The sequence below is a fragment of the Burkholderia paludis genome (assembly GCF_000732615.1).
GTDB lineage: Bacteria > Pseudomonadota > Gammaproteobacteria > Burkholderiales > Burkholderiaceae > Burkholderia > Burkholderia paludis.
Window position 1 is genome coordinate 1 of the sequence record NZ_JPGL01000029.1, and the last position, 110,727, is coordinate 110,727.

Here is a 110,727-nt window from a genome sequence, read left to right on the forward strand (position 1 = left end):
TGGGGGGGCGGGGGGCCCGGTCCGGGCCCCCCCCCCCCCCCCCCCCCCCCCCGCGGCCCCCCGTGGTTGAAACGCCCCCGCCGCCCCCCGCCGCGGTCGTGGTCGCGGCGCCGCCGCCTGCCCCGGCCGCCATCGTGGTCGCCCCCCCGCCGCCCACGCCGCCCGCCGTCGTGGTCACGCCGCCGCCGAAGGTCGTGCATGTCGCGCCGCCGAAGACGGTCGTGGTCGCGCCCGCGCCGCGTGTCGTCTACGTCGCACCGCCGCCGCCGAAAGTGCTGTACCTCGCCCCGCCGCTGCCGCGCGCCGTGTACGTCGCCCCGCGCGCCGTGTATGTCGCCCACCCGCCGCGCGCCGTCGTCTGGGTGCCCGGCCACTGGGCCGGCCGCGTCTGGGTGCCCGCGCACTGGGCGTGACCCGCGCTTCCCCGTTTCACGTTCCATCCGTTTCATCAACCACCCGGCCGGCGCAGACCGTCGGCCACGCAAGGAGAAACCCCATGAAGTCCATCAAGAAGATGATTGCCGCCGTCGTTTTGTGTATCGTCTCAGCAGCAGCGTCGGCCCAGCAGGTGCCGCCGGGCGCGGCGGCGAGCGGCGGCGCACGCGCCGAACATGCGCTGATGCAGTTGCAGGCCCGCTTCGCCAACGCGAACACGACGCACGACGGCAGGCTCACCCGCGAGCAGGCCGCCGCCGGCATGCCGATGGTGGCGCAGCATTTCGACGAGATCGACACGCAGCGCAACGGCTACGTCACGCTCGCGCAGATCGCCGGTTTCATGCGCCAGCGCATGGCGGCCCGTTGAACCCGGACGCAGGTCCGGCCGCGCACGCACGGGAGACCGCGATGGAACAGTCCTGCAGGATCGTCGTGCTCGACGACGAAGCCGAGCTGCGCAACATGCTGCAACGCTTCCTGACCGGCCACGGCTTCCAGGTCCGCGCGGTCGCCGACGGCAAGCGCCTCGACCGCCTGCTGCAGCGCGAACCGTACGACCTGCTGGTGCTCGACCTGATGATGGAGCCCGAGGACGGCCTCAGCGTGTGCCGGCGCCTGCGCGCCGAAGGCCAGACGCTGCCGATCCTGATGCTCACCGCGAAAGGCGACGCGGCGGACAAGGTCGTCGGCCTCGAGACGGGCGCCGACGACTACCTCGCGAAGCCGTTCCTCCCCGACGAACTCGTGGCCCGCGTCCGCGCGCTGCTGCGGCGGCAGAAGATGGCCGCCGGCGAGCCGACGGTCACGTCGCAGCGGCTGCGCTTCGGCGCGTTCACGTTCGACGTCGGCCTGCAGACGCTGATGCGCGACGGCACGCCCGTCGAGATTCATTCGGCGCAGATGCTGCTATTGCACGCGCTCGGCTCGTCGCCGAACCGCGCGGTCAGCCGCGAGAACCTGCTCGCCCGCGCGCGCGGCCGCGACCATGCCGCGCTCGACCGCAGCGTCGACGTGCAGATCCTGCGGCTGCGCCAGATCGTCGAGGACGATCCCGGCAAGCCGCGCTTCATCAAGACGGTCTGGGGCATCGGCTACATGCTGGTGGCCGGCATCGAGCCATGATGCGCATCCCGCTGCCGCGCTCGCTGCTCGCGCGCAACATCGCGCTGCTGGTGGCGCTCGTCGCGCTGTCGCTCGCCTGCTCGCTCTTCGTGCTGCTGCACTACGTGCAGCGCCCGCGCATCGAGCGGGCCTCGATCATCTTTTCCGACTACGTGCAATTGCTCGACCGCACGCTTGCCGGCATGCCGCCCGACGAAAGTCGCGCGGCGGTCGCGCAGTTCGGCGGCCAGGCGGCGGCGCCGTCCGTCGCACCGCCGTCCGCACCGAGCCTGCCGGCCTTCTTCCGCACCTGGCAGCGCGACGTGTTCATGCAGGCGCTCGAACGCCACCTGCCGCCCGACCTCCCGGCGCGCTGGCAGTCGGGCGACGACGAACGCCTGTGGATCCGCCTGCATGCGGCCGGCTCGCCGGTCTGGGTGCCGCTGCCGATGGCCGCCGACGCGCAGGCGAGCGGCATCACGACGGCCCTCGTGCTGTCGGCCGCGCTCGCGCTGCTCGCGGCGCTGACCGGCTACCTGATCCAGCTCCACCTGAACCGGCCGCTCGACGCGCTGGCACGCGCGGCGCAGCGCGTCAGCGCGGGCGAGCGCCCGCCGCCGCTGCCCACCGACGGCCCGACCGAAATCGCCGACGTGAGCCGCGCGTTCAACCGGATGGCCGACGCGCTGCAACAGGCGGAAGCGACCCGCTCGCTGATGCTGGCCGGCGTGTCGCACGACATCCGCACGCCGCTCACCAAGCTGCGCCTCGCGATCGCCATGGCGCTGCCGCGCGGCACGCACGACACGCTCACCGCATCGGCCGAACACTACCTCGACCAGATCGATACGATCCTGCAGCAATTCATGGACTATGCGGGCAGCGGCGAGCGCGAAACGCCGCAAACCGGCGACCTGAATACGCTGATCGGCCAGCTCGTCGCGGATTTCGCGGGGCTCGGCCACGACTTCGAATTCGACGAGGGCGACGTACCCGCGTTCGCGTTCCGCCCGGTCAGCCTGATGCGGCTGCTGATGAACCTGATGCAGAACGCGGTCGTCTATGGGCGAACGGGCCTCGGCGTGCGCACCTGGACCGAGCACGGCATCGCGTATGCGGCGGTCGGCGATCGGGGCAGCGGCATCGGCGCGGCCGAACTCGAACGGCTCAAGGCGCCGTTCAGCCGGGGCGCGAACGCGCGGGGGCACGCCGGCGGCACCGGCCTCGGTCTCGCGATCGTCGAGCGGATCGCCCGCCTGCACGGCGGTTCGCTGACGTTCCACGACCGCGACGGCGGCGGGCTGGAAGCCGTCGTCGCGCTGCCGCTCGATGCGGCCGCGGCGGCCCGCGCGTCGCGGCCGGCGTAACGGCGCACACCGGCACACATCGGCACACACCGGCACACATCGGCGCGTGACATGCGCCGACATAACTCTTGCGTGGCGCGCCGCGCCCGACCTCCGCATACTTGCGCCTGCGTGTTGCGCAACGGCATGAAACCGCTTCCCCGCCAGCGATCACGCCCCGCTTCCGATCGTTCGCGTTCCTGAATGCCGCGACAGTATCGGCAACTTCATCCAGGTACCCGAGATCGACATGTTCACTTCCCTTCACACCCTTGCTGTCCACGCCAAACGTCTGACCAGCGCCGCGCTGATCGCCGGCGCGCTCGCTCTGACCGGCTGCGCGTCGACCGCGACCACGGCCCCCTCCGCCGCGCCGGCGGCCCGCACGCAACCGCCGGTTCGGGCGGACGTCGTCTATGTGTCCCCGTTCGACGTGGACGCGACCGATGTCAAGGTCGACGGCGGCATGATCAACAAGCTTGCGACCCTCGCAAGCGGCTCGTCCGCCGACGCGCAGCGCCAGCAGAGCGCACTGAAGACCCGCGAGCAACTTGCCGATGCGCTCGTGCGCGAACTCCGGTCGCAAGGCATTCCCGCGCTGCGCGGCCCGGCACCCGACGGCCGCGACGCGCTGGTGATCGAGGGCCGGTTCGAAACGATCGACGCCGGCAACCGCCGCCGCCGCATCCTGATCGGGCTCGGCGCGGGCAAGAGCGAAGTGGGCGCGTCGGTTACCGTGCTGTTCCGGCCGGCCCAAGGGGCGCCGCAGGCGCTCGGCACGTTCGCCGTCAGCGCGGACAGCGGCCACCTGCCCGGCATGGTGGAAACCGCCGGCGTCGGCGCGGTGGCCGGCCGCCTCGCGACGTCCGCGGCGGTCGGCGCCGGCCTGCACGGCGCATCGGAAGCGAAGCGCGATTCGGTGGCGTCGGTGACGGACCGCCTCGCGCGCTCGATCGCGAAGCAGCTCGCCGCGCAGAACACGGCGAACGCGTGGCTGCCGACGGTGTCGGCGAGCTGACGCGACGCGACTGACGCGACTGACGCGACTGACGCGACTGACGCGACTGACTCGATCGACGCAGCCGGCGCTATCGACGCGACGGACGCGATCGACTCCGCCGGCGCGGCCCGCTACACGCGCCAGCGGCCGGCCGGGCATAATGCGCGAGACCGGTCCGGCGCACGGTGCGCCGCGGCCGCGCCGGGCCGCCCGGCAGTTGCGCGTCGCGCAACGTCAGCCCGGGCCTCCCCGCCCCGAATCCCGAACCTCAACCCGTCAATTCCATGCAAGTACTCGTCGTAGGAACCGGCAAGCTGGCGCGCGAACTGCTCGACGCGCACCGGCTCGATCCGGCAACGTGCCGCGTGATGCCGTGGTCGGACAGCACGCAACACGATGCGCAATCCGGCGACGCCCGATCGATCGTCGTGCATGCCGGCTCCGGCCGCGAACTCCCCGCCGCGATCGCGTTCTGCGAGGCCAGCGCGTCGCCGCTCGTCGAGCTGTCGACCGGTTCCGACCTCGAAGCCGGATCGTACGATTTCCCGGTGGTGCTCTGTCCGAACACGAACATCCTGATGCTCAAGTTCATGAGCATGCTGGAAACGAGCGGCCACCTGTTTCGCGACTGCGAGATCAGCCTGACGGAATCGCATCAGGCCGGCAAGACATCCGTCCCCGGCACGGCCGTCGACATCGGCCGGTCGCTCGGCATACGGCCGGACGCCATCCGCTCCGTGCGCGACCCGGGCGTGCAGCGCAGCGAATTCGCCGTCGCCGACGCCCAGCTCGGCCGCCACGCGATTCACCGGATCCGTATCGACGACGGCGCCTGCAGCCTGCAGTTCGAATCGCGCGTGGTCGGTGCGACGCCCTACGCGGACGGCGTGTCGCGCATCGTCGACGCCGTCCGCCGGCACGAACTCGAGCACCGCCGCTATTCGGTCGTCGAGTTCATCCGGAACGGCTGGCTGTAGCCGCGGCGATACCGGTCACGACCGGCGCCGGCCCCGAACCGCCACGCTCGACATCCCCCCAAACAGGAGCGCAACCGATGACCCGCCCCGACTTCATCAGGCACTGGACCGAACTCGAAGAGCCGGAAGCGCATTGCTATCGCGGCGACACCGAGCCCATGGCGCTGGACGCGCCGCTTTCCGCCGCGCTCGGCATCACGCGCATCGGCATTCATCACGTGCGGCTGCTTCCGGGCCGGCGCACGTCCTATCCGCATGCGGAAAGCACCGAGCAGGAGTTTGTGTACGTGCTGGAAGGCAAGCCCGACGTGTGGATCGACGGCGTGCTGCACCCGGTTGCCGAAGGGGAATCGGTCGCGTTTCCGGCCGGCACCGGCATCTGTCACACCTTCATCAACAACACGCAGGACGAAGTCAGGCTGATGGTGATCGGCGAACGCCCGCGCGACGACAACCGCATTCGCTACCCGCTCAACGAGGCGTACGAGCTCACCCGCGCGGACCGCTGGGTGGACTGGCCCGACCGGCCGCTCGGGGATCACGACGGCATGCCGGACTGACGCGTACGCGAGTGCCCATCGTCGGCGGGCCCTCCGGATCGAACCGGTGTGCCAATGGCCGGCATTCTTGGGAGGCCGGCGTGCGAACGCCGCGTCCGCTGAAGCGGCGGACGGCAAACGGCCACGGGCCAACCGATGCCGGCCGTTGTCTTCGTACGCAGCGCGCCCGGCGACGCCGTGCAGGCGGCGTCGAGCAACGCGCGGCACACGGCGGGCCGGTTCCGTGCATGCGCGCTGCCGTCCTGCTGCGCGCCGGCCACCGTGTTCATCTACGCACCCAGTACCACCCCGCTCTCCGGCAACGTCGCGCCGCCATCGACGACGATCGTCTGACCCGTGATGTAGGCGGCATCGGCCGACGCGAGGAACAGCATCGCGTTCGCGATGTCCTCCGGCTCGCCCATCCGCGCGAGCGGAATGTCGCGGGCGATCTGCGCCGCGACCGACGCGTCGCCGAGATTGCCGGCCGCCGGCGTGCGGATCATCCCCGGCTCGACGCCGTTGACGGTCACGTTGCGGCGCGCGAGCTCCAGCGCCGCCGCGCGAATGAAGCCGTTCACGCCGGCCTTCGACGCCGCGTAATGCGCGAGCCCCGGATAGGCGACACGCGGCCCCGTCACCGACGACGTGACGAGCAGCCGCCCGGCCCCCGCACGCTCGAAAGCCGGCAATGCGGCCTGCGCGAGCCAGAACAGCGCCGACAGGTTGACCGACAGCGTCCGCTCGAGCGTCGGCGCGTCGATCTGCGCAAACGGCGTGAGCGGGAAATACGCGGCATTGTGGACGACGACATCGAGCCGGCCGCCGTCGCGCTCGACCGCCTCGACCAGCGCGGCCAGCTCGTCGCGACTGGCGGCATCCACCCGGTACGCGCGCGCCTCGCCGCCCGCGCTGACGAGCGCATCGGCCTGCGCGGCGGCGGCCTCGCCGTTCAGGTCGGCAAGCGCGACGCACGCGTCGGACTCCGCGAAACGGCGCGCGATCGCCGCGCCGATTCCCTGTGCGGCCCCCGTGACGAGCACGACGCGCCCGGTGAAATCCGCGCGCAGCCGGCCGCTGCCGAGCACGGTGTTCATTGCTGCGCCTCGCCGCCGAGCGGGTGCACGGTCTGGTTCAGTACCTGAGCGTGGGCGCCGATCGGGAAGTTCGACAGCGTGCCGAAATCGCCGCCCTGATAGCCGAAGATCTTGCCGTCGGTCTTGCGCTGTGCGAGGTCGATCAGCACGACCCCGAGCGTCGGCACGACTTTTTCACGCCACACGAACAGATACAGCTCCTCTGCAATCCTGAAGTAATGGCAGCGGTCGACGTCGGCCAGCCCGCCTTCGACGCCTTGCAGGCACTGCCACGCGTAGAAATTCTCGTTCAGGTAGATGTGTTCGTAACACTCGGTCGGGCTGTAGCGGTACATCGTGCGTTTGCCGATCAGCTCGCGCGTCGGCGCGTGCAGCGGCCCCGGCCCCCCGTGGCCGCCGAGCGTGCCGTGCCGGAACGCCGCGTCGACGGCCGTCAGCGGCAGCCCGCGCGCGACGCGCGTGAACGCGTCGATGCGCGTGTCGGCTTCGGTCGGCAGCGTGCCGACGACCGACGTCCAGGTGCCTTGATCGAGGTCGATCACGAGGCTGACCGACGTGGCACGGGCCGCCGTGTCGATGTAGTCGACGAAGTACAGCCCGTCGCGCAGCCGCGTCACGCGGCACGGCTCGCGGCCGCCCGCGTCGCTCGCCGCATCGCGCCACTGCAGCGCGCCCGGCCCGAACGTATAGACGCGCCACGCGCCCGATGCGTCGTCGAGCGCCAGCGTGCGCCCGGCGAGCGCGTCGACGGACGTGAGGATGTTCGCTTCCGGCGCGAAGCCGTCCGCGAGCGCACCCACCTGAATGAATACCGGATCCTGTCGTTCCACCTGCCGTCTCCCGCGCAGCTTCAGGCCCGACGGGCCGTGTACGCTGCTCATGTGCACATGGTGCGGGCTGCGCGCGCCGCGCGGTATCGGCCAAAAGGATGAAGGGCGTGCGCCGCCGGAACGCGCTACAGTGCACGTCATCCGCGCCGCGCCCGGCGCGAGGAGCGCACATGCATCGTGTCACCCACTACCGACGGACCGGCGAAGGCGTCGAGGCGATCAGCCTCGAATCCGACCGCGCGTTTCCGCGCCACGCGCATGACGAATTCGGGGTCGGCGTGATCGTCAGCGGCGCGCACCGGTCCTGGAGTGGCCGCGGCCGGGTCGACGCGCTGGCCGGCGACGCAATCATGGTCAACCCCGGCGAGATGCACGACGGCTCGCCGATCGAGGCCGGCACGGGCCGGCGCTGGCGGATGCTGTATCTCGCGCCCGCGCTGGTCGCGGGCGTCGCGGCGGAGGAAGGCCTCGGCGGCGTCGAGCTTGCCCATCCGGCGGTGCGCGACGCGCGGCTCGCGGCCGCCGTCGGCCGGCTGCATGCGCGGATCGTCGCCGGGGAGGCCCTGCCGCTCGCCCGCGACGAGGCGCTCGTGATGCTCGTCGCCGCGCTGCTCGCCCGACACGCGAACCGCGCGCCGCCGCCGGCGGGCGTCGCCCCGGCGATCCGCGTCGCGCGCGAGCGGCTCGACGCGGCGCCGGCCGCCCCCGTTTCGCTCGCCGAGCTGGCCGGCCTGAGCGGCGTGAGCCGCTTCCAGCTGCTGCGCGGATTTGCGCGCGAACTCGGCATCACGCCACACGCGTACCTGATCCAGTCGCGCACACGGCTGGCGCGCGCGCTGCTCGCAGGCGGCCTGCCGATCGCCGATGCCGCGGCCGAAGCCGGCTTTGCCGACCAGAGCCACCTGACGCGCGCATTCGCGCGCCAGTTCGGGATCACGCCGGGGCGGTTCATGCAGGCCGTTTGACGCGGCCGCCGCTTCGCGCGATTCCGGCGGGCGTCCAGCTTTCCCGCGCGGCCGGGATCTCGGCGGCAGCGGCGGCCGCCGATACCCGCGGCGCCGGCATGCCGCCCCTCGCGCATCCTGTCGCGCTCGCCCGCGCGCGCTGCAATTTCGTTCAAGACGCGCGCCGCCGCCGTACGCGACGATGCGGCGCATGAAGACACGACTGATCGGCTATCTCTATCTCGCCGCCGCGATGGCGGGCGTCGGCAGCACCGTGATCGCGAGCCGTCTCGCGGCCGGCGGCCTGCCGCCGTTCACGGCCACGGCGCTGCGTTTCCTGATCGCGACACCGCTGCTGTTCGCGCTGATGCGGATGCAGCGCATGCGCTGGCCGCGCCTGTCCGGACGCGACGCGGCGCTGCTCGTCGTCCAGGCGGCGGCAGGCGGCGTCGGCTATACGGTGCTGCTGATCAGCGGCACGAAGCTGTCGTCGCCGCTCGACGCGGGCGTGATGCTCGGCACGCTGCCCGCGATGTCGACGCTGATCGCGGCCGTCGTGCTGCGCGAACGGCAGACGCCGCGCGACTGGGCAGCCGCCGCGCTCGCCACGGCCGGCGTACTGTTCGTCACGTTCGCGCCCGGCCAGGCGATGCCGTCGCTCCGGACGCTTGCCGGGGACGCGCTGGTGCTGGCCGCCGTCGCGTGCGAAGCCGTCTTCATCCTGCTCAACCGGCGGCTGGCCGCGCCGTTGCCGCCGCTTGCGCTGTCCACCGCGATGTCGGGCCTCGGCTTCGTGCTCGCCATCGTGCCGGCCGCGCTCGAATGGCGTGCGGTGGCAGCCGGCTGGACCGTCGGCGCCGTGTCGGCGATCGTCTACTACGCGCTGGTGCCGACCGTGCTCGGCTACCTGTGCTGGTATGCGGGATCGGCGCGCACGAGCGGCACCGAGGCCGCGCTGTTCACGGCCGTCGCGCCGGTGTCGGCCGTCCTGTTCGCCGTCGCGCTGTTCGGTGAAACGCTCAACGGCACGCGGGTCGCCGGCATCGCGCTCGTCGTCGCGGGCATGCTGGTCGGCGCGACGCGGCGGCGCGGGCCGCCCGCCCCGGCACACGACGCGCGGCCGCTACCGCCGGCCCGCCCGGCGCCGACCGTTACCGACTGACCCGCGCCCGTCGCGCCATCGCTGCCACGACGGCCGTGGCGTCCCGCCGCGAGGCCCGTCGATCCCGCGGCCGCGCCGGCCATTGTAGGAATGTGTCCGCGCGCCGCAAAACCGTTGCACGCCACCCGGCGAGATGCAATATTCGCGTGACCGGGACCTTCGACGCCCATCGGACGACCATACGCCACGCAATGAACAGGAAAGAAGCCAGAACGAGAATCGCGGTGCTGATGTCGGCGGGAACGAGGAAGGCCGACGTGCTGGCCGACCTGTCCGGGCAGGGGCTCAAGGAGCGTGTGCTCGCCGGCCTGATTGCGTCGCGCCCCGATCCCGAACGCTGCCGCAAGAACAAGGTGCACGTCCGGATCCTGGTCGCGATCGGCATCGTCCAGCTCGCGAACAGCCTGATGCTCGCGTACGACTATGCGACGGCCGCCGACGGCATCGGCGTATCCGGCGCGCTCGGCGCCGGCCTCGCCGTGCTGTTGCTCACGCTGACCGTGATGCTGTCGCTGCTGTTCATCTGGGGCTTCGCGACCCATCGCGTCGGCGCCTATCACGCGTTCATCCTGCTGGCGCTGCTGCAACTGCCGAGGACCGTCGCCGCGCTCGGACGCGATCCGTCGAGCGCGCTGCCGAGCCTCGTCGTCACGGTCCTGCTGGTGGGCTATGTCTGGTTCGTGCGCAACCGGATGTTTCCCGACTACGGCTGGTTCACGCCGCGCAAGGTGGCGGGCCGCTACGCATTCGTGGAACACGCGTAGCGCCGCCGGCCGACAAAAAAAGACGCCGGGCCGCCCCGCGATCGCGGGACGGCCCGGCGTCTTTCGCATTCCGGAACCGGTAGGCTTACTTGGCCTTTTCAGCCGTATCGCTGATCGCCTGACCACCCTTCGAAATGTCCTGCCCCATGCCGGCGACCGTATTGCAACCGGCGAGTGCGGCGGTCACCACCAGCAGCATTGCAGCAATCGTACGCGTCATTCTCACTCTCCTTCGAATCGACAAGCCCGACGGGCGAAGCGTTTGCGGCGTGGCGCCCGTGCGATGCAGGGCACGGGGCCTGACCTGATTATACGGAGACGAACGCCGCGCGCCAGTACGCAGCCGCCGAGTGTCAGCGACACCGCATGGCGCGCTCGCGCAGATTTTCCTTGACTTCAGTGCGGCACGAACTAATATACGCATCGCGTATATTTTCTGTCAGGAGCCGCCAATGACCGTTCCCCAGCAAGCCTTCCTGCGCGACGCCATGCGCCGCCTCAACATGACCCGCGAAGCGTTCGCCAATCGCATCGGCGTCAGCCGCCGAGCACTGGATACGTGGCTGCTGCCCGACGATTCGCAGGAATCGCGCGGGATGCCCGAGATCGTCGAGCGCTTCGTATCGGAAATCGTCGAGCGCTCGGAACCGGATGGCGGTATCTATACGCAAAGCGTAGACAATCAGGGGCTCGCGAAGCAGTTCCTGTTCGAAGGGAAGCCGCAACTGCTGTCGGTCGACCAGTTCTCGCGGGAATCGGTCGAGGCGCTGTTCCGCGTGGCCGACGTAATGCAGCCGATCGCGCGGCGCCACAAGATTTCGCGCGTGCTGGAGGGCGCGGTGCTCGGCAACCTGTTCTTCGAGGCCAGCACGCGCACCCGCGTGTCGTTCGGCGCGGCCTTCTGCCGGCTCGGCGGCTCGGTGTGCGACACGACGGGCTTCACGTTCTCGTCGATGGCCAAGGGGGAATCGATCTACGACACGAGCCGCGTGATGGCCGGCTACGTCGACGCGCTCGTGATCCGCCACCCGGAGAAAGGCTCGGTGGCCGAGTTCGCGCGCGCGACCAACCTGCCCGTGATCAACGGCGGCGACGGCCCCGGCGAGCACCCGAGCCAGGCGCTCCTCGATCTCTATACGATCCAGCGCGAGTTCTCGCGGCTCGGCAAGATCGTCGACGGCGCGCACATCGCGCTGGTCGGCGATCTCAAGTACGGCCGCACCGTGCACTCGCTCGTCAAGCTGCTCGCGCTGTACCGCGGGCTCAAGTTCACGCTCGTGTCGCCGCCGACACTCGAAATGCCGGCCTACATCGTCGACCAGATCGCGACGAACGGCCACGTGGTCGAACAGACGACCGACCTCGCGGCCGGGCTGCGCGGCGCGGACGTCGTCTACGCGACGCGGATCCAGAAGGAGCGCTTCACCGACGAATCGTTCGAAGGCTACACGCCGGATTTCCAGATCAACCAGGCGCTGGTCGACTCGGTCTGCAAGCCCGACACGCTGATCATGCACCCGCTGCCGCGCGACAGCCGCCCCGGCGCGAACGACCTGTCGGTCGACCTGAACCGCGACCCGCGCCTCGCGATCTTCCGGCAGACCGACAACGGCATCCCGGTGCGCATGGCGATCTTCGCGGTGCTGCTCGGCGTCGAGAACCTCGTCCAGCATTCGATGCGCGACGCGACGTGGCGCCCGCCGGCGTACCTCGGGCCGGAGGATGCGGTGTTTCACGGCGTCGATTGAGCCGCATCGAATCGCCCGCGCCCGCCCGCCATCGTGTCGGCCCGGGCGGGCGAACCTGCCCGACACGAAACACACGCAACGCGCCGCCTTGCACGGCGCGTTTTTCAATTTCAGCGTGACCGACGCGCGTCGCAACCGGGCGCCATCGCGGCCACGGATCGGGCGCGTGACGCCCCCTCGCATCGAATCGCGCGCCGTCGTTCGGCGGCGCTCAGGCCGTTCGCGTCGGCCGCGCCGACGATAAGACCGTCGAAGCCCGCGGCTTGGACCCGCGCACGAAAGCGCGGATACGCATTTCCCGCAGCGCCGTCGACGGCATCCGCCATCGAATCGGCTGCACCGCACGACACGCCGCTCGACACCCCGCCGCAGCCGCTCTCGCCGACATCCGCCAGGCGATACCGCCACGCCCGATCATGTTTCCGCGGAACCGGTCGTGGACAGAAACAATGTTTGACGTTTCGACGTTCGACGCACCGGGCCACTCGATCACGGCCGCCCTCGGCTCGCGCCGCAGCGGTTCGGCAATGACGTTCGTGTCGGCACGGGTCATTCGAAGTGCGTCGAATCGGCGGGCATCCTGTCGCGCCGGACGTCGAAATCGACGTCTCCGGCCTCTCGCCCGGCCTCCGCCGAGGGTTCCCGGCCAAAGCCAACCGACCGGCAGGATAGCCCGCCCGAACACGTCACGCTCGCCGGCCGGAAATGCGCGTCGCCTCCGGCCATTTAGCTCCCCCTTCCGCCCCGCCCACCACCTTCGTCGACAATTTCCTTACAAATATAAACAAGAACGCTTCTCATTTAACTTGAAATTACATAGAATGCCGCCTGAAAACAAATCGTAATAATTCCCGGCGCCGTGCACATTTCGGCAACACACCGCCCCGGGGCCACACCACGAGGTTGAAGCACAACATGAAGTCCCGTTCCGACGAGCTGAAGCTCGGCAAACTCACCACCCTGTGCAGCGTGCTCGCCGCGAGCCCCGCGTTCGCCGACGGCGCGCCGCCTCCGGCACCGGCCGGCACCGAAGGCCATCTCGCGCCGATCGAGGTCCAGGGCAAGGGCGAGCACAGCTACAAGGCCGACTTTTCCGCTTCCGCGAAATTCACGGCGCCGCTCGTCGACACCCCGAAATCCGTCACCGTGATCCCGCAGGAACTGATCCGGAACAGCGGCGCGTCGACGCTGACCGAGGCGCTGCGCACCGTGCCCGGCATCACGTTCGGCGCCGGCGAAGGCGGCAACCCGCTCGGCGATCGCCCGTTCATCCGCGGCTACGACACGCAGGGCAGCATGTTCATCGACGGCATGCGCGACACGGGCGCCACGACGCGCGAAATCTTCAACACCGAGCGCGTCGAGATCACCAAGGGCTCCGACGGCGCGTTCGGCGGCCGCGGCGGCGCCGGCGGCAGCATCAACCTGATCACGAAGGCGCCGCACCTCGGCACCACGGCCGCCGCGAGCGCGGGCCTCGGCACCGACCGCTATCGCCGCTTCACGGCCGACGGCAACTGGCAGTTCGCCGAACACGCCGCGTTCCGCCTGAACCTGATGAGCCACAACAACGACGTGGCCGGCCGCGATGCGGTCAACAACGAGCGCTGGGGCGTCGCGCCGTCGATCGCGTTCGGCCTCGGCACGCCGACGCGCGTGACCGCGAGCTACTACCACCTGTCGACGGACGACCTGCCTGACGGCGGCATTCCGTACCTTTACGGCTTCAATCTCCCGAAGGGCGTCGCCACCGACGGCCCGGCGCCCGTCGACCGTCACAACTTCTACGGCCTGATCGACCGCGACTTCCGCAAGACGACGTCGGACATCAGCACACTCCGGATCGAGCACGACATCACGCCGTCGCTGACGGTCCGCAACACCACGCGCTACACGGAATCCACCCAGGACTACATCTGGACGCAGCCCGACGACAGCCAGGGCAACGTGGTCAACGGCAAGGTCTGGCGGCGCGCGAACACCCGCAACAGCGCGATCAACAGCATCGCGAACCAGACCGAGCTGTTCGGCGAATTCCGCACCGGCCCGCTCAAGCACAATTTCACGACCGGCATCGAGCTGTCGCGCGAATGGGGCAAACGCGACACGTACAACGTCGCCGCGGGCAACGGCAAGATCTGCCAGAACGGTATCGGCGCGGCGTCGGGCTACAACTGCACGAGCCTGTGGTCGCCGAACCCCAGCGACCCGTGGGCCGGCTCGGTCAAGCGCAACAACGATTACTCGCATGCCCGCACCGTGACGAAGTCGATCTACGGCTTCGACACGATCGAGCTCACGCCGCGCTGGCAGGTCAACGGCGGCGTACGCGTCGACGACTACTCGACCCGCTTCACCGACACCCGGGCCAACGGCGGCAAGACCACCACGCGCGACGACACGCTCGTGAACTGGCAGGCCGGCCTCGTGTTCAAGCCCGCGCAGAACGGCAGCATCTACGCGTCGTACGCGACGTCGTCGACGCCGGCCGGCATGCTGCTCGGCGAAGGCAGCGAAACGCAATCGCTCACGCCGGGCCGCGGCGGCGTCGGCTCGAACGCCGATCAGTTGTCGCCCGAGAAAAACCGCAGCATCGAGGTCGGCACGAAGTGGAACGTGTTGAACGACAAGCTGTCGCTCACCGCCGCGCTGTTCCAGATCGACACGACGAACGCGCGCGTGACCCTGCCGAACAACCAGTACGCGATGGTCGGCAACAAGCGCGTGCAGGGTCTCGAGCTCGGCGTCGCGGGCCAGCTCACGAAGCAGTGGCAAGTGTTCGGCGGCTACACGTACATGAAGAGCGAACTGCGCGACAACGGCAAGGACGTCGCGAACAACGGCAAGCAGTTCCCGAACACGCCGAAGCACAGCTTCACGATGTGGTCGAACTACGACGTGACGCCGAAGTTCACCGTCGGCGGCGGCGCGTTCTACATGTCGCAGGTGTTCGGCGACACCGCGAACCAGCACGCGGTGCCGTCCTACTGGCGCTTCGATGCAATGGCGCAGTACCGGATCAACAAGAAGCTCGACCTGCAGCTGAACGTGAACAACCTGTTCAACCGCACCTACTTCGACCAGGCGTATCCGGCGCACTACGCGTCGATCGCACCGGGCCGCTCGGCGTTCGTCACGCTGAACGCGCGCTACTGATCGATGGAGGCCGTGTCGCTGAAGGCGCTCGCGCAGGTATCGCCGCGCGAATTCGCCGACATCCTGGCCGGGCCGCCCGAGCGCGCCGCCGCGTGGGTCGCGGCGGCCGCCGACAACGGCATCGTCGAGGCGCAGGCCGTCTACGGGCAGTACCTGCTCGACGGCCGCGGCGTCGCGCGCGATCCGGCCGCCGCGTTCAACTGGTTCCGGCACGCGGCGCGGGCCGGCCACCCGATGGCGATGAACATGCTCGGCCGCTGCTACGAGTTCGGCTGGGGCACGGCCGCGTGCGCGCCGGTCGCCGTGTACTGGTACCGGCTCGCCGCGCAGGCCGGGCTCGACTGGGGCATGTACAACTATGCGACGGCGCTCGCGCTCGGCAACGGCGTCGCCGAGAACCGCCCGGACGCGCTCGACTGGTTCCGCCGCGCGGCCGCGCTCGGCCATGCGAAATCGATCAACCTGATCGGCGGCTTCTACGAGGACGGCTGGGTCGTGGCGGTCGACCGCGACGCCGCGTACGACCACTATCGCCGCGCGGCCGTTGCCGGCGACTTCCGCGGCCAGTTCAACCTGGCGCGGCTGCTCGCCGAGCGCGGCCGCATCGACGAAGCACTGGCCTGGCTCGCACGCGTGCCGGCCACCGCAACCCCCGCGTTCGTCGCGAAGATGCACGCGTATCTCGCGTCGTCGCCGATCGACGCATTGCGTGCGGCGGCGCTGCAACTGCAGCCGCACGGCATGGAATCCGCATCATGATGCTTCATATCCCGGGCGTACTGACGAAAGCGCAGGTCGCGCAATGCCGCGAACGACTCGATGCGGCCGCATGGGTCGACGGCAATGCGACGTCCGGCGCGCAGTCGGCGCTCGCGAAACGCAACCGGCAATTGCCGGAAGGCTCGCCCGTCGCGCGCGCGGTCGGCGACGCGATCCAGGACGCGCTCGCGCGCCATCCGCTGTTCTTCTCGGCGGCGCTGCCGCTCAAGGTGTTTCCGCCGCTGTTCAACCGCTACGAAGGCGGCGAGACGTTCGGCACGCACGTCGACAACGCGATCCGGCTGCTGCGCGGCACGGATTTCCGCGTGCGCAGCGATCTGTCGGCAACGCTGTTTCTCGAGGAACCCGATGCGTACGACGGCGGCGAACTGTGTGTCGAGGATACGTACGGCATGCATCGCGCGAAGCTGCCGGCGGGCGACCTCGTGCTCTATCCGGCGTCGAGCCTGCATCACGTGACGCCCGTCACGCGCGGCGAACGCGTCGCGTCGTTCTTCTGGATCCAGAGCATGGTGCGCGACGATGCCGACCGCACGCTGCTGTTTCAGCTCGATACGCAGATTCAGCAGCTTTCCGCCGAGAAAGGCGCGAAGGACCCGATGGTCATTGCGCTGACGGGGATTTATCACAACCTGTTGAGGAAGTGGGCGGACGCGTAGCGCATCGCGGCCACACTGACCGCGCAGTCACCCATCCCTCCCGACGCTTGCACCACGTCGGAATCCGTGCCTAAAATGACCATCGTCAAATGACCATGCTCATATCATGATGCCGCACGCTCCCGTCTCGAAATCCGAATTCAAGGCTCGCGCACTCGAATACTTCCGGCTCGTCGAGGCGTCGGGCGAAAGCCTCATCGTCACCGATCACGGCAAGCCGACGCTCGAAATCCGCCCCTATCGCGCCCGCGAAGCTCAGCCGTTGGACATATTGCGCGGCTCGGTCATGCGCTACGACAATCCTCTCGATCCGATTGCGGAAGATGACTGGGAGGCGTCGCGGTGATCGTGCTGGATACGCATGCATTGGTGTGGTGGGTGGCGGGCGACCCTTCGCTCAGCAAGAAGGCGCGAAGCGCGATCGAGCGCGCGCGGAGCGAAGGCGCACTGGCCGCGTCCGCGATCTCCGCGTGGGAAATCGCGATGCTGGTGCGGCACGAGCGCCTCGCCCTGACGATGGATGTCGACGCATGGCTCGCCACCGTCGCACGAATCGACGGCATGCGCTTCGTGCCCGTCGACGCCGACATCGCCACGCAGTCCACCGCACTGCCCGGCACGTTCCACAAGGATCCGGCCGACCGCATGATCGTCGCCACCGCGCGGCGGCTGGGTGCGCCGCTCGTCACGCGAGACGAGAAAATCCGCGCATACGCGCACGTCAAGACGCTCTGGTAAGCGCCGCCGCTCCGGCCGCCACGCGTCCTCCGCCGCACCGTGGCACAGTGGCGATTCGTCTGACCAAACGACCACGGCCACCCCGCCTCGCGGCAGCATCGGCACGTGGCCCGTCACCGCCGTCTTGCCACGCGTCCCCGTCATCGTGATACCGCTCTCCGATCCAGCCGTCCGGTCAATCGCCGTGATGGAGTCGCATGAAGGGTTCGTCGATCTCGCCGCATTCGACGAACGCATCGCCGTGGACCTCACGCCCGATGCCGCCGCAAACGCGAGCCCGCATTTCCGGAAGGTGCGGCGCGGCGTCGCCGAACGGCTGGTCGCCGCCGCGCACACGCTGCCCTCGGGCCTGCGCCTGTACGTCAAGGAAGGCTATCGCCCGCCCGCGCTTCAGCGCCAATACTTCACCGGCCATCTCGCGCATTTGCGCGCGACGCTGCACCCGCTGCCGTCCGACGATACGCTGTACGAACTGGCGAGCCACTATGTCGCGCCGCCCGACGTCGCGGGCCACCCGACCGGCGCGGCCGTCGACCTGACGTTGATGTCGGCCGACGGCGCCGAACTCGACATGGGCTGCGTGCTCGACGCCACCGATCGGGAATCGTCCGGCGCGTGCTACACGCACAACGCATTCATCAGCCGGAAGGCCGCGCGCCATCGTCACATGCTGATCGCCGCGCTGACGGGCGCCGGTTTCACGAATTACCCGTCGGAATGGTGGCACTGGTCGTTCGGCGACCGATATTGGGCCGTCATTCAGAATGAATCGCACGCAATTTACGGCGCGGTGGAAGAAAGCATGCTCGACGAAGGTGCGCGATAGGCGCAACGCCGGCCCGACAGGCGCGCATCGGTATCATCCGCACTTGCCGATCCCCGCTCGCTCTCGCACAATTCCGGCAATCGCCTCACTCCCCCCGCGCCGATGTCCTACGCATCACTCACCACCGGCGTCCTGCTCGCCGGCGGCCTTGGCCAACGTTTCGACCCGAGCGGCGTGCACAGCAAGCTGCTCGCGTTGCTTCCCGACGGCACCCCGGTTGCGGTCGCGGCCGCCCGCCATCTCGCGGCCGCCACGGCCAACGTGATCGCCGTCGTGCGTCCCGGCGCCGAGAAACTCGCGATGCTGCTGAACGACGCCGGCTGTCACGTGGTCTATGCGCCCGACGCCCTGCGCGGCATGGGCGCGAGTCTCGCGGCCGGCGTGCGCGCGACACCCGAAGCAAACGGCTGGCTCGTCGCACTCGGCGATATGCCGTGGATCGCGGCCTCCACCTATGAAGCCGTCACACGCGCGCTCGACGACGCCGACGCGTCGATCATCGCGCCAGCCCATCGCGGCGTGCGCGGCCATCCGGTCGGCTTCGCCGCGCACCACTTCGACGCGCTCGCCGCCCTCGACGGCGACACGGGCGCCCGTGCGCTGTTCGCCGGCGCACCGGTCAGGCTGCTCGACGTGGACGATCCCGGCATCCTGCGCGACATCGATACGCCGGCGGATTTGCGCTGACCGCATGCGCGCCGGGTCGGGCCGGCGTCGTATCGCATGCCGCGGCTCCTGGCCCGCATCAATCCGCGAATTTCACCGACGATCGGCGCCCAACACGAGAATCCGGCTGCAAACGCATGCCCGATTGCCTATAACGGAGACGAGGCGCGCCTGCCGCGCCGCCGCCGTCATGCAATCCGCGAGCGCCCCATGACCGATCACACGCCCTCGACGCCCGAGCCACCGGCCGACCCGAACCGCGATCCGGAAAACGATCCGCTATCGCCGCCGTCGCCGGGCCATCATCACGACAACCCGCAGCAGCCCGACGGGCCGCCGAGCAAGGACCCGGTCTAGCGGTACGCTCACCCGGTTCCGCTACCCTTCGCGCGCTTCGGCCGCCAACGGCACCGGCGCGCTCCCGGGCGCCACGCACGCCGCCCGGGCGGCCGCACCGGCGCTCAAGCGGCCGCGTGCTCGCGCGCCGTACGCGCTTCGTACGCCTTCAGGTGGTTGTACGCAATCCGCAGCAGCGACAGCGCATCGGCCGCCTGCGGATCGCGGCGCGCGAGCAGGTCGCCGATCACGTGATCGGCTTCGACGCGCGCATGGTTCTCGACGTCGCGCAGCATCGATGCGGTCAGCGGCGACGGCGTCAGCACCATCCGCTGCATCCGCTCGATCGCCGTCGGGTCGGGCCGGTGGCCGTTGTGTTCGGCAATCGCGCTGCATTCGCCGAGCATCGTTTCGAGCAGGCGGCGGCCGTCCGGCGCGGCGAGGATGTCGCCGACCGAGCCGCGGAACAGCGACGTGCTCGCGGCGAGCGTCGCGAGGAACACCCACTTCTCCCACATCCGCGCGGCGATGTCGTCGCTGAGCGTCGTGTCGAAGCCCGCGCCGCCAAGCGTCTCGGCCACCGCGCGCACGCGCGGCGACTCGCCGCCCGCAAGCTCGCCGAACGACACGCCGTGCGTGTCGTTCAGGTGCACGATGCGCTGCTCGCGATCGAGCGTGGCCGCGATCACGCACAGCCCGCCCAGCACCTGCGTGGCGCCGAACCGCTCGCGCAGCACGTCGAGATGGCGCATCCCGTTGAGCATCGGCAGGATCAGCGTCTGCGGCCCGACGAACGGCGCGAACGACGCAATCGCGTCGTCGAGGCTGTACGCCTTGCAGCTCAGCAGCACGAGGTCGAACGGCGCCACCCCGGCGCCCGCATCGCCGGCGCGCACCGTCTGCACGTTCGCGAGCGTCAGGTCGCCGTGCGGGCTGCGGATCAGCAGCCCGTCGCGCGCCAGCGCGGCCGCGCGGCCGTCTCGCACCAGAAACGTCACGTCGCGCCCCGCCGCGGCCAGCCGGCCGCCGAAGTACCCGCCAACCGCACCGGCCCCTACCACCAGAATCCGCATCGCTGCCTCCTTTCGGTTTCATTCGGCGGCGCGCCGCCGCCCACGGCATCCGGCGCGCGCACATTCGACGCGACAGTATAGCGACCCTTTTTATGCATATGCATAGATACCCGCGTCGGCGTCGAAGGCATTGCGAGGGACCGGTTCCTAGGGATAACCCGCCTACGGCGGGATAACTTTCGCGCCGTCAAGACACTTATCCCGTCACGCCGCCCCGGCGAGCATCCCTCGACTGACCGACCACACACCATGCGCAACCTTTCCCTGAATCAGAAACTCGCCTCGATGATCGTCATCCTGTGGCTCGGCCTGCTCGTGATCGCCGGGCTCGGCGCATGGCAAACCCGCACCTCGATGATCTCGGACCGCCGCGACCAGCTCGCATCGCTGGTCGCGCAGGCCGCAAGCGTGACCGACCACTACTACAAGCTGTCGCAGCAGAACGCGCTGCCGGAGGCCGATGCGAAGCAGAAGGCGCTCGAGGCGATCGCCGCGATGCGCCACGGCGCCGACGGCTACATCTCCATCAACGATTCGAAGCCCGTGATCGTGATGCATCCGATCAAGAGCGAACTCAACGGCAAGGACGTGTCGAATTTCACCGATCCGAACGGCAAGCACCTGTTCGTCGAGATCGTGAAGGCCGGCAACGAGCAAGGCGGCAAGGGTTTCGTCGAGTATCTGTGGCCGAAGCCGGGCGCCGACAAGCCGCAGGAGAAAACCAGCGCCGTGCAGCGCTTCGCGCCGTGGGACTGGTACATCGTGACGGGCATGTACATGGACGACGTGCACTCGGCGGTGCTCGCGAGCGTCGGCCGCTGGCTCGCGATGACGACCGTGCTCGGCGGGATCGCGACCGCCGTGATGGTGCTGGTGCTGAAAAGCGTGCGCGCGAACCTCGGCGGCGAGCTCGAGACCGCGCTCGACGCCGCGCAGCGCATCGCGCAGGGCGACCTGACCGCGCGCATGACCGTGAAGCACGACGATCACGGCAGCCTGCTGCATGCGCTGCACACGATGCAGGGCGGGCTGATCGACATGGTGTCGCGGGTGCGGACGGGCACCGAGAACATCAACGTCGGCGCGAGCGAGATCGCGTCCGGCAACACGGACCTGTCGCAGCGCACCGAGCAACAGGCGGCCGCGCTCGTGCAGACCGCATCGAGCATGGACCAGATGACGGCGAACGTGAAGCAGAACGCGGACAGCGCGGCGCAGGCCGCCTCGCTCGCCGACCAGGCCGCCCAGGTCGCGACGCGCGGCAGCGCGGTGGTCGACGACGTCGTGCGCACGATGCACGAAATCACCGACCGCTCGCACAAGATCGGCGACATCATCGGCGTGATCGACGGGATCGCGTTCCAGACCAACATCCTCGCGCTGAACGCCGCCGTCGAGGCGGCGCGCGCGGGCGAACAGGGCCGCGGCTTCGCGGTGGTCGCGGCCGAGGTCCGCTCGCTCGCGCAGCGCTCGGCGACGGCCGCGAAGGAGATCAAGTCGCTGATCGAATCGTCGAACGAAACGGTCGGACACGGCGCGACGCTCGTCACGCGCGCGGGCGAGACGATGGCCGAGATCGTGCAGTCGGTGCGGCGCGTGAACGAGATCCTCGACGAGATCAGCCATGCGTCGCGCGAGCAAAGCGCGGGAATCGAGCAGGTCAATCGCGCGGTGGGCGAGATGGACCAGGTCACGCAGCAGAACGCGGCGCTCGTCGAAGAGGCCGCGGCCGCCGCGCATTCGCTGCGCGATCAGGCCGAAGCGCTGCGCGACGCGGTCACGCGGTTCGCGCTGCCGGCCTGACCGCACCCGCGCGGCGCGCGCGGACTCACACCGCCGCGCCGGACGACGGCGCGGCCGCCCCGCCCCCCAGCCCCAGCCCGGCCGCCCGCTGGATCAGCTCGACGTCGTTGTTCGCGCCGAGCTTCTTCATCGCGCTGATCTTCTGCGCGCTGACCGTCTGCTTGCCCTTGCTCAGGCGCTGCGCGATCGTCTTGATCGGCACGCCCGACAGATACAGGCGAATCACCTCGATCTCGCGCGCCGACAGCTTGACCGGCGCCTCGCGGCGCTCGTCGAATGCATCGACCGTGCGCCTCACGCGCGGCGACAGGTAGCGCCCGCCGCTGTAGCTCGCGTGGATGGCCGTGACGATATGGCCGACTTCGTCGAACTTGCTGACCACGTTCACGCCGCCGAGCGCGAGGATCGACCGGAAGATCAGCGGATTCTCGTTCGCGACCAGCGCGACGATCCCGACTTCCGGACGTGTGCGCCGCAGCCAGTCGAGCAGCGCGAGGCCGTCCATGTGCCCCTCGCCGGGGATCGCGTAGTCGATCAGCACGACATCGCAATCGACGCCGCCGAACGTCGCGACGAGTTCGGCCGTGGTGCGGTAGACCGCGACGAGCTCGATCGCGCAGGTGCCGCCCGCGACCTGCTCGATGCCGGCCAGCGTCAGCGGCCAGTCGTACGCGAAGACGATGCGAACATTGAATTTCCTCATGCGCAGTTCCAGGTGGTTCACCGGCCGCGCGACGCGGAGCGCGCGCGGCCGGCTTGGCGTTGAAAGGACGTTCGGGATATTTTTAGCCCGAAGGTCGATTCTAGGAAGCCACGCGCACGCGGGATATCGGACGGCATCTGGATCGGGCGTCGGGGACGTAATACGAGTTTGATATTTGCGCCGGTTCACGCGGTGGGCGGCCGGCGTCGGCCGCCATCGGCCGAATGGCCGGCGTTGCGCGCGGCACGGGCCACGCGGCCGGCCAGCAGGTAAAATCGCATCCTTTGCATGCCACGCCGGGCTCGCCGGCGGCGACGCCGCGCCGATGCCGCGCGCACGCCGCCCGTTCACCGGCTGCCCGTACTCCGCGCTTTCCCCATGACCGAATCCGACCTGCAATCCGACGACACCTCCATCCACGAAAGCGGCCTCTGGCGCGACAACGGCTGGGCGGCCCGCATCATCAAGAACGAAGACGACGACGGCTGGGCCGTCGAGATGATCAAGGACGGCGAGGCCGAGCCCGCGCTCGTCGGGCCGTGGACCATGGGCCGCGACAAGAAGAACCCGAAGCCGATGGACGCGAACGCGTTCCGCACGCTCGTGAAGACCGCGACCGAGGTGCTGATGCGGCACGAGCAGCAGCGGCGCGCGATGCTGCACAAGGAAGTGACCGTCCAGGACGAGGACGGGCAGGATGTGTCGGTGACGCTCGACATCGTGCCGGACGAGTTCGAGCCGTATGCGCAGCTCAAGGCGTTCGATCCGTACGGCGAGCTGCTGGCCGACGCGAAGGTGTCGGCCGGCTTCAAGCTGAACAAGGCCAGCGCCGGGCGCTGGGTCGCATCGGGGTTCGAGCGGCCGGCCGACTGAGCCCGCCGCGCGACGCGCCGGGCCGCCCGATCAGGCGCCGGCGCCCGGCCGCGCGTGCCGCAACCGGCGCGCCGCCAGCTTGCGCCGCACGAGCTGCTCGAACTGCCGCGTCGCGACCTCCGGGTCGCGCGCGGCCAGCCCGAGCGCGTTGCGCACGAGCTGGATCGGCGTCAGCACGACGCCCCACGGCAGCCCCCACCAGCCGAACGCGGCCGACGCCAGCAGCGCGACCGCCTGCTTCCTGCGGCCGCAGCGCCGGCAGCACACGTGGCGCTGCGTCGCCCAGCGCGTGACGAACAGCAGCGACACGACGCGATGCGACGCATGGACATCGACCGGGAGGTCGTCGCGACGGCAGATCGGGCACGGCCCGTAACGCCAGTCGTGCACGTATTCCCAGACCTTCGCGTCGGGCACGCGCTCGGCCTCGACGACGATCGGATGCGCGTGCGCGCACGCCGGACGGCAATAGCGGCGGCCGTCGATCGTCCGCCCGCCGGCCAGGAACGTCCTGCCGCAGTGACTGCACTCTGCCACGGTAACCTCGGATAAGCGGGATGCGCCGCGTGCCGGCCGCGCGCGTCGCATCGCGCCGGCGGTCCGGACGGGCCGTTTCCTGTCTTAACGGCGGCCGCCGCGCGGTCTTGAGCGGCGGCGCGGGCCGGTCAGCCGTGCAGTCCGTGCGCGGTCATCAGCCGATACAGCGTCGCGCGCGAGATGCCCAGCTCGGCCGCGACATCCGCATGCTGGTGGCGGTGGCGCAGCAGCGTTTCCTCGATCGCGTGCCGCTCGGCCTGCCGGCGCGCTTCCGCGAGCGTCGGCGGCTGCCCCGACGTGTACTGGTGCAGTTCGAGATCGGCGGCCGAGATCATCGGGCCGTTCGTCATCACGACCGCGAAGCGGATCCGGTTGATCAGCTCGCGCACGTTGCCGGGCCACGAATAGTTGTGGATCGCCTCGACCGCGCACGGCAGGAAGCCGCGAATCCGGTGCGAGCTGTCGCCGCGATAGCGCCGCAGCACATGATCGGCGAGCAGCATGATGTCGCGGCCGCGCACGCGCAGCGGCGGCTCGTCGATGCGCAGCACGCACAGGCGGTAGTACAGGTCGGCGCGGAACCGCCCCGCCTGCATCGCGGCTTCGAGATCGACGTGGGTCGCGGACACGATGCGCACATCCACCGGAATCGACGCATGCCCGCCGAGCCGCTCGATCCGGCCTTCCTGCAGGAAACGCAGCAGGCTCGCCTGGCTCTCGAACGGCATGTCGCCGATCTCGTCGAGAAACAGCGTGCCGCCGTGCGCGGCCTCGATCCGGCCGATCTTGCGCTGGTGCGCGCCCGTGAACGCGCCGCGCTCGTGGCCGAACAGCTCCGCCTGCAGCAGCGTCGACGGAATGGCCGCGCAATTCACCGCGACGAACGGCGCCTCGGCGCGCATCGACTGCTGGTGGATCGCCGCCGCCGTCAGCTCCTTGCCGGTGCCGGATTCGCCGGCGATGAACACGGTGGCATCCGTGTTCGCGACCTTGCGGATCGTCGCGAACAGCCGGCGCATCGCCTCGCACGAGCCGATCATCGCGCCGCCGGGCGGCGCCGCATCGGCGGCCGGGGCGCCGTCGGCCAGCTTCAGCATCCCGTAGGCATGGCCGACCAGATAGCCGATCGTGGTGTAGGCCGTCGCATTGCGCACGAAGTCGAAACAGCAATGACGGATCAGGCGCGCGATCGCGAGGTCGCGCAGCCGCTCGTCGTCCGCGAGCGCGACCCAGCCGACGCGCGGGTCGCGCAGCAGCGCCTCGAACGACGCGACGTCGGGCGACCCGAAGCTGGCAAAATCGACGACGCCCGCATGCGGGCGGTTTGCCCTGACGAGATTCAGTGCGTCCGCAACGGTTTTCGCGCGCCACACGTCCCAGCCGCGCGACGCGAGACAGTCGACGAGCGCGGCATCGTGCTGCTGCGACAGATAGACGAGCGGCCGCGCCGGCACGACATGGTTGCGCCGGACGGCGACGAACGGCGCCGCGCCCGCCTCGCGTTCGAGATCCTGCGGGCCCGACACCCTGATCTGGCAGCAATGGTTCACGATGGCCTCGTCGTGTAGGTTGATTGTCGAAACGGCCGTGGCCGGATCGCGCATCGCGGAGCTTCGCGGTCCCGCGGCGCGGCGCCGGGCCGTCCCCGGACCGACGTCCCGCTATCGGCAGAAAACGACGCGCTGCGTGTAGATCTGCGGCTCGACGACCGGCTTCGCGGATCGGTCGAGCTCGTCGCGAAAGGCCCGGTAGGTCTTGCCGTTCACCGTCACTTCCGCCGCGCGGGCGGTCTCGATCGTGTTGAGCTCGTTGTGCTGCCACCCGCTCACCCGATCCGCCGCCGTCAGGCTGGATTCGCCGGCGATCTTCTGCGTGATCGCGCTGCCGTCGCTCCAGGGCATCGACTGCATGTCCTCGGCATGCTGCATCGCGCCGATCGTCTTGCCGGTCGGCGCCGGCCCGTTCTGCGCCTCGAACGGCACGCCGCGGCCGTACACCGGCGATCGCCACGATGGCGCGTGGCCCTCCTCCGGCATCATGTAGATCATCTGCGGATCGCCGATCATCACCATCGGCGCACATGCCGTGTTGTCCGCACGACCGAGCGTCGTCAGCGCCTGGTCGAGGCTCGCGGCCGTCGCGGCGGTCTGCTCGCCCAGGATGACGAACACCGCAGGGTTCTGAAACACCGCCTGCGCAGCGGCTTGTGCGCTGTACAACAGCAGAGCGACCAAAAAGATCCTCATGATTGAGGCCTCCTTGCATCCTCGTCAGGCAAAAAGAGGTGTTGACCTCGGGGATGGGACCAACACCCGTCAAACAGGAAACGACCGTCGGGCAGCGGGTTCGGGCGGCTCCCGTGCGGCCGGCATGCGGCCGCACGGGGGAGCACCGACCCGCGTGCTTACGACGACGTGCTCGTCGACATGACGGCCGGAGCCGGTGCGACCGGGGCAGCCGGAGCGGCTTGCTGGTCGACCGGGGCCGCCGGCAGTCCCTGCGCCGGATCGGACAGCGCCGGCATCTCGGCGGGCTGCGCCGCGGGCTCGTCCGGCACCTTCGCGTCGGCCGCCGGCATATCGGCCGGCATGTCGGCCGGCGCCGCGGCTGCGGCAGGCGGCACGGCTTCCGGCGCGGGCGCTTCGGCGGCGACCGGAGCCGGCTCGACAGCCTTCGCATCGGCCGCCGGTTCGGGCATCGCGGCCTTCGCGTCGGCGGCAGGCGCCGCATCGGCGGCGGCCGCGGCCGGAGCCATGTCGGCAGCCGGCGCGGCAGCGGCCTGCGCTGCGTTGTCGGACGCGGCCGGCATCGGTTCCGGCGCCTTGTCGGCAACGGGCTGAACGGGCGCTGGTCCCGCGTCGACGACAGCCGGCGCGGGTTGCGGCGCCTGATCGGCAACCGCCGGCGCGGGTGCGGGCGTCTGGTCGGCAACAGGCTGCACGGGCTCGGATGCCTTCGTGTCGGCGACCGGTGCGGCAGGCGCTTGCGACGCCTTGTCGGCGACAACCGGAGCGGCGATCACGGCGGCAGCCGGCACGGCGGCCATCGCGGCCTCCGGCGCGACCGAAGCCGCAGGCGCGGCGACCACCGCGGGCGCAGCGGCGACCGCCGGTGCGGCGGCGGCCACGGCGGGCGCGGGTGCGGCAACCGCAGGCGCTGCGGCAGCCACGGCCGGTGCTGCCACGGCCGGTGCGGCTGCGGCCGGCGCTGCGGCGGCCACTGCGGGCGCTGCCACCGCCGGTGCGGCTGCGGCCACTGCGGGCGCTGCGGCGGCAACCGCGGGCGCCGCGACGGCCGGCGCGGCTGCGGCGACAGCCGGCGCTGCCGCTGCCGGGGCCACGGCAACCGGCGCCATCGACGGCACAGGTACCGGCACCGGCACCGACACGGGTGCCGCCTGCACTGCGGTCGTCGCCACCGGGCGGGTCTGCGCGGGCGCCGGCGCGGCGGAACCGAGCGGCGGCAATCCCATGCGGTCGCGCACGATCGGATCGCGGTACTTCAGATCGTCCGCAACCGTCGCGTCCGCGCTCGGCGCCACGTTCGAACGGGCGAGCGGCGCGGTCGTGCCCGGGCACAGATGCCCGGTCGCTTCCACCGCGCGCCGGTTCGCGTCGCTCTGGCAAAGCAGCGCGAGCGCGACGTCGGTCAGGCCCATCGCACGGAATTCACGCGCATCGAGACGACGCACGCAGGCCTGATCGACCAGCGTCGTGCCGCCCGTCGCGCCGAACCCCGGGAACGACACGCCGACGCTCACCGATCCCATGCAGGTGTCGGACAGCGTGGTCGTGAGGCCCGGCGCCTGGATCGCGGGGTTCGTCTTGATCGTTTGGGTGCCCGAATAGTTGACGTTTTCCGCCGACTGGGTGTTGTATGCGCTGGTGCCGGGCGCGCCCGCCGACTGCAGCGAACTCGCGCTCTGTGGCGTCAGGTTCGAGCCGCCGCTCGTGCTGGAAGGCACCGTCACGTTCACGTTCACGCTCGAATTCCCGCTGCTGCGCACCCCGCTGGAGCTGTTGGCGTTGCCGCCGCGCGAACTCGTGGTGTTCGTGTTCGTGTTCGAGCTCATGCTCGAACCGCCGCCCTGGCTGACCGCTGTCGACGACGTCGATGACTGCGCATTCGAAGTCGAATCGGCGGTTTGCGCTTGAGCCCCGATCGTGGTCATCGCGAACATCGCCGCACATGCCACCTTGATCCTGTTGCTGTTCATTTCACTCTCCGGACGAGGTTTGACCTCCCACCCAGGCAACCGTATTAATTCCCCTGAATCCCTTCAGCTTTGCGTGCTTCCCCGAACTGCTTCCAGCCGTTGCCCAGCTGAGACCACGAGGCCGCCGACATGCCCTGCCACTGCTGGGCGTTCGGTTCACCGATGGCACTGCCCGAAGAAAGCGTTTGTTGTTCTGACGGTTTGGTTGTCTGGTCAGGGCTGTTTGACGTCTGCAAATTCGATTGCACGTCGTCGGCAATACGGTCGACGCCATACGCCGTCAGAGACGCGAGCATCAGAGCGGCGGCAATCAGTTTCTGCTTCATGCCAACTCCTTACGTGACAACAATGTGGGAAAAGAGACCAGCGTCGCAGGGAAACTGGTCCCCCCACACCTGACTAATGACTGCTGCCGGTCGCACTCGAACTGGCCTGGCTTCCGCCCGATGCGGACGGCGAGCCGGCCGAACCGGTACTCCACACGGTCGACGAGTTGGTGTGATCCGCGCCTGCGATCGAACCAGACCCACCGCTACCGGTTACCCCGGCGGCGCCCGCGTTGGCATTACCCTGGTCGTTCGCGCTGGTGGCCGTGTACTTGTTCGCGCCGAGTACGATCGTGGCGCTCACTCCTCCCGACAACGCGTTCGCGTTTTCGCTCGTGCTGCTGTTTCCACCGTACGAGCCTGCGGCACCGATACCGCCGCCTGCCGCGAATGCGCCCCCGTTCGTGCCTGAACCGCTGGCCGTCGAGGTCGAGTCGTGATAAGCGGATGCCGTGCCGGCGGAACCAGCGGGTGTCACGGTACTGCCTGCGCTTGCACCTGCCGTCGACGTCGAGTTGCTGGTATAGCTGCCGGAACCGACCAGCACCGACCCGGATACACCAGCCGCAACGGATTGCGTCTGGTTGGTCGTGGACGAACCTGCTGCCATTGCAACCGACGATAAGACGGTAAGCGCTGTCGCTAATATGACTTTGGCTTTCATAGCAATTCCTTGCTGTGAGGAAGTTCGGCGGTGGCGGAGCCGGGCTTGCCCCCCATCGGGCGACACCCGGCATCCGTACCGCCAGCCAATGACGAACGCTACGCGTCGCGGCTTAGTGGTGCGTCGTCCAGCCGATCGAGCCGGCATTCGCGCCGCTGGTGCCGCCTGCTTGCGCGCCACCGAAGCCGAAGCCGCCAACCGACGACGATTGGGTGTGGCTCGTGTACGAGATCGAGCCGCTCCCCGGACCGCCGGCAACTGCGCCTGCGGCGCCGAGTGCCGCGCCCGAATCGGTTGCGGCGAACGTGCCGAACCCGACAACGCCAGCTGCCGTCGAACCGCCGCTCGACGCACTGCTGCTCGACACCGTGCCGCTACCTGCGAACGCTGCACCCGAAACCGCCAGAACTGCTGCTGCAATCAGAAGCTTCTTCATGGTCGACTCCATAACGGCGTGGACAGAATGAATCAGGAAGATCGCACGCCATCAACCTTCCCGATTTGAGCAATCCTCAAAAATAAGGATCACTATCCAATTACAAGAAACCTGCATCCATTTCAATTGCATTCTTTTGTTATTTTGACCAGCCGAAGTTTAGGCTCGCATTTTTAAGTAATCCAAATTTTTCTAGTAAGTGTTTTCTATTATTTTTAAGACGATTAGGTCTTTAACAGAAAACACTATTTGCATTCAAGCCGGAAAGATTCCCCCATCCATCCGGATCGCGACACCCGATACCCCGCCGGACGGCATGCCGATATACGGCCTCCCGTGCCGGAATCGAAATGCGCGAATACATCGACCACCGCAAAATGCAGCGCCGCTCAAAATGCGCCCTTTATCGGCGCGGCGACGGCCCCGCATTGCAGCCAGGTGGCATGTTTTCTCCCTGAGCTGTCGACGAAAGGTCTTCCGGATGATCCGGCCGACTGGAGATCGATCTAGTCCGGCCGGCGCCGGTATTGGCCGGGCGCGACCGAGACGGTCCGGTACGGACGAAGGGGAAGCGGCATCAGGCTGTCTGGCACGAACAGCCCGATCCGTCCGGGTGAGCTGAATGAATGCGAGTACCGCTGTCGCCCGCCTGTCGCAAGGCGCGGCAGCCGCGCCAGCACGCGAAGCGCGCGGCGGGCAAGAAACCGGTACGGAGCGACCCGCGAAGCAGGCACCGCGTCGCGAGCAATACCCCGATGTTTCCGACTACCCCACGGGGGCGCAAAATATGCGCCGATCAAGCTACTGCTTATAGTCTTCATCGCCGTTTCCCCGACTGCTTATTGACGAGTTGGTCGCCCACTTGTTCGTTACGCCGTGTCGACCGCTCGCCGGTGCGTCCAGTACCGCAAGCAGCGTGCCACGCGTTATTCCACCGCCGATTGCGCGCGGCAAACGGCCGCTACACCGGCACCCGCCGTCGGGAACGGCATTTTTTGTTTCAGGAATGTATCGCATTCACGCTTCGACGCCCGCTGCGATCCACGCACGCCGCAATGCAAGCGCCGGATTAGACGGACGAATCCGGTGCGCGGGCACGCCGCGGGCGGCCACGTGAACGCGTGTTTCAAACTTGAGATGGACGCCGTCTCGCAGGCCGGGCGGCGCGCGCCCGGCCGCCCGCGAACCGCGGGTCGCCGCGCAAGCGGCCCGCCGTCCCGCCACGACGAATGAGAATCGATTCGCTCGCCGCCGGGCCGCGCGAACCGGGCGCGACCGCCGCCGATACGCCACCGGCACGCGTTCGCATCGACGGCCCAAACGATTTTGATTCATTCGTGAAAATGCCGACGCGATCAGATGTCGATCGAACAGCGAAACCGGCTAAAAAGAAGAAATCCGGATTACGCGCGTAACAATCAAAACAAATGAAAACGCATCATCCAGCCACGGTCGTTCACATCAATTTTTCACTTTCATTGACCCCGGCTTTCACACGAGAAATCGCGCGACACACGATTCACGCAGGCAACATTTTCAATCCTTTATTGACGAATTTCTCATCGTTGAAACATGTCCGCCTCATGTATTTCATGACGAGGTTCATCCCGTAAAAGCCTGATTCATCGCGCGTTTGATCGGATCGAATCGGCGCGCCTGGGCAATCGGGCGCGTCGCTTTCCTGTCCCCACGATTCATGCGTGAAACAGAAGCCCGCGCGGCGCGCGGCGATCGCGCGATGGTGCGCGCGCACAACGGCGCTGCGCCGCCGCTGGCATGCCGATTGCCTGATGCACCGCTCATCGAGCGGCGCGCCACGGCAAAAAAATACGGGCGACGGCCCGCTCGTCAATCAGCATCTCGGGGATACGGCGATGAAGATCACCTCTGATCGATCGACGCTTGCGTCGTTCAAGCAGCAACGGGGCTGTCAACGCAACCGGAGCGCCTGTCGCGGCGCCTCGTCGACTTCGGCACATGCGAACCGGCGCCTGCCGAAACGCTGCCCGTGCAGCGGAATGGAGCGCGTGCGCGCGGCCGTCGAGCAGATCGACGCCGGGCTCCCGGCGCTGAACGACGAAGGGGAAAGCCATGAATGACAGGGTCGCGCTCGAAACGCGCGCCGGTCAGCGCGTCCTCGTGACGGGCGGCGCCGGCTTTCTCGGCAGCTACGTGTGCGAACGCCTGGTGATGGAAGGCGCGTCCGTCACGTGCATCGACAGCCTGCTGACGGGGCGCAAGCTCAACGTCGCCGACCTGAAGGCATCCGGCCGCTTCGAGTTCGTGAAGGGCGACGTGTCGCTCGGGCTGCCGCACCTGCAGGTGGACGAGATCTGGAATCTCGCGTGCGCGGCGTCGCCGCCCACCTACCAGATCGATCCCGTCCACACGATGATGACGAACGTGCTCGGCATGAACCACTGCCTCGCGCTTGCGCGCAAGACGGGCGCGCGCGTGTTCCAGGCGTCGACCAGCGAGATCTACGGCGACCCCGGCGTGCACCCGCAGACGGAAACCTATCGCGGCAACGTGAACACGATCGGCCCGCGCGCGTGCTACGACGAAGGCAAGCGCGCGGCCGAGGCGCTGTGCTACGACTACTACCGCACGCACGGGATCGATGTGCGCGTCGCACGCATCTTCAATACCTACGGGCCGCGGATGTCGCCGCGCGACGGCCGCGTCGTGTCCAACTTCATCGTCGGCGCGCTCAACGGCGCGCCGCTCGAGATCTACGGCGACGGCCGGCAGACGCGCTCGTTCTGCTTCGCCAGCGACCTGATCGACGGCTTCTTCTGCCTGATGAGCGCCGAGCGCAACATCGGCACGCCGGTCAACCTCGGCAACCCCGGCGAATTCACGATGCTCGAGCTCGCGGAGAAAGTGCTCGCGATGACGGGCTCGACCTCGGAGATCGTCTTCCGGCCGCTGCCGATCGACGACCCGCACCAGCGCAGGCCCGACATCTCGATCGCCGCGACCGAGCTGGGCTGGCGGCCGAGCGTCGATCTCGGCGAAGGCCTGCGCCGCACCGTCGACTATTTCAGCCGCGAACTGTGGCTCGAACCGGTGCGGCACGTGACCGGGGCAACGGCATGAAAGTGCTCGTGACGGGCGGCGCCGGCTATATCGGCAGCCACACCTGCAAGGCGCTCGCGGCGGCGGGACACGAGCCGGTCGCCTACGACAACCTGTCGACGGGCCATCGCGACGCGGTGCGCTGGGGGCCGCTCGTCGCGGCCGACATTCTCGATCGCGACGCACTGTCGAAGGCGTTCGCGACGTACCGGCCCGACGTCGTGATCCATTTCGCCGCGCTCGCCTACGTCGGCGAATCGGTGCTGGCGCCCGAGCGCTATTACACGGTCAACGTCACGGGCACCTGCACGCTGCTGAACGCGATGCACGCGGCCGGCATCGGCAGGATCGTGATGTCGTCGTCGTGCGCGACGTACGGCATCCCCGACCGGCTGCCGATCTCGGAGCGCACGCCGCAGATGCCGATCAATCCGTACGGCTTCACCAAGTACGCGATGGAGCGGATGGCCGCCGATTTCGAGCGCGCGTACGGGCTGAAGTGGGTCGCGCTGCGCTACTTCAACGCGGCGGGCGCGGACCCCGACGGCGAGATCGGCGAGTGCCACGAACCGGAAACGCACGCGCTGCCGCTCGCGATCCGCGCGGCACTCGGCACGGGCAACGCGTTCCAGGTGATGGGCACCGACTACCCGACGCCCGACGGTTCGGCGATTCGCGACTACGTGCACGTGAGCGACCTCGCCGACGCGCACCTGAAAGCGACCGCCTATCTGTGCGGCGGCGGCCACAGCGTCGCGCTGAATCTCGGCACCGGCCGGGGGACCTCGGTGCTCGACGCGCTGCGCGCCGTGGAAGCCGTGACCGGGCGCGGCGTGCCGACGGTGAAGGTCGCGCGCCGCCCGGGCGACCCGCCCGAGCTGTACGCCGACGCGACCAAGGCCGCGCTCGTGCTCGGCTGGCGGCCGCGGTTCACCGCGATCGAGCACATGGTCGAACACGCCGCGGCGTGGTTTCAAAAGGCGTTGCAGGTCGAATCGGGAAAATAACCGGGCACGCTTCACGGAACGCCCGTCAGGGGAACCACCATGAATGTGCGGATCGCCATCGTTGGCACAGGCTACGTCGGGCTCGTAAGCGGCGCGTGCTTCGCGGATCTCGGGCATGACGTCGTCTGCATCGACAACAATCGCGGCAAGATCGACGCGCTCAACGAAGGTCGCATGCCGATCTACGAGCCGGGCCTCGACGCCGTCGTCGCACGCACCGTCGAACGCGGCACGTTGCGCTTCAGCAGCGATCTCGCGGCGAGCGTGCGGGACCGCGACGCGGTGTTCATCGCGGTCGGCACGCCGACGCTGCCGGGCACCGATCGCGCGGACCTGCAGTACGTCGAGGCGGCCGCCCGGGAGATCGCGTCGAACCTGACCGGCTTCGCGGTCGTCGTCACGAAGTCGACGGTGCCGGTCGGCACCAACCGGATCGTCCAGCAGATCGTCGAGCGCTGCGCGCCGGACGGCGTCGCCCCGGCGATCGCGTCGAACCCGGAGTTCCTGCGCGAAGGGTCGGCGATCGACGATTTCATGCATCCGGACCGCGTGGTGTTCGGCGCCGAGCATCCGCGCGCGATCGAGATCATGCGGGCCATCTACGCACCGCTCGAAGCCATGGGCCATCTCGTGTTCGCCACCGGGATCGAGACGGCGGAGCTCGTGAAATACGCGGCGAATGCGTTCCTCGCGGTGAAGATCAGCTACATCAACGAGATCTCGGATCTGTGCGAAGCGGTCGGCGCCGACGTCGAGCTGGTCGCGAACGGCATGGGCCTCGACCGGCGCATCGGCGCGTCGTTCCTGAAGGCCGGCCCCGGCTGGGGCGGCTCGTGCTTCCCGAAGGACACGCGCGCACTGAAGGCGACCGCCTCCGAGTACGCGGTGCCGCTGCGCATCGTCAGCGCGGCGATCGAAGCGAACGCGCTGCGCAAGGAGCAGATCCTGCACCGCATCGAAAAAGCCTGCGGCGGCACGATCAGGGGCAAGCGCATCGCCGTGCTCGGCCTCACCTTCAAGGGCCAGACGGACGACGTGCGCGAAAGCCCGAGCATCGACGTGATCCAGCTGCTCGTCGGCGCGGGCGCGCACATCCGCGCATACGACCCGGCCCGGCCGCACGAAGCGTCGCGGCTGCTGCCGCAGGTGTTCATGGAAGGCTCCGCGATCGACGCGGTGCGCAGCGCGGACGCCGTCGTCGTGATGACCGAATGGAAGGCGTTCGAGGCGCTCGATCTCGCCGACCTCGCGGATCACATGGCCGATCCGGTGATGCTCGACATGCGCAACCTGTTCAGCGAACGCCTGGCCGTCGACAGCGGCTTTCGCCGCTACGAACGCGTGGGCTGCTCGTGCGGCGAGCGCGCGCCGGCGGACCCGGCGCCGGAACCGCGGCACGCAAGCGAGGATCCCCGGCCGCCGCGCGGCCTGCTTCAGGAATGATGGTCCTACCTCCACGGGAGAACACCATGAAGAAGCTGGTTGCGTCGCTGGCCGGCGGCCCTGCGCCGGACACCGCCGACACGCAGGCCGATCGCACCGGATCGCTGCATGCGGACGTCCCGCTCGTCGTCCCGCTGATGGACAACGGCAGCAGCGTCGTATTCCATGTCCTCGCGCTGTGCTGGTTCGCCGCGCTCGCCGTCTTCTGGCGCTGGTGGCTGCGCGACGAGCACTACGTCGACGCGTTCCGCTTCGGCGTCAACTGCTTCGTGCTGTTCTGGACCACCTTCATTCCCGGCTACTTCATCTGCATCATCCGCTCGGCGGTCGTGCCGAACCCCGCGCTGCCGGTGCCGCGCGACTGGCGCGTCGCGATGGTCGTCACCAAGGCGCCGTCCGAGCCGTTCGGGATCGTCCGCACGACGCTGCTCGCGATGCTCGACCAGACCTACCCGCACGATACGTGGCTCGCCGACGAGGACCCGTCGCCCGAAACGCTCGACTGGTGCCGCGAACACGGCGTATTCGTGTCGACACGGCGCGGGGTCGCCGCGTACCACCGCGCCAGCTGGCCGCGCCGGACCCGCTGCAAGGAAGGCAACCTCGCGTACTTCTACGACACCTACGGCTACGACAACTACGATTTCGTGTCGCAGCTCGACGCGGACCACGTGCCGACCCGCACCTATCTCGAGGAGATGCTGCGGCCGTTCGTCGATCCGGAAGTCGGCTACGTGTCGGCGCCGAGCATCTGCGACAGCAATGCGGCGTCGAGCTGGAGCGCACGCGGGCGCGTCAACGTCGAGGGGCCGCTGCACGGCACGATGCAGGCCGGCTATGCGGGCGGCCTCGCGCCGCTGTGCATCGGCTCGCACTATGCGGTGCGCTGCCGCGCGCTGCGCGAGATCGGCGGGCTCGGGCCCGAGCTCGCCGAGGATCACTCGACCACGATGATCTTCAATGCGCGCGGCTGGCGCGGCATGCACGCGCTGAACGCGATCGCGAACGGCGAAGGGCCGCGCACGTTCGCCGATCTGGCCACGCAGGAATTCCAGTGGTCCAAGAGCGTGATGATCATCATGCTGCGCTACACGCGCCGCTATTTCACGGGGCTGCCGCTGAAGCTGAAGGCGCAGTTCCTGTTCTGCCAGATGTGGTACCCGCTTTGCGCGCTCGCGATGGCGGGCGGCGTCGTGATTCCGGTCGTCGCGCTGTTCACCGGCCGCGTCTGGGCGCACGTCGACTACCTGACCTACCTCGCCTACGCGCTGCCGCTCACCGCGCTGCTCCTGTGCGTCGTGAGCTGGGCCACGCATACGACGCAGTCGTGCCGCCCGCTGAATACGAAACTACTGTCCTGGGAAGGGCTGTCGTTCGTGTTCGCGCGCTGGCCGTGGGTCGTGCTCGGCTGCGCGTCGGCGCTGTTCGACTGCGCGCGCGGCAAGGAATTTCCGTTCAAGGTCACGCCGAAGGGCGGCGCGATCGAAACGGACGCGCCGCTGCGCGTCGTCGCGCCGTACCTGCTGATCTCGCTGTTCTGCAGCCTGCCCGTCGTCACGGTGGAGAACCCGCGCAACGCCGCCGGCTTCTATCTGTTCTCGACGCTGACGAGCATCCTGTATCTCCTGATCGCGGCCGTCGTCACCGTGAATCACGGCCGCGAGCAGGGGCTCGATGCGTCGGCGTTCCGGCAGATGTTCTTCAGCCGCCTGCCCGTGCGCAACGCGCTGTTCGCGATCGCGCTCGCGATGCTGTTGTCGGGCATCGGGCTGCGCGCGCCGAGGGGCTGGCAGGCGATGATGTGGCGCTCGGGATTGCCGGCCGTGGCCGCCCCCGCGCCGGGCGAACCGGTGAAGCAGCCCGAGCTCGGCGCGTACGATCCCGACAATACGCTCGCGGCCGACCAGGGCCTCGCGTTCGATCATGTGTTCGTGTCATGGAACGCGCCCGACATCCAGGTGGAAATCGACGACGCCTACCGGAGCGCGCAGGCGCGCAACCGTTCGCTGATCGTGACCGTCGAGCCGTGGGCGGCCAGCGGCACGCGGCCGGGCGCGCTGCTCGAGGATATCGCGCACGGCCGCTATGACACGCGGATCGCCGACACCTGCTCGGCGCTCGCCGCCCTGAAGGGCTCCGTATTCGTACGCTGGGGCCACGAGATGGAGGCCGACACGGGACGCTATCCGTGGGCCGTCGGCGACGCGCCGGCCTATGTCAACGCCTACCGGCGCGTAGTGACCGCGTGCCGCGCGATGACCGACCAGATCCGCTTCGTGTGGTCGCCGGCCGGCAACCGGAATCTCGACGACTATTTCCCGGGCCGCGAATACGTCGACGAAATCGGCCTGTCCGTCTTCGACTGCCCGCGCTGTGCGATCTGGCCGGTCAGCAGCCATGCTTCCGCCACGAGCATCCTGCGGACCAAGTACGAGCGGGTGACCGACTACGGGCTGCCGGTCATGGTCACGGAACTCGGCGTCGACGGGTCGAGCGCGCACAAGCGCGAGGCGCTCGCCGAACTCCAGCGGTCGCTGTGGCGCTATCCGCTGCTGAAGGCCGTGGTCTATTTCAATTCGGTCGATACGCCCGGCGCGTGGCCGGCGCACTATGTGCCGGACTGGCGGATTCCGCCGGCGTTCCTGCAGACGACGGTCGTCGCGAAATGACCGGCGGCCGGCACTCGGCGCGCGGCACAGCGGCGGCGGCTGCGACGACGCGCCGCCGTCGCGCCGTCAGCCGAGCAGTTCCCGCTTGCGCAGTTGCACGACGTCGCGCATCGGCGGCGCGCCGAACAGCCGGCTGTACTCGCGGCTGAACTGCGACGCGCTTTCGTAGCCGACCACGGCGGCCACCGACCCGACGTCGCCGCCCTGCCGCAGCAGCAGCCGCCGCGCCTCGTGCAGCCGCAGCTGCTTCTGGTACTGCAGCGGGCTGAGCGTCGTCACGTGCTTGAAATGGTGGTGCAGCGACGACACGCTCATGTTGACGGCCTGCGCGAGCGAGTCGACGCGCATCGGCTCCGCGAAGTGATCGCGGATCCATTCGATCGCGCGCGCGATCCGGTGCGTCTGGCTGCCGGTGATCGCCATGTGCCGCAGCCGCGTCCCCTGCCCGCTCGTCATGAGCCGGTACAGCAGTTCCTTCTCGATCAGCGGCGCGACGACCGGGATGTCGACCGGCGTATCGAGCAGCCGCAGCAGCCGCAGCGCGGCGTCGAGCAGCGGCGGCGTCAGCTCGGCGAGCGCGATCCCCTCGCCTTCGGGGCCCGCCTCGGGCTCGGGCAGCCGCATTTCGGCCGCCAGCTCGACGATGCGCTGCGGATCGAGCGTCAGCGACAGGCACAGGTACGGCGCGTCGGGCGACGCGCGCGTCACGCGCGACAGGATCGGCAAGTCGATCGAGGTAATCAGGCAATTGTGCGTGTCGTATTCATAGGCCTGCCCGGCCACGATCACGCGCTTCGCGCCCTGCGCGGCGATCACGAGCGCCGCCCGCGACACCCCGCAGCCGAGATCGACCGGCCGGGCGTGCCGGTGCAGCATCAGGCCCGGCACGGCCGTCGAATGCGAGCCGTCCGCCGGCGCGAAACGGCCGATCAGCGACGCCAGCTCACGCCGCCCGGATTCGCGCGATGCCGCGATATCGGTCATGTCCATGACACATCCTCGATTGATTTCCCCATATCGCGGGAGCATAGCGAACCCGCCCGCGACGCAGCGGGGATTTGCAGGATTGTTCAAGAAATTTGCAGGATTGGGTAGACGCAAAGACCGGCCGCCCGCGCACACTGCCGCTAACCCGGCGCATGCCGGGTATTCCCCACGGAGACAACCAACATGCCTATCTCGTTTGTCCTGAACGGCAAGAACGTCACGCTCGACGCCGATCCGTCGATGCCCGTCCTCTGGGCGATTCGCGAACACGCGGGACTGACCGGCACGAAATTCGGCTGCGGCATGGCGCAGTGCGGCGCGTGCACCGTGCATCTCGAGGGCCAGGCCGTCCGCTCGTGCGTGCTGCCGCTCGCCGGCATCGCGGGCAAGCACGTCACGACGATCGAGGGCCTGCGGAGCAGGCCCGCACAGGCCGTGCAGGCCGCCTGGGTCAAGCTGCAGGTGCCGCAATGCGGCTACTGCCAGTCCGGCCAGATCATGTCGGCCACCGCGCTGCTCGAACAGAACCCGAAACCGACCGACGCGGACATCGATACCGCGATGAACGGCAACCTGTGCCGCTGTGCGACCTACGCCCGGATCCGGGCGGCGATCCACGACGCGGCCGCAACGCTGGGAGCCTGACCATGACGATCGAACTCGACGACACCGGGTCGGTGCATGCGTCGCGCCGCACGTTCCTGAAGGCCGCGGGCGCCACGGCCGCCGTCAGCCTGACGATCGGCTTCGAATGGGCCGGCCTCGGCCGCCGCGCGCTCGCCGCGAGCGCGCCCGCCGGCGATTTCGCGCCGAACGCGTTCCTGCGCGTGAGGCCCGACGGCGCCGTCACGGTCATCGCCAAGCACGTCGAACTGGGCCAGGGCGCGTATACGGGCATCGCGACGATCGTCGCCGAGGAGCTCGACGCCGACTGGTCGCGCGTGCGCGTCGAAAGCGCGCCGGCCGATGCGAAGCGCTACGCGAACCTCGCGTTCGGCACGATGCAGGGCACCGGCGGCAGCTCGGCCATGGCGAACTCGTGGCAGCAACTGCGCGAAGCGGGCGGCAAGGCCCGCGCGATGCTGGTATCGGCCGCGGCGGCCCGCTGGCAGGTGCCGGCCGGCGAACTGACGACGGCCGACGGCGTCGTCACCCACGCGAAAAGCGGCAGGACGGCCGCGTACGGCACGCTCGTCGCCGATGCGTCGAAGCTGCCGGTGCCCGAGCGGGTCGTGCTGAAGCAGCCGGCCGAGTTCCGGCTGATCGGGCACCGGGTTCCGCGCGTCGACGCGCCGGCGAAATCGAACGGCACCGCGCATTTCACGCTCGACGCCACCTTCCCCGACCTGCGCGTCGCATTGCTGCAGCGCCCGCCGCGCTTCGGCGCGACGGTGCAGTCGTTCGACGCGACGGCCGCCAAAGCCGTGCCGGGCGTCGTGTCGGTCGTCCAGGTGCCGGGCGGCGTCGCGGTCGTCGCGACGGGCTTCTGGGCCGCGAAGCAAGGTCGCGACGCGCTGAAGATCGAATGGGACGAGACACACGCCGAAAAACGCGGCTCGGACGAGATCATGCGCGAATACCGGCAGCTCGCCGACCAGCCTGGCGCGTCGGCGCGCAGGGACGGCGACGCCGATGCGGCGATCGCCGGCGCGGCGCGCAAGATCGGCGCGACCTACGAATTTCCGTATCTCGCGCACGCGCCGATGGAGCCGCTCGACGCCGTCGTCATGCTGACGGCCGACCGTTGCGAGATCTGGGCCGGCGACCAGTTCCAGACGGTCGACCAGGCCAACGCGGCCCGGATCGCGGGGCTGAAGCCCGAGCAGGTGCAGATTCACACGCTGTATGCGGGCGGCAGCTTCGGCCGGCGTGCGAACGCGTGGTCGGACTACGTGGTCGAGGCCGTGTCGATCGCGAAGGCGCTCGGCGCGGACGGCCGGCCCGTCAAGCTGCAGTGGACGCGCGAGGACGACATCCAGGGCGGCTTCTACCGGCCGATGTACTTCCACAAGCTCGACGCGGGGCTGACCGCCGACGGCCGGCTGGTTGGCTGGCGCCACCGGATCGTCGGCCAGTCGATCCTCGCGGGCACGCCGTTCGAGGCGTTCATGGTCAGGAACGGCATCGACGCGACGTCGGTCGAGGGCGCGGCGAACCTGCCGTACGCGGTGCCGAACGTGTCGGTCGAACTCGCGACCGTGAAGACGGGCGTGCCCGTGCTGTGGTGGCGCGTGGTCGGCAGTTCGCACACGGCGTATGCGGTCGAGGCGTTCATCGACGAAGCCGCCCATGCGGCAGGCAAGGATCCGTATGCGTTCCGCCGCGACCTGCTCGCGAAGGAGCCGCGCATGCGCGCGGTGCTCGACCTGGCTGCGCAGAAGGCCGGCTGGGACCCGGCCACGCCGCTGCCGAAGGGCCGCGGGCGCGGCATCGCGGTGGCCGAGGCGTTCAAGAGCTATGTGGCGCAGGTGGCCGAGGTGTCGGTCGACGCGGACGGGAAGGTGAAGGTCGAACGCGTGGTGTGCGCGGTCGACTGCGGGATCGCGATCAATCCCGACATCGTCGCCGCCCAGATGGAGGGCGGCATCGGCTTCGGGCTCGGCGCGGCGATGCATAGCGCGATCACGCTGAAGGACGGCCGCGTCGAGCAGCGCAACTTCGACGGCTACCACGTGCTGCGGATGGCGGAGATGCCGCGGGTCGAGGTGCATATCGTGCCGTCGGCCGAAGCGCCGACCGGGGTCGGCGAACCGGGCGTCGCGCCGGTCGGGCCGGCGGTCGCGAACGCGATCTTCGCGGCGACGGGCAAGCGGCATTACGTGCTGCCGTTCGATTCGGCGGACGACGCGAAGGCCTGACGGGCTCGCCGGCCGCGGAACGGGGACGTCCCGCGGCCGGCGCTTCCCGATACGGCGGGAAAGGCCCGACGTCGCGTCGTGTTGCACGCGACGATATCCGCCGAATCACCCGATGCGGCGCCCGCCTCTATCCCGGCGGGCGTCGCATGCCGGCCTTCGGGCTTCATGCGGGATTCTCGACGCCGGGTTGAATCCGCCCGCCGCGCCACGCGCCTGTTATCCGCGTCACGGCGCGCCTCCCCCGCACGTTACGCCGGACGTAACGCCCGTAACGTCGCCGGCCGGATGCTACGTAACAATCCTTCAATGATGTTCCGACCCCTTCAGTTTTCGTCCCGTGCCGCCCGTTGAAGATTCGTTTAAATACAAGGCCGCAGCACCGCCCGTGCCCGTATCGCGCCGTGTCGCCCGGCGTCGCGACCTGGCGATTCTCCCCCTGGCCCGAAAGTTGCAGCACATGACTCGCAAACACTCCTTTACGGACATGCGAGGGCCACCATGGATTGCAAATACCTTTACATCGACAATATAAAAATCAACTTCGTGCGACGCACGATCGAAATCGACAACAAAGTCGTCGAAGTCACGCCGCGCGAATTCGACGTCGTCGAATTCCTGCTCGACAACATGAACAAGATCGTGCCGCGGCAGGCGATCCAGGAAGCCGTGTGGGGCCGTGAACTCGGCGTGTCGTCGCGCACGCTCGACACCCATATTTCGCGTATCCGTTCGAAGCTGCAGCTCGATCACGACAAGAACCTGCGGATCATCCCGATCTACGCGGTCGGCTATCGTCTTGTGCTGTTCGGTGCGGCGATGACGCACGTCGAGCGCCACGAAGCCGCGCCGGTCATGCGCGCCGCGCCGCAAGCCGCGATGGCGGCCGACTACGCGTGACGGCTGAACCGCGCGCCGCGCGTTCGCGGCGCGGCGGCAACGCTCCCCCCACGCTGCTGCGCGAATCCGCAGCAGTTCGCGGCCTGCCAGCCGGATCCGGCCTGCACTCCGTCCGACCCGCCAGCCAGTCGCGCCCCGACCGCCGCCTCCGGGCGGCGGTCGCATTTGGCCGCCCGCTGCCGCGCCCGCCCTTCCGCCCCGCTTCGTAGTCCCGGCGCACGCCGCCGCCGGGCACGGCGCGCGGCTACGGAGGGCCGCCCCGCGCGCGGCCCTCGCCGTCCGTACAATCGACGCAGGCGCCGCACGCGCGCCGCGCCACCGGACCCGGAACATCCCGAATGACCCTGAGCCTGCGCGGTTCGCGAACCGCCGTCGCCTGCCTGTACGCACTGGCCGCGCTCGCATGCGCCGCCCCTTCCGTCGCGCACGCGACGCAGGACGCCGCGCCTCGGATCGCGTCGACGGCGCCGGACCAGCCGGACGGCAACCCCGCCGCGCCGCCCGCACGCCAGCGACGCATGGACGCCGTCGCGACAACGCCGCCCGAGCGCGCGCGCCGGCCAGCGTTGCCGGCGGCCTCCGCCGATCCGCCTTCGTGCCATGCGCGGCCCGTCATGACGATGTGTCGCGGCGTGCGCCCGGCCGATGCGAAGCGGCGCTGCATGCGCTGCCTCGATCAGTGACGACGCGCGGCGCGCCGCGTCATGCGGCGCGCTGCGTCTCCAGCCACGCCTGGAACATCAGCACCGTCCACAACGGGTGCTGCCAGTTCATCCGGCCGGCCTGGTGCTGCCGCCACAGGCGCTCGACCGCGCCCGCATCGAAGAACCCTTCCTCGCGCAGCCGCGACGGCCGCAGCAACGTCTCGGCCCAGTCGCGCAGCGCGCCGCGCAGCCAGTGATCGACGGGCGCGCAGAAGCCCTGCTTCGGCCGGTCGATCAGCGCGGACGGCACGTAGCGGTCGAGCAGCCGGCGCAGCAGCGCCTTCGACTGGCCTTCGGGCAAACGCACCTTCGCCGGCACGCGCCACGCGAACTCGACGACGTGATGGTCGAGGAACGGCATGCGCGTTTCGAGGCTGACCGCCATCGCCGCGCGATCGACTTTCGCGAGAATGTCGGTCGGCAGGTACGTGAGCGTGTCGATCGCCATCGCCTGTTCCGCAAAGCTCAGATGAGCGGGCCACGCGGCCGCGGTGTCGAGCGGCGTCGGCGGCTCCTGCCCCGACAGCGCGAGGCGCTCGGGGTGATGCACCGACGACATCAGCAGCCGGTACAGCCCGATGCGGCTCTCGGCCGTCATCACGTGGCCGAGCTTGTGCAGGCGATCGCCGATGCGCGCCGCCGACTCGCGCGCCTCCACGCCGCCCCACGCCCCCTGCGCGACGGCCGCGAGCTGGTCCGCATGATCGGGCCGCAACGCGTGCAGCGCGGCGGCGATTCGCGCGCGCACGGCCGCCGGCACGCGATGCAGCTTGCGCCACAGGCGCGGCGTGAGGAAGTAGCGCGTATAGCCGCCGAACAGCTCGTCGCCGCCGTCGCCGGACAGGCTCACCTTCACGTGCCGGCGCGTCAGTTCCGACACGAGAAAGGTCGGGATCTGCGACGCATCGGAAAACGGCTCGTCGTAGATCGACGGCAGCTTCGGCACGACGCCGAGCGCATGGTCGGCCGTGACGTAGAGCTCGGTATGGCGCGTGCCGAGATGGCGTGCGACGGCCTTCGCGTAACCGGCTTCGTCGTAGCCGGCTTCATGGAAACCGATCGTGAACGTGTCGACCGGCGCCGCCGATTGCGCCTGCATCAGCGCGACGATCGCCGACGAATCGACCCCGCCCGACAGGAACGCGCCGAGCGGCACGTCGGCCGCCATCTGCCGCGCGACGGCCCGGCGCAGGATCGTGTCGAGCTGGCCGGCGGCCTCGTCGGCGCTGCCTTCGAACGGCTGCGCGCGACCGTCCGCGATCGCCTGTTCGAGCGTCCAGTACGCCCGCATGCGCGGCGTGTCGCGCGCATGCTCGAACTGGACATACGTGCCGGGCGGCAGCTTGCGGATGCCGCGATAGATCGTATAAGGCGCGGGCACGCTCGACTGGCGCAGGTACAGGCACAGCGCGTCGCGATCGATTGCGCCGCCGAAGCCCGGAAAGCCGCGCAGCGCCTTCAGCTCGGACGCGAACACGAGCGCATCGCCGATCCGGCCGTAATAGAGCGGCTTCTCGCCGATCCGGTCGCGCGCGAGCGTGAGCACCCGCGACGCGCGATTCCACAGCGCGAACGCGAACATGCCGGTCGCGCGCCGCAGCGCCGCGTCGACGCCCCACGCGACGATCGCCGCGATCAGCACCTCGCTGTCGGAATGGCCGCGCCATGCCGGCGCGCGCCCGGCGCGCTCGAGTTCCGCGCGCAGTTCGCGATGGTTGTAGATTTCGCCGTTGAAGACCATGACGTAGCGCCCGCACGCGGAGGCCATCGGCTGTCGGCCCTGCACCGACAGGTCGACGATCGCGAGCCGCCGGTGGCCGAGCGCGATGCCGGCCGCCGGGTCGACCCAGATGCCCTGCCCGTCCGGCCCGCGATGCGCGAGGCTCGCCGTCATGCGCGCGAGCGTGCCGCGCGCTGTCTCCTCATCGAAGGCGACGCTATTCAAAAAGCCGTCGATTCCGCACATTGATGTGTTCGCCCCTGTTGACTGTTCCGTCACGCGGGGCGCAACCTCGCGGCCGGCCGTCCGGCGTGACGGTCGAGCCATGTTACGAAGAAATAAATCAGCAATAATTCACGGGTGAATGCGGGCGCGCACTAAAAAACACCGCGCCGCGTCGCGTGCACAGCCCGCGGCAACGCGCCGGCAACCGCCTCGCGGAGCGGCGGGCAGGCGCGGGAACGCGTCAGGACGGCAACCGGCGCGCCGCCAGATACGCGAGCTGCGCGCGGTTCTGCACGTTGAAGAGTTTTTCGAGCGAACGGATGTGGTGGCCGACCTTGTGCAGCGACGTGCGCAGCGCACTCGCGATCTCCTGGTCGGACAGCCCGCGCACGAGACGGTCGAGCACCTGCTGCTGCTCGTCGCCGAGCGCGAAGCCGCGCATGCGCGCGATCCGCGCCTCGAGAAACGGCAGCGCGACGCGATGCACCGCCAGGCTGACCGACAGCGCGCCGCCGATCACGCGATCGTCGATCCATTCGGTGCCGTGCGTCTCCGACGTCACGTTCACCGCGACGCGCAGGTCGAAGCGCGGCGCCGACAGGCCGAAAAGTACGCCGCTGTACATCGCGTGCGCGCGCAGGTGGCCGGCGAGCGCCAGCAGCTTGCGGTCGCCGTTGCCCTGCGCGGCCGACTCGATCTCGTCGAGCCGCCACGCGACCGGAAAGCCGCTCTGCCGAACCTGTGCAAAGCGCGGATCGCTCTCGTACAGCATGCCCTCGATGAACGGCTGCATGAACGTCGCGGGCGCGAGGTCGCGCAGCAGATGCGCGCGCAGGATGCGCCGCCCGATCATTTCATGGGCGCCGTAGCCGAGCGTACTGAATCCGATTTGCCGCAATCGCGCATGGCATTGCGCGAAATCGACCGGTTCAAGGTCGCTTTTACCGGGCGTTATCTGGATACCGGTAAAAAAGTCGCGCTCGCTTGCGTGAGAGTCGCTCGAATGAGCGGCCGCCGCCGCGATGTCGGCTTGTGAAAACCATTCGACGCGTGGCGCGTCGTCAGCATGAGTCATGTGGAGCCCGCCCCTTCCCAATATGTGAACTGCGCCCCGCCACGATCTGGTCTTTTCTTTATGGTTTTTCCGGTCGTCGTTATGTGTGTGCGAATGGAAATCTTTCGAAAATCCTTCACCGACCTTAGTATTACGGCATATTACGCGGACACCGGCATTTTTGTACAATGCCCCCGCGTTTCGTCAGGGATGACGATCGGCGCAGAACACAACGATGCGCGATCGCACCGCCGCGAATGCCGTACACGATATGGCCGCCGCCAGGCGATGCGCGTCGATTCCGAGGGATGGCTCATGTCCGATATTGCAGTGCATGAAGAAGCGGTCGCCTCAACCTTTCCCCGTACGCCGCCCGGGCCTGACGCCGGCGCGGACGTGCTGCGCGAGCGTCCCGTACAGGTCGTGTGGTGCGACGACGTGCAGCGCGGCCACGACGTGCAGCCGCACGCGCCGAGGCTCGGCGTCGCCGATACGCTCGCGCATGCGCAGAGCACGGCCGAACGCAGCCGGATCGTCGCGAGCCTGCTGCACCTGACGGGCTTCGCGACGTTCGCGTACTTCGCGCTCGAATTCGCGCACGACCGGATCGAGCGTCTCTACCTGCACGAAGCGTTCACGCCGGCCACCTATCGCGGCGACTACGTGCGGCACCGCCATCACGACGTCGATCCGCGCACCCTCGGCGCGCGCGTGTGCAACATGCCGGTCGTCTGGGATCTGCAGCAGCTGCGCCGCGAACACCGCGAGCGCGGCGACGGCCCGCGTGCGACGCCGGCCGCGCTCGACGGCTTCCTGCAGACGATGCAGGACGACGGGATGTGCAGCGGCATCATGTATTCGATGGCCGTGCCCGGCACGCGGCTGCATGCGTTCATGAGCTTCACCGCGCCGCGCCGCACGCGCGAATGGATCACGCCGGCGACGATCGAGCAGGCGCTGTCGATCGGGCTGTCGGTGCACAAGTTCGCGTCGCCGCAACTGATCGCGACGTCGCGCGAGCGCGCGGTGAACGGGCTCACGCCGTTCGAGCAGGAACTGCTGCTCGGCATCGCCGAAGGCGCTTCCGACAAGGAGATCGGCCGGCGCCTCGACACCAGCGCGCACAACGTCGACTACCATCTGCGCAAGCTGCGCAAGCGCTTCGGCGTCGCGAACCGGATCCAGCTCACGTACCTGACGTCGAAGCTCGAACTGATCTGAGCGTCGCGCGGCGCTTGCGCCGAGCACATCCGTAAACGCACATGCCGGCCTCGCGGGCCGGCATGGGCGGGTTGCGGCGCGGTGCCGGGTCCGGCGCCGCTTCCAGGAAAACCTTGCGTTACTTCAGCAGCGTCATCTGCACGACCTTGACGATCACGAGACCGACCGCGATCACGAGATAGCCGCGCAGCACGGTCATCCACACGCGCGTCGTCAGCGTCATCTTCTGCGGCTCGAGCGTGTCGAGCGGCGGCATGCGCCACGTGTCGCGCAGCGAACGGTCGACGCCCGGTTCGACGACGCGCTTGTGGCGACGGATCAGCACGGTCGCGAGATAACCGACGATCGCGAACACGCTGCCGCCCACCAGCACGTCGAGGATGGCCTCGCCGCTGATGTCCGGATACATCACCGATGCGGTCAGGATGATCGACAGCATCACCAGCACCCAGATCACCGCGCCCGTGAACACGTTGAGCTTCGTCGAGTTGATCCACGGCCCGAGCACCTGCTTGTCGTTGCAGAGCAGCAGCAGGAACACGGTCGCGCTCGGCAGCAGCACGCCCGCGAGCGTCTGCACGGCTTCCGTCAGCAGGCCCAGCGGGCTGCCCGGGATCAGCACCAGCGCCGCGGCGGCCGCGACGATGCCGAAGTACACGAGATAGAAACCCTTCGCGTCGGACACGTTGCGATGCAGCGAGTGACGGATCTTGAACACGTCGCCGATCGCATACGCGGTCGACAGCGACACGGCGGCCGCACCGATGATGCACGCGTCGAGCAGCGCCACCGCGAACAGCGTCGCGCTCGTGCGGCCCGCATACTTCTCGAGGCCCGCGATCACGCCGCCGGCGTCGGTGAAGTTGCCGAATTCCGGGTGGCCGGCGAACAGCTGGGCCGAGAACGCGATCATCGCGACCGCCCCCACCAGCACGAAGGCGATGCCGATCCACAGGTCGGCCTTCTCATACTTCATGAAGCGCGGCGTAATGCGCTTGTCGATCACGTAGCTCTGCTGGAAGAACAGCTGCCACGGCGCGACGGTCGTGCCGACGATGCCGATCACGAGCAGCATCACGTCCGACAGCTTCGCGTGCGCCGGCCAGTTCGGCACGAAGAAGTCGCGCGTCATCTGGGCGACGGGCGGATGGATCGACACGAGCACCGGCACGAGCAGCAGGCTCAGCAGGCACAGCACGATCGCGAACCGCTCGAAGCGCCTGAAATCCCCGGTACTGACCGCGGCCATGGTCAACGCCGCGGCCACGCACACGCCGGCCACCTTCGGCAGCCCGAAGAAATCCAGCACGAACGTGATGCCGATGAACTCGGTGACGATGGTGAGCGCATTGAGCAGGAACAGGTCGATCACGCTGAACGCGCCCCAGAACTTGCCGAAGCGCTCGAAGATCAGGCGGGCATGGCCGACGCCCGTGACCGCGCCGAGGCGCAGCACCATTTCCTGGTTCACGTACAGCACCGGCACGAGCAGCAGCAGCGTCCACAGCAGCGTCGTGCCGTAGTTCTGGCCGGCCTGCGTATAGGTGCCGAATGCGCCGGCGTCGTTGTCGCCGACCATGACGATGAGGCCCGGGCCGAGGATCGCGAGCAGCGTGCGCAGACGCGCCCACCACGTGCCGCGCGCCCCCGTGTCGTGACGCGCGATCGTGCCGAGCGCACCGCGGATGTCGCCCAGGTGGGCTTCGTCGAGCACGGCGCTGCGTTCGACGGCGATCGGTGGAGAAACGTTGGATGGTGTGGACATGATTTATTCCGTACGGCTAAGGGTTATCTGATGAGCGCCTGACCTTGGAATGCACGCGGGGCGGCCGCCCGACGGCGGCCACGCGTGCGCATGCCGAGGCGCGCTCGGCGCTTCTCGTTTCAGTGGATCAACGATTTCAGCTGGTTCATCAGGCGGGTGAACACCCGCGGACGTGCATCGAGCGTCAGCATCGCGTCGTAGTGGTTGCGCGATTCAGCGACGTGCGGGAGATTCGACAGCAGAAGGCCGAAGTTCATGATCTGGCTCCGTGCGGCGACGGCAGGCGTGCCGGCCGCGTGGTGGGTGCGGGGCCAGTCCGGGGCCTGAACGACGTGTCAGGCTAGTCGGCCGGATTGTCCCTGCGACCCGGGTTCAAAAGGGTCTGTGCGTGCGATGGGCATAAGGGACAACTGTCACTGTCGTTCATGGCGGCTCCTATGCGGTGTTCGGGAGAACACGGTTGACCGCCGTCAGGCCTGCGGGCCGGCATTCGCGATGCCTGAACAAGGCGTGCGCGAACGCGGCCGCCTGCCAGGCGGCGGTGGAACCGGACAGCGCATGCGCAAAGGCATCACGCTAACCGGCGCGAATCAGGGTGCACGTAGGAAGTGACTGCGGAATACTGCTGCGCGCACCGTTTGCCTGGGAGACAAACGGCGGCTCGATGAGGCGCGGACGTCGGTCGCTCAGGCGGAAATTTCGTTCGAAGATCGACTACTGCAGGCGTCCAAGGCGGCGGCCCCAAAAGTGAAGATGGCGGATTCTATGGACGCCCCGAAAGTGAAGTCAACCCCTCGAAACCCCATTTCTCGAAATAAATTTCGCGTTTCACGACACTGAAAGATTTGCCCTTGAAACGGCGCGCCGCAACCTTTCAGTGCGCTGCTGCGGCGGCATCGCCGCCTGCGCCGGCGCAACGGTTCGGCCCCTCCCGCCGCCGCATTTCCTGCCGGCCCCGCGCCGGCAAGGGCCGCCGGGGCGCTCGCACGACGCGCATCGTTTTTTATGCGTTTTTTACTTGCGCTGCAGCAAATTACGCGAATACAATCCGCCGCAATTCATCACAGGAGTCCCTCCGTGGACACATGCTCTAGTTGCAGTTCGATGCCGGTTCAGGCCGGCCAAGCCATCGCGAGATAGCAGCCAGACGCATGTCTTTCGCCGCTAGCTCGCATTCGTCGGGTTAGCGCGCTTCCTTCCGGACCGGCCATCGCCGGTTCGTCCGTCGCACGCTCCACTACGTTCCACCCTCCGATCGCAGGCCGCATCGTGCGTCCGCGCTCGATCACGTCGTCCGGCATCCGCCGGACCGGACGGAGGCAGCGTCATGTTTCTTCAATCGTTCGCGGTCAGACTCAAGCGCATCGTGCACGTCGCATGCGACCGCTCGTTCGTTTCAGGCCTCTCGCCGCTCGCCCATGCGCTCAGCAACTGGCGCGGCGCGACACTCGCCCACGTGCCGGCCGCGCCCCGCCCGCTCGACTGCCTGCTGGTCGCCGCGATGGCGGCCGCGGTCGCGCTCGTCGCGCTACTCTGCTCGGCCGCGCCGCGCCTCGGCTTCGCGCAGGTGTGGCGCATCGGCGGCTGGCTGCCGTAAGCCTCCCTCTCGCGCGGCGGCGCCACGCGCCAGGCGCCGCCGCGCGATCCCCCCGCCGTACCGTCCGTCCCACGTTTCTGTTTCGTTAGCTTAACTAAATAAACCACCCACGGAACCCACATGAAGAACTACCTCGAACCCGTCCCGCGCAAGCTCCGCCTCGATGCACTCGCGACGGTCCTGCTGTCGCTCGCCGCCGCGCCCGCGTTCGCCCAGTCGTCGTCGGCCGCAACCGCGCCGGCGGCCGGCGCGAACGACGCCGCCGCGCCCGCACAACAGGCCGCCGATGCTGCCGCGCCCGCCCCCACCGGCTTCTGGGAGCGCTCGAATCTGCTCGGCAACATGGGCGGCCTGCGCGACGTGCTGGGCGATCACGGCATCACGCTGAGCCTGCAGGAAACCAGCGAGTACCTGTACAACACGTCGGGCGGCACGCATCGCGGCGGCGCCTACCAGGGGCTCACGCAGTTCGGCTTCAACGTCGACACGGGCAAGGCGGTCGGCCTGCCGGGCGGCACGTTCAACGTGTCGGGGCTGCAGATTCACGGCACCAACCTCACGCAGCGCAATCTGCAGACGCTGCAGACCGCCACCGGCATCGAGGCGAATTCGACCACGCGCCTGTGGGAACTCTGGTACCAGCAGTCGCTGCTCGACGGCAAGGTCGACGTGAAGGTCGGCCAGCAGAGCGTCGACCAGGAATTCATGGTGAGCCAGAACGCGGCGACGTTCATGAACGCCACATTCGGCTGGCCGGTGCTGCCGTCGACCGACCTGCCGGCCGGCGGCCCCGCGTATCCGCTGTCGTCGCTCGGCGTTCGGCTGCGGGTCAAGCCGGCCGACGCGTGGACCGCGCTGGTCGGCGTGTTCGACGGCAACCCGGCCGGCCGCACCGACGGCGACGCGCAGGCGCTGAACGCGCACGGCACCAACTTCAACCTGCGCAGCGGCGCATTCGTGATCGGCGAAGTGCAGTACGCGCTGAACGCGCCGCCCGCCGATCCGAAGGCGCCGCAGCCGGCCGGCCTGCCGGGCACCTACAAGCTCGGCTTCTGGTATCAGTCGCAGAACACGAACGATCCGCGTTACGGCACCGACGGCCTGTCGCTCGCGAATCCGGCGAGCAACGGCATTCCGGCGACGCATCGCGGCAACTACAGTTTCTATGCGGTCGCGGATCAGATGGTGTGGCGGCCGTCGGCCGACAGCCCGCGCTCGGTCGGCGTGTTCGCGCGCGTGATGGGCGCGCCGGGCGATCGCAATACCGTCGATTTCGCGGCCAATGCCGGCGTGACACTGAAAGCGCCGTTCGCCGGACGCGACAACGACGTCGCGGGCCTCGCGGTCGGCTACGCGAAGATCGGCTCGCATGCCCGCGGCCTCGACGGCGATACCGGCGTCTACACGACGCCCGGCTATCCGGTGCGCCGCGCGGAGACGGTCGTCGAGGCGACCTACCAGTACCAGGTCACGCCGTGGTGGCAACTGCAGGCCGACCTGCAGCACTTCTTCCGTCCGGGCGGCGGCATCCCGAACCCGAACGCGGCCGGCGCGCGCATCGGCGACGAAACGGTGGTCGGCGTGCGCACGACGATCACGTTCTGACGCAAGCCGCGAGCACGCACGGGCCGCACGGCCCGTGCGTACTCGCGCGGCGCCGGCGCACGGCCGGCGTCGCGCGTCACTCGCCGTCGCGTTCGAGCAGTTTCAGCGTGACGCCGTTGGTCCAGCCGAAGCCGTCCTGCAGCGGATATTCGCCGCCCCCGCCGCCGCCCTTGCCGGCGCCCTCGACCACGTACTTCTCGACGAGCTTGCCTTCGGTTGCGTACACATGCTGCACGCCGGCCAGGAAGCGCGTGCCGATCTCTTTCGCGAGCGCCGGTTCGCCGTAACGGCGCAGCCCTTCGATCGCGATCCATTGCAGCGGCGCCCAGCCGTTCGGCGCATCCCATTGCTGCCCGGTGTTCGCGGTCGTCGTCGCGAGGCCGCCCGGCCGCAGCAGCGTCCCGCGCACCGCGCGCGCGGTCGCCTTCGCGCGCGCCGGCCACGCGACGCCCGCGAACAGCGGATACAGCGCGGCCGCCGTCATGCCGTCGCGCGGCTTGCGCAACGTCCAGTCGTAGTCGCCGTAGTAGCCGCCGCGGTTCCACAGATAGCGGTTGATCGCGGCCGCACGCCGCGCCGCGCGCCCCGAAAAATCGGTCACGCATGCCGCGTCACGCGCGATCGCGCAGCCCTTCGCGATCGTCGTCTCGAGATGGAACATCAGGCTGTTCAGGTCGACCGGCACGATCGACGTCGTGCGGATCGTCGCGAGCGTCCTGCCGTCGCCGAACCAGCGCGAGCTGTAGTCCCAGCCGCTCTCCGCGCCCGCGCGCAGGTCGCGGTATACGTCGCTCGCCGCGCGCCCCGGCGCCGACTGCGCGGTCGTCACGTCCTCGAGATACGACTCGTCGCGCGGCGTGTCGCTCGCATCCCAGTAGCGGTTCAGGATCGCGCCGTCGGGCATCGCGACCACGTGACGCGCGGCCTGCCCGCGCGGCGTCGTGGTTTCGCCCTGCATCCAGTACGCGTGTTCCTTGCGCAGCGCCGGCAGGTAGGTCCGGTAGACGCCGTCGCCTTCGGCCTGCGCGGCGAGCGCGACCATGTACGCGAAGAACGGCGGCTGCGAGCGGCTCGCATAGTACGTGCGGTTGCCGTTCGGGATGTGCCCGATCGTGTCGATCAGGTGGGCGAAGTTGTCGAGCATGTCGTCGACGAGATCCTCGCGCCCCGCCACTTGCAGCCCGAGCATCGTGAAATAGGTATCCCAGTAGTAGCCTTCGCGGAAGCGGCCGCCCGGCACGACGTACGGTTTCGGCAACGGAATCAGCGAATCGAAGGGCGGCACCGTCGCGCTCGTGCGCGTGAGCCGCGGCCACAGCCAGTCGATGTGCTCGCGCAGCGTCTGGTTCGGCGGCGGCGTCACGCCGCCTTCCGGGGGCGGCGTGAAATGCCGGCCGACGAACGTCTTCAGCGAGAAGCCCGGCTGCGATGCCTGTTGCCGATACAACCGGACGAGCGTCGCCGGATCGGTATCGGGCGTCGCGTCGACGAAGGTCTTCTGGTCGGGATTGATCCGCGCGGCCTGTACCGCGACGAACAGGTCGCCGTAGAGCCGGCTCGGCGGCGGCGGCAGCGCGCCCGACGCCGGGGCGGCGGGTGCCAACGCGGCCGTCGCGGCGGCCGCCTGAACAGCCGGCCGGCCCGCCGCCTGACGGACATCATCGGCCCGCGCGGCGCAGCCGGCCAGCGCGAGCCAAGCGACGGCCAGCGCAGCGGCCCGGCGCACACTTGGCGCGAGCCGCGCGGGACGAATCGGGAAGCGAGCCGGAAAGCACGATGCGATCGATGCGGCACGACGTGACGTCATGACGTGTCCCCTCCTTTCGACGACGAGTGGATGGCACGAGGTCCCGTTCGCGCGCGCGTTCGTCTCGATGGCCCTCGATCGATACGCGTCATGTCATGGTGCAAGTGGCTCCGACTGTCGCACGAAATCCGCGCATCAGGCAAGTTTCGGCGCGCGCGACTCGCGCAGATAACCGCGCACGGCCCGCCATGTGCGCGCCTCGAGCGCATCGCCATCGGTCTCGCCGCGCGCGCCCGCCGCGTCGACCATCCCTTTCACGATCGCGAGCAGGTCGTGCGCGACGATGTCGGGCGCGACGACGCGCGGTGCATCGTGCAGCGCGAGCACATGCCGCAGCGTCGCGTGAATGCGATCGGTGACGCGCGCGGTGCGCGCGCCGAGCGGCAGCCGCGCTTCTTCGAAGTCGATCAGCCGCGCGAGCACCGGCCGGCGCATCTGGTGCGCGACGGCCGCGCGCACCAGTGCACGCAGCGCGTCGCCGCACGACGACAGCGCGGCCGCATGCCCGACGTCGTCGAGCAGGTGCGCGCTCTCGCGCTCGACGAGCGCAACCGTCAACGCATCGCGATTCGGGAAGTATTGATAGAGCGAGCCGATGCTCACGCCGGCCAGCGCCGCGACCGCGTTCGTCGTGTAACCGTCGAAGCCGTCGCGCTCCAGAATGCGGGCCGCCGCCTCGACGATCGCGTCGACGGTAGCCGCCGAGCGGCGCTGGCGCGGCGCCTTGCGGGGGGAAAGCGGAATTCGCGAAGACGATTCGGTCATGGCGGGAATGCCGGCCTCAAACATGAGCAAACGCTCATATTCTAGAAACGCCTCTCCACACCGTCAAAAGAAATCCACGTGACTCGACAAGCTTCGCCCCCTGCTCACCGTTTCATGCGCGTGGACATGCGCCCCGAATGGCTCGGCCTCCCCGTGCCGGAGCGCTTCCGGCAACTGCGCGAACACGTCGAGCCGATCCTCAAGACGCATGGCGAGTGCGTGTCGCTGCGCTTCCGCGACACCAGGTTCTACTCGGCGTGCCTGACCGACCTCTGGGTCCGGGATGAGCAGGATCACCACACGTCCGAACGCGTGGTCGAGACACTGCGCGAGACGCCGTTCCGGGATCGCTACGTCGACATCGCCGAGATCCTGCCGGACGTCGAGGAGAGGACGCCCGCGCGCGCAACGACGGCCTGGCCGCGCTGTCCGCCGACCAGGCCCACTCGGCATGCAGACGCGGTTCATGAGCTGCGACCGAGCAGTCGTTCCTTTCACGCCGCCGCTTGAAAGGACGACTGTTGCAACATGCGGAACAACTGTTGTCACGCGTGACGCAACGGTCACATTGTGGGCATAATGACGCCTTTACCGCGCGCCCAGCCCATGTCGCCCGTCTTTCTAGCACCGCTCATCGTTGCCTGTGCGTTGTTCATGGAAAGCGTCGACGCCAACATCATCGTCACCGCGTTGCCCGCGATGGCGAGGGACTTCGGGCACAGCCCCGTCACGTTGAACATTGCGATCACGGCCTACGTGGTCGGGCTCGGCGTGTTCATCCCGATCTGCGGCTGGCTGGCCGACCGCTTCAGCGCACGCGCCGTGTTCCGCACCGCGATCGGCATCTTCGTCGTCGGCTCGCTGATGTGCGCGGCGTCCAGCTCCCTCGGCGTACTCACGTTCGCACGCTTCATCCAGGGCGTCGGCGGCGCGATGATGGTGCCCGTCGGCCGCATCATCATCTTCCGCGCGGTGCCGCGTTCGGATCTCGTGCGCGCGATGAACTACCTCGCGATTCCCGCGCTGTTCGGGCCCACGGTCGGGCCGCTCGTCGGCGGCTTCATCACGACCTACCTGCACTGGCGGATGATCTTCTTCATCAACGTGCCAATCGGCCTCTACGGGATCTATCTCGCGAGCAAGCACATCGCGAACACGCACGAGCCCGACCCGGGCCCGCTCGACTGGTTCGGCTTCCTGCTGTCGGCAAGCGGCGCGGCGCTGCTGCTGATGGGCCTCACGCTGATCGACGGCGCGCTCACGTCGCGCTCGAACGCCCTGCTGATGTGCGTGGCCGGCGCCGTCCTGCTCGCACTGTACGTGCCGTACGCGCGCCGCAAGACGCGCCCGGTGCTCGACCTCAGTTTCCTGAAGATCCCGACCTACCACGCGAGCGTCGTCGGCGGGTCGCTGTTCCGGATCGGCCTCGGCGCGGTGCCGTTCCTGCTGCCGCTCGCGCTGCAGGAAGGCCTCGGCATGACCGCGTTCCATTCGGGGCTCATCACGTGCGCGTCCGCGCTCGGCGGCGCGGTGAGCCGCTCGACCGCCACGCATACGCTGCGCCGCTTCGGCTTTCGCACGGTACTGATCTACAACGCGGCGTTCGCGGGGCTCGCGATCGCCGCGTACGGCGTGTTCCATCCGGGCATGGCGACCTGGGCGATCTGGCTGGTCGTGCTCGTCGGCGGCATCTTCCCCGCGCTGCAGTTCACGAGCCTGAACTCGATGATCTACGCGGACATCTCGCCGCGCGACGCGGGCCGCGCGACCAGCCTCGGCAGCGTCGTGCAGCAGATGTCGCTCGGCCTCGGCGTGACGGTGGCCGGCCTCGTGCTGCACGTGTCGCACTGGCTGCAGGGCCACCAGACGATGGTGTGGTCGGATTTCTGGCCCGCGTTCGTCGTGGTCGGACTGTGCTCGTTCGCGTCGATCCCGATCACGCGGCGGCTGCCGCCCGGCGCCGGCGACGAAGTCGCGCGCGGCAAGCGGCAATAAGACGTGCCCGCGCGGCGGGCATCTTTTTCGCCGTCTCGCCGGCCGGTTGCGCCGCCCGGACGGGCAGCCGCGGCCGGCTCGCTCGACGCATCACGCCGGGCTGGCGGCATCGGCATCGGTATCGGGCGCAACGGGATCGGGAAAGGAAGACGGCATGACGTGCCGTGCAGCGGCGGGGGAATGACCGGAAAAACAAAAAAATCAGCGGACATCCACACGGGGCCGGTGCACAGCCGCATGGATGTCCGCTCAGGGCTCCGGGTCTCCCGATGGGGGTTGAGAATCCCGGATTCGCTTCGTGCGTGCCATGGACGTATGTGCGTCGGAAGCGGAATCGTTGCGCGCTCAGTTCGTCGCGCCATGGAGTGAACTATAGGGAAACTTGCGCAACGCATCTGTCAACCATTGTCAGACACGTTGCGCCTGCACATCGGCCGCTTTCGCGCTAAAGTGGTTCCCGACCATCACTCCCGCCCGCCCTCCGATGCTTACGCTCTCGCCCGCCGCCGCCCGCGCGCTGCATCTCGCCGCGCAGGGCCTGCTGACGCCGCCCCGCCGCAAGGCCACCAAGGCCGACGTGCTCGACACGATCCGCCGGATGGCGCAGTTGCAGATCGATACCATTCACGTCGTCGCGCGCAGCCCGTATCTCGTGCTGTTCAGCCGTCTCGGCGCGTTCGCGCCGCAGTGGCTCGACGAACATCTCGCCGAGGCGCGCCTGTTCGAATACTGGTCGCACGAAGCGTGCTTCCTGCCGGTCGAGCAGTTCGGCCTGATGCGCTACAAGATGCTCGACCCGTCGGGGATGGGCTGGAAATACGCGGCCGACTGGCATGAACGGAACCGTCCCGACATCGAGCGGCTGCTCGCGCGGATTCGCGACGAAGGCCCCGTGCGATCGGCCGATTTCGCCCGCGAGGACGGCGCGAAAGGCAACGGCTGGTGGGATCGCAAGCCCGAGAAGCGGCACCTGGAAGTGCTGTTCACGACCGGCGACCTGATGGTGTCGGAACGCCGCAACTTCCAGCGCGTGTACGACGTGCGCGAGCGCGTGCTGCCGGGCTGGGACGACGCGCGCGACCTGCCGCCGCGCAGCGCCGTGCTGCCGACGCTGCTCGACCATACGTGCCGCGCGCTCGGCGTCGTGCGCGCGGACTGGGTGGCCGACTACTACCGGCTGCCGCGCCGCTCGTACCGCGCGGAACTCGAGCAGCTCGCGGACGCGGGCGACCTGATCCCGGTGGCGGTCGACGACTGGAAGGAGCCGGCCTACGTGCATCGCTCGCTCGAGGCGTGGCTGCCGGCCGCCGGGGCCGACACGCTGCGCTCGACGGTCACGACGCTGCTGTCGCCGTTCGACCCGGTCGTCTGGGACCGGCGGCGCGCGTCGACGCTGTTCGGTTTCGACTACACGATCGAGTGCTATACGCCCGGCCCGAAGCGGCGCTACGGCTATTTCTGCCTGCCCGTGCTGCATCGCGGCCGGCTGGTCGGCCGCATCGATGCGAAGGCGCACCGCTCGCTCGGCACGTTTGAACTGAAGGCCGTGCACGTGGAACCGGGCGTGCGGTTCGGCACGGGGCTCGCGGCCGACGTCGCGAAGGCCGTGAAGAAGCTCGCGGCGTGGCACGGCACGCCTGAAGTCGCGGTCACGCATGCGCCGCCCGCGCTGGAACAAGCGCTGGCCGGCGCGTAGGCGCCGGCCGGCGGGTGCCGCGCGCTACCGGCGTGCGGCGATCCAGTCCGCGATGCCCGGCCACGCATCGCGCAGCGTGCGCGACCCCATGAACAGCCCGATGTGCCCGCCCGGCACCAGTTGCCGCGTGATTTGCTGCTTCGGCGTCCCGACCAGATCCTGCGCGCCGAATACCTGCTCCGGCGTCGTGATGTCGTCGGTCTCGCCGGCCAGCAGGTAGACCGGGCACGTGACGTTCTTCAGGTCGAGCGTGCGGCCGAGCGCGACGAACGCGCCCTTCGCGAAGCGGTTCTCCTTGAAGATCTGCACGATCGCCTGCAGGTACCAGCGCCCCGGCAGGTCGATCGGGCTTTCGTACCAGTTCGCGAACGCTTCGCGCTTGCGCAGGTAGTCGGGATCGTCGATGTGTTCGTACAGGTCGACGTGCTCGGCGAGGTAGTGCTGGTCGGGATGCATGTTCTTCCAGCCGCGCAGCATGAAGCGTCCGCGCATCAGCCCGCCGCCCATCTTCACGAGCTCCTCGTAGAACGACGTCGGATACGCGTGCGCCATCCGCTTGATCGGGCCGTCGCCGGCATCGGTGTCGATCGGCGAACCCGCGAGCACGAGGCTGGCGACCTTGTGCGGGAAACGCGCCGCGTACATCGCGGACATCCAGCCGCCCTGGCAAAGGCCGACGAGATTTACGCGGCCGCCCAGCTCGTCGACGCAGACGTTCAGTTCGGCCAGGTACTGGTCGATCTCGAGATCCTTCATGTCCTCGGTTGCCGAGCGCCAGTCGGTCAGGTACAGGCGCGTCACGCCGTGCTCGCGCAGCGTCTGCATCAGGCTCTGCCCCGGCTGGTAGTCGGCGATCATCGCGCTGTGCCCCGCGTACGGCGCGTCGACGATCGTCGGCAGCCCGTGCGCCGGCTCGACCGAGTAATCGCGGAACGTCATCGTCCGCAATTCCAGCAGCGGACGATTCGCCGACGCCAGCGCCGGATGCGGCTCGATATGGAGCTTTTCCTCTTCGGCGAGGAAGCGCAGGTTGCGCGCGGCGATTTCGGAGCCGAGCTGGAACATCGCGGTGGCCGCCGCCATCGGCCAGAAGATCGGCAACGCGGGGGCGCGGTCGGACGGGGTCGAAGGCGTGGACGGCGTGGATTGCGTGGATTGCGTGGACAGGTCGCTCGATTTCATCGAAAGGCTCACAGGGTGGGAGACAGGGCGGGAAGCGTCGCGTCGTCCAGCACGCGCCGCGTGTGTCGCGCGATCATCAGGTTCTCGTCGGTCGCGATCACGCGCACCGTCACGCGCGATGCATCGCCCGAAATCACCGCGCGGTTCGCGGCGTTCGCCGCGTCGTCGAGCGCGATGCCGAGCCACGCCGCCCGGCGGCAGATCAGCTCGCGCACGCGCGGCGCGTGCTCGCCGATGCCGGCGGTAAACACCAGCGTATCGAGCCCGCCGAGCGTACCGGCGAGCGCGGCGAGCTCGCGGGCCACGCGATACGCGAACAGTTCGACCGCATGCGCGGCCGCCGGCGCGTCGCTCGCAAGCAGCGTGCGCATGTCGCTCGACACGCCCGACACGCCGAGCAGGCCCGATTCCGCATAGATCAGCTGCTCGACCTCGTCGAGCGAACGCCCGTCGTGACGCTGCAGGTACAGGATCACGCCGGGGTCCAGCGCCCCGGTGCGCGTCCCCATCGGCAGGCCGTCGACGGCCGTGAAGCCCATCGTCGTGGCGACGCTGCGGCCCTGAGCGAGCGCGCACAGGCTCGCGCCGTTGCCGAGATGCGCGACCACCGTCCTGCGCTGTGTCCATGCCGGATCGAGCGCGCCGAGCGCCGTCGCGATGTATTCGTAGGACAACCCATGAAAGCCGTAGCGCACGATCCCTTGTTCGGTCAGCGCGCGCGGCAGCGCGAATTCGCGTTCGAGCGCCGGCATCGTCGCATGGAACGCGGTGTCGAAGCACGCGACCTGCGGCAGATCGGGCGCCACCGCACTCACCGCGCGGATCGCGTCGACATGATGCGGCTGGTGCAGCGGCGCGAGCGGCGACAGCGATGCGATCCGTTCGAGCACCTGCGCGTCGATCCGCACCGGCGCGGTGAAATACGGGCCGCCATGCACGACCCGGTGCCCGACGCCGTCGAACGCGGCCTCGCGCCCGACGTGGTCCGCGAACCATGCGTGCAGCGCCTCGATCGCGCCATGATGCCCCGGCCGGGCCACCGGGCAATCGGCCAGCGTCGCACCGTGCGCGTCGGCCACGAACAGATGCGGCGCGGCATGCAGGCTTTCGATCTGCCCGTGCACGCCCGCGTCGAGCGAGCGGTCCGCGCATGTGTCGTACACCGAGAACTTGAGGCTCGACGAGCCGGCATTCAGCACGAGAACGGGATGTCGCATCGCGGCCCCCGTCACTGTGCGTTCGCGGCGGCGGCAGCCTGCGCCGGCACGACCCCGGTACGCGCCGCCTCCGCGACGAGCAGCGCGACCGCGCAGCTCGCGAGGCGGGTGCGCTCGCTGTCCGCGCGGCTCGTCAGGATTACCGGCACGCGCGCGCCGAGCACGATTCCGGCCGCATCGGCGTTCGCGAGAAACGTCAGCTCCTTCGCGAGCATGTTGCCGGCCTCGAGATCGGGAGCGACGAGGACGTCGGCGTCGCCCGCGACGGCCGAGCCGAGATGCTTGAGCCGCGCCGCCTCGGGGCTGATCGCGTTGTCGAACGCGAGCGGCCCGTCGAGCAGCCCGCCGGTGATCTGGCCGCGTTCGGCCATCTTGCACAGCGCGGCCGCGTCGAGCGTCGACGGCAGTTTCGAGCTGACCGTCTCGACCGCCGACAGGATCGCGACCTTCGGCCGGTCGATGCCGAGCGCGTGCGCGAGATCGATCGCGTTCTGCACGATGTCGGCCTTCTGCTCCAGCGTCGGGTGGATGTTGACGGCCGCGTCGGTGATGAACAGCGGCTTGCGGTAGGTCGGCACGTCCATGATGAACACGTGGCTCAGGCGCCGCGCGGTGCGCAGCCCCGTATCGGCGCGCACGACTTCCTCGAGCAGCTCGTCGGTATGCAGGCTGCCCTTCATCAGCGCCTGCGCATCGCCCGCGCGCACCAGCCCGACGGCCAGCGCCGCCGCCGCGTGGCTGTGCGGCGCATCGACGAGCCGGTAGCCCGACAGGTCGATGTCGAGCGTCGCGGCCAGCGCCGCGATCCGCGCCGCGGGGCCGACCAGCACGGGCACGACGAGGCCGGCCCGGGCCGCGTCGACCGCCGCCCGCAGCGATACCTCGTCGCACGGATGCGCGACCGCGACCGTCACCGGACGCAGCGCACGGCAACGCGCAATCAGCGCGTCGTATTTCTGATGCTGACGGACCTCGGTCATCGAACGCCCCTTCGAAAGGATTACGTGAACGGATTCTCATGCGTGACGGAAGGCCATCGTTTGACCCTCGTCAATCGTTTCAGGTGAAGTCCCGATAGCATGAAATCGCGCGATGACACTTCGATGGCCGCGGACCACGCGCCCGGCCGCCCGTCGCGCCGCCGTCGCGCCGGCGACCCGGGCGCCCCGCTTCGCCGGCCTGCCATGCACATACGAGAAATCCGCTCGAAAATCGCCAGTACGTCGTCCACGCGCAAGATCACGAAAGCGATGGAGATGATGGCCCGCACCAAGATGGCGAGCGCGCAGCGGCGCGCGCGCGATTTCCGGCCCTACGCGACCCGCATCCGGGACATGGTCGAACGCGTGCTGCGCGACCGGCCCGACCACCTGTCCGCGCTGATGGCGCGGCGCGCGCCGGTGCACCGCGTCGGCCTGATCGTCGTCAGCACCGATCGCGGGCTGTGCGGCCCGCTCAATACGCGGCTGCTGGTCGAATGCGTGGATGCGCTGGCGCGCTGGGACCAGGCCGGCGTGGCCTGCGAGCTGAGCGTGATCGGCGCGCGCGGCCTCGCGCCGCTGATGCGCCACGGGGCGACCGTCACGGCGCGCGCGAGCGGCCTGGCCGCCGAACCGCATTTCGAGCCGCTGCTCGGCGCGCTGCTCGTGCCGCTCACGGGGTTCGTCAACGGCGAGCTCGACGAGGTGCACATTGCCTACAACCGCCTGACGAGCCCGCTCGCCTACGAACCGCGCATCGACGCGATGCTGCCGCTCGCGGGGCTCGATCCCGGCGCGCCGGCCGGCGACGCCGAGGCGTCCGACTACCTGTACGAGCCCGCGCCGAAACCGGCCGTGGACACGCTGCTGCTGCGCCATGTCGAGGCGACGCTCTACCAGGCCGTCGTGGAAAACTACGCGTGCGAACAATGCGCGCGCATGTTCAGCATGCAGACCGCGACGGAGAACGCCGATCGCGTGCTGCGCGACCTGCGCCACCTGTACCAGAAGACGCGGCAGGCGCAGATCACCACCGAGCTGTGCGAGATCGTCGCCGGCGCGGCGGCCGTCTGACGGAGGGAATCGTGGAAACGTCGATGAAACTCGACATCCTGAGCGTGGAGGATGTGCTGTTCTCCGGCGACGCGCATTTCGTCGTCGCGCCGGGGGAAAGCGGCGAGCTGGGGATCTACCCGCACCACGCGCCGCTGCTCACGCGGTTGCGGCCGGGCGTCGTGACGGTGGTCGAGGCGCCGGGCGGCCCGCATCGCCGCCTCCTCGTCGCGGGCGGCCTGCTGGAGGTGAGCCGCGACGGCGTGACGCTGATCGCCGATCATGCGCTGCGCACGCCCGAGCTCGACGACCTGCGGGCGCGCGAGGCGCGACGCGCGGCCGACGACTGGCGCCGCGAACATGCGCCCGAGCACCGGCGCGCATTCGATTTCGCGTCGGCCCGCACGGAGCTGATGGACGAGATCCGGCGTTTCTTCGCGATGGCGATGCGGCAGCACACGACGCGCGATACGCCGGGCGGCGCCGGCTAGGGCCGTGCCGCCCGCGCGCGGTCAGTCGCCGCGCAGCTTCCGGAAGCGCGGCGTGCCGTCTTCGAGGTTGCCGTTGAACATCGCTTCCGGACGCACCCACAGCCCGCGCACATGCGGCCACAGGTGCTCGTACGCGACCACGGATTCACCGGTTTCCGAATGACGGGCAACGCCGATGTAACGATACAGCCCGCCCTTGTAGTGGCGATGCGTTGCGAGCTGTTCGGCTTCCTGTTCGGTCATGATGCGCTTCTCTACGGCAAAAACGGAAAGCGCGCATTGTACGCGCTGTGCGTCAGCGTTTCGCGTAGATGTCGGGACGGCGGATCTCCATCAGCCGCTCGGGATTCGCGGACGGCCCGAAACCGACCGGCCGGTACAGCGCATGCGCATCGGTCGTCACGAGCATGATGCGGCGCAGGCCCTGCACCATCTCCTGCTCGAACACGTGGTCGATCAGCGCGCGGCCGTAGCCGTTGCCGCGCTCGGCCGGCAGCACGAACACGTCGCACAGATACGCGAACGTCGCGTGATCGGTGACGAGCCGCGCGAACCCGACGAACCGGTTGCCGACATACGCGCCGAAGCACAGCGAGCCCTCGATCGCCCGCTCGACCACCTCGCGCGGAATACCCTGCGACCAGTACGCATCGCGATGCAGGAAGTCGAAGATCGCATCGACGTCGAGTTCGCGCTTGTCGGTGGAAAATCTGAGCGTGGCGGGGGTGGCGGGGGTGTCGGCGGGCACGTCGGTCTCCGGTTGGGGTCGCATCGGTCGAAGCGTCGACGATACCGCGCCGCGCGTCCGGCTACAAGCGGCGCCACGCGCCCGTCGGCACCTGGCGGGCGGGCGTCGCGCCGCCGGACCGTCGCGCAACGACGCGAGCCCGCCGCCCAGGCCCGCCCCGGCTCACGGCGCCCGCAGCGCCCGGTCCGCCTTGCAGCGCTTGAGCGGCAGCGGCCGGGCCGCCACGATCCGCGTCACCTCGTGCGTACGCGGATCGATTTCGAGGTCGAGACAGGCGCAGCCGTAGCCGTGCCCGCCGGCGTTGGTGACGACCCATCCCTTCGTCGACATGTCGGGCATCTCGTCGAGGCCCGGCACCGGCGGGTTGCCCATGGTCGACAGCGTCCAGCTGCTGTCCTTGTCGTCCAGCCACCAGTTGGCCGGCGTCGGATTCTCGAGCCAGCCGCAGCGCCGCTCCGGCGCGGCCGCCGCGTTCGTCGCGGCCGTCAGCGCCAGGGCCGCGCCCAGCATCCACATCGCACAAGCGGCACGCGTGATTTTCATTGCATCGAACCGGACAGGAAGAGAAGTCGGCAAACCGCGATCGCGGGCGCCGGACAGCATACCGGGCTTTCGTCCGCACGTCGCGCGCCGCCCGGTCCCGCGAACGCGGCGCACGAGGCGCGCGCCGCCGGATTCCGGCACGGCGTGCTGGCCCGCTTACCCGCATCCGCATTTCGGTGGATCATGTAGCCCATGCGCGCCGACAGCGCCGCAGCGCGCACCCCGACCACGACCGCCCCCAAGGAGACACCCCGATGCGCGACCGAGCCGCCCTCGCCGCCCCTGCCCCCCGCCTTCGCCGCGCGCGCCGCGCCGCGCTCCGGCTTGCCGCCGTCTCGCTCGTGTGCGTCGCGCTGCCGGCCGCGGCAACCGAACTGCGCGTGATGATCTCCGGCGGCTTCACGGCCGCCTACACGCAGCTCGGCCCCGCCTACACGGCCGCCACCGGCGACACGCTCGACACGATCTCCGGCCCGTCGATGGGACAGTCGAAGGAAGCGATTCCGAACCGCCTCGCAAACGGCGAGAAAGCCGACGTGCTGATCATGGTCGGCTACGCGCTCGACCGGCTCGTCAAGGAAGGCAAGGTGATTCCCGCCTCGCGCGTCGAGCTTGCCGATTCGCGGATCGGCATGGTCGTGCGCGCCGGCGCGCCGAAGCCCGACATCGGTACGGTCGACCAGTTGCGGGACGTGCTGCTGCGCGCGAAATCGGTCGCGTATTCGGACAGCGCGAGCGGCGTCTACATCGAGCAGGAAATGTTCCGGAAGCTCGGCGTCGAGGCCCAGGTGAAGCCGAAGGCGACGAAGGTGCCGCGCATTCCGGTTGCATCGGTCGTCGCGAACGGCGACTACGAGATCGGCTTCCAGCAGGTCAGCGAGCTGCTGCCGGTGCCGGGCGTCACGTATGCGGGCAAGGTGCCGGAATCCGTGCAGTCGGTCACGCGCTTCGCGGGCGGGATTCCGGTCGGCGCCGAGCATCCGGCGCAGGCGAAGAAGCTGCTCGACTATCTCGCGTCGCCGCAGGCGCAGCCGGCCGTGCAGGCGACGGGCCTCGATCCGGTGCCGACCTCGCCCGCCCCATGAACCCGCCGCGCCCCGTCATGCCTTACCGCCTTGTCGCCTTCGACTTCGACGGCACGCTCGCCGATTCGCTCGACAGCTTTCTCGCGGCGCTGTCGGAGGCGTCGCGCCTGCACGGCTTTCGCGACGCGACGCCCGAGCTGCGCCCGGCGCTGCGCGGCATGTCGGCGCGCGACATCATTCGCGCGCTCGAGGTGCCGATGTGGAAAGTGCCGCGCGTGACGATCGACATGCGCCGCCTGATGCGGCCGCGCGTCGCCCAGGTGCGGCTGTTTCCCGGCGTCGGCGAAACCTTCGACGCGCTCGCCGCGCGCGGCATCCGCATCGCGATCGCGACGTCGAATACCGAGGAGATCGTGCGCGACCGGCTCGGCCCGCGCGCCAGCGGCCGCGTCGATACCTTCGCGTGCGGCATTCCGCTGTTCGGCAAGGCGCGCCGCCTGCGCGCGCTCGTGCGCGAGGCCGGCGTGCGCGGCGACGAAGTGCTGTATGTCGGCGACGAAATCCGCGACGCCGACGCGGCACGCCGCGCGCGCATCGCATTCCAGGGCGTCGCATGGGGCTACACCGCGCCCGACGCGCTGCAGGCGCATTGCGCGACGCCGTTGCTGCCCTCCCTCGACGCATTGCTCGAGCGCGTGTGACGCGTTCGTCCGCATTTTCCCCGCACGGGCGCTCCGCTTCTTCTCACGACACGGCGGCAACGCGATGAAGCGCGGATGACGCATGCGCGCGTCGCGCCCGGCGCATGCACGCACGCAAGAATTTCCGCCATCTCGTGGGCGACCGGTACCCGATACCTGTCGGCGAGCGGGCGCATCGATTCGTCTTACCAATCGTTACACAAGCCACAGCACGGTTGCACCTGCTGCCTGAACGCGCTCCTAGAATCGGTCGGACCGGAACGCACCTCGACCGGCGCCGCGGCAGCGCGGCGGTCGAATCCGGCCCGGGCACGCCCGGTTTTCCGCCCGGCGGCGGATCGCCCGATCCGCCGTTCAACCCGAGCCCCGATCGAAAGGAGGTCCCATGCACCGCTTTCCCCATGTCTCGCGCCTTGCGCTGTCTGCTGCCGGCCTGCTTCTCGTCGCCGTGACGGCGACCGCGCAAACTGCGCAAACCGCACAACCGGCGCCGGCCGCCGCGACGCGCCTCCACGCAGCCGACCAGGCCTTCGTCGCCGACGGCACGAAAACCGTGTCGACGCAGCACGACGCGGCGCGCATCGCCGATTCGCGCACGTCGGACAGCCAGGTCAAGGCGTTCGCGCAACGCGTGTCGGCCGACGATGAAAGGATCATCCAGGCGCTGCGCGCGGCGAGCCCGCGCGGCGTCGACGTGCCGGCCAACGACCCCGACGCCGCCGTGCTGGACGGCATCAAGCGCCTGCGCGGCGCCGAGTTCGACAAGGCCTATATCGAGCAGGTGGCGCTCGCCGGCCAGCAGAAGGCGATCTCGGCATTCCAGGCCGAAATCGCATCGGGCCGCGACACGCAGCTGAAGGAAGTCGCGCGCCGGTCGCTGCCGATCCTGCAGAAGCACTACGCCGACGCGCAGACGCTCGCGGAACGCCACCACCTCGCATCGGCGCAGTAAACGGCTGCGGCGCCGCGCGTGGTGCGCGGCGTGGCGTCCGTCGCCGCGCGCCTTCCGGCCGCGCGGCGCACGCCACGCGTCACGGTTCAGGTCGCCAGCTTCGCCGCCAGCCGTGCACGCACCTCCGGCCACTCGTCGTCGATGATGCTGAAGCGCACCGAATTGCGCTTGCGACCGTCCGGCATGATCCGTTCGTGACGCACGATGCCTTCCTGCTTCGCCCCGAGCCGCAGGATCGCCGCGCGCGATTTTTCGTTCAGCTCGTCGGTCGTGAACTGCACGCGCACGCAACGCAGCGTGTCGAACGCATAGGTCAGCAGCAGCCACTTCGCTTCCGTGTTCGCACGCGTGCGCTGCGCCGATTCGCTCAGCCACGTATGGCCGATCTCGAGCTTGCGGTTCCTGAGATCGATCTTCCAGAAACGCGTGCTGCCGATTACGCGGCCCGATGCCCGGTCGACGATCGAAAACGGCATCACGGTGCCCGCCACACGCCCCTGCAACGCGGTATCGATATACGCGTCGATCGTCTCCGCGTCCGGCACGGCCGTGACCTTCAGGTTCCACAGCTCGCCGTCCGCGGCGGCATCGAGCAATGCCTGCCGGTCGGACGCGTCGAGCGGCCGCAGTTCGATGCGCTCCCCCGCGAGGGTCGGTTGTTCGGGGAAAGGCGAGGCGTCGGTCATGGCGGAAGTCCGGAAAGTGACGGCGTTGGCAGCGAAACGCCCATCATACGGTGCCGCTACCCGAGGTGGGCGGCGAGACGGCGGCGGATCGCCTTTGCCTCACCGCGCAGCGCGTCGGCGAACGCATCGATGAGCAGGCTCTTCGGCCGGTGCTCGGGCACGATCATGCTGACGCGGTACGGAAACGACCGCGTGAGCGGCCGCACGTGCAGGTCGCGCCCGACGAAATCGAGCGCGGTCAACGGATTGACGATCGCGGCGCCGAGCCCCTGCCGCACGAATGCGCACACCGACACGGCCGACGGCGTGTCGACGACCGAGCGCGGCGCCACGCCGAGCTGCGCGAACGCCTCGTCGATCAGGATGCGGTACGGATCGTTCAGCGACAGGCTCACGAACGGGCGATCGGCGAGATCCAGCAGGTCGATCGCGTCCCGCGCGAGCAACGGATGGCCGTCGGGCAGCACGCAGACTTCGTCCACTTCGAGCAGCGGCGCCAGCACGGTGCCGGCCGGCGCGACGTCGCGCTCGGTCAGCCCGAGGTCGTAACGCTGCGCGGTCAGCCACTCTTCGATCACCGGCGACTCCTGTGTCGCCACCGACACGCTGGCGCCCGCGTGCGCGCCGAGAAACCGCCGGCACGCGCCGGGCAGGATCGCATGCGCAAACGCCGGCAGCGCGATCACCGACAGTTGTCCGTCGCGAAACTCGCGCAGCCGCGCGGCGGTTGCCGCGACGCGCTCGAGCCCCACATACGCGAGCCGCACGTCGTCGAACAGCGTGAGCGCGGCCATCGTCGGCCGCAGCCGGCCGTGCGTGCGCTCGAACAGCGCGAAGCCGACGACCTGCTCCATCCGCGCAAGTTCGCGGCTGATCGTCGGCTGCGACGTGTAGAGCATCTCGGCCGCGCGCGTCGTGCTGCCGGTGACCATCAGCGCGCGAAAGACCTCGATATGGCGGTGCGTGAGCATGATCAGCTATATCAGATATGAATAGAATCCAGACAACCAGGCATTTTACTGTATAGCGGATCAGGCGCATCATTCACGTCATCCGTTCATTCGACCCGACTCATCCGCCATGTCCCTCGATTCCCGCCAGCTCGCGGCGCTCGCGCAGCAATACGGCACCCCGCTGTGGGTGTACGACGCCGACGTCATCCGCGACCGCATCGCCCAACTGCGCCAGTTCGACGTGATCCGCTATGCGCAGAAGGCGAATTCGAACATCCATATCCTGAAGCTGATGCGCGAGGAAGGCGCGTGCGTCGACGCCGTGTCGCTCGGCGAGATCGAGCGCAGCCTCGCGGCCGGGTTCAGCCCGGCCGGCGAGCCGGAAGGCGTCGTGTTCACGGCCGACCTGATCGACCGCCCGACGCTCGCGGCCGTGCTCGCGCACGGCGTGACCGTGAACGCCGGCTCGCTCGACATGCTCGCGCGCATCGGCGAGCATGCGCCGGGCCACCGTGTGTGGCTGCGCGTCAATCCCGGCTTCGGCCACGGCCACAGCAACAAGACCAATACCGGCGGCCCGCAGAGCAAGCACGGCATCTGGATCGACGACGTGCCGCGCGCGATCGAGATCGTGCGCCAGTACGGGCTGAAGCTCGTCGGCATCCACATGCATATCGGCTCCGGCGTCGACTACGGCCACCTGTCGCAGGTGTGCGACGCGATGGTCGATCTCGTCACGTCGCTCGGCCATGACATCGACGCGATCTCGGCCGGCGGCGGCCTGTCGATCCCGTATCGCGACGGCGAGCCGCGCGTGGACGTCGGCCACTACTTCAGCCAGTGGGACGCGGCGCGCAAGCGGATCGAGCGGCATCTCGGCCACCCGGTGCGCATCGAGATCGAACCGGGCCGCTTCCTCGTCGCCGAGGCGGGCACGCTCGTCACCGAAGTGCAGGCCGTCAACCGCCGCCCGAAGCACGATTTCGTGCTGATCGACGCGGGCTTCAACGACCTGATGCGTCCGTCGATGTACGGCAGCTACCACGCGGTGTCCGTGCACGCGCACGACGGCTCGCTGCCCGCCGGCCGGCCGATGGTCGATCTCGCGATCGCCGGGCCGCTGTGCGAATCGGGCGACGTGTTCACGCAGGACGCGGGCGGCGTGGTCACGCACCGCACGCTGGCGCAGCCGCAGATCGGCGACCTGCTGTTCCTGCACGACGCGGGCGCGTACGGCGCATCGATGTCGTCGAACTACAACAGCCGGCCGCTCGCGCCGGAAGTGCTCGTCGATCGCGGCACGCCGCGGCTGATTCGCCGCCGGCAGACGATCGCGGAACTGCTCGCGCTCGAGACGTTCGAGTAACGCGTGCAGCGTGAAACGGGGCGCGCGCCCCGTTCGCGCTACCTCACCGCCACCCGCACATCGGCGCCCGCCGCGCGCCACGCCTTCAGCAACGCCGCGCGCCGCCGCGGGTAGCGCACATCCAGCCGCTCGAGCGCGACGATCCGATCCGTGCGGAAATGCCGGAAATCGTTCCGGCGCTCGCACCACGCGGCCAGAATCCGCACGTCATTGAAATAGCCGAGCGCGAACGGCCAGACGATCCGTTCGTCGGCCTTGCGCCGGCCCTCGCCCGCATAGCGGATCCGGATCTTGCTTTCGGTACGGATGGCCGTGCGCACGCCGCCCAGGTCGACGGTTTCCCGATCCTCGACGGTGCGCGGGCCGACGAGCAACGTCATGCATTCCATCTCCCGGCGCAGGTCGGCCGGCAGCACCGCGGAAATCTTCGCGAGCGCGTCGGCGGCGGCCGCCGTGAGCTGCGCATCCGCGAACTTCCCGACCCAGCGAAAGCCCAGCATCAGCGCCTCCAGTTCCGGTTGCGAGAACATCAGCGGCGGCAGCATGAACCCGGCATGCAGCACATAGCCGACGCCCGGCTCGCCCTCGATATCCGCACCCTGCGCCTGCAGCGACGCGATGTCGCGATAGACCGTACGGAGACTGATGCCGAGTTCCCCGGCCAGCACGCGCCCGCTCACCGGGCGGCGGTGACGCCGCAGCACCTGCAGCAGCGAGAGCAATCGTTCGGCACGCGTCATCGTTCCATGCTGCCATTTTCTGACAGCATCCGTTCGTAGAATGGAACGCATCTTAATCGATACCAGGACGGCCCCGCATGATCTCCCCGAATCTCGTTCTTCTGTATGTCGAGGACCCGACGCGCAGCGCGCGGTTCTACGAGCGCCTGTTCGAACGCCCGCCCGTCGCCGCGTTTCCGACCTATGCGGCATTCACGTTCGACAGCGGGCTGACGCTGGGGCTGTGGTCGACCCATGCACGCGATTTCGTATCGGGCGGCGCCGGCCACCGGTCGGAGCTGGCATTCATCGTCGACGACGATCGCGACGTGCAGCGCCTGTACGACGCATGGCGCGCGCTCGGCGTGCCGTTCGAACAGGCGCCGACGGCGGCGGTGTTCGGGCTGACGTTCGTCGCGCTCGATCCGGACGGCCACCGGTTGCGGGTGTGCACGCCCGACGAATGAGCCCGGCGCGGCGGGCCGGCGACGGCGCCCGCCCGCCGCCCCGTGCGGCACGTCACCCCGTGCGCTGCACGGGCACCATCTTCGAGAAGTACTTCGCGCCCGCCACGCAGCCGACCACCACGACCGTCACCGCGACCATCGACGGCGGCACCGTCTCGTGCAGCAGCCCGGCCGCCAGCAGCAGGCCGAAGAACGGCTGCAGCAGCTGCAACTGGCCGACACCCGCGATCCCGCCGAGCGCGAGCCCGCGGTACCAGAACACGAAGCCGATCAGCATGCTGAACAGCGACACGTACGCGAGCCCCCACAGCGCCCCGGCGTCGACGCCGGCGAACGACGCGGGCCACGTGAGCGCCGTGAGCGGCAGCATCAGCGGCAGGGACAGCACGAGCGCCCACGAGATCACCTGCCAGCCGCCGAGCTGGCGCGACAGGCGCGCGCCCTCCGCGTAGCCCAGCCCGCACGCGACGATCGCGGCCAGCATCAGCGCGTCGCCGGCCACCGACGCCTGGCCGCCGTTGCGCAGCGCAAACGCGGCCACCGCGCCGCTGCCGACGATCGAGAAGATCCAGAACGGCAACCGCGGCCGTTCGCCGCCGCGCCACACGCCGAACAGCGCGGTCGAAAGCGGCAGCAGCCCGACGAACACGATCGCGTGCGCGGAGGTCACGTGCTTCAGCGCGAGCGCCGTCAGCAGCGGGAACCCGACCACGACCCCGAGCGCGACGATGACCAGCGACACGGCCTCGGCCCGCGTCGGCCGCCGCTGCTTCAGCGCGACCAGCAACAGCAGGCCGAGCACGCCGGCGATCGTCGCACGTGCGAACGTGAGGAACAGCGGGTCGAGCCCCTGCACCGCGACACGCGTCGCGGGCAGCGAGCCACTGAAGATGATCACGCCCAGCAGGCCGCTGAGCCATCCGTCGGTCGTCTTTTGCACGGGAATTCCTGAACGGGGAAAGGGGATCACCGATGATCCGCCGCCCGCGAAAAGCGCGTAAGCTACAGCCCAATACAATTCGGACAAACTGTACTGGACAACCGGCCGTACAGTTCATTTTTCGCCATGAGCCAGGCCGCCCCGCCCCCCGTTCCGCCCGCCGCGTCGCGCACGCGCGTGGAAACCGTGATGGATACCCTGCGTGCGCGGATCGCGAGCCGCGCGCTGATGCCCGGCGCGCGCGTGCCGTCGATCCGGATGATGGCCGACGGGCTGGGCGTGTCCAAATCGACGGTCGTCGACGCATACGAGCGGCTCGCGAGCGAAGGCGTGCTCGTCGCGCGGCGCGGCTCGGGTTTCTATGTGTCGGGCCACGCGCCGCCGCTCACGCTCGCCTCGCTCGGCCCGCGCCTCGATCGCGAGCTCGATCCGCTGTGGCTGTCACGCCAGTCGCTCGAGGCGGCGCCGACGTCGGTGAAACCCGGCTGCGGATGGCTGCCGCCGTCGTGGCTGCCGGACGAGAGCCTGCGCCGCGCGCTGCGCGCCGTGTCGCGCGACGAACCCGACGCGCTGACCGACTACGCGACGCCGCTCGGCCTGCCCGCGCTGCGCCAGCAGCTCGCATGGCGGCTCGCGCAGCACGGCGTCCAGGCCGAACCCGCGCAGATCATGGTGACCGACGGCGGCTCGCACGCGCTCGATCTCGTCTGCCGCCTGCTGCTGGAGCCGGGCGACACGGTCGTGCTCGACGATCCGTGCTACTTCAACTTCCAGGCGCTGCTGCGCGCGCACCGCGCGCGGATCGTCAGCGTGCCGTACACGCCGAACGGCCCCGATCTCGCACGCTTCCAGCAGGTGCTCGCCGAGCACCGGCCGCGCCTGTACATCACCAACTCGGCGCTGCACAACCCGACCGGCGCGACGCTCGCGGCGCCCGTCGCGCACCGGCTGCTGACGCTCGCGGCCGAGCACGGCCTGCTGATCGTCGAGGACGACATCTTCGCGGATTTCGAGAGCACGCCCGCACCGCGCCTCGCCGCCTTCGACGGGCTGTCGCGCGTCGTGTCGATCGGCAGCTTCTCGAAGACGCTGTCGGCCGCGATCCGTTGCGGCTACGTCGCCGCGCGCCCGGAATGGATCGACGCGCTCGTCGACCTGAAGCTCGCGACGTCGTTCGGCCACGCGCAGATCGGCGCGAACGTCGTGCACCGGCTGCTGGTCGACGGCACGTACCGGCGCCACGTCGACAGCCTGCGCACGCGTCTCGCGGACGCAATGGGCGAAACGATCCGGCGCGTCGCACGCGCCGGGCTCCGGGTCTGGACGGAGCCGCGCGGCGGGCTGTTCGTGTGGGCCGAGCTGCCCGACGGGCTGGACGCCGCGCGCGTCGCGCGCCACGCGCTCGATCACGAAGTGGTGCTGGCGCCCGGCAACGTGTTCAGCGCGTCGCGCAGCGCGACGTCGTACCTGCGCTTCAACGTGTCGCGCTGCAAGGGGCCGACGGTGTTCGACGCACTGGCGCGAGCGATGGAGGCGGCACGGGCGTCGACCGATGCGCCTCGGCCTGTTTCGCCGGACGAGGGAACCTTGCCCGGTCGGGGCGACGCGTTCGCATTCGATCCGCATGGCACGACCTAGGACGGCGCGCCGCCCGTCCTGTCGCGCTGCGGGCCCGCACCCTGGACGTGCGGGCCGAAACCACCCATCGCACGATGCCGCCTGCCCGCATCGGAAGGTACGAACAATGCCGCTGAATCCCGTCAAGACACTCCTGCTGCTGGCCGCCCTGATCCCGGCCTCGCACGCGATCGCCGAGAACGTCATCGAATACCCGGACCACAACGAATATGTCGAGGAGGCACGAGGGCCCACCTTCCTCGGCCATGACGGCAAGACGTTGCTGATGAGCACTTATTCGCATACCTACACGTTTCGAAGCACGAACAGCGTGACCCCCGACCTGCGGGCGATCGGCAATCCGGACATGGCCTGGCGGCCCTACGTTTCCGACATCCAGGCCGATGCAACCGCAACCTCGTTCAGCACCCACCTGGTGATCTGCTTCGGACACCTCGATCCCGGGCTTTCATCGAACGAACGGCAGGCGTTGCACGGCGCGGGGTTTTCGGCCGCCTCCGGCGACGACATCCTGTGCAAGAACGTGCCGATGACCGGCACGAGAGAAGCGCCGCTGGACGACGCCGCGCTCGATGCGCGCGCGAAGCGGGACGGCATGGATCCCTTCTCGATCGGCCAGACCACCACCAGCAACGTGATCGTCCGGGTTCCGGACACCGCGACCGGAAAGGCGGTCAAGACGATGAAAGCGCCGTTCAACCGGGCAGGCGAATCCATCGGGCATGCGATTGCGCCGTTCGGGCTGATGTTCTGCAAGGGCAGTTGCGGCCTGCCGGGCGGCTGATCGACGCGACGGCGTCCGGCGCGCGCCGCTCGCGCGAATCGCGCGCGGCGTCGCGACCGAACGCCCGCCTCGCCGGAGCACGGCGCCTGCCGCCGCGCCGCGCCCGGCGGCGGATCACCGCTCCCCGGCGTGCGCCCTCGCCCGCACGTCCGCGAACGACGTATCGACGAGCAGGCGCCCCGTATCGAACACCGTTTCGAGCGCCTCGTCCCACTCGCCCTCGACCATCCGGTCGTCCCACGCAACCGGCAGCGTCACGGTCCGATACTCGCCGGTGCGGCGATTGCGCAGCAACGTGAGCCGCCCCTTCTTCGACCGCTTGCCCTGATCGGTGACCGGGTCCTTGCGGACGTCGTGCCACACGCCGCCGCGCCGGATCGCCGAGCACTTCATCGCGAAGCGCTGCGTATCGCGATTCACCTGCTGCAGCAGCGCGCCGCCCATCCCGAACACGACGTTGCCGGCCGCATAGCCCGCGTCGTCGAGCGCGGACAGGATCGCCTCGATCGACAGCTCGTCGACGCCGTCGCCCTGGATCACGCGCACGCGATTCAGCACGCGCCGCCCCTTGCCGTTCACGGTCGAGCCGAACGACGCGTCGAGCGCGCGCACGGTCTGCAGCACGATCGTCACCGGGTCGCCCGAATCGGGGCGCACGACCAGCGTCGCGCCCGAATCGAGCACGGCCTGCCGCAGCTCGCCGCCCCACAGGTCGAGCGCCGCGAACAGATCGTAGGAGTCCGACACGACCGACACGATCGCGCCCGGCAAACCGAAGCGGCGGATCATGTTCCGGTACGCATCGGCCTCGCCCTCGCGCCCCCACGACGTGATCGTGCTGTGCTCGGCCGCCGGCACCGAGTACGCGGCCATCGGCTCGCGATAGAAGCGGTTCGCGGCCAGTACGCCGAGCACCGTGTCCGAACCCATGAAGCTCACCAGGTGCGCCGCGCCGCCGATCGCGGCCGATTCCGCGCTCGACACGCCGCGCGCGCCGAAGTCGTGCAGCTTGAACGGCAGTTGCGCGAGATCGTCGTCGGTCCGCTCGAGAAAGCGGCGGATCGTCTGGCGCAGGTGCCAGCTGCGCGTCGCGACCGTCACCGGATACCACACGCGCAGCAGCATCGTCTCGAGATACGACGCGAGCCAGAACACCTGCGGATCGTCGCACTCGACCGTCATCAGCACGTTGTGCACCGGCACGACCGCCCCCTCGGGCACCGCGCGGATCTTCACCGGCAGACGGCCGTCGTAGCGCTCGACGATGTAGCGCCAGCCGGCCTCGTTGAACGGCTCGCCGTGCACCGTGAAGAAATCGCGCGCGTCGTCGACCATCGCGTGCGTGACCGGCGTGTTCAGATACGTCTTCAGCAGCATCTGCAGGCCGAAGAACAGCGTGCGGTCGTAGCGGCCGCCACGCGATTCGACGTACGAGAACATCGCCGATGCGTCGGGCGGATATTGCAGGAAGTGGGAAGCCTTGTACGAATCCGTGTTGAGGATCGGATTGGCGAGTACCGCGGCAAAACTGCCGGAATCGTGTTGCATGGCTAGAGCTCCTCTAGGCCGTTGGAATGCCGCCGCGTCTGTCGCGGCGGACCGGAATGCGGGGAATCAGCGGATTACAGCTTCCCCAGGAAGTGATATGCGATGTCGAAGTGATCCTCGAACATCACGTTGCGCATCTGCGCGAATTCGTTCAGCGGCACCCAGCGCGCCTTGTCCGCGTCGTCGCTGCCCTTCACGCGCGGCAGCTCGCCGGTCGGGAAGTTGAACAGGCACGCATGCGTGATCGTGCGGCCGCGCAGCGAGCGCGTCGGGTGATCGAACACCTGGCGATCCTTGATCGACCCGCGCAGCACGGGCTCCGGCAGCTTCAGGCCGGTTTCCTCGCGCAGCTCGCGAATGCAGGCCGCGTCGAGCCGCTCGTCCTGGTTCACGAACCCGCCCGGCAGCGCCCACAGGCCGCGGCCCGGTTCGCTGCGGCGGCGCACGAGCAGGATGTGCCCCGAGTGCACGACCACGGCGTCGACCGTCACGAAGGTGACGGGATACGGTGCGGCCGCCCATGCCTTGCGATACGCGGCGATGAACTCGGCTTCCGACTTCAGCTGCGCGAATTCCGGCTGCGTGCGGAAGCGCTCGAGCCAGCCGTATACCGGCTCCGGCACGGCCCACTGCACGAAGCTGTTCGAACGCTCGGCGAAATACTGGTCGCGGATCTCGGTGGCGGAAATGTCTTCCGTCGCGTCGACATCGACGAATTCCCATTGCGGGAACATCCGCAGGTAATACGAGGTGGCGTCCTTCTCGTGGCCGATCATCCCGACCTTGCGCTGCGCAACGTCGCCGAGCGCGGACGCGACGGCATCCTGCACCCAGCGCACCCAGTCGCCGTCGTTGTAGGTCGAATCCTGCAACGGCGCGATCGTCACGCGGCCGCGTTCGGGCGCGTCGAGCAGCGAAGCCAGCATCTGGCGGCGCTCGTCGAACGAGAACGGATCCTTGACGGTGCGGGGCTTGTCGGTCGAGCCGATCAGCACGCACACGCGCTCGGCCCGGCTCAGTGCCGACTTCAGCACGTTCAGGTGACCACGATGCGGAGGCTGGAAACGACCAATGAAAACGAGCGCGTCGAAGCGCCGGTTCTGTTGCGTACTCATGAGGCTCCCTCAAGAGATGGAAACGCTTCGGGTCTTTCCCGAAGGATTGACGAGAATCCTAGGGGAAATCCCGGAGGGCGTCAACCGGGCCCGCGCCCGACTTGACCAAGTCTGACGAAATGCACGGCCCGCGCGGGTTACACTCGACGGCATCCCAATCCGCGCATGCGCCCGCCATCATGAGGATCTCAGTCAGCCGGACCGTCGGCGTCGATCGCAGGCGCCTCTTCACGTGGTCGCAGGACTACGCGCGGCGGCTCGTGTGGGACAGCTTCCTCGCCGACGCCTACCTGCTCGACGGGATGACGGCCGATGTCGGCGTCGATGCGTTCTGCCGCAGCCAGTCGGGCGCGACGATGGTGTCGCGCTACATCTCGTACCGTCCGCCGCAAGTCGCCGCCGTCGAAATGGTCGACGGGCCGAAAGTGCTCGAACGCTTCAGCGGCAGCTGGAACTTCACCGAGCACACGCCGGGCACGACCGAGGTGAAGTTCACATACAACTTCCGCGTGCAGCCGGCGTGGCTGCGCTGGCTGCTCGAACCGCTGATCGGCGCGTTCTATCTCGTGCAGACGCGCCGGCGTCTCGACTCGTTCAAGCGCTGGGCCGAAACCGAAGCCCTGCCGCGCTGACCGGCTCTACCGCGAGGCATGCGCCCGCGTGCCGACGCCGCTGCACGAATGCGGCCCGAATGCCGCCCGAACGCACCGTCGGGCGCGCGCCGCGCATTTGCCAGATTCGCCGAACCCGTGGAAACTAGCGGCGGCCGTCACCCCGACGGCCGGCCCCGACCGAGAGAACGGGGCACGCCCCCTGACCGGCTTCGACACCAACACGATCCCATGAGCCTGATTTCCCGATTCTTCGGCCGCAAGGAAGAACCCGACAACACCGCCGCGCTGGTCGCGGCATCCGACATCGAACACCCGCTGAGCGTGACGGTCGTCTTCGACGGCCCGCTGCAGGTCGATATCGCATCGCTGACCGCCGCGCTGCGCGCCTACCATCCGAGCATGAAGCAGGCGCGCGTCGAAACCGAGCCGACGCTGGAGCAGGTATTCGGCCTCGCCGGCTGGGGCAACCACGTCGTCCGGCTGGTCGGCTTCGATGCGCCCTATCCGGCCGAAGCGCTCGAGGCGTGCGTCGCGCCCGCCCACTACGGGCAGGACCTGAAGCAGCAGGTGCGCGCGAGCCGCAGCCACGTGATCCTCTACTACGCCGGCCACGAAGCGAACCCGCTCGACCAGTACGTCGCGCTGGCGGCGGTGGCCGGCGCGCTCGCCGAACAGAACGGCCTCGCGGTGCTGAACGAGCACGCGCATACGTCGCTGCCGGCCGGCATCTTCAATGCGAAGGAGCTCGGCGAGGAAAGCCTCGAAGTGCTGCGCGCGATCCCGCTGAACCTGTTCTTCTGCGGCTTCGTGAAGTACGACGTGGAAGGCGTCGAGGGCGTGTGGATGCGCACCTACGGCGCCGACGTGTTCGGCCTGCCCGATTTCGCCGCGCTCGCGCAGGGCCATCACGAAGGCGAACGCTATTCGGGCATCTTCAACAACGTGATGCACTACCTGCTGGAAAGCGGCGCCCGCATGCATGCGGGCGAAACGATGCAGATCGGCGCGGAAACGTTCATGAGGCTGCGGGAACCGCTCGAGCACGAGTACTACCTGCAGGGGCCCGCGCCGGTGCTGGTGGCCGAGCTGATCTCGGCGGACGAGATCAATCGCTGATCGCGCCCGGCCGCGCCGCATCGCCCCGGTGCGCGACGCGGCCTGCACCACGTGAGCCGCGTGCGCCGCGGCATCGCATTGCGGCCGCGCGACGGCCGCCGTTCGAACCCGATGAGGAGCCGCCGATGTTCGGCATTCGCCTTTGTCTCGTGCTGGCCGCGCTCGGCCTGGCGTTGCCGGCCCACGCCGGCGGCATCGATTGCACGCGCGCCAGGACGCGCACCGAGCACCTGATCTGCGCCGACAAGGCGCTCGTATCGGCCGACAACGCGCTGTCGGGCGCCTACGACGACACGCTCGCCCTCGCCGCCGATCCGCCGGCCGTGATCCGGTCGCAACGCGCATGGCTCGCACGGCGCGACGCGTGCGCCGACGCCGCATGCATCTCGACCGCCTACCGCGACCGCACCGCGGCGCTGAAGCAGGTGAAGCACGCCGGCTGGAACACCTACCGCGATCCGGCGCTCGGCATCTCGTTCGAATATCTCGCGAACCGGCAGGTGAAGAAGCCGTGCCCCGTGCTAGGCGGCGACCGCTGCGTGGCGATCGTCGGCCGCAACATGAACGGCAGCGACTACCTCATCGCGTTCGAGATCGTCGACGGCGCGCTGGAGCCGGTCGCGGAGCAGAAGGCCGGCTTCGAACGGCAGGACGACGGCTCCTGGACGACCACCAACGGCCCCGGCATCCCGCAGACGGTCGAGCGCTTCGCCGGCAGCGGCTGGCGCGGCATGCGCGCGACGATCACGTGCGGCATCAGCGACCCGGACTCCGGCTTTCACGCCGCCGGCGGCGATTGCTACTGGGCCGTGCTGAGCAACGGCAGGCGGGCAGCCGTCGTGAATACGGAGGGCGTCATCGGCACCGACGACGCCACGATGCACAGCGTGTCGACGTTCCGGTTCGACCGCTAGCGGGAACGTCGCAGCGGGAAGGTTTCCGCGCCGGACGAACGGCGCAGCGTGACCTCCATGCCGGTCAGCCATCCTGACGATTTCAGGATCGGGCGCGCCACCGCGTACAGCCGGTCGGCGCTCGCGCCGTACAGGTACAGATAGCCGTCGTTGCCGTCGCGATGCAGCTCGGTCTCGCCCAGCTCACCGGCGCCCGCCTGCTTCACCGCCCGATCCAGCCGGCGTTCCAGCGCATGAAGGCGCGCATCGTCCTTCTCGTCGTAATCGAAGTGGACCGTCACGACCGGCCCCGGCGGCTTCGGCGGCACGTCGGCGGCAGCATTGCCGGCCAGCAGCGCGAAGCCGAGCAACGCGGTGAATCGTATTCTGTTGTGCATATCGGTAGGGGAAGTGAAATGCGCGCTCACGCCGGCGCGCCGCCGCGCTCGACCTGCTGCCGGACCTGCGCCCGCGCGCCGAGCGCGGCGGCGATCGCGTCGACCGCATCGGCCGCGCGGGCCGCGCCGCACATGAATGCGTCGACGGCCGCGAAGCGATGCTCGGGCCACGTATGGATCGTGATGTGCGACTCGGCAAGCAGCACGACACCCGTCACGCCGTGCTCGCCGCCGAAATGATGAAAATGCGCGCCGATCACGCGCGCGCCGGCCCGTTGCGCCGCGTCGGCGAGGATCGCCTCGAGCCGCGCGGCATCGCGCAGCAGCGCCGCGTCGACGCCGGGCAGGTCGGCCAGCACGTGCGAGCCGAGCGCCGCGCGCGGCGGCGCGATCCCGTCGCGCGCGGTCATTTGTGCGACCCGTACGACGAGTAGCCGCTGCGGGCCGATGAACTGCCCCAGCCGCTGCCGCCCGATCCGCTGCCGCCGATCGACGCGCAGCTGAACAGGGTGACGACGATCAGCCCGTAGATGCCGTAGAGGACGTAGCGGATCACCTGCTCCCTCCGTCCGACGCAAAGCCCTTCCACAGCCATTCAGGCAGCCACAGCACCAGCAGGCCGATCAGCACGAAGACGGAGCGGCCGCTGAACGAGAACAGCGCGCCCATGTTCAGGATCACGAGCAACGCGCTGAACACGAGCGGCAGCGGCGCGAAACTGTGCGGGCCCTTCCGGCCGAACAGGCCCGTCGACGCGGCGGCGCCGGTCGCCGCCGCGGCCGTCGCGAGCGCCGGCGTGCCGAAGCGTTCGGCGAGCGTGCCGGCCGACAGCGGCCGTGCGCGCGACCAGACGATCTCCGCGTCGCTGCGCTCGCGCGTCAGCTTGTCCTTCTGCCAGCCGTAGTCGACGATCTGCGTGCGATCGCCGACCTGCACGCGCCAGTTGAACGCGCCGACCACGTACACGACCTCCGAGTCGTATGCCTCGCGCTGCCGGTAGGTCTTGCCGCCGTCGGTCACGTCGGCCTCGCCGCCGATCGTCGGCCATGCGTCGAGCACCTGCACGCGCTCCCAGCGCCCTTCGCTCTGCACGAGCCACAGTAAGCCGCGCTTCGGGTTCAGCAACAGGTATTCGTCCCACGTCTCGGCATCGCCCGGCACGCGGCAGCGCATCATGCCGATCACCGTGTACTTCACGCCGTCGAACGCGCCGGTCGCACCGAGCGCCAGCGCGCCCTTCACCGCATCGAGCCTGCGCTGCGCGGCGAACACCGTCTGCTGTTCGGCCGTGCACTGCACGCCCGCATGGCAACTGCCGCACACGACGTAGTCGGCCAGGTTCGGCGCATACGACAGCGGCGCACCGCAGCTCGGGCATGCGAACGGCACCATCTCCGCGCCGCGCTTCTCGCGCGTATCGGCGTCGGTATCGCGCAGCCCCGTGAAGGCGAGCGCGTCGAAAGCCAGCGCCTCGCCCGAATAGACGACCGGGCTCCCGCCGTTCGCGTCCGCGTCGGAATAGTCGTAGGTCGCAAATGCGCTGCCGGTCCGCAGATCGACGACCCGCGCCTCCCAGCCGGCATCGACGCGGAACGGCAGTTCGCCGTCGCCGCCCGTGCAGCGTGCGGTGCGGACGTCGGACACGAGAAACGCGCGGCCGCCGTGGTCGATCCGCATGCCCGGCTCCAGCGTGCCGAACGCCGGCCACGCGCCGCCGGACGTGTCGTCCGGCTCGCGCACCGTGACCGCGTACTGGCCCGACGCATCCGACAGCCAGCCGAACGCGCCGTCGTCGAACACGACATACCACTCGCTCCACGCGCCGGCGTCGTAGGTCATCTGGATGCGCCCGAGCACCGTGAACGTACGCTTGCCGTAACGCCCGGCCGTGCCGATCTGGATCGGCGACGCATCGTCGAGCACTGCGGCCAGCTCGCCGATCCGCTCGACGTCGGTGCCGCGCTTGAGCAGCGTGCTGCGGCAGAACGCACAGACGGCCATCACGGCCGCCGCCGAGCGGAACTCGACCTGCGCGCCGCACTGGGGACACGAAGTACTGAACATGCGCGACGCTTACCGGGTGAGCTTGGCGAGGATCTCGGCCTTCGCGCGCGAATATTCGTCTTCGGTCACGAGCCCCTTGTCGAACAGCGCCTTCAACTGCTCGAGCCGCTGCACGTAGTCGGTGCCGTCGGCCGGCGCGGCGGGCTGCGCGGCGGGCGCGGGCTGGGCCGCCGGCGCCGGTTGCGCGGCGCCCGCGATCTGGCCGGCCATCGCCTGCCCGATCGCCGCGCCCGCGGCGAGCCCCGCGCCGACGCCCGCGAGGCCGCCCGGATTCTGCGCGGCGAGCGGAATCGCCTGCGCGGTCTGGTACTGCGTGGCCCGTGCAAGATCGCCGGCCATCCCCGCGCCGATCCGCAGGTCGAGCGCCTTCTGCAGCTCCGCCGGCAGCGACACGCTCTCGACCGCGAACGCGTCGAGCGCGAGGCCGTAGCGCGTGAACACCGGCGCCAGCGCCTCGGCGATGCGCTGCGACAGCAGCGACTGGTTCGCGGCCATGTCGACGAACGGCACGTCGGACGAGCCGAACGTCGTGCTCATCGCGGTGACGACCAGGTTGCGCAGTTGCTGTTCGAGATCGTCGACCGTGTACTGCGCGCGCGTGCCGCTGACCTCGCGATGAAACGCGCCCGCGTCGACGATCCGGTACGAGTAGATGCCGAACGCGCGCAGCTGCACGATGCCGAACTCGCGGTCGCGGATCGTCACCGGCTGCGCGGTGCCCCAGCGCCGGCCGAGCTGCAGCCGCGTGCTGAAGAAATAGACGTCCGACTTGAAAGGCGACTGAAAGAGTTTGTCCCAGTTCTTCAGGTAGGTGAGCACCGGCAGCGTCTGCGTTTCCAGCGTGAACAGCCCCGGCTGGAAGATGTCGGCGACCTTGCCCTCGTTGACGAAGATCGCGACCTGCGTCTCGCGCACGGTCAGCTTGGCGCCGTAGCGGATTTCCTGGTCTTCCATCGGATAGCGCCAGGCCAGCACGCCGTCGGTGTCTTCCGTCCATTGCAGGACGTCGACGAACTGCTTGCGGATAAACGATCCCAGACTCATGTCGGTCTCCTCGAAGCGCGTGGCGCGTCAGGTCAGGCAGGCGGCATTGATGATGCCGACGACAAGCGACGCGGTGCCCATCAGGCCGCCCATCGCCACGTTGCGATCCTCGATCGCGTGATTCATGCCCGGCATCAGGCGGGTCAGCGCCGCATACGTGATCAGCTGCACGGCCATCGCGCCGACGGCCCAGATCACGACCTCGCCGAGCGTCGAGTTGTGCGCGATGCTGGACGCGAGCGTCAGGCAGAAGCCGATCAGCGCGCCGCCGAACGACAGCGTCGCGGCCGTGTTGCCGTCGCGGATCAGCGCCAGCTCGTCGAACGGCGTGACCTTCAGGTACACTGCCGCGAACACGAGAAGCAGCACGAACGCCGACAGTAAATGAACCGCATAAAGATAGGCACTATTCATTCTTTCCCTCGGGTTTTTTGCTCGGTTCGCCGCCCCGCCGCCGGCCGGCCCGCACCGGGCCCACGGACAAAATTCCGCGCCAGTATATCCACATTGCCGAGCACCGCACAACGGACCCGCCATGCTGCATAGGCGCGCGCTCGTCCTGTCGATTCTCGTGCTCGCGTCGTGCGGGCTCGGCTACGAACTGATCAGCAGCGCGCTGTCGAGCTACCTGCTCGGCGATTCGATCCTGCAGTTCTCGTCGGTGATCGGCTGCTACCTGTTCGCGATGGGGATCGGCTCGTGGCTCGCGAAGTTCGTCGAGGACGACGACGTGCTCGACCGCTTCGTCGACATCGAGCTGCTCGTCGGGCTGCTCGGCGGCGTATCGGCCGCGCTGCTGTTCGCGGTGTTCGCGTGGCTCGCCGCGCCGTTCCGCGCGGCGCTCTATGCGCTCGTGCTGGCGCTCGGCATGCTGATCGGGATGGAGATCCCGCTCGTGATGCGCGCGTTCCAGCAGCGGCGCCAGGCCTTCCGCCACACCGTCAGCGAAGTGCTGACCTTCGACTATCTCGGCTCGCTCGCCGTGTCGCTGATCTTCCCGCTGGTGCTCGCGCCGCGGCTCGGCCTGCTGCGCACCAGCTTCCTGTTCGGCCTCCTGAACGCCTTTGTCGCCCTGTGGACGACCCACCTGTTCCGCGACGAGATCCGCAACGTGCGCGGCAAGCTGATGCGCGCGTCGCTCGTGATCGGGCTGCTGGTCGCCGGCTTCGCGCTCTCCGACCGCATCACGCACTGGGCCGAGCACGGCGTGTACGGCGACGAGACGATCTATTCCGAAACGACGCCGTACCAGCGCATCGTGCTCACGCAGTGGCACGACGACATGCGGCTGTACCTGAACGGCAACCTGCAGTTCTCGACGCGCGACGAGCACCGCTACCACGAGGCGCTGATCCATCCGACGATCGAGGCGCTGCCGTGGGCGCGGCGCGTGCTCGTGCTCGGCGGCGGCGACGGTCTCGCGGTGCGCGAGCTGCTCAAGCACCGCAACCTCGAGCAGATCACGCTCGTCGATCTCGATCCCGCGATGACGAAGCTGTTCTCGACGTCCGCGCCGCTCGTCAGGCTGAACCAGGGCTCGCTGAAGGACCCGCGCGTGCACGTGATCAACGACGACGCGGTGCGCTGGCTCGAATCGAACGCCGACGTGTACGACGCGATCGTCGTCGACTTCCCCGATCCGACCAACTTCGGGCTCGGCCGGCTGTATTCGGTACCCGTGTTCCGGCTGCTCGCACGCCACCTGTCGGAGAACGGCTATGCGGTGATCCAGTCGACGTCGCCGTATTTCGCGCCGCACGCGTACTGGACCATCATTGCGACGCTGCACGAAGCCGGGCTCAACACCTGGCCGTACCACTGCTACGTGCCGTCGTTCGGCGACTGGGGCTTCGTGATCGCCGGCAAGCGCCGCGATTTCACGATCCCGACGCACTACTCGGTGCCGACGCGCTGGCTCGACGCGCAGACGGCCGTCGAGATGTTCCACTTCCCGGCCGACATGCCGGCGCTGCCGATGTCGCCGAACGAACTCAACGACCAGCCGCTCGTGCGCCGTTTCGACGACGACTGGAAACACGTGCTGCGCTGATGGACCGCCGCACCTTCCTGGTCGCATCGGCGGCCGCGTCGCTCGCCGCGTGCGGGCGCACCGGCTGGATCGAAACGACGCCGCGCGTCGACTACCCCGGCATGCGGGAAGGCCACGCGCTGCGCGACCATGCCGCGCTGCCGCCGCCGTCCGGCACGCTCGAGACGGATGTCGCGATCCTCGGCGCGGGAGCGGCCGGGCTGTCGTGCGCCTGGCAGCTCGCGCGCGCGGGCCACACGCGCTTCACCGTGCTCGCGGGCCCCGAATTCGGCGGCAATGCGGCCGGCGGCCGCTTCGGCGATCTCGGCTATCCGAAAGGCGCGCACTACCTGCCGCTGCCGTCGCTCGAATCCGCGCATCTGCGCGACATGCTCGCCGATCTCGGCGTGATCGAATCGGCCCCGTTCTCCGCGCGCCCCGTGTTCGACGAGCGCGTGCTCGTCCATGCGCCCGACGAACGGCTCTTCATCGCCGGGCAGTGGCAGGACGGCATCGTGCCGACGGCCGGCCTCGGGGCCGACGCGCTCGCGCAGCAGGCGCGCTTCTTCGCGTACACGGACGGGCTGCGCACCGCGCGCGGCGCGGACGGCCGCAAGGTGTTCTGCATCCCGATCGCGGAATCGTCGCGCGACCCGCGCTGGCGCGCGCTCGACCGGCGCTCGTTCCGGCAGTGGCTGCTCGACGAGGGCTACACCGCGCAGGCGCTGCACTGGTATCTGAACTACTGCTGCCGCGACGACTACGGCGCCGGCTACGAGCGCGTGTCGGCCTGGGCCGGCCTGCACTATTTCTCGTCGCGCGGCGGCCACGCGGGCGACGCGGGCGACGGCGCGGTGCTCACCTGGCCCGACGGGCTGCACACGATGGTGACGAAGCTGTGCGATTCGATCGGCGCGCGCACCGGCTCGAACGCGTGGTCGCGCGACGGCTTCGCGGTGCGCGCCACCGAACGCGCGGGCGGCGTCGACGTACTGTGCGCGCGCCTCGGCGACGACGGCGCGCTGTCGACGTTCACGCTGAAGGCGCGGCGCGTCGTCTGCGCGATGCCGCTGTTCGTCGCGGCGCGCGTGTTTCCGCAGCTTTCCGCCTACGGCTTCGATCCCGCGCGCGACCTGCCGCCGCGCGCGCCATGGCTCGTGTCGAACTTCCTGCTCGACGGCATGCCGGCCGAGGAGGCCGGCGTGCCGCTCGCGTGGGACAACGTCGTCTACGACGGCGCGGGGCTCGGCTACGTCGTCTCGACCCACCAGTTGATCCGGATGTCGCCGCCGACGCGCTCGGTGTTCTCCGCCTACCAGGCGCTGAGCACCCGCTCGCCCGACGACACGCGGCGCTGGCTCGCGCAGGCGAAGCCCGACGCGCTGCGCGAGCAGGCGGCGATCGACCTGCAGGCCGTCTACGGGCGCGAACTGTGGAAGCATGCGACGGCGCTCGAGATCACCGTGCGCGGCCACGCGATGGCGACGCCCGACGTCGGCTTCCTGAGCCGGCCGGGGCTGCTCGCGCTGCGCGACGCCGACGGCCCGGTCGTGTTCGCGCATGCGGACCTGTCCGGGTTGTCGCTGTTCGAGGAAGCGTCGTACTGGGGCATGCTCGCGGCCCGGCGCGTGCTGGCCTGACGGTCGACATCCGTCATGGCGGCGACGCCGCCACCCGCTATAATCGCGCGACATTCCGACTGCATCGAGCAGGCCGACGGAGCCGCACCGCCAGACGCGCCGTAGCCCTCCTCGACAACAACAATGACGAACCGAACCTTCCGACGCCTTCGCCCGTTCGCGCGCGCCGCCGTGCGCGCGCTCGCATGCGCCCCGCTGCTCGGCGCCCCGCCGGCGCTGCATGCGGCCGACGTCGCCGCCGACGCCGCGCCCGCCTCCGGGCGCTACATCGTCGTCGACACCGGCCATACGCCGGCTCACCCGGGCTCCACCGGCGCGAGCGGCCGCGTCGAATACCTGTACAACCTCGACCTGTCCGCGGCGGTCGCCGAACGGCTCGCCGCGCACGGCGACCGCGTGCTGCGCACGTCGGCCGACGGCCGCGAGATCGCGCTCGACCAGCGTTCGACGCAGGCGCCCGACGCGAACCTGTTCGTCTCGATCCATCACGACTCGATGCAGCAGCAGTTCATCGACGCGGGCCGGCAGCGCGAATTCCGCGGCTTCGCGGTGTTCGTGTCGCAGCGCAATCCGCACTATGCGGAAAGCCTGCGTTGCGCGAAGGCGATCGCCGAGCGGCTGGTCGCGGCCGGCGAACGGCCGTCGCTGTATCACGCGCAGCCGATCCGCGGCGAGAACCGCCCGCTGCTCGACCCGCAACTCGGCATCCACCGCTTCGACGATCTCGTCGTGCTGCGCACCGCGCCGATTCCGGCCGTGCTCGTCGAGGCGGGCGTGATCGTCAATCCGGACGAGGAAGCGCGGCTTGCGCGACGCGAGACGATTCAGCGCCTGTCCGCCGCGATCGCGGGCGGCATCGACGCGTGCACGACGCCGCAATAAGCGGCGGTACCGCCCTTCGGGCCCATCGGTTTTCACCCAGTCAGGAGCATCGTCATGAAAAACAAGAACCTGTTCGCATCCTGCGCGCTGCTCGCGCTCGCCATGCCGTTCGCCGCGCAGGCGGCCGGCTGTGCAAAACCGCACAGCGCGTTCGACCAGGTGTACTGCACCAGCAACCAGTTCTCGCAGTCCGACCGCGATCTGAACGACGAGTACGGCCGCCTGCGCAAGCAACTGAGCGGCGACCAGCAGGCCACGCTGAAGGCCGGCCAGCTCGCGTGGCTGAAGCAACGCGATGCGCAATGCAGCGAGACGCGCAACACCAGCTACCTCGTGGACATCCAGTGCGCGACCGACATGACGCAGTCGCGGCTGTCGTTCCTGCGCGAGCGCGAGCGGGAATGCTCGAGCACCGGGTGCGTGGCGTCGAAGCTCGGCGAGTAAGGCAGCCGGGGCGTCGGGGCCCGGCGGGCACGGGGCGGCGCATCGTCCCTTGCCCGTCGGCCCCGGCGCCACGAAAGGATTGGCAATGCGACACGAATTCTCCGAAGTCCTCAATGACCTGATCGACTATTTTCTGGTCGGCGATCTTCTGCTGCTGAAGCGCTTCAAGGCGCGCAACGGATTGCCTGACAACCTCGCGGCGGCGTTCACGACGGACGACAGCGGCGATCGCGCCGTGCTGGAAGGCGTCGTCATTCCGCTGGCCGGCATCGAGAACCACCCGTACACGATCGTCTTCACGCTGGACGGCGACACGCCCGAACTGCTGAAGACCGGAAGCCGCCTGCGGCACCGACGCGGCGGCTACGTGCTGCGCGTCGAACACCGTTCGGTCATGCTCTACACGTGGCGCATCCTGGAACGCTTCACCGACGCAACCGTCGACGCATTGCTCGCGCGCTACCGCGAACCGGGCCGGCCCGCGATCGAGGTCGACAACGGCTGGTACGACGTCGAGGTGCTCGGCGGGGAAGTGCCGCGCAACGGCGGGTTCGAGCCCGCGTTCGAGTTCGTGCTGACGAAAACCGACACACCGCAGGACGCGTCGCAGGTCGACATCGGATACCGCTTCGCGATCGACGACAGTCCGGACCCGGCACACTGAATTCCGCGCGCGACAACGCGACGCGCGGCCACCGATCAGGCAGAGGAGACATGGCACCGAATACGACGACGATCGACATCCGCCTGGCCACGCCCGCCGACGCGCCGGCGATTGCGGCCATTCACGTCGCCTCGTGGCAGGCAACCTATGCGGGCATCATGCCGGCCCCGTTCCTCTCCGGCCTGTCGGTCGAACGGCGCACCGCCGCGTGGCGCGGCGCGCTCGACGCCGGGCGGCCGCGCGTCGCGCTCGCGTGCACGCAGGACGGGATAGCCGGCTGGATCGCGTACGGCCCGACGCGCGACGCCGACAAGGATCGCGGCTGGGGCGAGATCGAGGCGATCTATCTGCATCCCTCGCATTGCGGGCAAGGCATCGGCGCGGCGCTGGTCGACCATGCCTGCCGCTCGCTGCGCGACATGGGCCACGGCTGGGCGTCGCTCTGGGTGCTGGCGGAAAACCGGCGCGCGCGGGCATTCTACGAACGCGAAGGCTTCATCGCCGAAGACGACATCAAGACGTTCGAGATCGACGGGAGCCCTATCGAAGAGGTGCGCTATTGGCGCGCGCTACCGGGCGCGGCGCATGGCGAGGCGGCAACATCTTGAGCCGGCCCGGCCCACCCCGTTTCGCTGGATTCCCGGGGCCGGGCGCTCCGCTTCGGCATCGGCGAGACCGAGCGCGGCATTTCCGCGCCCGAAGACGCCGATGGGCGAAGCGTGGTTCATGGGCGAATCGCGACGGACATTCGCCGAGTTGCAGGACGACCTCCAGTCGATCGACATCGCGCGGCTGGACACGCCGCTCGAAGAAATCGTGATCGGCACGACTTCGTTCGGCCCCCTCGACGAGTGGCGGCAGTGGTATCACTACCTGCTGGTGCAACTGATGCCGCGCTGCCACGAAAGGCAACAGCATGCCCTGCTGGAATGGCTGATCGCCGCGTTCGTTTCGCAGCATCCCGGTCGCATCTCGTCCGAACCCTATCCGGGGTATCGCCGCGACATGCTCGATACGCTCGGGCAAAGCCTGATGGACCCCGGATGCTGGCCGTCGGGCGCACTCGATCCAGCGGCGTGCTTCAACCGGCACCCCGACCGGCAATCCGGCACCGGAGACTGGTTCAATGCAAGCGGAAAATTCTCGTCATCGATGTTCCTTTGCGTCAAATACCTCGAAACGCCGGAAATTCGCCCGTGGCTGACATCGGTGCTCGCCATCGACGATCCGCTCTGGCGCGCGCAGTTGATGATCTGGTTCGTCGGAGCGGACGACATGCTCCGCGGCCGCGTCCGGCAGCCATCCGGATTCAGCCCCCGCGACTATCCGCGCATCGACTGGCAGGGCGCGCGCTACTTGAGCGGCTCGACCGACCGCGACGCCACGCCCCTTGAATTCGCCCCTTCCGCGAATCGCGACGCGGCGGTCGACACGTTGCGAGCGGTGATGACCGAAGCCACATTCCTCGATTGGCTTCAGTCGCTTGGCCGGCACGATCACGTCGAAAGCGAACTCGCCGATCTGCCGTACCGGTTTTATTCCCGTTACGGCGCGAGCAACCCGCCTGGATAACGAAACACCGGGCAAGCGCACGAACCGGCACCCGTCGCCCGCCAGGACGGCGACACGATCGTCATGAAAGGCTCGTCCCCCATTCCGCCAGCCGCGCCTGCATCATCTGCAGCAACTCGCGGATCTTCGCATTGACCGAATTCCGGCTCGCATAAGCGGCATGCAGTTCCAGCGGCGCAGGCGTCATCTCCAGCGGCACGCGCACCAGCCGCCCTTCGGCCAGCTCGACCGCGCACATGCGCTCGACGAGAATCGCAAAACCGATCCCGTTCACCGCGGCCAGCCCTGCCATCTCGCCGCTATTGACGCGATACCGGCTTGCCACCGGAATCTTGTGAATCCGCCCTTCACCGTCGGCAAATTGCCACGGTCGCCCTTTCAGCGTGCTCAACGTCGTGATGCACGGCAGTTGCCTGAGCTGCTCCGTCCGGGTCGGCAACCCGGTCCGTTCGACGAGCGACGGCGCGGCCACGACGACGCTCGGCAAACGCACGAGCGGCCTGACGACGAATGCGCTGTCGTCCAGCTTCCCGCGATTGACGATGATCGACAGGTCGATATCGTCGCGCAGCGTCGACATGCCCGCGAGGCTGGTATCGCAGTCGATTTCGACGCGGGGGTGACGCCTCGCGAAATCCGCGACGATCGGCCCGAGCATGCGTGGCCCGATTTCGCCAGGCACGCAGAGCTTCAGCACGCCGCGCAGCTCCGTGTGCTGCGACGTCAGTTCGAATTCAGCCTGCGTCAGCGCATCGAGCATCGGTCGCGCGCGCTCGTGCAGCAGCCGCCCGGCCTCGGTCATGCGCAAGTGCCGCGTGCTGCGCTCGAGCAGACGCACGCCGAGCCTCGACTCCAGTTGCGCCACGTGGCGGCTCACATTGGAACCCGGCATCGCGAGCACGCGCGCGGCGCCGGCAAAGCTGCCTTCGTCGACGACCGACACGAACACCCGCACCGCGTTCAGATCCAGCTTGCTCCGCATCATTCGCCCATTCCAGGTATCAAAGCGTGCCGATTTTCACGGCTTATCCCGCCCGAAACCATAATTTACGATGCTCATCCCGTCAATGCGACGCCGACACGCGAACCCGCGCAGCGGCGAGCGCGCACGACACAAGGAAGGAGCAAGATGGAAATCGCCATTCTGGGCGCCGGCGTGGCCGGCATGAGCACCGCGCTCGCACTCGCCGGGCGCGGACACCGGATCAGCCTGTACGAACGCCGGCCGTCGGAATCGACGATGGGCGCGGGCGTCGTGCTGTGGCCGAACGCCGGCTTCGTGCTCGCGCAACTCGGCCTGCTGCCGGACATCGTCGAGGTCGGCGGCCACCTGCATGCGATGCGCTGCATCGACCGGCACGGCGCCCCGCTCAAGGTCACCGATATCCGCGCACTCGACCGCCGCATGGGATTCCCCACGCATTCGATCCTGCGGCGCGACCTGCAGGCCGTGCTGACACGGCACCTCGCCGCGCGCGGCATCGACGTCCGCTTCGGCCACGGTGCGACGGCCATCGAAACCGGAACGGACGGCCGCGCCGTCGTTCGCTTCGACAACGGAACGACGGTCGCCCCCGATCTCGTGATCGGCGCGGACGGCCGCATGAACTCCGTCGCGCGACACTACGTGGTCGGCCACAACACGCCCGTCTACCAGGGATTCGTCAACTGGATCGGTATCGCGCAGCGCGATGCGCCGCTGGTCGACGAGGTGTCGATATTCGACTACTGGGGCGTACGCGAGCGTTTCGGCATCGTCGCGGTGGACCGGCATCGGATGTATTGGGCGGCGGCATGGCCCGAAACCGATCCGGGCGACGCGACGGAACGCGATCCCGGCGCGATGCTGGAACGGCGCTTCGCGACGTGGCCGGCCCCCGTCGCGGACGTGATACGTGCGACACCGTCGGACACGATCACGAAGATCCGCGTGCACGATCTCGATCCGGTCGACGTATGGCACCGCGGCAACGTGCTGCTGATCGGCGATGCGGCGCACGCACCGCTACCGACCTCCGGACAAGGCGCCTGCCAGGCGCTCGAGGACGCGTGGCATCTTGCCCGTTGCCTCGACGGGCACGGGGCCGGCAACGGCAGTGACCTCGAGGCCGCGCTCGTATCCTTCACGATGCTGCGCCGCCCGAAAACCGCGGCGATCACCGAACGTGCGCGCGATTTTGCACACCTGCTATTCGGCGAGAACGCGAGCGAAAGCGCGCGACAACAGATCGAACCGGTCGCGGAAATCGAGGCCCTGACGAACGCGTGGGGCGCGCACCTGCCGATGGCGCAGGTGCGCGAGCGGCAGGATGCGTGAGCGTCGACATCCGCTCACAGAAACCACCGATACTCCCGCGCGCCGATCTCGTTGCGAAAATCCAGCTCCTCCTGCCGCTTGTTCTCGCAATACACCATCACGAACTCGCTGCCGAGCCCGTCGCGCACGGCCGCGTGATCCTGCATCGCCGCGACGGCCGACAGCATCTCCTTCGGGAAATCGATCCCGCTGCCGCGATCCTCGTTGAGCGGCGCGATCGGCTCGCGCCGCGCGTCGAGCCCGTGCTCCATCCCGGTGAGAATCGCGGCGAGCACCAGATACGGGTTCGCGTCCGCACTCGCGAGCCGGTGCTCGATCCGCAGGTTGCGCGCGTCCGATTCGGGAATCCGGATGCACGCGTCGCGATCCTCGAAGCCCCAGCTCGCGCGGCTCGCGGCATTCACCATCGAGCCGTAGCGCCGGAACGCATTGTGATTCGGCGCGAACACGGGCATGCAGTGCGGCAGCAGCGCGAGGCAGCCGGCCACCGCGTGCCGCAGCGGCCGCTGCCCGTCCGCCGCGAGCAGGTTTCGCCCCGCGTCGTCGTACAGGCTCACGTGCACATGCATGCCGCTGCCCGGCGCATGCAGGTACGGCTTGCCCATGAAGCTCGCGCGATAGCCGTGCCGCAGCGCGACGCCGCGCGTGCTGCGGCAGAACAGCGCCGACCAGTCGGCCGCGCGCAGCGCGTCGTCGGTGTGACCGAAATTGATCTCGAACTGGCCGGGCCCGAGCTCGGCCGTGATCACCGTCGCGTCGACGCCCTGCTCGCATGCGGCCTCGACCATCTCGTGCAGCACGTCGGAGAAGCGCGACAGGCGCTCGATATGCATGTTCGGCTGATCGTCGCGGTCGTCGCTCAGTCGGTCGCGCGGATACTGCGGCAGCCCTTCCGCGAGCTGCGCGGCGAACAGGTAGAACTCCAGCTCGAACGCGACGACCGGCCGGATGCCGCGCGCCGCGAAACGCCGCAGCACGCGCGCGAGCACCTCGCGCGGCTCGAACTCGATCGGCGCGTCGGTGCCGTCCGAGCTGATCAGCATCTGCGCGAGCGGCTGCCGCTCCCAGCGCACGGGCTTCAGCGTGCCGGGAATCAGCCGGCGCGGCGCGTCCGGGTCGCCGTCGTTGAAGCAGTAGTCGCCGATCTTGTAGAGGCCGCCCTGCGTGCCGAGCAGCACGCAGTTCTGCGGCAGCTTCAGCAGCGAGCCGGAGGCGACCTTCTCGAGCGCATCGATCGGGTAGCGCTTGCCGTAAAAGTGTCCGGGCAGGTCGAGGCAGATCAGGTCGACATAACGGATCTCGGGATGCGCCTGCCGGAATGCGCGGACCTCACCGACCAGCGCGGGAACGACGTCAGCCATGTCTCATCCTTTCCATGTCTTGTTTGGCGGTGCCGCGGCGCGGCAGACCGGATTCATGCGGCACGCCGGATCGCGGGCGCCGCATTCAAGTCAGTACTGCAAACAGGCTGCGTGGCGCGACGGCCTGCGATGCCGCCCGCCCCGCCGACAACTCAGGTGAATACCCAGATCACGCGCGTCGGCGCGTCGGTCAGGTTGGCATAACGGAAGCGCTTGTGCGCGGGAAGCTGGAATGCGTCGTTGGGGCCGAGCGTGACGGGTGTGTCGTCGCCGTCGATCCAGATCGTCAGTTCTCCTTCGAGGATGAAACCGCCCTGCTCGTCGCTGTCGTCGACGGGCCGCTCGCCGCTGCTCGCGCCGGGCGCAAGATGGCTTTCGAGGACCGAGAAGCGCGAGCGCATGTTCGGCGATACGAGGATGTCGGTGATGCCGGCCGCGTAATACACGGTGCGCCGCTCGTCGGGCCGCGTGACCCACGGCACGCTGCGCGGCTTGCTCAGGCTGTAGAAATAGGTGGTCGGCACGCCGAGCGCCTCGCCGATCGCGGTGAGATCGGCGACCGTCGGGCGCGACAGCCCGCGCTCCACCTGCGACAGAAAGCCGACCGAGCGGCCGATCCGCTCCGCGAGATCGTTGAGCGTGACCTTGCGGTGCTTGCGCAGGTCGCGGATCAGGATCGCCAGACTTTCTATCTCTTCCTGTTCGTTCATGATGGGTTCCGGTGCGGTCAGACGGTATCGCGCAGACGGTACCAGGCCTTGCCGATCGCTTCCAGCGGCGCGGCGAGCCGGTCGCCGCCGGGGAAGCGCGGATTGCGGATGCGCTGGTACTGCGCGAGCAGGCGTTCATCGCCGAGCACCGCGTCGGCCACCGCACGCGCGCCCGCGAGTGTCGGCAGCACGCCGTGGCCCGAGAAGCCCTGCAGCCAGAAACGCTGGCCGTGGCGGCCGATGTCCGGCGTGCGGCGCATGCTGATGTCGATATGGCCGCCCCACGCGTAATCGAGCGGCACGCCGGCCAGTTGCGGAAACACGCGTTCGAGGTGCGGGCGCGTGGCCGCCGCGATATCGGCAGGGATGCCGCCGAGATACGTGCAGCCGCCGCCGAACAACAGACGGCTGTCGGGGCTCAGGCGGAAATAGTCGGGCACGAACTGGTTGTCGATCACGCAACTGTTCTGCGGCAGCAGCGAACGCGCCACGTCGGGCGCGAGCGGTGCGGTCGCCACCTGGTACGTGCCGACCGGCAGCAACCGGCGCGCGAGGTCGCGGTCGAGCCGGTCGACATACGCGTTGCAGGCCAGCACGAGCACGTCCGCGCGCACTTCGCCGCGCGCCGTGCGGGCCACGTAACCACCGGGCGTCTCGCGGCAGTCGAGCACGCGGCTCTGCTCGAAGATGCGGCCGCCCGTGCGCTCGATCGTCTGCGCGAGGCCAAGCGCGAGCTTCAGCGGATTCAGGTGCCCTGCCTCGGGATCGTAAAGCGCCGCGAGATAGCGCGTGCCGCCGATCCATTCGGGCATCTCGGCCCGCTCGATCACGCGCAGCCGGTCGTAGCCCCAGCGTTCGGCCGCCTCGTCGCGGGCCTGCGCGAGCATCGCGACGCGCCGCGGCCGCACGGCGGCCCACAGGCTGCCGGGCCGGTAGTCGATGTCGAAACCGTGCCGCGCGGGCAATTCGCGCACTTCGGCCGCGGCCCAGCGCATGCTGTCCCACAGCAGGCGCGCGCCGTCGCGGCCGAGCGAATCCTCGAGCGGCTGCATGTCGCACGACCAGCCAAGCAGCGCCTGCCCGCCGTTGCGGCCCGATGCGGCCCACGCGACGCGGCTCGCCTCGAGCACGACGACGCGCTTGCCCGCCAGCGCGAGACGCAACGCGGTATGCAGCCCGCTGAAGCCCGCGCCGACGACGAGTACGTCGGCGTCGATGCGCGCGTCCAGTTCCGGACGATGCGGGATCGGCGCCGGGTAGGTACCGGCGTAGTAGCTGGCGACGTGACGGTCGGACTGCACGAACATGCGGGCTCCCGTGAAATTTACGCCTAGAAATTTCATGAAAAATTAGCACGGCAATTTCACGAGGACAAGCGGGTAAACCGCAACCCCGGTCGTCGGAAAAATAGCGAAGGTGTCGAGATGCACCCAACTTGGATTTTTTCGTCCAAGTTGAAACCTTGTAGTCCGAAGTCCGACGAACTAAAATTGCGCCAATTCCGCGTGCAACGGCAGGCGTAAACCTGAAATTACACTTGCTTCCTTGCTAGACGCACCCTTCCTCACGTTGACGCAGGAACGTTCCGAATAACGCGTGCTACCGTCGAGGGTCACATACGGCGCTTGGCGACGGTATTTTCCGCAAAACTACAGCCTGGCTGGCGGCTGCACACTGACGCCAGGCCGATGGAGAAATCCTCGCTGTCATTGCACCTCTTTGTGAAAACCGAGTTCACTGATTTTCTGAACTGTGACCTCATCGGCATTGCACTCGTGGCCCCAGACAGCCGTGAATTCCATGACGAGCGGTAGACTTTCCATCAGGAAAGCTGCAGCGAATTTGTACGGGCGGCGATCCTGCTTCAGTTTGGAGAATTCCTGTGCCGGGTGCTTGCACGCGAGGAATTGCGTACCGCATTGCTGTCCTGTAGATCCTCCGCATTTCGCGCGACAGGGCTGATCACATCGCGGACCGGCCCCTGCCATATGTCGTACCTTAATCCGCGCCTGAGGGAACTGGGCGCGGACGAACAGTCCTTGTGCAGCTTTCGATCAGAAGCGATAGCCAAGCGACGCAAAGGTCATGATTGGATTGATCTTCAATCGTGTCGTGCTCGTAACGGTCCCGACAGGCGAGTGCGTCGTGATCGTCGCCTTCGTGGATAACCACGCGTACGCAAACGAAGCACCGATGGACCAGTGAGTATCGATGTTGTAGGTCAGGCCTACGTTGAGAATCGGGGCAAAGGACTTGCTCAGTGATACCGATGTAGGCCCTTCGAGGCGCGTGCCGAAGGTGGGCGAGTACAGGAGCTTGCCCGAAGCAACCGGATTGCTCAGGTCAATGCCATTGAACCAGACATAAGAAATCCCCGCGCCCACATACGGCCGTAAACGTGCCGACGGCTCGCCGAAATGGTACTGCGCGATGATCGCCGGGCTCCAGGCTCGCGCCGTTCCCAACTCCCCCAGCCCCGCAAGCGTCCCCGTACCGGTGAGACGGAGCTTCGGCGGAACGCCCAGTATCGTCTCCAACGCAATATGGTCGGTCACGAAGTAGGTCGCCGTAAGTGCAACCGTATCGGCATCCGAGATGCTCGCTCCGCTTCCGGCCATCGTGTTCGACCGGCCGAGGGCATTGACCGTCAACGGTTCGCTGGAATCCTGAGGCGCCATGTGCAACCACCCCGCGTTTATCATCAGTTGTCCCGAAGATTGTGCATAAACGGACGAAACGACTGACATCGACAAGAGTATTGCCGCGCTCGCATGCTTCATATGGCCTCCAGAGGTTGTTATAAAGGTATTTCCAGTGATGCAGGATTCGTCATTCGGGACCTGGCGGGGAGTCCGCCAGGTCCCGAATATTCCGTCGCAAGACACATCGGAATATCGGTCAACGATTTCTAAGCCAGCTGATCACGCGCACGCTCGTCACGGCAGCAACCCGCTTCAGGGACGTCAACGGATCGGTACGATTCGTGGGCGCGCTCACGTGCAAGCCCCCCAGGCGGGGAAACAGCCGTTGAGCATTACCCGATTCGATCAGCGCGCGTGCATCGGCACCCCAAACATTCGAATGCTCCAGCGTGTCGCATTGCATGGCTGTCACCGGTGCAGGCGCGAACGGGAAATCGCTGCCGAACAGCACCTGGGACGGATCGACCAGTTCGCGCAGCGCCGCTTGTGGAAAGTCGGCCGGAGAGAGCGCAGTGTCGAAGTGGAATCTCCGGATATAGGTCAGCATGCCTGCCGGCATGCTCGATACGAACTCGGGAAGAAGATTGGCGAGCGACAGACGCCACGCGACATACGGAACGAAGCCGCCCGCATGCGGCAGAATCCAGCGGATATCGGGATAGCGCTCCATCGTGCCGGTCAGGACGAGGTTCAACGCCGCACGCGTCGTATCGCACATAAACTCGATCAGAAAGCCCGGGGCGATCAACCCGATCTCTTCGCTTGACCGATGCAGGTTCGGATGCACGAATACAACCGCCTGCCGCCTGTCCAGCTCGGCCATCAGCTCGTCGAATTCCGGCGAACCCAGAAAGCGCCCCTCGGTACTCCCTAGCAGGACGATGCCGTCTGCCCCGAGCACATCAAGAGCATGAATCGCCTCGCTGCATGCCCGATCGGTAAACGGCATGGGCAAGACCGCAAATGACCCAAAACGATCGGGATGTCGTTGACGCAGTTCGGCCGCGTACTCGTTGCATTCTCGGGCAAGCGAACACGCTTCATCGAGATTACCGAAATACACGCCCGGCGCCGAGATCGACAGCAACGCGACTTGAATGGCATGGGCGTCCATCACCGCCAGCGATTCCTTCTCGGTCCAGGCGGGGAGATCGGCACCCGCAACCTTTGCCAGGCCTCGCCTGGACATGGCGGCCCGATATACGGGTGGAACAAAGTGATGATGAACGTCGATACGGCCCACCCTATTCTCCAATTAAAAATAATATATAGTCCGAATCAAATAAAAGCATGCCGCCCGCTTCGTCGAGCGGAGTGAACACCTGCGCCCTAGATCGAGGAAGCCGACGCGCCGCGTACAGTCCCGGACGCGCTCGCGAGGTCCAGGGCAACGTCGACGATCATGTCCTCCTGTCCACCGACCATGCCGCGCCGACCCAGCTCCACGAGAATTTCCATGGTCTTGAGCCCGTACTTCGCGGCGGCCCGCTCCGCGTGACGCAGGAAGCTCGAATACACGCCGGCGTAACCCAATGCAAGGGTCTCGCGATCGACCCGCACCGGGCGATCCTGGAGCGGGCGTACGATGTCGTCGGCCGCGTCCATCAGGCGGTAAAGGTCGGTACCATGCCGCCAGCCAAGGCGATCGGCTGCCGCGACGAACACCTCGAGCGGTGCGTTGCCGGCGCCTGCTCCCATGCCTGCAAGACTGGCGTCGATCCGGTCGCAGCCCTCTTCAACCGCGACGATCGAATTCGCGACACCCAGACTCAAGTTGTGATGCGCATGGATCCCCGTCCGGGTTTCGGGCTTCAGCGTGTCCTTGAATGCACGCATCCGGTCGCGGATGTCGTTCATGTTCATCGCGCCGCCCGAATCCACCACGTAGCAGCAGGTAGCGCCGTAGCGCTCCATCAACCTTGCCTGCTCCGCCAGCGCTCGAGGCGTCTGCATGTGGCTCATCATCAGGAAACCCACTGCGTCCATCCCGAGTTCCCGCGCGTACTCGATATGCTGGCGTGAAATATCGGCTTCGGTACAGTGGGTCGCAACGCGAACGATCCGCGCACCGGCGTCGTATGCGGCCCTCAGATCATGGACGGTGCCGATCCCGGGCAGCAGTAGCGTCGCGACCTTCGCGTGCGTGACGACACCAGCCACGGCCTCGATCCACTCGACGTCCGTATGCGCGCCGAATCCGTAATTGAAGCTGCTGCCTTGCAACCCGTCGCCATGCGCGACTTCGATCGAATCGACCCCGGCCGCATCGAGTGCCGCGGCGATCTCTCGCACTTGCGCGAGGCTGTACTGATGGCGGATGGCATGACTACCGTCGCGCAGCGTCACGTCGGAGATATGGAGCTTCTTGTCCATCGGAAAGGCACTCACTGTTGATTGGCTCCGAGGCGGGCCGCGATCCGTTCTGCCGCGGCCGTGGCTGCGCTCGTCATGATGTCGAGGTTGCCTGCATAAGACGGCAAGTAGTGCGCAGCCCCTTCGACTTCCAGAAGGATCGAGGTCTTGAGGCCGACCATTCGCTCGCCGACGCCCGGGATCCGGATCGGCCGCTCGGCCTCGATGCGATCGAACTGGACACGCTGTTTCAGTCGATACCCAGGCACATACGACTGAACGGCTTCCACCATCCCGGCGACCGATGCCTCGATTTCGCGCTCATCGGCGAAGTCGCTCAGCGTGTACACCGTATCGCGCATCATCAGCGGGGGCTCGGCGGGATTGAGCACGATGATCGCCTTCCCCTTCACGGCGCCGCCGACCTCTTCGATCGCCCGTGATGTCGTCTCGGTGAATTCGTCGATGCTGGCGCGCGTGCCTGGCCCGGCACTCCGGCTCGAGATGGACGCGACAATCTCGCCGTAGTGCACTTTCGCGACCCGCGATACCGCGGCGATCATCGGAATCGTGGCCTGCCCGCCGCACGTCACCATGTTGACGTTCAGTGCGTCGAGATGATGCTCCCCGTTCACCACCGGGATGCAATACGGCCCGATCGCGGCCGGCGTCAGGTCCACGACGCGAATGCCGGGCTTGACGGTGCGCAGGAACGCATCGTTCCGCGTATGCGCCGTGGCCGACGTCGCATCGAACACGATGTCGATCTCGTCGAACACGGGCATGCGTGCCAGTCCTTCGACACCTTCGTGCGTCGTCGCAACGCCCAGGCGCGCCGCGCGCTGCAGCCCGTCCGACGCCGCGTCGATCCCTGCCACGACGCCCATCTCGAGATGCTCGCCGTGACGCAGGATCTTGATCATCAGGTCGGTGCCGATATTCCCGCTGCCGATAATCGCGACTTTCCGTTTCTTGCTCATCGAGCTTGCCCTTGTCCGATACGGCAGCTGACGCTGCCGAGTGCACCGATCTGCGCGTGAATCGTGTCTCCGGCGCCAACCGGCACCATCGGACCCAGTGCACCCGACAGGATCACGTCGCCCTCACGCAAAATCTGCCCGTGCCGCGCCATCATGCGGGCCAGCCAGTACACGGCCCGCAACGGATGGCCGAGGCACGCGGCACCCGTTCCGGTCGACACGGTCTTTCCGTCGCGCATCATCGACATGCCCAGATCCCCGATGGAAATGCCACCGAGCGACACCGGTTGATCGCCGAGCACGTAGAGGCCGCAGGATGCGTTGTCGGCAACCGTATCCTCGAGCGCGATGCGCCAGTCCGAGATCGCGCTGTCGACGATCTCGAGTGCCGGCAGCGCATAGTCGAGCGCCGACAGTACCTGTCCATAGCTCGGTGCTTCATCGGCCATGTCGCGCCCGACGACGAACGCCACTTCCGCCTCGATCTTCGGCTGCATCAGGCGACTCAGCGGCACTTCGTCGCCATCGAGGTATTCCATGTCGTCGAACAGCACGCCGAAATCGGGCTGATCGACTCGCAACTGCTGCTGGACGGCAACCGACGTCAGGCCGATCTTCTTGCCGACGATGCGTCGTCCGTCGGCGATCCGAGCCGCGGTGTTGAGTGCCGAGACGGCATACGCCGCATCGAGACCGGCAATGCCGAACCGCGTGGCGATCGGGTCGACCGGTGTGCGTGATTCACGCGCGTCGCGCAAAACTTTCGCAGCCGCCTGAACGGCTGCCTGGTCGAATGAATGAGACATGGCGGAGGAATTTGACATCGTGGATCAGGCCGCTTGCGCGACGGCCGGCGCGGTCTTTGACATGCGGGCGAATCCGTCGCCTGCGTCGGCCCTGAATCCGAGCCGCTCCCGTAGCTGGCGAATGGTCCCGTCGAGCTCGCTGACGGAAACGACGGCAAAGGCAAAGCGGTCGGGTCTCAATACCGCAACGGCCTGCGTCTTGAACCCCGCCTTGTTGAACCACGCGATCATCTCGCCATCGATATCCTCGACTTCGGCCACCTCGATCGCATTGTCCCGATTGACGCCTTCGAGCCCTTGCGGGCGGCCACCGTACGCGTACATCGTCACGCTGCGCACCGACAATGCGCCGAGCGTTGCCCGTGACACATCGTCCATGCAGCGAGAGGGATCGACGTTCAATCCGATCAGCGAAAAACCGTGGCCGAGCAGGTCGTCCAGCTTCTTCCTGTCACCGTTGAAAAGGCGCACCTCGGGTTGTGGAATCAACGCGCCCTCCGGACCGCGTCGGCGACGGCGCGGCAAACCCAGGTACGCATTCTTGCGATAGATGGGCATCGGCTTGAATCCGCCTCCCTCAAGCCAGCGCCTAAGCGGCGGTATGGCCCGGATAATGCCCAGGGACGTGTCCCGCACCAGCGTGGCGGACAGACTGCGTGCCGATACGACGTTCTTGAGCAGGACAGACGTGTCGATCATCGCCTTCGCGTGCGCATGCCGTTCCGACTGGTATGTGTCCAGCAGCGCGTCGGCCGCGAGGCCGCGCAAGACGAGATCGAGCTTCCAGCCGAGGTTGTACGCGTCGCGCACGCCGGAACTCGCGCCCTGCCCCATGAACTGCGGCGTCATGTGAGCCGCGTCGCCGCCGAGCAGCACGCGTCCGACCCGCCACTGCGACGCGATCAGTGCGTTGAACGTATAGACGAGCTTGCGCTTGATCACGAACTGATCGGGATCGACGAACAGCGACAGATATTGCCGGACCGTCTCCGGCCGCTCCATGTTTTCCTTCGTTTCGCCCGGCATCAACATGAATTCGAACCGGTGGAATTTTCCGGGCTGAACGCAACTCACGACCGGCAACTTTGGGTCGACGACGAAGTTGAAGTACGGCAGATGACGCAATGCGTCGGTTCCGGGCCTGCGTTCGAGGTCCACGACGAGCCACGGCTCAGGGAAGCTCTTGCCGGACATCTCGATCCCGAGCTTCGTGCGAACGATGCTCCGGCCGCCGTCGGCGCCGACCATGTAGCGCGCCCGCAGTGTTCTGACATCGGGATCGCCTTCCATGTGCACGCGCGCATCGTGACTGTCGCTGAACCGCGCTTCGCGCGTCGCCTGATGCGTGACGCTCACGCCGTCTGCGTCCTGGGCGAAGTCGACGACTTCGCGGCCCCGCCGCACGTCGACGTTCGGATAACGTGCGAGCGTCTCGGCCAGCGTCGTTTCCAGGTACGGCTGGTAAAAGAAGTTGATCACCGGCCAGCCGAACGGACGCTTGCGCGGCATGTATTGGGTAATCGGCGTGCCGTCGCGCCGAACGAGCTGAACGGGCGTTTCCATCATCATCCGCGACTGGATTTCGTCGGCCACGTCGAGATGCTGGAAAATCCGCATGCACTCGTCGTCGGTGTATACCGCTCGCGCGTTACCGTAGAACACGGGTTCGCGCTCCAGCACGACGACCTGGTGGCCAGCCTGGCCGAGCATGTGCGCGAGAATGAGGCCAGTCGGCCCCAATCCGACGATCGCGACATCGCACCCATCATTCGGATGTGCTCCGTTCATGACCGTTCTCCTTGTAGAAAAAATTCCGGACGCGTCAGCGATGCAAGCGCGCGGCGAGCGCGCCCCAACCTCACGCCAAGGCTCATGTTTTCGGGACGATGGCCCCATAGACTGATGCCTCGATAAATCGCCGGACGCCACGTTTGTTCGTCGACCACAATCGGGTTCCAGCCGAGCTCGATCTCGAAGCCCGACGGCGTCTGAACGTAGAAAGAGAGTTCACGATCATTGGGATGCTGGCCGATTGCATTCGCGATCGGATAGCCCATCGCCCGGCACCTGAGGTACGCCTGCGTCACATCGTCGAGCGATGCGCATTGAAGATTCATGTGATGGATCTGCGTGCGCAGGGGATTCAGGCGAATACCACGTGTCGATGCAGTGGCGAACGAATGATGTCGTTCGTTGAATCTGAGGAACGCGAAATCGAGATTCAGGCCTTGCATCCTGTCTTCGATTTCGTCGGAAAGGCGCGCATCGAACACATCTTTCCAGAACTGCTGCATCACCTCCGGTTGCCGGGTCGTGACGGCGACATGCCCCATCCCCGACGCGCCTGTCACAAAGCCCGTCGCACTCATGCGCAACGGAAGATCGCTGATGACCGGCTCCGTGAACAATTCCGTGCGCAGCTTCTTCGGCCCGGCAAAAAACCAGAATCGCCTCACTCCGCGCATGGCAGCTTCTTCCCTGCTCCCCTCCTCCACACGAACCCCGAGCGCGGAGATTCGCGCGACGGCAAGTTCGAGCGCATCTTGGTCATCAAGCTGCCATCCGATTGCAATGACATCCTCGGCCGTGCCGTCACGGATGATCAGCCGCCGATCGTGCGAGTCGATGCGGCATGCGACCACGCCGGGACTGGAGGTATCTACGTGAAGCCCCAAGCCTTCCGACGCGAATTTCGTCCATTCGCGAAGCCGGGACGATTCGGCCAGCAGATAGCCCATCCGGACACGACCGAACAGGCTGCCTGGTGAGGACCGCGGGCTGACGATAGTCGGCATGACATCTCCCTCGATCAACGGGCAGCGACGACGCGCGCTTTCGCATCGCTCTGCGCAAGGAATGCCAGCACGGCGGCGTTGAATTCGCTCGACCGCTCCCACTGGACCCAGTGTCCGGTATTGCTGAACAGGTAGACGTCACAGTTCGGCATGCGTTTCTGGAGCGCATACGCGCCGCTGGCTCGGTTGACCTTGTCATCCACGCCCCACAACACGAGCGTCGGATTGCGCACGGATGCCAGTCGCGCATCCCGCGTGAAGTCGATATGACTGAACTTCGGGATACCCTTGGGGCCCAGCAATGGCGGGCTCGCGACAACGGCGGGGTCGATGCTGGCCCGAAAGCGCTCCTCGATCATCGATTGCGGCACGAGACTGCCGTCGAAAACGAGATCGCCGCGAATGAACGTCGTGAGCTTCCCGAGGCTCGGGCCATTGCCCTTGTAATAGTTCAGCAAACGCTTGAGGCCCGGCGTGGGAACCTGACGCGTCGTATTCACTCCGCCGGGGCCCATCAACACGAGTCGGCCCACCGCTTGAGGGCACTCCAGCGCCATGCGAAGTGCACAGGCCCCGCCGAGAGAATTCCCGATCGCGTGCGCATTCGGGATACCGAGCGCGTCCAGCATGCCGAGCATGCCTTCCGCGAGATCTCCAAATGGATCGTTGCGGTCGACGCCTTTCGTGGACCGACCGAACCCGGGCATGTCGGGCACCAGCACCCGAAAATGCTGCGCGAGCGCCTCGATGTTCCGCGCGTAGTTCGACAGGCCCGATGCGCCCGGCCCACCGCCATGCAGCATCAGTAAGGCGGGCCCATCGCCTGCTTCCGATAGAAAAATTTGCCGCGTGCCGACCGTGACGGTGCGTTGGCGCATTGCGTGCGTGATGGCGGGGGTGTCCATGGCGTCGACTGCTCCTGATTTCGCGAGGTGTGAATTATTCTACTGAGACAAATGTCATTATGACAATACTCTCGTTTTTACCTAGCGCGTGGTCGGACGTCCGTCAGCCGCACCGTATAATCGATACATGAGTGAATCCACGACCATTGATCATCGGACTCGTGTTGCTGCGCAGCGCCGCGAACGGATGCGCGCGCGGCTGATCGAAAGCGCGATGCTCGTTTTTGCCGAGAAAGGGATTGGCGCCAGTGTCATCCAGGACGTCATTGCGGCAGCCGATGTGTCGCAAGGCACCTTCTACAACTACTTCCGGACGAATGAAGAACTGCTCGAGGCAGTGACGCAGGAGCTCAACGACGAGTTGCTTCGCTTGATCGAAGCGGTCGTGGGCGTGTACGACGATCCAGCCCGAAGAATTGCGTGCGGCGTCCGGATGTTTCTGTATGCCGCACGCGCCTATCCGCTGCTTGCCCGCTTCATTTCAGCAGCTGGCGTCCATGCCGTCGGCCCGAGCAGCCTGATCTACGTGTACCTGCCGGTCCACATCCATCAAGGCCTGGCGACCGGCCGATTTCAGGGTGTGACGGTCGATCTGGCGCTCGACATGATTGCAGGAACCGCCCTCACGACGATTCATCGATTCAGCGAAAACGGTGAGGTGGCCGAATCGCCCGAACAGATCGTTGCCGCGATTCTGCGCGGCCTGGGTGTCGACGGAGAGGAAGCGCAGAGACTCGTGCTGGACCAACTGACGCTGGTCACGCCGCCTGAAACGTCACTGCTGGAGCGGGGACGTGTGCGTGCGGCGAAGACACCCGCCCCCCGGTCATGATCGACCGCCTCGCGGCACGCCATCAGGCGGAACCGCCGATCGAGGCGACTCAACCCGGCCATCCATGCGCCATCATTCGCGGGCGCCTATTGCTTCACGTAGCAGTAGCCCCCGCGTTCTTTCGGACGAATCCACCAACCCGTAGTACGCAGCCTGAATCGAACCGGGAGCGATTGGACCTGCTGCAAACGACGACAGGCAACCCGGATGAGCTGCGTCAATCGTCCATCCCAGCGTGGGCCCACGATCCGGAATGGCAAGCAATCGCGGGACGCCGGCGAAGCATCGGACAACCAGAACCGGCACGCGATCAACATGGCGTCACCGCCCGCGAGCCGTCATCGCTTCGATTCACCTCGCCTCGGTGCACCTATGCCCCCCCTTCGTCGATGTCGTCGATGGACATCGAAAGCGGTTTGTCGGTGCACTCCTTGCACACGCCGGAGAATGATTTGACGGTCCTGCCGGCGTCCTTAGACTGGTGTGGAAGATCCGCCGAGCGCGCGAAGACCTCGCGTCGCATAGCACAACCAGGAGAGGCAACATGCCCAGGAAAATCGATACGCACCATCACATCGTGCCGCCATCCTATGCAGCGTGGCTGGAAAGTCGCGGCATAACAGCGGGAGGTCTCGCGATCCCGCACTGGAGCGAAGAAGGAGCCCTCGAGCTCATGGACGCAGAGGGGACGGCCACGGGCATTTTCTCCGTATCGACGCCGGGGGTTCATCTGGGCGACGACATCGAGGCGCGCGAGAAGGCGCGGGAGGTCAACGAATTCGCGGCCGGCGTTGTCTCACGATACCCCGGCCGCTTCGGATTCTTCGCGACGCTGACGCTACCGGATGTCGAGGGCGCAATCGCGGAGACGACCTATGCGATGGATACGCTCCGTGCGGACGGCGTGGTGCTGATCGGTAACGTACGAGGCACGTACCTGGGTGATGAATCCTGGGCACCGCTGTTCGATGAGTTGAACCACCGTCAGGCAGTCGTCTTCATTCACCCCGGCGACCTGCCCTGTGAGCCGGTGCCCGGGATTCCCCCGTATGCGGCAGACTTTCTGCTCGACACGACTCGCGCGGCGATCAACATTGCGAAAGCCGGTTGGCTCGAGCGCTTTCCTGACGTGAAATTCATACTGTCGCACGCAGGCGGGTTTGTCCCCTACGCAGCACAGCGAATTGCGCGCGTCGTGTCACCCGACGACAGCAACGAGGCCGGCCTGGCGCGTCTCAGGCGCTTTTACTTCGACACGGCGCTCTCGAGCAGCCCTTACGCATTGCCGGCGTTGCTTGCCTTCGCCGATCCGTCCCGGATCACGTTCGGAAGCGACTGGCCGTATGCCAGCAAGGACCGGTCAGTCGATTTCACCCGGATGCTCGAAGCATTTGCGCTGACGGAAGCGCAGCAACACGCAATTTATCGCGGTAACGCGGAACGTCTGTTCCCGCGACTGGCGGCGGGGTAAGAAGAAGTTTGGGGCAACGGATGCCGGCGCCCCTTTTTTCTCGTGCGCTTCCACGTTGGGTCAACAGCGGGTTCTTCCCTCCGCCGCCCCTGCCATTCAGGTGTCTGCGCTCACGAACTTGCCCTTCGGCCGATCTGATCGCAACGTGCGATATTTGCCGAGCGAAACGAGCAGCACGCTGGCGATGACCAGCACGATCGGAGCGAGCCGGAGCGGTAACGCGTAGTTGCGATACAGGTCGAAATAGCGTCCCGCCACGAGGGGGCCCACGACTGCGCCGACACCATAGCCCGCGAACGCGATCCCGTAGTGGAGACCGAAACGCCTCAACCCCAGATAGGCACGGACGAGATAGGAAAGCAGATCACCTTCCACCCCTATCGCGACGCCGATGCAGGCGCACGCGAGCAGCACGGATGGCAGGGACGCAGCGTTCATGAGCAGCAGGTACCCCAACGCGCCGGCAAGCAGGAAACCCGCGCCGACGAGCGGCGCATGAAGGTAATCGATCAGTACGCCGGAAATCAGGCGCCCGACGAGTATCCCGACGCCGACAAGCGACGCGCAGTTCGCCGCAGCCCCGGGTGACAGGCCGCGATCCGCTAGAAGCACCGGCAAATGCGGATTGAGCGAGAGTGTCGCACTCGAAGCGAGAAAGGCGACCACGACGATCGTGCCGAGTTTGACCGCCGGGAATGTCTGCTCTGCGCCGGTGATATCGGCAAGGCGATCGTCCGCTTGTGGCCGTCGCGCCACCTTTCGCTCCCGGATCAGCGCACAGGCAAGGAGCGAGCCCCCGAGCGACACGCACGCGATGATCTGGTAGGCGTGGCGCCAGTGGAATGCGGCGATGAGGTGCTGGGTGACCGTGGGCGCGGCGGCCGTGCCCACACCGAGTCCGACCATTGCGCAACCCGTCGCGAGCCCGAGACGCCGGTCGAACCACTGCGGAAGAATCGCAAGGTAACCGAGCACCGACGTTGCGGCTCCCGACACGCCGATCGCCAGCGATAGCGCAATCCACGCTCCAATGGCACCGCTCTGCAGCCCCATGCATGCCACGGCAAGACTGAAGGCGATTGCAGAAGCGAGAATCACGCGGCGCACGCCAAGGCGATCCATCAACATGCCGACGAACGGGCTCGCCACAGCGAGCCCGCCCATCGACGCCGCGTAGGACATGGCAGCCTGTTCCCGCGTCCAGTGAAATTCACGCAGCATGACGGGCGCGAATACGCCGGCAGTCGCATTGAATACCGGGGCATAACCCAGAGCCATGCCGATTGCTGCTCCTGCGACGATGGTGACGAGTTTCAGCTTGCTGGATCCACTGGCACCTGCGCCCTCCATGGGTGCTGCGCTCATGTCCGACTCCTTGTGACGCTCGATGGGGTTGCCGGCGCGCAGCCATTCGGCCGGTTGCGCCGGAAAACAGGCAAATGCGATCGCAAGCAGATGGCAATGGATTGTGCAGACGGTGGCAGCAACATCATGAGCGCCCTCCAGCAACAAGACCGTGCGATCTCTCGACGCCTGCTCATCCGCACCGAACGGAACGTACCCGTTCCGCGCCTCGGGCAACCCGGTAAAAGCGGCTTCTCCGAACGTGCTGCGGCCATCACTCCGCTTGCGGAAGAGGCGCGGCACCCGCGACGACCGCGAGTGCCTGCACGCTCAGCTTTGCAGAAAGTCGAGCACCATGCGATTGAATGCGTCCGCATGCTCCCACTGCGCCCAGTGCCCGCATCGCCCGAATACATGCAGTTGGGCATTCGGCATGCCCCACACGAGACGCAACCCCACATCCATCGGCACGAAACGATCGTCCCGCCCCCAGATCACGAGCGCGGGCGACTTGATCTCGTTCAACCGGTGACCATAGTCCGGAAACTGCTTCGGATTGGCCGCCAGACTTTTCACGAAGTTCTCGAGATGATCGCGCCGCGCAAGCATGTTATCGAGCCGCGTCTGCATCAGCTCTTCCGTCATCGTTCTCGCGTCGTAGACGAAGACGTTGAGCATTTTCTGAAGGTTCTCTAGCGTCGGCTCGCGATACAGTCCCTGCAGCAGCTTGATGCCTTCGGTCGGCATCGGCACGAACTGGCTCGGCCCACCCGTGCCCCGGATGAGCTGCGTCAATCGTCCATCCCAGCGTGGGCCCACGATCCGGAATGGCAAGCAATCGCGGGACGCCATC

Annotated in this window: 110 protein-coding genes and 2 pseudogenes; 60 read left to right on the forward strand and 52 right to left on the reverse strand. The window is 68.2% G+C overall.

What is annotated here, in order from left to right:
- The 7 genes and pseudogenes from GQ56_RS39400 to GQ56_RS0119170 all read left to right on the forward strand — a co-directional run.
- Nucleotides 1–413, forward strand: a pseudogene (locus tag GQ56_RS39400) (hypothetical protein); the annotation flags it as partial.
- A gap of 83 nt (nt 414–496) precedes the next feature.
- On the forward strand, nt 497–805 hold the full coding sequence (locus GQ56_RS0119145) for an EF-hand domain-containing protein (protein WP_407638594.1): 309 nt from the start codon (nt 497–499) through the stop codon (nt 803–805).
- Nucleotides 806–846: 41 nt separating this feature from the next.
- Nucleotides 847–1,560, forward strand: coding sequence for a response regulator (locus GQ56_RS0119150; RefSeq protein WP_031400150.1), 714 nt, complete (start codon nt 847–849; stop codon nt 1,558–1,560).
- Complete coding sequence (locus GQ56_RS0119155; protein WP_031400151.1) at nt 1,560–2,906, forward strand: ATP-binding protein; 1,347 nt, start codon at nt 1,560–1,562, stop codon at nt 2,904–2,906. Before GQ56_RS0119150 ends, GQ56_RS0119155 begins: the two co-directional genes overlap by 1 nt.
- Nucleotides 2,907–3,135: 229 nt before the next feature.
- Entirely contained in the window at nt 3,136–3,903 is a 768-nt protein-coding gene (locus GQ56_RS0119160; RefSeq protein WP_031400152.1) for a DUF4410 domain-containing protein, read from the forward strand.
- A 266-nt stretch (nt 3,904–4,169) separates the two neighbouring features.
- Nucleotides 4,170–4,862 (forward strand): dihydrodipicolinate reductase, encoded by a 693-nt coding sequence (locus tag GQ56_RS0119165; protein WP_031400153.1) that lies wholly within the window; start codon nt 4,170–4,172, stop codon nt 4,860–4,862.
- 77 nt (nt 4,863–4,939) lie between these two features.
- Nucleotides 4,940–5,422: a cupin domain-containing protein gene (locus tag GQ56_RS0119170; protein ID WP_031400154.1), complete on the forward strand. Its 483-nt coding sequence runs from the start codon at nt 4,940–4,942 to the stop codon at nt 5,420–5,422.
- A gap of 269 nt (nt 5,423–5,691) precedes the next feature.
- Here the strand turns inward: GQ56_RS0119170 and GQ56_RS0119175 are convergent, their stop codons facing one another.
- Together GQ56_RS0119175 and GQ56_RS0119180 are read right to left on the reverse strand one after the other, a co-directional pair.
- Nucleotides 5,692–6,498 carry an SDR family oxidoreductase gene (locus GQ56_RS0119175; protein WP_031400155.1) on the reverse strand — a complete coding sequence of 269 codons (807 nt, stop codon included), beginning with the start codon at nt 6,496–6,498 and terminating at the stop codon, nt 5,692–5,694.
- Nucleotides 6,495–7,328, reverse strand: a complete 834-nt coding sequence (locus GQ56_RS0119180) for a molybdenum cofactor biosynthesis F family protein (RefSeq protein WP_031400156.1) — start codon at nt 7,326–7,328, stop codon at nt 6,495–6,497. Before GQ56_RS0119180 ends, GQ56_RS0119175 begins: the two co-directional genes overlap by 4 nt.
- 170 nt (nt 7,329–7,498) lie before the next feature.
- On the opposite strand from GQ56_RS0119180, the gene GQ56_RS0119185 reads away from it, so the two are divergent.
- From GQ56_RS0119185 to GQ56_RS0119200, 3 genes are all read left to right on the forward strand, one after another.
- Nucleotides 7,499–8,293, forward strand: coding sequence for an AraC family transcriptional regulator (locus GQ56_RS0119185; protein WP_031400157.1), 795 nt, complete (start codon nt 7,499–7,501; stop codon nt 8,291–8,293).
- Nucleotides 8,294–8,483: 190 nt separating this feature from the next.
- The gene (locus GQ56_RS0119195) at nt 8,484–9,434 is read left to right on the forward strand and encodes a DMT family transporter (RefSeq protein ID WP_031400159.1); all 951 of its coding nucleotides are present in this window, start codon (nt 8,484–8,486) and stop codon (nt 9,432–9,434) included.
- Between the two features lie 191 nt (nt 9,435–9,625).
- Complete coding sequence (locus tag GQ56_RS0119200) at nt 9,626–10,198, forward strand: hypothetical protein (protein ID WP_031400160.1); 573 nt, start codon at nt 9,626–9,628, stop codon at nt 10,196–10,198.
- A gap of 85 nt (nt 10,199–10,283) precedes the next feature.
- Here the strand turns inward: GQ56_RS0119200 and GQ56_RS0119205 are convergent, their stop codons facing one another.
- Nucleotides 10,284–10,418, reverse strand: a complete 135-nt coding sequence (locus GQ56_RS0119205; protein WP_009688930.1) for an entericidin A/B family lipoprotein — start codon at nt 10,416–10,418, stop codon at nt 10,284–10,286.
- A gap of 232 nt (nt 10,419–10,650) precedes the next feature.
- Here GQ56_RS0119205 and GQ56_RS0119210 point away from each other — a divergent pair, with 232 nt between their 5' ends.
- Nucleotides 10,651–11,946 (forward strand): aspartate carbamoyltransferase, encoded by a 1,296-nt coding sequence (locus tag GQ56_RS0119210; RefSeq protein WP_031400161.1) that lies wholly within the window; start codon nt 10,651–10,653, stop codon nt 11,944–11,946.
- Nucleotides 11,947–12,157: 211 nt separating this feature from the next.
- Here GQ56_RS0119210 and GQ56_RS44405 read toward each other — a convergent pair whose 3' ends face one another.
- The gene (locus GQ56_RS44405; protein ID WP_235212713.1) at nt 12,158–12,499 is read right to left on the reverse strand and encodes a hypothetical protein; all 342 of its coding nucleotides are present in this window, start codon (nt 12,497–12,499) and stop codon (nt 12,158–12,160) included.
- A 362-nt stretch (nt 12,500–12,861) separates the two neighbouring features.
- On the opposite strand from GQ56_RS44405, the gene GQ56_RS0119220 reads away from it, so the two are divergent.
- From GQ56_RS0119220 to GQ56_RS45895, 8 genes are all read left to right on the forward strand, one after another.
- Complete coding sequence (locus tag GQ56_RS0119220) at nt 12,862–15,102, forward strand: TonB-dependent receptor (RefSeq protein WP_031400163.1); 2,241 nt, start codon at nt 12,862–12,864, stop codon at nt 15,100–15,102.
- Between the two features lie 3 nt (nt 15,103–15,105).
- Nucleotides 15,106–15,861, forward strand: coding sequence for a tetratricopeptide repeat protein (locus GQ56_RS0119225; RefSeq protein WP_031400164.1), 756 nt, complete (start codon nt 15,106–15,108; stop codon nt 15,859–15,861).
- Entirely contained in the window at nt 15,858–16,541 is a 684-nt protein-coding gene (locus tag GQ56_RS0119230) for a Fe2+-dependent dioxygenase (protein ID WP_031400165.1), read from the forward strand. Before GQ56_RS0119225 ends, GQ56_RS0119230 begins: the two co-directional genes overlap by 4 nt.
- Nucleotides 16,542–16,647: 106 nt before the next feature.
- Nucleotides 16,648–16,887, forward strand: a complete 240-nt coding sequence (locus GQ56_RS0119235; protein ID WP_010089452.1) for a type II toxin-antitoxin system Phd/YefM family antitoxin — start codon at nt 16,648–16,650, stop codon at nt 16,885–16,887.
- Nucleotides 16,884–17,279: a type II toxin-antitoxin system VapC family toxin gene (locus GQ56_RS0119240; RefSeq protein WP_031400166.1), complete on the forward strand. Its 396-nt coding sequence runs from the start codon at nt 16,884–16,886 to the stop codon at nt 17,277–17,279. Before GQ56_RS0119235 ends, GQ56_RS0119240 begins: the two co-directional genes overlap by 4 nt.
- A 187-nt stretch (nt 17,280–17,466) precedes the next feature.
- Nucleotides 17,467–18,105 carry a M15 family metallopeptidase gene (locus GQ56_RS0119245; RefSeq protein ID WP_052007272.1) on the forward strand — a complete coding sequence of 213 codons (639 nt, stop codon included), beginning with the start codon at nt 17,467–17,469 and terminating at the stop codon, nt 18,103–18,105.
- Nucleotides 18,106–18,207: 102 nt separating this feature from the next.
- Entirely contained in the window at nt 18,208–18,792 is a 585-nt protein-coding gene (locus tag GQ56_RS0119250; RefSeq protein ID WP_031400168.1) for a nucleotidyltransferase family protein, read from the forward strand.
- 36 nt (nt 18,793–18,828) lie between these two features.
- On the forward strand, nt 18,829–19,128 hold the full coding sequence (locus GQ56_RS45895) for a hypothetical protein (RefSeq protein WP_152601786.1): 300 nt from the start codon (nt 18,829–18,831) through the stop codon (nt 19,126–19,128).
- 104 nt (nt 19,129–19,232) lie between these two features.
- Here GQ56_RS45895 and panE read toward each other — a convergent pair whose 3' ends face one another.
- Nucleotides 19,233–20,180 carry a 2-dehydropantoate 2-reductase gene (gene panE / locus GQ56_RS0119260; RefSeq protein ID WP_031400169.1) on the reverse strand — a complete coding sequence of 316 codons (948 nt, stop codon included), beginning with the start codon at nt 20,178–20,180 and terminating at the stop codon, nt 19,233–19,235.
- 249 nt (nt 20,181–20,429) lie between these two features.
- On the opposite strand from panE, the gene GQ56_RS0119265 reads away from it, so the two are divergent.
- Nucleotides 20,430–21,983 (forward strand): methyl-accepting chemotaxis protein, encoded by a 1,554-nt coding sequence (locus GQ56_RS0119265; protein WP_031400170.1) that lies wholly within the window; start codon nt 20,430–20,432, stop codon nt 21,981–21,983.
- Nucleotides 21,984–22,008: 25 nt separating this feature from the next.
- Here GQ56_RS0119265 and GQ56_RS0119270 read toward each other — a convergent pair whose 3' ends face one another.
- Nucleotides 22,009–22,686 carry a response regulator transcription factor gene (locus GQ56_RS0119270; protein ID WP_031400171.1) on the reverse strand — a complete coding sequence of 226 codons (678 nt, stop codon included), beginning with the start codon at nt 22,684–22,686 and terminating at the stop codon, nt 22,009–22,011.
- A 378-nt stretch (nt 22,687–23,064) separates the two neighbouring features.
- Between GQ56_RS0119270 and GQ56_RS0119275 the strand changes: the two genes are divergently transcribed.
- Complete coding sequence (locus GQ56_RS0119275) at nt 23,065–23,559, forward strand: hypothetical protein (protein WP_031400172.1); 495 nt, start codon at nt 23,065–23,067, stop codon at nt 23,557–23,559.
- A gap of 30 nt (nt 23,560–23,589) precedes the next feature.
- Here GQ56_RS0119275 and GQ56_RS0119280 read toward each other — a convergent pair whose 3' ends face one another.
- The 4 genes from GQ56_RS0119280 to GQ56_RS45585 all read right to left on the reverse strand — a co-directional run bounded on the left by GQ56_RS0119280 (nt 23,590) and on the right by GQ56_RS45585 (nt 28,060).
- Nucleotides 23,590–24,096 carry a hypothetical protein gene (locus GQ56_RS0119280; RefSeq protein ID WP_031400173.1) on the reverse strand — a complete coding sequence of 169 codons (507 nt, stop codon included), beginning with the start codon at nt 24,094–24,096 and terminating at the stop codon, nt 23,590–23,592.
- Between the two features lie 128 nt (nt 24,097–24,224).
- Nucleotides 24,225–25,646 (reverse strand): sigma-54 dependent transcriptional regulator, encoded by a 1,422-nt coding sequence (locus tag GQ56_RS0119285; RefSeq protein WP_031400174.1) that lies wholly within the window; start codon nt 25,644–25,646, stop codon nt 24,225–24,227.
- 111 nt (nt 25,647–25,757) lie between these two features.
- The gene (locus tag GQ56_RS0119290) at nt 25,758–26,342 is read right to left on the reverse strand and encodes a hypothetical protein (protein ID WP_031400175.1); all 585 of its coding nucleotides are present in this window, start codon (nt 26,340–26,342) and stop codon (nt 25,758–25,760) included.
- 158 nt (nt 26,343–26,500) lie between these two features.
- Complete coding sequence (locus GQ56_RS45585; protein ID WP_161788567.1) at nt 26,501–28,060, reverse strand: chemotaxis protein CheA; 1,560 nt, start codon at nt 28,058–28,060, stop codon at nt 26,501–26,503.
- On the opposite strand from GQ56_RS45585, the gene GQ56_RS46550 reads away from it, so the two are divergent.
- Nucleotides 28,047–28,250 (forward strand): hypothetical protein, encoded by a 204-nt coding sequence (locus GQ56_RS46550; RefSeq protein WP_160257520.1) that lies wholly within the window; start codon nt 28,047–28,049, stop codon nt 28,248–28,250. The genes GQ56_RS45585 and GQ56_RS46550 overlap by 14 nt on opposite strands.
- A 106-nt stretch (nt 28,251–28,356) precedes the next feature.
- Here the strand turns inward: GQ56_RS46550 and GQ56_RS0119300 are convergent, their stop codons facing one another.
- The 3 genes from GQ56_RS0119300 to GQ56_RS0119310 form a co-directional block, all read right to left on the reverse strand.
- Nucleotides 28,357–28,638, reverse strand: coding sequence for a hypothetical protein (locus GQ56_RS0119300; protein WP_031400177.1), 282 nt, complete (start codon nt 28,636–28,638; stop codon nt 28,357–28,359).
- A 73-nt stretch (nt 28,639–28,711) separates the two neighbouring features.
- The gene (locus GQ56_RS41490) at nt 28,712–29,302 is read right to left on the reverse strand and encodes a hypothetical protein (protein WP_075122969.1); all 591 of its coding nucleotides are present in this window, start codon (nt 29,300–29,302) and stop codon (nt 28,712–28,714) included.
- A gap of 112 nt (nt 29,303–29,414) precedes the next feature.
- A complete protein-coding gene (locus GQ56_RS0119310; protein ID WP_031400179.1) occupies nt 29,415–29,738 on the reverse strand; it encodes a hypothetical protein in 324 nt (107 codons plus the stop codon).
- Between the two features lie 1,229 nt (nt 29,739–30,967).
- On the opposite strand from GQ56_RS0119310, the gene GQ56_RS44430 reads away from it, so the two are divergent.
- The 6 genes from GQ56_RS44430 (at nt 30,968) to GQ56_RS0119335 (ending at nt 37,935) form a co-directional block, all read left to right on the forward strand.
- Complete coding sequence (locus GQ56_RS44430; RefSeq protein WP_152601790.1) at nt 30,968–31,153, forward strand: hypothetical protein; 186 nt, start codon at nt 30,968–30,970, stop codon at nt 31,151–31,153.
- Nucleotides 31,154–31,438: 285 nt separating this feature from the next.
- Entirely contained in the window at nt 31,439–31,837 is a 399-nt protein-coding gene (locus tag GQ56_RS39405) for a hypothetical protein (protein WP_235212714.1), read from the forward strand.
- A complete protein-coding gene (locus tag GQ56_RS0119320; RefSeq protein ID WP_031400180.1) occupies nt 31,830–32,837 on the forward strand; it encodes a UDP-glucuronic acid decarboxylase family protein in 1,008 nt (335 codons plus the stop codon). The genes GQ56_RS39405 and GQ56_RS0119320 overlap by 8 nt, the downstream gene beginning before the upstream one ends.
- Complete coding sequence (gene galE / locus GQ56_RS0119325; protein ID WP_031400181.1) at nt 32,834–33,823, forward strand: UDP-glucose 4-epimerase GalE; 990 nt, start codon at nt 32,834–32,836, stop codon at nt 33,821–33,823. The genes GQ56_RS0119320 and galE overlap by 4 nt, the downstream gene beginning before the upstream one ends.
- A 39-nt stretch (nt 33,824–33,862) precedes the next feature.
- Nucleotides 33,863–35,266, forward strand: coding sequence for a UDP-glucose dehydrogenase family protein (locus GQ56_RS0119330; RefSeq protein ID WP_031400182.1), 1,404 nt, complete (start codon nt 33,863–33,865; stop codon nt 35,264–35,266).
- 26 nt (nt 35,267–35,292) lie between these two features.
- Nucleotides 35,293–37,935 carry a glycosyltransferase gene (locus GQ56_RS0119335; protein WP_031400183.1) on the forward strand — a complete coding sequence of 881 codons (2,643 nt, stop codon included), beginning with the start codon at nt 35,293–35,295 and terminating at the stop codon, nt 37,933–37,935.
- A gap of 66 nt (nt 37,936–38,001) precedes the next feature.
- On the opposite strand, the gene GQ56_RS0119340 is transcribed toward GQ56_RS0119335, so the two are convergent.
- Complete coding sequence (locus tag GQ56_RS0119340) at nt 38,002–38,925, reverse strand: AraC family transcriptional regulator (protein WP_031400184.1); 924 nt, start codon at nt 38,923–38,925, stop codon at nt 38,002–38,004.
- A 180-nt stretch (nt 38,926–39,105) separates the two neighbouring features.
- Between GQ56_RS0119340 and GQ56_RS0119345 the strand changes: the two genes are divergently transcribed.
- The 4 genes and pseudogenes from GQ56_RS0119345 to GQ56_RS41495 form a co-directional block, all read left to right on the forward strand.
- The gene (locus tag GQ56_RS0119345) at nt 39,106–39,567 is read left to right on the forward strand and encodes a (2Fe-2S)-binding protein (RefSeq protein ID WP_031400185.1); all 462 of its coding nucleotides are present in this window, start codon (nt 39,106–39,108) and stop codon (nt 39,565–39,567) included.
- 2 nt (nt 39,568–39,569) lie between these two features.
- Nucleotides 39,570–41,780 (forward strand): xanthine dehydrogenase family protein molybdopterin-binding subunit, encoded by a 2,211-nt coding sequence (locus GQ56_RS0119350; protein WP_031400186.1) that lies wholly within the window; start codon nt 39,570–39,572, stop codon nt 41,778–41,780.
- A gap of 498 nt (nt 41,781–42,278) precedes the next feature.
- On the forward strand, nt 42,279–42,677 hold the full coding sequence (locus GQ56_RS0119355; protein WP_031400187.1) for a winged helix-turn-helix domain-containing protein: 399 nt from the start codon (nt 42,279–42,281) through the stop codon (nt 42,675–42,677).
- Nucleotides 42,678–43,174: 497 nt separating this feature from the next.
- Nucleotides 43,175–43,360 (forward strand): annotated as a pseudogene (locus GQ56_RS41495) (lytic transglycosylase); the annotation flags it as partial.
- Between the two features lie 19 nt (nt 43,361–43,379).
- Here the strand turns inward: GQ56_RS41495 and asnB are convergent.
- Both asnB and GQ56_RS0119370 read right to left on the reverse strand, forming a co-directional pair.
- Nucleotides 43,380–45,347 carry an asparagine synthase (glutamine-hydrolyzing) gene (gene asnB, locus GQ56_RS0119365; protein ID WP_031400189.1) on the reverse strand — a complete coding sequence of 656 codons (1,968 nt, stop codon included), beginning with the start codon at nt 45,345–45,347 and terminating at the stop codon, nt 43,380–43,382.
- 220 nt (nt 45,348–45,567) lie between these two features.
- Nucleotides 45,568–46,401: a helix-turn-helix transcriptional regulator gene (locus tag GQ56_RS0119370; protein ID WP_031400190.1), complete on the reverse strand. Its 834-nt coding sequence runs from the start codon at nt 46,399–46,401 to the stop codon at nt 45,568–45,570.
- Between the two features lie 294 nt (nt 46,402–46,695).
- Here GQ56_RS0119370 and GQ56_RS0119375 point away from each other — a divergent pair, with 294 nt between their 5' ends.
- Nucleotides 46,696–47,601, forward strand: a complete 906-nt coding sequence (locus GQ56_RS0119375; protein ID WP_031400191.1) for a helix-turn-helix transcriptional regulator — start codon at nt 46,696–46,698, stop codon at nt 47,599–47,601.
- A 118-nt stretch (nt 47,602–47,719) separates the two neighbouring features.
- Here GQ56_RS0119375 and GQ56_RS0119380 read toward each other — a convergent pair whose 3' ends face one another.
- Entirely contained in the window at nt 47,720–49,366 is a 1,647-nt protein-coding gene (locus GQ56_RS0119380) for an NRAMP family divalent metal transporter (protein WP_031400192.1), read from the reverse strand.
- A gap of 119 nt (nt 49,367–49,485) precedes the next feature.
- Nucleotides 49,486–49,623: a hypothetical protein gene (locus tag GQ56_RS46065; RefSeq protein WP_162836105.1), complete on the reverse strand. Its 138-nt coding sequence runs from the start codon at nt 49,621–49,623 to the stop codon at nt 49,486–49,488.
- Between the two features lie 1,070 nt (nt 49,624–50,693).
- Here GQ56_RS46065 and GQ56_RS0119390 point away from each other — a divergent pair.
- Both GQ56_RS0119390 and GQ56_RS0119395 read left to right on the forward strand, forming a co-directional pair.
- A complete protein-coding gene (locus GQ56_RS0119390; RefSeq protein WP_031400193.1) occupies nt 50,694–50,963 on the forward strand; it encodes a hypothetical protein in 270 nt (89 codons plus the stop codon).
- Between the two features lie 120 nt (nt 50,964–51,083).
- Nucleotides 51,084–52,568: a carbohydrate porin gene (locus tag GQ56_RS0119395; protein ID WP_031400194.1), complete on the forward strand. Its 1,485-nt coding sequence runs from the start codon at nt 51,084–51,086 to the stop codon at nt 52,566–52,568.
- Nucleotides 52,569–52,644: 76 nt separating this feature from the next.
- Here the strand turns inward: GQ56_RS0119395 and treA are convergent, their stop codons facing one another.
- A complete protein-coding gene (treA, locus tag GQ56_RS0119400; protein ID WP_031400195.1) occupies nt 52,645–54,375 on the reverse strand; it encodes an alpha,alpha-trehalase TreA in 1,731 nt (576 codons plus the stop codon).
- Nucleotides 54,376–54,510: 135 nt separating this feature from the next.
- Nucleotides 54,511–55,140, reverse strand: a complete 630-nt coding sequence (locus tag GQ56_RS0119405) for a TetR/AcrR family transcriptional regulator (protein WP_031400196.1) — start codon at nt 55,138–55,140, stop codon at nt 54,511–54,513.
- Nucleotides 55,141–55,218: 78 nt separating this feature from the next.
- Between GQ56_RS0119405 and GQ56_RS46235 the strand changes: the two genes are divergently transcribed.
- From GQ56_RS46235 to GQ56_RS0119420, 3 genes are all read left to right on the forward strand, one after another.
- Nucleotides 55,219–55,650: a darcynin family protein gene (locus tag GQ56_RS46235; protein WP_081894925.1), complete on the forward strand. Its 432-nt coding sequence runs from the start codon at nt 55,219–55,221 to the stop codon at nt 55,648–55,650.
- Nucleotides 55,651–55,746: 96 nt separating this feature from the next.
- Nucleotides 55,747–57,135, forward strand: coding sequence for an MFS transporter (locus tag GQ56_RS0119415; RefSeq protein ID WP_031400197.1), 1,389 nt, complete (start codon nt 55,747–55,749; stop codon nt 57,133–57,135).
- Between the two features lie 484 nt (nt 57,136–57,619).
- Entirely contained in the window at nt 57,620–58,831 is a 1,212-nt protein-coding gene (locus GQ56_RS0119420; protein ID WP_031400198.1) for a winged helix-turn-helix domain-containing protein, read from the forward strand.
- 24 nt (nt 58,832–58,855) lie between these two features.
- On the opposite strand, the gene GQ56_RS0119425 is transcribed toward GQ56_RS0119420, so the two are convergent.
- From GQ56_RS0119425 to GQ56_RS0119435, 3 genes are all read right to left on the reverse strand, one after another.
- Nucleotides 58,856–59,914: an alpha/beta fold hydrolase gene (locus tag GQ56_RS0119425; RefSeq protein ID WP_031400199.1), complete on the reverse strand. Its 1,059-nt coding sequence runs from the start codon at nt 59,912–59,914 to the stop codon at nt 58,856–58,858.
- A 107-nt stretch (nt 59,915–60,021) separates the two neighbouring features.
- A complete protein-coding gene (locus tag GQ56_RS0119430; RefSeq protein ID WP_031400200.1) occupies nt 60,022–61,230 on the reverse strand; it encodes an acetate/propionate family kinase in 1,209 nt (402 codons plus the stop codon).
- Nucleotides 61,231–61,241: 11 nt separating this feature from the next.
- Nucleotides 61,242–62,210 (reverse strand): phosphate acetyltransferase, encoded by a 969-nt coding sequence (locus GQ56_RS0119435; protein ID WP_031400201.1) that lies wholly within the window; start codon nt 62,208–62,210, stop codon nt 61,242–61,244.
- Nucleotides 62,211–62,414: 204 nt separating this feature from the next.
- Between GQ56_RS0119435 and atpG the strand changes: the two genes are divergently transcribed.
- Nucleotides 62,415–63,284 carry an ATP synthase F1 subunit gamma gene (atpG, locus tag GQ56_RS0119440; protein WP_031400202.1) on the forward strand — a complete coding sequence of 290 codons (870 nt, stop codon included), beginning with the start codon at nt 62,415–62,417 and terminating at the stop codon, nt 63,282–63,284.
- 11 nt (nt 63,285–63,295) lie between these two features.
- Nucleotides 63,296–63,754 (forward strand): ATP synthase F1 subunit epsilon, encoded by a 459-nt coding sequence (gene atpC / locus GQ56_RS0119445; RefSeq protein ID WP_031400203.1) that lies wholly within the window; start codon nt 63,296–63,298, stop codon nt 63,752–63,754.
- Nucleotides 63,755–63,775: 21 nt separating this feature from the next.
- On the opposite strand, the gene GQ56_RS0119450 is transcribed toward atpC, so the two are convergent.
- The 3 genes from GQ56_RS0119450 to GQ56_RS0119460 all read right to left on the reverse strand — a co-directional run bounded on the left by GQ56_RS0119450 (nt 63,776) and on the right by GQ56_RS0119460 (nt 65,045).
- Entirely contained in the window at nt 63,776–63,997 is a 222-nt protein-coding gene (locus GQ56_RS0119450) for a DUF1653 domain-containing protein (RefSeq protein ID WP_031400204.1), read from the reverse strand.
- A 52-nt stretch (nt 63,998–64,049) separates the two neighbouring features.
- A complete protein-coding gene (locus GQ56_RS0119455; RefSeq protein ID WP_081894926.1) occupies nt 64,050–64,526 on the reverse strand; it encodes a GNAT family N-acetyltransferase in 477 nt (158 codons plus the stop codon).
- 138 nt (nt 64,527–64,664) lie between these two features.
- Nucleotides 64,665–65,045: a DUF4087 domain-containing protein gene (locus GQ56_RS0119460; RefSeq protein WP_081894927.1), complete on the reverse strand. Its 381-nt coding sequence runs from the start codon at nt 65,043–65,045 to the stop codon at nt 64,665–64,667.
- A 254-nt stretch (nt 65,046–65,299) separates the two neighbouring features.
- Between GQ56_RS0119460 and GQ56_RS0119465 the strand changes: the two genes are divergently transcribed.
- From GQ56_RS0119465 to GQ56_RS0119475, 3 genes are all read left to right on the forward strand, one after another.
- Nucleotides 65,300–66,130 (forward strand): substrate-binding domain-containing protein, encoded by an 831-nt coding sequence (locus GQ56_RS0119465; RefSeq protein WP_043301498.1) that lies wholly within the window; start codon nt 65,300–65,302, stop codon nt 66,128–66,130.
- 17 nt (nt 66,131–66,147) lie between these two features.
- Entirely contained in the window at nt 66,148–66,771 is a 624-nt protein-coding gene (locus GQ56_RS0119470) for an HAD hydrolase-like protein (protein WP_031400208.1), read from the forward strand.
- A 385-nt stretch (nt 66,772–67,156) separates the two neighbouring features.
- On the forward strand, nt 67,157–67,723 hold the full coding sequence (locus GQ56_RS0119475) for a DUF4142 domain-containing protein (RefSeq protein ID WP_031400209.1): 567 nt from the start codon (nt 67,157–67,159) through the stop codon (nt 67,721–67,723).
- A gap of 86 nt (nt 67,724–67,809) precedes the next feature.
- Here the strand turns inward: GQ56_RS0119475 and GQ56_RS0119480 are convergent, their stop codons facing one another.
- Together GQ56_RS0119480 and GQ56_RS0119485 are read right to left on the reverse strand one after the other, a co-directional pair.
- Nucleotides 67,810–68,409, reverse strand: a complete 600-nt coding sequence (locus GQ56_RS0119480) for a GNAT family N-acetyltransferase (protein ID WP_031400210.1) — start codon at nt 68,407–68,409, stop codon at nt 67,810–67,812.
- A 56-nt stretch (nt 68,410–68,465) separates the two neighbouring features.
- Nucleotides 68,466–69,380, reverse strand: a complete 915-nt coding sequence (locus GQ56_RS0119485) for a LysR family transcriptional regulator (protein WP_031400211.1) — start codon at nt 69,378–69,380, stop codon at nt 68,466–68,468.
- 109 nt (nt 69,381–69,489) lie between these two features.
- On the opposite strand from GQ56_RS0119485, the gene lysA reads away from it, so the two are divergent.
- Nucleotides 69,490–70,728, forward strand: a complete 1,239-nt coding sequence (gene lysA, locus GQ56_RS0119490) for a diaminopimelate decarboxylase (protein WP_031400212.1) — start codon at nt 69,490–69,492, stop codon at nt 70,726–70,728.
- A gap of 38 nt (nt 70,729–70,766) precedes the next feature.
- On the opposite strand, the gene GQ56_RS0119495 is transcribed toward lysA, so the two are convergent.
- Entirely contained in the window at nt 70,767–71,468 is a 702-nt protein-coding gene (locus GQ56_RS0119495; RefSeq protein WP_031400213.1) for a helix-turn-helix transcriptional regulator, read from the reverse strand.
- A 77-nt stretch (nt 71,469–71,545) separates the two neighbouring features.
- Between GQ56_RS0119495 and GQ56_RS0119500 the strand changes: the two genes are divergently transcribed.
- A complete protein-coding gene (locus tag GQ56_RS0119500) occupies nt 71,546–71,914 on the forward strand; it encodes a VOC family protein (protein WP_031400214.1) in 369 nt (122 codons plus the stop codon).
- 52 nt (nt 71,915–71,966) lie between these two features.
- On the opposite strand, the gene GQ56_RS0119505 is transcribed toward GQ56_RS0119500, so the two are convergent.
- Nucleotides 71,967–72,854 (reverse strand): DMT family transporter, encoded by an 888-nt coding sequence (locus GQ56_RS0119505; RefSeq protein ID WP_031400215.1) that lies wholly within the window; start codon nt 72,852–72,854, stop codon nt 71,967–71,969.
- A 126-nt stretch (nt 72,855–72,980) separates the two neighbouring features.
- Here GQ56_RS0119505 and GQ56_RS0119510 point away from each other — a divergent pair, with 126 nt between their 5' ends.
- Both GQ56_RS0119510 and GQ56_RS0119515 read left to right on the forward strand, forming a co-directional pair.
- A complete protein-coding gene (locus tag GQ56_RS0119510; protein ID WP_052007274.1) occupies nt 72,981–74,492 on the forward strand; it encodes an aminotransferase-like domain-containing protein in 1,512 nt (503 codons plus the stop codon).
- 106 nt (nt 74,493–74,598) lie between these two features.
- A complete protein-coding gene (locus GQ56_RS0119515; protein ID WP_031400217.1) occupies nt 74,599–75,276 on the forward strand; it encodes a hypothetical protein in 678 nt (225 codons plus the stop codon).
- Between the two features lie 114 nt (nt 75,277–75,390).
- Here the strand turns inward: GQ56_RS0119515 and GQ56_RS0119520 are convergent, their stop codons facing one another.
- Both GQ56_RS0119520 and GQ56_RS0119525 read right to left on the reverse strand, forming a co-directional pair.
- Nucleotides 75,391–76,824, reverse strand: a complete 1,434-nt coding sequence (locus GQ56_RS0119520) for a nicotinate phosphoribosyltransferase (protein ID WP_031400218.1) — start codon at nt 76,822–76,824, stop codon at nt 75,391–75,393.
- Between the two features lie 74 nt (nt 76,825–76,898).
- Nucleotides 76,899–77,939, reverse strand: coding sequence for a bifunctional nicotinamide-nucleotide adenylyltransferase/Nudix hydroxylase (locus GQ56_RS0119525; protein WP_031400219.1), 1,041 nt, complete (start codon nt 77,937–77,939; stop codon nt 76,899–76,901).
- A gap of 179 nt (nt 77,940–78,118) precedes the next feature.
- Here GQ56_RS0119525 and GQ56_RS0119530 point away from each other — a divergent pair, with 179 nt between their 5' ends.
- The 3 genes from GQ56_RS0119530 to GQ56_RS40185 all read left to right on the forward strand — a co-directional run bounded on the left by GQ56_RS0119530 (nt 78,119) and on the right by GQ56_RS40185 (nt 80,583).
- Nucleotides 78,119–78,571: a type II toxin-antitoxin system RatA family toxin gene (locus GQ56_RS0119530; RefSeq protein ID WP_031400220.1), complete on the forward strand. Its 453-nt coding sequence runs from the start codon at nt 78,119–78,121 to the stop codon at nt 78,569–78,571.
- 210 nt (nt 78,572–78,781) lie between these two features.
- Nucleotides 78,782–79,669 carry a DUF4261 domain-containing protein gene (locus GQ56_RS0119535; protein WP_031400221.1) on the forward strand — a complete coding sequence of 296 codons (888 nt, stop codon included), beginning with the start codon at nt 78,782–78,784 and terminating at the stop codon, nt 79,667–79,669.
- Nucleotides 79,670–79,794: 125 nt separating this feature from the next.
- Entirely contained in the window at nt 79,795–80,583 is a 789-nt protein-coding gene (locus GQ56_RS40185; protein ID WP_031400222.1) for a lysozyme inhibitor LprI family protein, read from the forward strand.
- On the opposite strand, the gene GQ56_RS0119545 is transcribed toward GQ56_RS40185, so the two are convergent.
- From GQ56_RS0119545 to GQ56_RS0119570, 6 genes are read right to left on the reverse strand one after another with little or no spacing between them, the layout of a single operon-like run.
- A complete protein-coding gene (locus GQ56_RS0119545) occupies nt 80,580–80,960 on the reverse strand; it encodes a hypothetical protein (protein ID WP_031400223.1) in 381 nt (126 codons plus the stop codon). The genes GQ56_RS40185 and GQ56_RS0119545 overlap by 4 nt on opposite strands.
- Before the next feature lie 26 nt (nt 80,961–80,986).
- A complete protein-coding gene (speD, locus tag GQ56_RS0119550) occupies nt 80,987–81,370 on the reverse strand; it encodes an adenosylmethionine decarboxylase (RefSeq protein WP_031400224.1) in 384 nt (127 codons plus the stop codon).
- Complete coding sequence (locus GQ56_RS45900; RefSeq protein WP_160257521.1) at nt 81,367–81,516, reverse strand: hypothetical protein; 150 nt, start codon at nt 81,514–81,516, stop codon at nt 81,367–81,369. The genes speD and GQ56_RS45900 overlap by 4 nt, the downstream gene beginning before the upstream one ends.
- Nucleotides 81,513–83,024, reverse strand: a complete 1,512-nt coding sequence (locus tag GQ56_RS0119560; protein WP_031400225.1) for a DUF4178 domain-containing protein — start codon at nt 83,022–83,024, stop codon at nt 81,513–81,515. The genes GQ56_RS45900 and GQ56_RS0119560 overlap by 4 nt, the downstream gene beginning before the upstream one ends.
- A 9-nt stretch (nt 83,025–83,033) precedes the next feature.
- The gene (locus tag GQ56_RS0119565; RefSeq protein ID WP_031400226.1) at nt 83,034–84,068 is read right to left on the reverse strand and encodes an SPFH domain-containing protein; all 1,035 of its coding nucleotides are present in this window, start codon (nt 84,066–84,068) and stop codon (nt 83,034–83,036) included.
- A gap of 27 nt (nt 84,069–84,095) precedes the next feature.
- Nucleotides 84,096–84,482: a DUF350 domain-containing protein gene (locus GQ56_RS0119570; protein WP_031400227.1), complete on the reverse strand. Its 387-nt coding sequence runs from the start codon at nt 84,480–84,482 to the stop codon at nt 84,096–84,098.
- Nucleotides 84,483–84,603: 121 nt separating this feature from the next.
- Between GQ56_RS0119570 and GQ56_RS0119575 the strand changes: the two genes are divergently transcribed.
- The 7 genes from GQ56_RS0119575 to GQ56_RS0119605 all read left to right on the forward strand — a co-directional run bounded on the left by GQ56_RS0119575 (nt 84,604) and on the right by GQ56_RS0119605 (nt 91,299).
- Nucleotides 84,604–86,118 (forward strand): polyamine aminopropyltransferase, encoded by a 1,515-nt coding sequence (locus GQ56_RS0119575; RefSeq protein WP_031400228.1) that lies wholly within the window; start codon nt 84,604–84,606, stop codon nt 86,116–86,118.
- Nucleotides 86,118–87,737 (forward strand): NAD(P)-binding protein, encoded by a 1,620-nt coding sequence (locus tag GQ56_RS0119580; RefSeq protein WP_031400229.1) that lies wholly within the window; start codon nt 86,118–86,120, stop codon nt 87,735–87,737. Before GQ56_RS0119575 ends, GQ56_RS0119580 begins: the two co-directional genes overlap by 1 nt.
- Before the next feature lie 123 nt (nt 87,738–87,860).
- Complete coding sequence (locus tag GQ56_RS0119585) at nt 87,861–88,619, forward strand: N-acetylmuramoyl-L-alanine amidase family protein (protein WP_031400230.1); 759 nt, start codon at nt 87,861–87,863, stop codon at nt 88,617–88,619.
- 54 nt (nt 88,620–88,673) lie between these two features.
- Complete coding sequence (locus tag GQ56_RS0119590) at nt 88,674–89,063, forward strand: lysozyme inhibitor LprI family protein (RefSeq protein WP_031400231.1); 390 nt, start codon at nt 88,674–88,676, stop codon at nt 89,061–89,063.
- An 85-nt stretch (nt 89,064–89,148) separates the two neighbouring features.
- On the forward strand, nt 89,149–89,727 hold the full coding sequence (locus GQ56_RS0119595) for a hypothetical protein (RefSeq protein WP_031400232.1): 579 nt from the start codon (nt 89,149–89,151) through the stop codon (nt 89,725–89,727).
- Nucleotides 89,728–89,777: 50 nt separating this feature from the next.
- Entirely contained in the window at nt 89,778–90,335 is a 558-nt protein-coding gene (locus GQ56_RS0119600; RefSeq protein WP_031400233.1) for a GNAT family N-acetyltransferase, read from the forward strand.
- 100 nt (nt 90,336–90,435) lie between these two features.
- Nucleotides 90,436–91,299, forward strand: a complete 864-nt coding sequence (locus tag GQ56_RS0119605) for a hypothetical protein (protein ID WP_031400234.1) — start codon at nt 90,436–90,438, stop codon at nt 91,297–91,299.
- Nucleotides 91,300–91,360: 61 nt separating this feature from the next.
- Here GQ56_RS0119605 and GQ56_RS0119610 read toward each other — a convergent pair whose 3' ends face one another.
- Complete coding sequence (locus GQ56_RS0119610; protein WP_031400235.1) at nt 91,361–92,281, reverse strand: LysR family transcriptional regulator; 921 nt, start codon at nt 92,279–92,281, stop codon at nt 91,361–91,363.
- A 147-nt stretch (nt 92,282–92,428) separates the two neighbouring features.
- On the opposite strand from GQ56_RS0119610, the gene GQ56_RS0119615 reads away from it, so the two are divergent.
- The gene (locus GQ56_RS0119615) at nt 92,429–93,616 is read left to right on the forward strand and encodes an FAD-dependent oxidoreductase (RefSeq protein ID WP_031400236.1); all 1,188 of its coding nucleotides are present in this window, start codon (nt 92,429–92,431) and stop codon (nt 93,614–93,616) included.
- Between the two features lie 14 nt (nt 93,617–93,630).
- On the opposite strand, the gene GQ56_RS0119620 is transcribed toward GQ56_RS0119615, so the two are convergent.
- From GQ56_RS0119620 to GQ56_RS0119675, 11 genes are all read right to left on the reverse strand, one after another.
- On the reverse strand, nt 93,631–94,977 hold the full coding sequence (locus GQ56_RS0119620) for a glutamine synthetase family protein (RefSeq protein WP_031400237.1): 1,347 nt from the start codon (nt 94,975–94,977) through the stop codon (nt 93,631–93,633).
- 152 nt (nt 94,978–95,129) lie between these two features.
- On the reverse strand, nt 95,130–95,687 hold the full coding sequence (locus GQ56_RS0119625) for a helix-turn-helix domain-containing protein (RefSeq protein WP_031400238.1): 558 nt from the start codon (nt 95,685–95,687) through the stop codon (nt 95,130–95,132).
- 17 nt (nt 95,688–95,704) lie between these two features.
- On the reverse strand, nt 95,705–96,994 hold the full coding sequence (locus GQ56_RS0119630; protein WP_031400239.1) for an NAD(P)/FAD-dependent oxidoreductase: 1,290 nt from the start codon (nt 96,992–96,994) through the stop codon (nt 95,705–95,707).
- A 747-nt stretch (nt 96,995–97,741) separates the two neighbouring features.
- Nucleotides 97,742–98,467 (reverse strand): OmpW/AlkL family protein, encoded by a 726-nt coding sequence (locus GQ56_RS0119640; protein ID WP_031400240.1) that lies wholly within the window; start codon nt 98,465–98,467, stop codon nt 97,742–97,744.
- 118 nt (nt 98,468–98,585) lie between these two features.
- A complete protein-coding gene (locus GQ56_RS0119645) occupies nt 98,586–99,632 on the reverse strand; it encodes an amidohydrolase family protein (RefSeq protein ID WP_031400241.1) in 1,047 nt (348 codons plus the stop codon).
- A gap of 86 nt (nt 99,633–99,718) precedes the next feature.
- Nucleotides 99,719–100,762: a 4-hydroxy-2-oxovalerate aldolase gene (gene dmpG, locus GQ56_RS0119650; protein WP_031400242.1), complete on the reverse strand. Its 1,044-nt coding sequence runs from the start codon at nt 100,760–100,762 to the stop codon at nt 99,719–99,721.
- Nucleotides 100,763–100,773: 11 nt separating this feature from the next.
- Entirely contained in the window at nt 100,774–101,721 is a 948-nt protein-coding gene (locus GQ56_RS0119655; protein WP_031400243.1) for an acetaldehyde dehydrogenase (acetylating), read from the reverse strand.
- Nucleotides 101,718–102,527: a 2-keto-4-pentenoate hydratase gene (locus GQ56_RS0119660; RefSeq protein WP_031400244.1), complete on the reverse strand. Its 810-nt coding sequence runs from the start codon at nt 102,525–102,527 to the stop codon at nt 101,718–101,720. The genes GQ56_RS0119655 and GQ56_RS0119660 overlap by 4 nt, the downstream gene beginning before the upstream one ends.
- Before the next feature lie 24 nt (nt 102,528–102,551).
- Entirely contained in the window at nt 102,552–104,423 is a 1,872-nt protein-coding gene (mhpA, locus tag GQ56_RS0119665; RefSeq protein ID WP_235212715.1) for a bifunctional 3-(3-hydroxy-phenyl)propionate/3-hydroxycinnamic acid hydroxylase MhpA, read from the reverse strand.
- Entirely contained in the window at nt 104,312–105,322 is a 1,011-nt protein-coding gene (locus GQ56_RS0119670; protein WP_031400246.1) for a VOC family protein, read from the reverse strand. The genes mhpA and GQ56_RS0119670 overlap by 112 nt, the downstream gene beginning before the upstream one ends.
- A 14-nt stretch (nt 105,323–105,336) precedes the next feature.
- A complete protein-coding gene (locus tag GQ56_RS0119675) occupies nt 105,337–106,227 on the reverse strand; it encodes an alpha/beta fold hydrolase (RefSeq protein ID WP_031400247.1) in 891 nt (296 codons plus the stop codon).
- Between the two features lie 127 nt (nt 106,228–106,354).
- Between GQ56_RS0119675 and GQ56_RS0119680 the strand changes: the two genes are divergently transcribed.
- A complete protein-coding gene (locus tag GQ56_RS0119680; protein ID WP_031400248.1) occupies nt 106,355–107,059 on the forward strand; it encodes a TetR/AcrR family transcriptional regulator in 705 nt (234 codons plus the stop codon).
- Between the two features lie 544 nt (nt 107,060–107,603).
- Nucleotides 107,604–108,530 carry an amidohydrolase family protein gene (locus GQ56_RS0119690; RefSeq protein ID WP_031400249.1) on the forward strand — a complete coding sequence of 309 codons (927 nt, stop codon included), beginning with the start codon at nt 107,604–107,606 and terminating at the stop codon, nt 108,528–108,530.
- A gap of 96 nt (nt 108,531–108,626) precedes the next feature.
- Here GQ56_RS0119690 and GQ56_RS0119695 read toward each other — a convergent pair whose 3' ends face one another.
- Both GQ56_RS0119695 and GQ56_RS0119700 read right to left on the reverse strand, forming a co-directional pair.
- Nucleotides 108,627–110,177, reverse strand: coding sequence for an MFS transporter (locus GQ56_RS0119695; protein WP_235212716.1), 1,551 nt, complete (start codon nt 110,175–110,177; stop codon nt 108,627–108,629).
- Between the two features lie 27 nt (nt 110,178–110,204).
- The coding region (locus GQ56_RS0119700) for an alpha/beta fold hydrolase (RefSeq protein ID WP_043301499.1) at nt 110,205–110,727 on the reverse strand (523 nt) is incomplete at its 5' end.

Coding starts and splice junctions, on each gene's coding strand:
- GQ56_RS0119420 (WP_031400198.1), top strand. CDS start 57,620: ATGCTTACGCTCTCGCCCGCCGCCGCCCGCGCGCTGCATCTCGCCGCG.
- GQ56_RS0119495 (WP_031400213.1), bottom strand. CDS start 71,468: ATGACGCGTGCCGAACGATTGCTCTCGCTGCTGCAGGTGCTGCGGCGT.
- GQ56_RS0119395 (WP_031400194.1), top strand. CDS start 51,084: ATGAAGAACTACCTCGAACCCGTCCCGCGCAAGCTCCGCCTCGATGCA.
- GQ56_RS0119660 (WP_031400244.1), bottom strand. CDS start 102,527: ATGTCTCATTCATTCGACCAGGCAGCCGTTCAGGCGGCTGCGAAAGTT.
- GQ56_RS0119620 (WP_031400237.1), bottom strand. CDS start 94,977: ATGGCTGACGTCGTTCCCGCGCTGGTCGGTGAGGTCCGCGCATTCCGG.
- GQ56_RS0119355 (WP_031400187.1), top strand. CDS start 42,279: ATGGATTGCAAATACCTTTACATCGACAATATAAAAATCAACTTCGTG.
- GQ56_RS0119290 (WP_031400175.1), bottom strand. CDS start 26,342: ATGAGGATCTTTTTGGTCGCTCTGCTGTTGTACAGCGCACAAGCCGCT.
- GQ56_RS0119465 (WP_043301498.1), top strand. CDS start 65,300: ATGCGCGACCGAGCCGCCCTCGCCGCCCCTGCCCCCCGCCTTCGCCGC.
- GQ56_RS0119535 (WP_031400221.1), top strand. CDS start 78,782: ATGAGCCTGATTTCCCGATTCTTCGGCCGCAAGGAAGAACCCGACAAC.
- atpG (WP_031400202.1), top strand. CDS start 62,415: ATGCACATACGAGAAATCCGCTCGAAAATCGCCAGTACGTCGTCCACG.
- GQ56_RS0119205 (WP_009688930.1), bottom strand. CDS start 10,418: ATGACGCGTACGATTGCTGCAATGCTGCTGGTGGTGACCGCCGCACTC.
- GQ56_RS0119610 (WP_031400235.1), bottom strand. CDS start 92,281: ATGCGGAGCAAGCTGGATCTGAACGCGGTGCGGGTGTTCGTGTCGGTC.
- GQ56_RS0119655 (WP_031400243.1), bottom strand. CDS start 101,721: ATGAGCAAGAAACGGAAAGTCGCGATTATCGGCAGCGGGAATATCGGC.
- GQ56_RS0119435 (WP_031400201.1), bottom strand. CDS start 62,210: ATGACCGAGGTCCGTCAGCATCAGAAATACGACGCGCTGATTGCGCGT.
- GQ56_RS0119475 (WP_031400209.1), top strand. CDS start 67,157: ATGCACCGCTTTCCCCATGTCTCGCGCCTTGCGCTGTCTGCTGCCGGC.
- GQ56_RS0119630 (WP_031400239.1), bottom strand. CDS start 96,994: ATGTTCGTGCAGTCCGACCGTCACGTCGCCAGCTACTACGCCGGTACC.
- GQ56_RS0119675 (WP_031400247.1), bottom strand. CDS start 106,227: ATGGACACCCCCGCCATCACGCACGCAATGCGCCAACGCACCGTCACG.
- GQ56_RS0119425 (WP_031400199.1), bottom strand. CDS start 59,914: ATGGCGGCGGCCACCGCGATGTTCCAGCTCGGCTCCGAAATCGCCGCG.
- panE (WP_031400169.1), bottom strand. CDS start 20,180: ATGCGGATTCTGGTGGTAGGGGCCGGTGCGGTTGGCGGGTACTTCGGC.
- GQ56_RS0119310 (WP_031400179.1), bottom strand. CDS start 29,738: ATGAAGAAGCTTCTGATTGCAGCAGCAGTTCTGGCGGTTTCGGGTGCA.
- GQ56_RS0119575 (WP_031400228.1), top strand. CDS start 84,604: ATGCTGCATAGGCGCGCGCTCGTCCTGTCGATTCTCGTGCTCGCGTCG.
- speD (WP_031400224.1), bottom strand. CDS start 81,370: ATGACCGCGCGCGACGGGATCGCGCCGCCGCGCGCGGCGCTCGGCTCG.
- GQ56_RS0119340 (WP_031400184.1), bottom strand. CDS start 38,925: ATGGACATGACCGATATCGCGGCATCGCGCGAATCCGGGCGGCGTGAG.
- GQ56_RS0119155 (WP_031400151.1), top strand. CDS start 1,560: ATGCGCATCCCGCTGCCGCGCTCGCTGCTCGCGCGCAACATCGCGCTG.
- GQ56_RS0119170 (WP_031400154.1), top strand. CDS start 4,940: ATGACCCGCCCCGACTTCATCAGGCACTGGACCGAACTCGAAGAGCCG.
- GQ56_RS0119560 (WP_031400225.1), bottom strand. CDS start 83,024: ATGTTCAGTACTTCGTGTCCCCAGTGCGGCGCGCAGGTCGAGTTCCGC.
- GQ56_RS0119370 (WP_031400190.1), bottom strand. CDS start 46,401: ATGACTCATGCTGACGACGCGCCACGCGTCGAATGGTTTTCACAAGCC.
- GQ56_RS44405 (WP_235212713.1), bottom strand. CDS start 12,499: ATGACCCGTGCCGACACGAACGTCATTGCCGAACCGCTGCGGCGCGAG.
- GQ56_RS0119625 (WP_031400238.1), bottom strand. CDS start 95,687: ATGAACGAACAGGAAGAGATAGAAAGTCTGGCGATCCTGATCCGCGAC.
- GQ56_RS0119500 (WP_031400214.1), top strand. CDS start 71,546: ATGATCTCCCCGAATCTCGTTCTTCTGTATGTCGAGGACCCGACGCGC.
- GQ56_RS0119175 (WP_031400155.1), bottom strand. CDS start 6,498: ATGAACACCGTGCTCGGCAGCGGCCGGCTGCGCGCGGATTTCACCGGG.
- GQ56_RS0119160 (WP_031400152.1), top strand. CDS start 3,136: ATGTTCACTTCCCTTCACACCCTTGCTGTCCACGCCAAACGTCTGACC.
- GQ56_RS0119530 (WP_031400220.1), top strand. CDS start 78,119: ATGAGGATCTCAGTCAGCCGGACCGTCGGCGTCGATCGCAGGCGCCTC.
- GQ56_RS0119430 (WP_031400200.1), bottom strand. CDS start 61,230: ATGCGACATCCCGTTCTCGTGCTGAATGCCGGCTCGTCGAGCCTCAAG.
- GQ56_RS0119460 (WP_081894927.1), bottom strand. CDS start 65,045: ATGAAAATCACGCGTGCCGCTTGTGCGATGTGGATGCTGGGCGCGGCC.
- treA (WP_031400195.1), bottom strand. CDS start 54,375: ATGACGTCACGTCGTGCCGCATCGATCGCATCGTGCTTTCCGGCTCGC.
- GQ56_RS0119485 (WP_031400211.1), bottom strand. CDS start 69,380: ATGCTCACGCACCGCCATATCGAGGTCTTTCGCGCGCTGATGGTCACC.
- GQ56_RS0119275 (WP_031400172.1), top strand. CDS start 23,065: ATGACCGAATCCGACCTGCAATCCGACGACACCTCCATCCACGAAAGC.
- mhpA (WP_235212715.1), bottom strand. CDS start 104,423: ATGGGGCCATCGTCCCGAAAACATGAGCCTTGGCGTGAGGTTGGGGCG.
- GQ56_RS0119640 (WP_031400240.1), bottom strand. CDS start 98,467: ATGAAGCATGCGAGCGCGGCAATACTCTTGTCGATGTCAGTCGTTTCG.
- GQ56_RS0119150 (WP_031400150.1), top strand. CDS start 847: ATGGAACAGTCCTGCAGGATCGTCGTGCTCGACGACGAAGCCGAGCTG.
- GQ56_RS46065 (WP_162836105.1), bottom strand. CDS start 49,623: ATGAACTTCGGCCTTCTGCTGTCGAATCTCCCGCACGTCGCTGAATCG.
- GQ56_RS0119585 (WP_031400230.1), top strand. CDS start 87,861: ATGACGAACCGAACCTTCCGACGCCTTCGCCCGTTCGCGCGCGCCGCC.
- GQ56_RS0119235 (WP_010089452.1), top strand. CDS start 16,648: ATGATGCCGCACGCTCCCGTCTCGAAATCCGAATTCAAGGCTCGCGCA.
- GQ56_RS0119565 (WP_031400226.1), bottom strand. CDS start 84,068: ATGAGTCTGGGATCGTTTATCCGCAAGCAGTTCGTCGACGTCCTGCAA.
- GQ56_RS0119245 (WP_052007272.1), top strand. CDS start 17,467: ATGGAGTCGCATGAAGGGTTCGTCGATCTCGCCGCATTCGACGAACGC.
- GQ56_RS0119145 (WP_407638594.1), top strand. CDS start 497: ATGAAGTCCATCAAGAAGATGATTGCCGCCGTCGTTTTGTGTATCGTC.
- GQ56_RS0119510 (WP_052007274.1), top strand. CDS start 72,981: ATGAGCCAGGCCGCCCCGCCCCCCGTTCCGCCCGCCGCGTCGCGCACG.
- GQ56_RS0119200 (WP_031400160.1), top strand. CDS start 9,626: ATGAACAGGAAAGAAGCCAGAACGAGAATCGCGGTGCTGATGTCGGCG.
- GQ56_RS40185 (WP_031400222.1), top strand. CDS start 79,795: ATGTTCGGCATTCGCCTTTGTCTCGTGCTGGCCGCGCTCGGCCTGGCG.
- GQ56_RS0119525 (WP_031400219.1), bottom strand. CDS start 77,939: ATGAGTACGCAACAGAACCGGCGCTTCGACGCGCTCGTTTTCATTGGT.
- GQ56_RS0119450 (WP_031400204.1), bottom strand. CDS start 63,997: ATGACCGAACAGGAAGCCGAACAGCTCGCAACGCATCGCCACTACAAG.
- GQ56_RS0119680 (WP_031400248.1), top strand. CDS start 106,355: ATGAGTGAATCCACGACCATTGATCATCGGACTCGTGTTGCTGCGCAG.
- GQ56_RS0119470 (WP_031400208.1), top strand. CDS start 66,148: ATGCCTTACCGCCTTGTCGCCTTCGACTTCGACGGCACGCTCGCCGAT.
- GQ56_RS0119210 (WP_031400161.1), top strand. CDS start 10,651: ATGACCGTTCCCCAGCAAGCCTTCCTGCGCGACGCCATGCGCCGCCTC.
- GQ56_RS0119270 (WP_031400171.1), bottom strand. CDS start 22,686: ATGAGGAAATTCAATGTTCGCATCGTCTTCGCGTACGACTGGCCGCTG.
- GQ56_RS0119390 (WP_031400193.1), top strand. CDS start 50,694: ATGTTTCTTCAATCGTTCGCGGTCAGACTCAAGCGCATCGTGCACGTC.
- GQ56_RS0119520 (WP_031400218.1), bottom strand. CDS start 76,824: ATGCAACACGATTCCGGCAGTTTTGCCGCGGTACTCGCCAATCCGATC.
- GQ56_RS0119330 (WP_031400182.1), top strand. CDS start 33,863: ATGAATGTGCGGATCGCCATCGTTGGCACAGGCTACGTCGGGCTCGTA.
- GQ56_RS44430 (WP_152601790.1), top strand. CDS start 30,968: ATGAGAATCGATTCGCTCGCCGCCGGGCCGCGCGAACCGGGCGCGACC.
- GQ56_RS0119375 (WP_031400191.1), top strand. CDS start 46,696: ATGTCCGATATTGCAGTGCATGAAGAAGCGGTCGCCTCAACCTTTCCC.
- lysA (WP_031400212.1), top strand. CDS start 69,490: ATGTCCCTCGATTCCCGCCAGCTCGCGGCGCTCGCGCAGCAATACGGC.
- GQ56_RS0119230 (WP_031400165.1), top strand. CDS start 15,858: ATGATGCTTCATATCCCGGGCGTACTGACGAAAGCGCAGGTCGCGCAA.
- GQ56_RS0119670 (WP_031400246.1), bottom strand. CDS start 105,322: ATGCCGACTATCGTCAGCCCGCGGTCCTCACCAGGCAGCCTGTTCGGT.
- GQ56_RS0119415 (WP_031400197.1), top strand. CDS start 55,747: ATGTCGCCCGTCTTTCTAGCACCGCTCATCGTTGCCTGTGCGTTGTTC.
- GQ56_RS0119545 (WP_031400223.1), bottom strand. CDS start 80,960: ATGCACAACAGAATACGATTCACCGCGTTGCTCGGCTTCGCGCTGCTG.
- GQ56_RS0119220 (WP_031400163.1), top strand. CDS start 12,862: ATGAAGTCCCGTTCCGACGAGCTGAAGCTCGGCAAACTCACCACCCTG.
- GQ56_RS0119615 (WP_031400236.1), top strand. CDS start 92,429: ATGGAAATCGCCATTCTGGGCGCCGGCGTGGCCGGCATGAGCACCGCG.
- GQ56_RS0119195 (WP_031400159.1), top strand. CDS start 8,484: ATGAAGACACGACTGATCGGCTATCTCTATCTCGCCGCCGCGATGGCG.
- GQ56_RS0119405 (WP_031400196.1), bottom strand. CDS start 55,140: ATGACCGAATCGTCTTCGCGAATTCCGCTTTCCCCCCGCAAGGCGCCG.
- GQ56_RS0119345 (WP_031400185.1), top strand. CDS start 39,106: ATGCCTATCTCGTTTGTCCTGAACGGCAAGAACGTCACGCTCGACGCC.
- GQ56_RS0119165 (WP_031400153.1), top strand. CDS start 4,170: ATGCAAGTACTCGTCGTAGGAACCGGCAAGCTGGCGCGCGAACTGCTC.
- dmpG (WP_031400242.1), bottom strand. CDS start 100,762: ATGGACAAGAAGCTCCATATCTCCGACGTGACGCTGCGCGACGGTAGT.
- GQ56_RS0119455 (WP_081894926.1), bottom strand. CDS start 64,526: ATGCGACCCCAACCGGAGACCGACGTGCCCGCCGACACCCCCGCCACC.
- GQ56_RS0119380 (WP_031400192.1), bottom strand. CDS start 49,366: ATGTCCACACCATCCAACGTTTCTCCACCGATCGCCGTCGAACGCAGC.
- GQ56_RS0119185 (WP_031400157.1), top strand. CDS start 7,499: ATGCATCGTGTCACCCACTACCGACGGACCGGCGAAGGCGTCGAGGCG.
- GQ56_RS0119300 (WP_031400177.1), bottom strand. CDS start 28,638: ATGAAGCAGAAACTGATTGCCGCCGCTCTGATGCTCGCGTCTCTGACG.
- GQ56_RS0119690 (WP_031400249.1), top strand. CDS start 107,604: ATGCCCAGGAAAATCGATACGCACCATCACATCGTGCCGCCATCCTAT.
- GQ56_RS41490 (WP_075122969.1), bottom strand. CDS start 29,302: ATGAAAGCCAAAGTCATATTAGCGACAGCGCTTACCGTCTTATCGTCG.
- GQ56_RS0119265 (WP_031400170.1), top strand. CDS start 20,430: ATGCGCAACCTTTCCCTGAATCAGAAACTCGCCTCGATGATCGTCATC.
- GQ56_RS45895 (WP_152601786.1), top strand. CDS start 18,829: ATGCCGCGGCTCCTGGCCCGCATCAATCCGCGAATTTCACCGACGATC.
- GQ56_RS0119580 (WP_031400229.1), top strand. CDS start 86,118: ATGGACCGCCGCACCTTCCTGGTCGCATCGGCGGCCGCGTCGCTCGCC.
- asnB (WP_031400189.1), bottom strand. CDS start 45,347: ATGTGCGGAATCGACGGCTTTTTGAATAGCGTCGCCTTCGATGAGGAG.
- GQ56_RS0119250 (WP_031400168.1), top strand. CDS start 18,208: ATGTCCTACGCATCACTCACCACCGGCGTCCTGCTCGCCGGCGGCCTT.
- GQ56_RS0119480 (WP_031400210.1), bottom strand. CDS start 68,409: ATGACCGACGCCTCGCCTTTCCCCGAACAACCGACCCTCGCGGGGGAG.
- galE (WP_031400181.1), top strand. CDS start 32,834: ATGAAAGTGCTCGTGACGGGCGGCGCCGGCTATATCGGCAGCCACACC.
- GQ56_RS0119335 (WP_031400183.1), top strand. CDS start 35,293: ATGAAGAAGCTGGTTGCGTCGCTGGCCGGCGGCCCTGCGCCGGACACC.
- GQ56_RS0119320 (WP_031400180.1), top strand. CDS start 31,830: ATGAATGACAGGGTCGCGCTCGAAACGCGCGCCGGTCAGCGCGTCCTC.
- GQ56_RS0119600 (WP_031400233.1), top strand. CDS start 89,778: ATGGCACCGAATACGACGACGATCGACATCCGCCTGGCCACGCCCGCC.
- GQ56_RS0119225 (WP_031400164.1), top strand. CDS start 15,106: ATGGAGGCCGTGTCGCTGAAGGCGCTCGCGCAGGTATCGCCGCGCGAA.
- GQ56_RS0119350 (WP_031400186.1), top strand. CDS start 39,570: ATGACGATCGAACTCGACGACACCGGGTCGGTGCATGCGTCGCGCCGC.
- GQ56_RS0119605 (WP_031400234.1), top strand. CDS start 90,436: ATGGGCGAAGCGTGGTTCATGGGCGAATCGCGACGGACATTCGCCGAG.
- GQ56_RS0119570 (WP_031400227.1), bottom strand. CDS start 84,482: ATGAATAGTGCCTATCTTTATGCGGTTCATTTACTGTCGGCGTTCGTG.
- GQ56_RS0119590 (WP_031400231.1), top strand. CDS start 88,674: ATGAAAAACAAGAACCTGTTCGCATCCTGCGCGCTGCTCGCGCTCGCC.
- GQ56_RS0119515 (WP_031400217.1), top strand. CDS start 74,599: ATGCCGCTGAATCCCGTCAAGACACTCCTGCTGCTGGCCGCCCTGATC.
- GQ56_RS0119595 (WP_031400232.1), top strand. CDS start 89,149: ATGCGACACGAATTCTCCGAAGTCCTCAATGACCTGATCGACTATTTT.